General features: G+C 60.5%; 104 protein-coding genes and 1 pseudogene (2 of these 105 only partly in view). 60 read left to right on the top strand and 45 right to left on the bottom strand.

Annotated elements, in window-relative coordinates; all coding sequences use genetic code 11:
* From AD662_RS25425 to AD662_RS25395, 7 genes are all read left to right on the top strand, one after another.
* Positions 1-401, top strand: the 3' portion of a protein-coding gene (locus AD662_RS25425) for a YjfI family protein (protein ID WP_139213031.1). Its footprint begins 181 nt before the window's first position; 401 of the gene's 582 nt are visible here — the last part of the coding sequence; its start codon lies beyond the left edge, outside the window; it ends in the stop codon at positions 399-401.
* 22 nt (positions 402-423) lie between these two features.
* Positions 424-1,122, top strand: coding sequence for a PspA/IM30 family protein (locus AD662_RS25420; protein WP_018612575.1), 699 nt, complete (start codon positions 424-426; stop codon positions 1,120-1,122).
* Between the two features lie 383 nt (positions 1,123-1,505).
* Complete coding sequence (locus AD662_RS25415) at positions 1,506-2,540, top strand: ion channel (protein ID WP_018612574.1); 1,035 nt, start codon at positions 1,506-1,508, stop codon at positions 2,538-2,540.
* Positions 2,527-3,189: a DUF2491 family protein gene (locus AD662_RS25410; RefSeq protein WP_053189943.1), complete on the top strand. Its 663-nt coding sequence runs from the start codon at positions 2,527-2,529 to the stop codon at positions 3,187-3,189. The genes AD662_RS25415 and AD662_RS25410 overlap by 14 nt, the downstream gene beginning before the upstream one ends.
* A 15-nt stretch (positions 3,190-3,204) precedes the next feature.
* Positions 3,205-3,633, top strand: a complete 429-nt coding sequence (locus AD662_RS25405) for a DUF350 domain-containing protein (RefSeq protein WP_018612572.1) — start codon at positions 3,205-3,207, stop codon at positions 3,631-3,633.
* 19 nt (positions 3,634-3,652) lie between these two features.
* Positions 3,653-4,354: a DUF1190 domain-containing protein gene (locus AD662_RS25400; RefSeq protein WP_053189942.1), complete on the top strand. Its 702-nt coding sequence runs from the start codon at positions 3,653-3,655 to the stop codon at positions 4,352-4,354.
* Positions 4,355-4,366: 12 nt separating this feature from the next.
* A complete protein-coding gene (locus AD662_RS25395; RefSeq protein ID WP_024619934.1) occupies positions 4,367-5,524 on the top strand; it encodes a glutathionylspermidine synthase family protein in 1,158 nt (385 codons plus the stop codon).
* Positions 5,525-5,665: 141 nt separating this feature from the next.
* Here the strand turns inward: AD662_RS25395 and AD662_RS25390 are convergent, their stop codons facing one another.
* From AD662_RS25390 to AD662_RS25365, 6 genes are all read right to left on the bottom strand, one after another.
* Complete coding sequence (locus AD662_RS25390; RefSeq protein WP_003205974.1) at positions 5,666-6,598, bottom strand: phosphatidate cytidylyltransferase; 933 nt, start codon at positions 6,596-6,598, stop codon at positions 5,666-5,668.
* A 1-nt stretch (position 6,599) separates the two neighbouring features.
* Positions 6,600-7,220 (bottom strand): lysophospholipid acyltransferase family protein, encoded by a 621-nt coding sequence (locus tag AD662_RS25385; protein WP_018612566.1) that lies wholly within the window; start codon positions 7,218-7,220, stop codon positions 6,600-6,602.
* 195 nt (positions 7,221-7,415) lie between these two features.
* Complete coding sequence (locus AD662_RS25380) at positions 7,416-7,871, bottom strand: hypothetical protein (protein ID WP_018612563.1); 456 nt, start codon at positions 7,869-7,871, stop codon at positions 7,416-7,418.
* Entirely contained in the window at positions 7,861-9,204 is a 1,344-nt protein-coding gene (locus tag AD662_RS25375; RefSeq protein WP_053189941.1) for a phosphatase PAP2/dual specificity phosphatase family protein, read from the bottom strand. The genes AD662_RS25380 and AD662_RS25375 overlap by 11 nt, the downstream gene beginning before the upstream one ends.
* Positions 9,204-10,961, bottom strand: a complete 1,758-nt coding sequence (locus AD662_RS25370) for a bifunctional alpha/beta hydrolase/class I SAM-dependent methyltransferase (RefSeq protein ID WP_053189940.1) — start codon at positions 10,959-10,961, stop codon at positions 9,204-9,206. The genes AD662_RS25375 and AD662_RS25370 overlap by 1 nt, the downstream gene beginning before the upstream one ends.
* Before the next feature lie 11 nt (positions 10,962-10,972).
* A complete protein-coding gene (locus tag AD662_RS25365; protein WP_024619064.1) occupies positions 10,973-11,596 on the bottom strand; it encodes a CDP-alcohol phosphatidyltransferase family protein in 624 nt (207 codons plus the stop codon).
* A 396-nt stretch (positions 11,597-11,992) separates the two neighbouring features.
* Here AD662_RS25365 and AD662_RS25360 point away from each other — a divergent pair, with 396 nt between their 5' ends.
* The 13 genes from AD662_RS25360 to AD662_RS25305 all read left to right on the top strand — a co-directional run bounded on the left by AD662_RS25360 (position 11,993) and on the right by AD662_RS25305 (position 31,143).
* The gene (locus tag AD662_RS25360; protein ID WP_018612551.1) at positions 11,993-12,451 is read left to right on the top strand and encodes a GNAT family N-acetyltransferase; all 459 of its coding nucleotides are present in this window, start codon (positions 11,993-11,995) and stop codon (positions 12,449-12,451) included.
* A gap of 134 nt (positions 12,452-12,585) precedes the next feature.
* Positions 12,586-17,451, top strand: coding sequence for an RHS repeat-associated core domain-containing protein (locus AD662_RS25355; RefSeq protein WP_053189939.1), 4,866 nt, complete (start codon positions 12,586-12,588; stop codon positions 17,449-17,451).
* The gene (locus AD662_RS25350) at positions 17,448-17,843 is read left to right on the top strand and encodes a hypothetical protein (protein WP_053189938.1); all 396 of its coding nucleotides are present in this window, start codon (positions 17,448-17,450) and stop codon (positions 17,841-17,843) included. The genes AD662_RS25355 and AD662_RS25350 overlap by 4 nt, the downstream gene beginning before the upstream one ends.
* 221 nt (positions 17,844-18,064) lie before the next feature.
* Positions 18,065-18,463, top strand: coding sequence for a hypothetical protein (locus AD662_RS28980; protein ID WP_074849756.1), 399 nt, complete (start codon positions 18,065-18,067; stop codon positions 18,461-18,463).
* 619 nt (positions 18,464-19,082) lie between these two features.
* Positions 19,083-20,336, top strand: coding sequence for a cystathionine gamma-synthase family protein (locus tag AD662_RS25345; protein WP_053189937.1), 1,254 nt, complete (start codon positions 19,083-19,085; stop codon positions 20,334-20,336).
* Positions 20,337-20,470: 134 nt separating this feature from the next.
* Positions 20,471-21,901, top strand: coding sequence for an amino acid permease (locus AD662_RS25340; RefSeq protein WP_053189936.1), 1,431 nt, complete (start codon positions 20,471-20,473; stop codon positions 21,899-21,901).
* Between the two features lie 58 nt (positions 21,902-21,959).
* Positions 21,960-22,844: a LysR substrate-binding domain-containing protein gene (locus AD662_RS25335; RefSeq protein ID WP_053189935.1), complete on the top strand. Its 885-nt coding sequence runs from the start codon at positions 21,960-21,962 to the stop codon at positions 22,842-22,844.
* Positions 22,845-22,864: 20 nt separating this feature from the next.
* Positions 22,865-24,229 carry a threonine synthase gene (thrC, locus tag AD662_RS25330; RefSeq protein ID WP_053189934.1) on the top strand — a complete coding sequence of 455 codons (1,365 nt, stop codon included), beginning with the start codon at positions 22,865-22,867 and terminating at the stop codon, positions 24,227-24,229.
* A gap of 11 nt (positions 24,230-24,240) precedes the next feature.
* Complete coding sequence (locus AD662_RS25325) at positions 24,241-24,678, top strand: Lrp/AsnC family transcriptional regulator (protein WP_003205952.1); 438 nt, start codon at positions 24,241-24,243, stop codon at positions 24,676-24,678.
* A gap of 947 nt (positions 24,679-25,625) precedes the next feature.
* Entirely contained in the window at positions 25,626-26,684 is a 1,059-nt protein-coding gene (locus AD662_RS25320) for a homoserine dehydrogenase (protein WP_053189933.1), read from the top strand.
* Positions 26,681-28,093, top strand: a complete 1,413-nt coding sequence (locus tag AD662_RS25315; protein ID WP_053189932.1) for an aldehyde dehydrogenase family protein — start codon at positions 26,681-26,683, stop codon at positions 28,091-28,093. The genes AD662_RS25320 and AD662_RS25315 overlap by 4 nt, the downstream gene beginning before the upstream one ends.
* A gap of 685 nt (positions 28,094-28,778) precedes the next feature.
* The gene (locus tag AD662_RS25310; protein WP_053189931.1) at positions 28,779-30,053 is read left to right on the top strand and encodes a glycoside hydrolase family 68 protein; all 1,275 of its coding nucleotides are present in this window, start codon (positions 28,779-28,781) and stop codon (positions 30,051-30,053) included.
* A 730-nt stretch (positions 30,054-30,783) separates the two neighbouring features.
* Positions 30,784-31,143: a DUF6124 family protein gene (locus AD662_RS25305; protein WP_053189930.1), complete on the top strand. Its 360-nt coding sequence runs from the start codon at positions 30,784-30,786 to the stop codon at positions 31,141-31,143.
* Between the two features lie 132 nt (positions 31,144-31,275).
* Here the strand turns inward: AD662_RS25305 and AD662_RS25300 are convergent, their stop codons facing one another.
* From AD662_RS25300 to AD662_RS28970, 3 genes are all read right to left on the bottom strand, one after another.
* A complete protein-coding gene (locus AD662_RS25300; protein WP_053189929.1) occupies positions 31,276-33,147 on the bottom strand; it encodes a DUF2075 domain-containing protein in 1,872 nt (623 codons plus the stop codon).
* A 24-nt stretch (positions 33,148-33,171) separates the two neighbouring features.
* On the bottom strand, positions 33,172-33,555 hold the full coding sequence (locus AD662_RS25295; protein ID WP_053189928.1) for a nucleotide pyrophosphohydrolase: 384 nt from the start codon (positions 33,553-33,555) through the stop codon (positions 33,172-33,174).
* 128 nt (positions 33,556-33,683) lie between these two features.
* Positions 33,684-34,454, bottom strand: a complete 771-nt coding sequence (locus tag AD662_RS28970) for an HNH endonuclease (protein ID WP_074849493.1) — start codon at positions 34,452-34,454, stop codon at positions 33,684-33,686.
* A 402-nt stretch (positions 34,455-34,856) separates the two neighbouring features.
* On the opposite strand from AD662_RS28970, the pseudogene AD662_RS29855 reads away from it, so the two are divergent.
* The 4 genes and pseudogenes from AD662_RS29855 to AD662_RS30000 all read left to right on the top strand — a co-directional run.
* A pseudogene (locus AD662_RS29855) lies at positions 34,857-34,994 on the top strand (GlxA family transcriptional regulator); the annotation flags it as partial.
* 171 nt (positions 34,995-35,165) lie between these two features.
* A complete protein-coding gene (locus AD662_RS25280; RefSeq protein ID WP_053189926.1) occupies positions 35,166-36,344 on the top strand; it encodes a DUF262 domain-containing protein in 1,179 nt (392 codons plus the stop codon).
* A gap of 35 nt (positions 36,345-36,379) precedes the next feature.
* Complete coding sequence (locus tag AD662_RS25275) at positions 36,380-37,069, top strand: MAE_28990/MAE_18760 family HEPN-like nuclease (protein ID WP_139213030.1); 690 nt, start codon at positions 36,380-36,382, stop codon at positions 37,067-37,069.
* A gap of 12 nt (positions 37,070-37,081) precedes the next feature.
* Positions 37,082-37,282, top strand: a complete 201-nt coding sequence (locus AD662_RS30000; protein ID WP_328587273.1) for a hypothetical protein — start codon at positions 37,082-37,084, stop codon at positions 37,280-37,282.
* Positions 37,283-37,478: 196 nt separating this feature from the next.
* On the opposite strand, the gene AD662_RS25270 is transcribed toward AD662_RS30000, so the two are convergent.
* The 10 genes from AD662_RS25270 to exaC all read right to left on the bottom strand — a co-directional run bounded on the left by AD662_RS25270 (position 37,479) and on the right by exaC (position 49,786).
* Positions 37,479-38,519 carry a DNA cytosine methyltransferase gene (locus AD662_RS25270; RefSeq protein WP_053189924.1) on the bottom strand — a complete coding sequence of 347 codons (1,041 nt, stop codon included), beginning with the start codon at positions 38,517-38,519 and terminating at the stop codon, positions 37,479-37,481.
* A gap of 674 nt (positions 38,520-39,193) precedes the next feature.
* Positions 39,194-39,925, bottom strand: coding sequence for a LexA family transcriptional regulator (locus tag AD662_RS25265; RefSeq protein ID WP_053189923.1), 732 nt, complete (start codon positions 39,923-39,925; stop codon positions 39,194-39,196).
* 195 nt (positions 39,926-40,120) lie between these two features.
* Entirely contained in the window at positions 40,121-40,648 is a 528-nt protein-coding gene (ppa, locus tag AD662_RS25260; protein ID WP_018611265.1) for an inorganic diphosphatase, read from the bottom strand.
* A 111-nt stretch (positions 40,649-40,759) separates the two neighbouring features.
* Positions 40,760-41,572: a M90 family metallopeptidase gene (locus AD662_RS25255; RefSeq protein ID WP_053189922.1), complete on the bottom strand. Its 813-nt coding sequence runs from the start codon at positions 41,570-41,572 to the stop codon at positions 40,760-40,762.
* Between the two features lie 5 nt (positions 41,573-41,577).
* Positions 41,578-42,234, bottom strand: a complete 657-nt coding sequence (locus AD662_RS25250) for a DedA family protein (RefSeq protein WP_014340397.1) — start codon at positions 42,232-42,234, stop codon at positions 41,578-41,580.
* 1,275 nt (positions 42,235-43,509) lie between these two features.
* A complete protein-coding gene (locus AD662_RS25245) occupies positions 43,510-43,971 on the bottom strand; it encodes a GNAT family N-acetyltransferase (protein ID WP_018611257.1) in 462 nt (153 codons plus the stop codon).
* Between the two features lie 107 nt (positions 43,972-44,078).
* Positions 44,079-44,903 carry an ethanolamine ammonia-lyase subunit EutC gene (eutC, locus tag AD662_RS25240; protein ID WP_018611255.1) on the bottom strand — a complete coding sequence of 275 codons (825 nt, stop codon included), beginning with the start codon at positions 44,901-44,903 and terminating at the stop codon, positions 44,079-44,081.
* 11 nt (positions 44,904-44,914) lie between these two features.
* A complete protein-coding gene (locus tag AD662_RS25235) occupies positions 44,915-46,309 on the bottom strand; it encodes an ethanolamine ammonia-lyase subunit EutB (protein ID WP_003205921.1) in 1,395 nt (464 codons plus the stop codon).
* Positions 46,310-46,650: 341 nt separating this feature from the next.
* A complete protein-coding gene (eat, locus tag AD662_RS25230; protein WP_018611251.1) occupies positions 46,651-48,021 on the bottom strand; it encodes an ethanolamine permease in 1,371 nt (456 codons plus the stop codon).
* A 244-nt stretch (positions 48,022-48,265) separates the two neighbouring features.
* A complete protein-coding gene (gene exaC / locus AD662_RS25225; protein WP_018611249.1) occupies positions 48,266-49,786 on the bottom strand; it encodes an acetaldehyde dehydrogenase ExaC in 1,521 nt (506 codons plus the stop codon).
* 367 nt (positions 49,787-50,153) lie between these two features.
* On the opposite strand from exaC, the gene AD662_RS25220 reads away from it, so the two are divergent.
* From AD662_RS25220 to AD662_RS25205, 4 genes are all read left to right on the top strand, one after another.
* Complete coding sequence (locus AD662_RS25220; RefSeq protein ID WP_053189921.1) at positions 50,154-52,061, top strand: sigma-54-dependent Fis family transcriptional regulator; 1,908 nt, start codon at positions 50,154-50,156, stop codon at positions 52,059-52,061.
* A gap of 376 nt (positions 52,062-52,437) precedes the next feature.
* On the top strand, positions 52,438-53,787 hold the full coding sequence (gene mpl, locus AD662_RS25215; protein ID WP_053189920.1) for a UDP-N-acetylmuramate:L-alanyl-gamma-D-glutamyl-meso-diaminopimelate ligase: 1,350 nt from the start codon (positions 52,438-52,440) through the stop codon (positions 53,785-53,787).
* Positions 53,784-54,416: a flavin prenyltransferase UbiX gene (gene ubiX, locus AD662_RS25210; RefSeq protein ID WP_053189919.1), complete on the top strand. Its 633-nt coding sequence runs from the start codon at positions 53,784-53,786 to the stop codon at positions 54,414-54,416. Before mpl ends, ubiX begins: the two co-directional genes overlap by 4 nt.
* Positions 54,409-54,693, top strand: a complete 285-nt coding sequence (locus AD662_RS25205) for a YceK/YidQ family lipoprotein (protein WP_018611242.1) — start codon at positions 54,409-54,411, stop codon at positions 54,691-54,693. Before ubiX ends, AD662_RS25205 begins: the two co-directional genes overlap by 8 nt.
* 191 nt (positions 54,694-54,884) lie before the next feature.
* Here AD662_RS25205 and AD662_RS25200 read toward each other — a convergent pair whose 3' ends face one another.
* The 3 genes from AD662_RS25200 to AD662_RS25190 form a co-directional block, all read right to left on the bottom strand.
* A complete protein-coding gene (locus AD662_RS25200; RefSeq protein ID WP_018611240.1) occupies positions 54,885-55,526 on the bottom strand; it encodes an oxidoreductase in 642 nt (213 codons plus the stop codon).
* 27 nt (positions 55,527-55,553) lie between these two features.
* Positions 55,554-57,272 carry a C13 family peptidase gene (locus AD662_RS25195; protein ID WP_053182107.1) on the bottom strand — a complete coding sequence of 573 codons (1,719 nt, stop codon included), beginning with the start codon at positions 57,270-57,272 and terminating at the stop codon, positions 55,554-55,556.
* 102 nt (positions 57,273-57,374) lie between these two features.
* Positions 57,375-57,830, bottom strand: a complete 456-nt coding sequence (locus AD662_RS25190; protein ID WP_003205908.1) for a MaoC family dehydratase — start codon at positions 57,828-57,830, stop codon at positions 57,375-57,377.
* Positions 57,831-58,167: 337 nt separating this feature from the next.
* Here AD662_RS25190 and AD662_RS25185 point away from each other — a divergent pair, with 337 nt between their 5' ends.
* The 3 genes from AD662_RS25185 to AD662_RS25175 are packed head-to-tail and all read left to right on the top strand — an operon-like array spanning position 58,168 to position 59,847.
* The gene (locus AD662_RS25185) at positions 58,168-58,533 is read left to right on the top strand and encodes a CidA/LrgA family protein (protein ID WP_014340386.1); all 366 of its coding nucleotides are present in this window, start codon (positions 58,168-58,170) and stop codon (positions 58,531-58,533) included.
* Positions 58,530-59,246 carry an LrgB family protein gene (locus AD662_RS25180; protein ID WP_003205906.1) on the top strand — a complete coding sequence of 239 codons (717 nt, stop codon included), beginning with the start codon at positions 58,530-58,532 and terminating at the stop codon, positions 59,244-59,246. The genes AD662_RS25185 and AD662_RS25180 overlap by 4 nt, the downstream gene beginning before the upstream one ends.
* Positions 59,247-59,256: 10 nt before the next feature.
* The gene (locus tag AD662_RS25175) at positions 59,257-59,847 is read left to right on the top strand and encodes an LON peptidase substrate-binding domain-containing protein (protein WP_014340384.1); all 591 of its coding nucleotides are present in this window, start codon (positions 59,257-59,259) and stop codon (positions 59,845-59,847) included.
* 145 nt (positions 59,848-59,992) lie between these two features.
* On the opposite strand, the gene AD662_RS25170 is transcribed toward AD662_RS25175, so the two are convergent.
* Together AD662_RS25170 and AD662_RS25165 are read right to left on the bottom strand one after the other, a co-directional pair.
* Positions 59,993-61,309, bottom strand: coding sequence for a bifunctional DedA family/phosphatase PAP2 family protein (locus tag AD662_RS25170; RefSeq protein WP_053189918.1), 1,317 nt, complete (start codon positions 61,307-61,309; stop codon positions 59,993-59,995).
* 178 nt (positions 61,310-61,487) lie between these two features.
* Positions 61,488-62,165, bottom strand: coding sequence for a DNA-3-methyladenine glycosylase (locus tag AD662_RS25165; protein ID WP_053189917.1), 678 nt, complete (start codon positions 62,163-62,165; stop codon positions 61,488-61,490).
* 196 nt (positions 62,166-62,361) lie between these two features.
* Between AD662_RS25165 and AD662_RS25160 the strand changes: the two genes are divergently transcribed.
* The 14 genes from AD662_RS25160 to AD662_RS25100 all read left to right on the top strand — a co-directional run bounded on the left by AD662_RS25160 (position 62,362) and on the right by AD662_RS25100 (position 76,216).
* Positions 62,362-63,633 (top strand): glutamate-5-semialdehyde dehydrogenase, encoded by a 1,272-nt coding sequence (locus tag AD662_RS25160; protein ID WP_053189916.1) that lies wholly within the window; start codon positions 62,362-62,364, stop codon positions 63,631-63,633.
* Between the two features lies 1 nt (position 63,634).
* Complete coding sequence (gene nadD, locus AD662_RS25155) at positions 63,635-64,321, top strand: nicotinate-nucleotide adenylyltransferase (RefSeq protein WP_014340380.1); 687 nt, start codon at positions 63,635-63,637, stop codon at positions 64,319-64,321.
* A gap of 71 nt (positions 64,322-64,392) precedes the next feature.
* Positions 64,393-64,887: a ribosome silencing factor gene (rsfS, locus tag AD662_RS25150; RefSeq protein WP_014340379.1), complete on the top strand. Its 495-nt coding sequence runs from the start codon at positions 64,393-64,395 to the stop codon at positions 64,885-64,887.
* A gap of 9 nt (positions 64,888-64,896) precedes the next feature.
* A complete protein-coding gene (rlmH, locus tag AD662_RS25145; protein WP_003185785.1) occupies positions 64,897-65,364 on the top strand; it encodes a 23S rRNA (pseudouridine(1915)-N(3))-methyltransferase RlmH in 468 nt (155 codons plus the stop codon).
* Positions 65,365-65,373: 9 nt separating this feature from the next.
* Positions 65,374-67,269: a penicillin-binding protein 2 gene (mrdA, locus tag AD662_RS25140; protein ID WP_053182098.1), complete on the top strand. Its 1,896-nt coding sequence runs from the start codon at positions 65,374-65,376 to the stop codon at positions 67,267-67,269.
* A 31-nt stretch (positions 67,270-67,300) separates the two neighbouring features.
* Positions 67,301-68,404, top strand: coding sequence for a rod shape-determining protein RodA (rodA, locus tag AD662_RS25135; RefSeq protein WP_044059329.1), 1,104 nt, complete (start codon positions 67,301-67,303; stop codon positions 68,402-68,404).
* 17 nt (positions 68,405-68,421) lie between these two features.
* A complete protein-coding gene (gene mltB, locus AD662_RS25130) occupies positions 68,422-69,432 on the top strand; it encodes a lytic murein transglycosylase B (RefSeq protein WP_053182096.1) in 1,011 nt (336 codons plus the stop codon).
* Positions 69,432-70,457: a septal ring lytic transglycosylase RlpA family protein gene (locus AD662_RS25125; RefSeq protein ID WP_024619121.1), complete on the top strand. Its 1,026-nt coding sequence runs from the start codon at positions 69,432-69,434 to the stop codon at positions 70,455-70,457. The genes mltB and AD662_RS25125 overlap by 1 nt, the downstream gene beginning before the upstream one ends.
* Before the next feature lie 167 nt (positions 70,458-70,624).
* The gene (locus AD662_RS25120) at positions 70,625-71,782 is read left to right on the top strand and encodes a D-alanyl-D-alanine carboxypeptidase family protein (protein WP_024619122.1); all 1,158 of its coding nucleotides are present in this window, start codon (positions 70,625-70,627) and stop codon (positions 71,780-71,782) included.
* A gap of 81 nt (positions 71,783-71,863) precedes the next feature.
* Positions 71,864-72,139: a DUF493 domain-containing protein gene (locus AD662_RS25115; protein WP_003185772.1), complete on the top strand. Its 276-nt coding sequence runs from the start codon at positions 71,864-71,866 to the stop codon at positions 72,137-72,139.
* Positions 72,139-72,786 (top strand): lipoyl(octanoyl) transferase LipB, encoded by a 648-nt coding sequence (gene lipB / locus AD662_RS25110; protein ID WP_053182092.1) that lies wholly within the window; start codon positions 72,139-72,141, stop codon positions 72,784-72,786. The genes AD662_RS25115 and lipB overlap by 1 nt, the downstream gene beginning before the upstream one ends.
* 1 nt (position 72,787) lies before the next feature.
* Positions 72,788-73,810: a lipoyl synthase gene (lipA, locus tag AD662_RS25105; RefSeq protein WP_014340371.1), complete on the top strand. Its 1,023-nt coding sequence runs from the start codon at positions 72,788-72,790 to the stop codon at positions 73,808-73,810.
* Positions 73,811-74,876: 1,066 nt separating this feature from the next.
* Entirely contained in the window at positions 74,877-75,143 is a 267-nt protein-coding gene (locus AD662_RS29425; protein WP_156334941.1) for a hypothetical protein, read from the top strand.
* 140 nt (positions 75,144-75,283) lie between these two features.
* Positions 75,284-76,216 (top strand): S66 peptidase family protein, encoded by a 933-nt coding sequence (locus tag AD662_RS25100; protein ID WP_053189915.1) that lies wholly within the window; start codon positions 75,284-75,286, stop codon positions 76,214-76,216.
* A 129-nt stretch (positions 76,217-76,345) separates the two neighbouring features.
* On the opposite strand, the gene AD662_RS25095 is transcribed toward AD662_RS25100, so the two are convergent.
* The 5 genes from AD662_RS25095 to leuS all read right to left on the bottom strand — a co-directional run bounded on the left by AD662_RS25095 (position 76,346) and on the right by leuS (position 82,530).
* Positions 76,346-77,668: a lytic murein transglycosylase gene (locus AD662_RS25095; RefSeq protein WP_018610229.1), complete on the bottom strand. Its 1,323-nt coding sequence runs from the start codon at positions 77,666-77,668 to the stop codon at positions 76,346-76,348.
* Positions 77,669-77,740: 72 nt separating this feature from the next.
* Positions 77,741-77,905, bottom strand: a complete 165-nt coding sequence (gene arfA / locus AD662_RS25090; protein WP_003205882.1) for an alternative ribosome rescue factor ArfA — start codon at positions 77,903-77,905, stop codon at positions 77,741-77,743.
* 245 nt (positions 77,906-78,150) lie between these two features.
* The gene (holA, locus tag AD662_RS25085; RefSeq protein WP_018610225.1) at positions 78,151-79,188 is read right to left on the bottom strand and encodes a DNA polymerase III subunit delta; all 1,038 of its coding nucleotides are present in this window, start codon (positions 79,186-79,188) and stop codon (positions 78,151-78,153) included.
* Between the two features lie 39 nt (positions 79,189-79,227).
* Positions 79,228-79,833, bottom strand: coding sequence for an LPS-assembly lipoprotein LptE (locus AD662_RS25080; RefSeq protein ID WP_018610223.1), 606 nt, complete (start codon positions 79,831-79,833; stop codon positions 79,228-79,230).
* Between the two features lie 90 nt (positions 79,834-79,923).
* Positions 79,924-82,530, bottom strand: coding sequence for a leucine--tRNA ligase (gene leuS / locus AD662_RS25075; protein WP_018610222.1), 2,607 nt, complete (start codon positions 82,528-82,530; stop codon positions 79,924-79,926).
* 303 nt (positions 82,531-82,833) lie between these two features.
* On the opposite strand from leuS, the gene AD662_RS25070 reads away from it, so the two are divergent.
* Together AD662_RS25070 and AD662_RS25065 are read left to right on the top strand one after the other, a co-directional pair.
* Positions 82,834-83,154: a hypothetical protein gene (locus tag AD662_RS25070; RefSeq protein ID WP_018610220.1), complete on the top strand. Its 321-nt coding sequence runs from the start codon at positions 82,834-82,836 to the stop codon at positions 83,152-83,154.
* Between the two features lie 103 nt (positions 83,155-83,257).
* Positions 83,258-84,019 (top strand): YdcF family protein, encoded by a 762-nt coding sequence (locus AD662_RS25065; RefSeq protein ID WP_053189914.1) that lies wholly within the window; start codon positions 83,258-83,260, stop codon positions 84,017-84,019.
* 166 nt (positions 84,020-84,185) lie between these two features.
* Here the strand turns inward: AD662_RS25065 and lnt are convergent, their stop codons facing one another.
* The 5 genes from lnt to miaB all read right to left on the bottom strand — a co-directional run bounded on the left by lnt (position 84,186) and on the right by miaB (position 89,645).
* On the bottom strand, positions 84,186-85,709 hold the full coding sequence (gene lnt / locus AD662_RS25060; RefSeq protein ID WP_053182081.1) for an apolipoprotein N-acyltransferase: 1,524 nt from the start codon (positions 85,707-85,709) through the stop codon (positions 84,186-84,188).
* A 27-nt stretch (positions 85,710-85,736) separates the two neighbouring features.
* On the bottom strand, positions 85,737-86,576 hold the full coding sequence (locus tag AD662_RS25055; protein WP_003205870.1) for a CorC family transporter: 840 nt from the start codon (positions 86,574-86,576) through the stop codon (positions 85,737-85,739).
* Between the two features lie 40 nt (positions 86,577-86,616).
* Positions 86,617-87,075 carry an rRNA maturation RNase YbeY gene (ybeY, locus tag AD662_RS25050; RefSeq protein WP_003205868.1) on the bottom strand — a complete coding sequence of 153 codons (459 nt, stop codon included), beginning with the start codon at positions 87,073-87,075 and terminating at the stop codon, positions 86,617-86,619.
* Complete coding sequence (locus AD662_RS25045) at positions 87,068-88,078, bottom strand: PhoH family protein (protein WP_018609885.1); 1,011 nt, start codon at positions 88,076-88,078, stop codon at positions 87,068-87,070. The genes ybeY and AD662_RS25045 overlap by 8 nt, the downstream gene beginning before the upstream one ends.
* Positions 88,079-88,316: 238 nt before the next feature.
* Entirely contained in the window at positions 88,317-89,645 is a 1,329-nt protein-coding gene (miaB, locus tag AD662_RS25040; protein ID WP_018609886.1) for a tRNA (N6-isopentenyl adenosine(37)-C2)-methylthiotransferase MiaB, read from the bottom strand.
* Between the two features lie 133 nt (positions 89,646-89,778).
* Here miaB and AD662_RS25035 point away from each other — a divergent pair, with 133 nt between their 5' ends.
* The gene (locus AD662_RS25035) at positions 89,779-90,108 is read left to right on the top strand and encodes a DUF1820 family protein (protein WP_003185742.1); all 330 of its coding nucleotides are present in this window, start codon (positions 89,779-89,781) and stop codon (positions 90,106-90,108) included.
* Positions 90,109-90,296: 188 nt separating this feature from the next.
* On the opposite strand, the gene AD662_RS25030 is transcribed toward AD662_RS25035, so the two are convergent.
* From AD662_RS25030 to AD662_RS25015, 4 genes are all read right to left on the bottom strand, one after another.
* The gene (locus AD662_RS25030) at positions 90,297-90,851 is read right to left on the bottom strand and encodes a tetratricopeptide repeat protein (RefSeq protein ID WP_003205863.1); all 555 of its coding nucleotides are present in this window, start codon (positions 90,849-90,851) and stop codon (positions 90,297-90,299) included.
* 218 nt (positions 90,852-91,069) lie between these two features.
* On the bottom strand, positions 91,070-92,353 hold the full coding sequence (gene hemL, locus AD662_RS25025; RefSeq protein ID WP_018609887.1) for a glutamate-1-semialdehyde 2,1-aminomutase: 1,284 nt from the start codon (positions 92,351-92,353) through the stop codon (positions 91,070-91,072).
* Positions 92,354-92,382: 29 nt separating this feature from the next.
* Entirely contained in the window at positions 92,383-93,009 is a 627-nt protein-coding gene (gene thiE / locus AD662_RS25020) for a thiamine phosphate synthase (RefSeq protein ID WP_053189913.1), read from the bottom strand.
* A gap of 17 nt (positions 93,010-93,026) precedes the next feature.
* Complete coding sequence (locus AD662_RS25015) at positions 93,027-93,824, bottom strand: hydroxymethylpyrimidine/phosphomethylpyrimidine kinase (RefSeq protein ID WP_024616125.1); 798 nt, start codon at positions 93,822-93,824, stop codon at positions 93,027-93,029.
* A gap of 419 nt (positions 93,825-94,243) precedes the next feature.
* Here AD662_RS25015 and AD662_RS25010 point away from each other — a divergent pair, with 419 nt between their 5' ends.
* The 4 genes from AD662_RS25010 (at position 94,244) to AD662_RS24995 (ending at position 101,043) form a co-directional block, all read left to right on the top strand.
* Entirely contained in the window at positions 94,244-96,628 is a 2,385-nt protein-coding gene (locus AD662_RS25010) for a hybrid sensor histidine kinase/response regulator (protein ID WP_053189912.1), read from the top strand.
* A 71-nt stretch (positions 96,629-96,699) separates the two neighbouring features.
* Positions 96,700-98,349, top strand: coding sequence for an acyl-CoA dehydrogenase family protein (locus AD662_RS25005; protein ID WP_053189911.1), 1,650 nt, complete (start codon positions 96,700-96,702; stop codon positions 98,347-98,349).
* A 477-nt stretch (positions 98,350-98,826) separates the two neighbouring features.
* Positions 98,827-100,326, top strand: a complete 1,500-nt coding sequence (amn, locus tag AD662_RS25000; protein WP_161796662.1) for an AMP nucleosidase — start codon at positions 98,827-98,829, stop codon at positions 100,324-100,326.
* A 150-nt stretch (positions 100,327-100,476) separates the two neighbouring features.
* Positions 100,477-101,043, top strand: coding sequence for a pseudouridine synthase (locus tag AD662_RS24995; protein WP_161798368.1), 567 nt, complete (start codon positions 100,477-100,479; stop codon positions 101,041-101,043).
* Here AD662_RS24995 and AD662_RS24990 read toward each other — a convergent pair.
* Together AD662_RS24990 and AD662_RS24985 are read right to left on the bottom strand one after the other, a co-directional pair.
* Entirely contained in the window at positions 101,038-101,247 is a 210-nt protein-coding gene (locus AD662_RS24990) for a DUF2788 domain-containing protein (protein ID WP_007937369.1), read from the bottom strand. The two genes, AD662_RS24995 and AD662_RS24990, sit on opposite strands and share 6 nt — an antisense overlap.
* A 247-nt stretch (positions 101,248-101,494) precedes the next feature.
* Positions 101,495-101,974, bottom strand: a complete 480-nt coding sequence (locus tag AD662_RS24985; RefSeq protein ID WP_003185723.1) for an Lrp/AsnC family transcriptional regulator — start codon at positions 101,972-101,974, stop codon at positions 101,495-101,497.
* Between the two features lie 414 nt (positions 101,975-102,388).
* On the opposite strand from AD662_RS24985, the gene AD662_RS24980 reads away from it, so the two are divergent.
* Positions 102,389-103,396, top strand: coding sequence for a DUF6515 family protein (locus tag AD662_RS24980; RefSeq protein WP_018609913.1), 1,008 nt, complete (start codon positions 102,389-102,391; stop codon positions 103,394-103,396).
* A 228-nt stretch (positions 103,397-103,624) separates the two neighbouring features.
* Here the strand turns inward: AD662_RS24980 and AD662_RS24975 are convergent, their stop codons facing one another.
* Positions 103,625-104,518, bottom strand: coding sequence for a cation diffusion facilitator family transporter (locus AD662_RS24975; protein ID WP_053182069.1), 894 nt, complete (start codon positions 104,516-104,518; stop codon positions 103,625-103,627).
* Positions 104,519-104,546: 28 nt separating this feature from the next.
* On the bottom strand, positions 104,547-104,966 hold the full coding sequence (locus AD662_RS24970) for a hypothetical protein (protein WP_053182066.1): 420 nt from the start codon (positions 104,964-104,966) through the stop codon (positions 104,547-104,549).
* Positions 104,967-105,061: 95 nt separating this feature from the next.
* On the opposite strand from AD662_RS24970, the gene hrpB reads away from it, so the two are divergent.
* A complete protein-coding gene (gene hrpB / locus AD662_RS24965) occupies positions 105,062-107,578 on the top strand; it encodes an ATP-dependent helicase HrpB (protein ID WP_053189910.1) in 2,517 nt (838 codons plus the stop codon).
* Positions 107,579-107,675: 97 nt separating this feature from the next.
* Here hrpB and AD662_RS24960 read toward each other — a convergent pair whose 3' ends face one another.
* Complete coding sequence (locus AD662_RS24960) at positions 107,676-108,143, bottom strand: GNAT family N-acetyltransferase (RefSeq protein WP_053182061.1); 468 nt, start codon at positions 108,141-108,143, stop codon at positions 107,676-107,678.
* Between the two features lie 270 nt (positions 108,144-108,413).
* Positions 108,414-109,037 (bottom strand): glutathione S-transferase family protein, encoded by a 624-nt coding sequence (locus AD662_RS24955; protein WP_053189909.1) that lies wholly within the window; start codon positions 109,035-109,037, stop codon positions 108,414-108,416.
* Between the two features lie 415 nt (positions 109,038-109,452).
* Between AD662_RS24955 and AD662_RS24950 the strand changes: the two genes are divergently transcribed.
* Positions 109,453-110,232 carry a PhzF family phenazine biosynthesis protein gene (locus tag AD662_RS24950; protein WP_053189908.1) on the top strand — a complete coding sequence of 260 codons (780 nt, stop codon included), beginning with the start codon at positions 109,453-109,455 and terminating at the stop codon, positions 110,230-110,232.
* A gap of 95 nt (positions 110,233-110,327) precedes the next feature.
* Here the strand turns inward: AD662_RS24950 and AD662_RS24945 are convergent, their stop codons facing one another.
* Complete coding sequence (locus AD662_RS24945; protein ID WP_018604917.1) at positions 110,328-111,041, bottom strand: autoinducer binding domain-containing protein; 714 nt, start codon at positions 111,039-111,041, stop codon at positions 110,328-110,330.
* A 129-nt stretch (positions 111,042-111,170) separates the two neighbouring features.
* On the opposite strand from AD662_RS24945, the gene AD662_RS28945 reads away from it, so the two are divergent.
* The 5 genes from AD662_RS28945 to AD662_RS24925 form a co-directional block, all read left to right on the top strand.
* The gene (locus tag AD662_RS28945) at positions 111,171-111,566 is read left to right on the top strand and encodes a DUF4902 domain-containing protein (RefSeq protein WP_074849485.1); all 396 of its coding nucleotides are present in this window, start codon (positions 111,171-111,173) and stop codon (positions 111,564-111,566) included.
* Positions 111,567-112,017: 451 nt separating this feature from the next.
* Positions 112,018-112,638 (top strand): acyl-homoserine-lactone synthase, encoded by a 621-nt coding sequence (locus AD662_RS24940; protein WP_235862369.1) that lies wholly within the window; start codon positions 112,018-112,020, stop codon positions 112,636-112,638.
* Positions 112,639-112,684: 46 nt separating this feature from the next.
* Complete coding sequence (locus tag AD662_RS24935) at positions 112,685-113,461, top strand: sterol desaturase family protein (RefSeq protein WP_053189907.1); 777 nt, start codon at positions 112,685-112,687, stop codon at positions 113,459-113,461.
* Between the two features lie 5 nt (positions 113,462-113,466).
* A complete protein-coding gene (locus AD662_RS24930) occupies positions 113,467-114,639 on the top strand; it encodes a hypothetical protein (RefSeq protein WP_033062569.1) in 1,173 nt (390 codons plus the stop codon).
* Between the two features lie 22 nt (positions 114,640-114,661).
* Positions 114,662-115,343, top strand: partial view of a hypothetical protein gene (locus AD662_RS24925; RefSeq protein ID WP_174553529.1) — the 5' portion only. The gene runs 575 nt beyond the window's last position; 682 of the gene's 1,257 nt are visible here — the first part of the coding sequence; it begins with the start codon at positions 114,662-114,664; its stop codon lies off the right edge, out of view.

Raw genomic sequence — 115,343 nt, 5'->3', positions numbered from 1 at the left:
TCTACAGCGCCCTTCAGGCCCTGGACGAAGTGGTCGCGAACGACATCACTCTCTCTCTCGTTCAAGGCTCCGAGTCCAGCATCAAGCTGGAAATGAATGACTTCGGTGGCTTGCCGATCTACATCGCAGTGGTGGGCGACCAGGTCATCGTCGATACCGTCCTGGTGGACGTCGAGTCGATCAACGACGTCGCGGCCTTCAATGACGCCGTGCTGCGCAGCCGGGAGATGTTCCCGCTGTCGTCCATCGGCATCGAGACCATGCCCAACGGACAGGTCGTCTACAACATGTTCGGTGCGTTGAGCGCAGGCTCCAGCCTGACCAACGTCGTCACCGAGGTCAAAACCCTCGTCGACAACGTCCAGCGCGCCAGCGAAGCCTTCGAACGCTTCTTCATTTAATTCGCCGAATAGGAACCATCCAATGACTCAGTCCATCTGGAGCAAGTTGTTCACCGCACTGCGTGGCGGTGCCAACGAAGTCGGCGAATCGATCGTCGACCAACAGGCCCTGCGCATCCTCGACCAGGAAATTCGCGATGCCGACAGCGCGCTGGCCAACGCCAAGCGTGAGCTGGTCACCATCATGGCCAAGCACAAACTGGCGACTGATCGCGTCGGCGAATACAACGCCAAGATCAAGGACCTGGAAGCCAAGGCCCTGGCCGCGATCCAGGCCAACCGCGAAGACCTGGCGCTGGAAGTGGCCGAAGCCATTTCGACCCTGACCAACGAACTGGACGCCGAGCAGAAGCACGCGACCGAATTCGGCGGCTACGCGGACAACATGCGCAAAGACATCACCAAGGCCGAAAGCCGGATCAAGAGCCTGCGTCAGCAAGTGGACATGGCCAAGGCCCGCGAAAGCGTACAGAAGGCCCAGGTCAGTGCTTCGATCGCCAGCGGCGGCGCCAATGGCAAGCTGGAAACCGCCGTCGGTACGCTCAACCGCCTGCAGGCCAAGCAACAGCAACGTGCCGCTGAACTGCAAGCCCAGGACGAACTGGCCGACGCTTCGACCGGCTCCGACCTGGAGCGCAAGCTGCGCGACGCCGGCATCACGCCGAACGAAGGCAGCGCCAATGCGATCCTGGAACGTTTGAAGAAAAAATCGGCTGAGTGATCGGATGGGGCTTGCCTTGGTGAAGACCCGCCAAGGCAAGCCAGGCCAGGCACAGACCTTGTGGCGAGGGGATTTATCCCCGCTGGACTGCGAAGCAGCCCCAAAGCTGCGTGCTCCATCCAGCTGACACACCGAGGTGTCAGCTTTTAGGGCCGCTGCGCAGCCCAGCGGGGATAAATCCCCTCGCCACAGGTTTTGTGCTCGGCATCGGGTTTTTTGTGTCTGAGTCCTGCTTTCCAGAAAATCGTCCGATTTATTGTCACCAAAGCACTTTTATCAAAACCGCACAGCAGGTTTAATGCTGTCCGGCCACTACGCTCGAGCACTCAGGTGCCAGAGCGATGATCCCGCCAGGAACGAAGCCCCACGGAGTCAGGGACGAAATGTCGATTTTCCTTTTGTTGCGCACCTACGCGTCGTCCTTCTTTCATCGGTTCGGCTGGGCGGGCCTGGCCATTGCGGTGGGCTTGCACCTGTCCACGGCCTGGATCGGCCTGGTGCTGCTGGGCGAGCAACACCTCATCGCCGCCGCCACGTTTATCTACTTCTATCTCACCACCACGCTCACCGTCGGCTATGGCGATCTGTTGCCACAGACATCCGCCGGGCGAATTTTCGTGGCGACCTGGATCATGCTCGGGGGCATTGCCCTGTTGACGACGGTCATCGGCAAAACCACCAGCAGTGTCATCGATGTATGGAGAAAAGGCATGAAGGGCAAAGGCGATTTCACCGGTAAAGTCGGCCACACGGTTCTCATCGGCTGGGAGGGCGCCTCCAGCGAGCGGGTCATCGAATTGCTGCTGCAGGACGAAACGTCCAATGACAACCTGATCGTCATCTGCGATTGCGATCTCGAAGAAAACCCCATGCCCGGCAAGACCTCGTTCATCAAGGGCGACAGCCTGTCCTCCGTCGCGCTGTTGCAGCGTGCCGGCGTGCCAGGCGCCGAACGCGTGCTGGTGCGAACCCATTCCGACGACCTGACCCTGGCCACCGTGCTGGCGGTCAATCAATTGGGGCCTGCCGGGCACGTGGTCGCACACTTCAATGACAGCGAAATCGCCGCCCTTGCCAGCGCTTATGCGCCGAGCCTGGAATGCACCTCCAGCATGGCCATCGAAATGCTGGTGCGTGCCTCCCAGGACCCGGGCTCGTCCGTGGTCATCAATGAATTGCTCTGCGTCGGCCAAGGCGCCACCCAGTACCTGATGAAGCTCCCCGAGGCGTTTGAAGCGACGTTCGGCGATCTCTATACCCGGATGAAAGAGCAGCACAACGCTACGCTGATCGGCTACCGCGCCCAGGGCGCCCGCCAGCCGTCGATCAACCCGCCCGGCGCCACCCGCGTCGTGGGCGGAGAACTCTTCTACATCGCCTCCACGCGTCTCAAGGAAATTTCCCATGGGGTGGTTTAAACAGTTGATGGGGCTTGAAGCCCCGAACGCGAACACGACAGCCAGCAATAATTCGCCTGTCACCGGGCCGCTGGGCCTGGCCTCCGGCAAGCAGGTCATGTTCGACTCCACGCTCAAGTTGTTGCTCGACGGCAACAGCGCCGTGGTCATCCCCGGCTCCCAACAGATCTGGAGCCTGGGCATCGTCGACCTCGGGCAGTCGAACTGGCTGTCGCGTTGCTACATGAACGACGAAGACTACTGGCTGCAAGTGCACACCAGCGGCGACATCGCCGGGCAGGTCGAGTCGGTGATCCTGTTCAACTACCTCAGCTACGTCACGATCAACAGCGAAGCGGAGTTGCGTCGCCTGGCCGGCCCTGAAAGCTTGATCGGCCTGCCGACCTACACCCACGACGGCGTCGAGTACACCCGCGAATGGGGCACCGAGGCGGGCCAGACAGAGTTGGTGGGGATGAGCGAGCGCGTGAGCAACCCGGATGAGTCCTACAGCGTCGAGCACCGTTCGATGCTGTACGCCCGCGACACCGGCCTGACGGATCGCCGGGAGTTCCTGCTGTTCTCCGTTGAAGAAGATGCCGAAGGCACCGTCAGCCTGAGCACTTCGCTGGGTATTTCGCTGTACACCACTGACCTGAACACTCTTTGAATAAGGAAGAAATCCATGCTTGAAGCGCTCTCCATTTCCCTGAACAAGGCCGCCGTGTTCGGCTTCGTCCTGTACATCCTCGGCGCCGCCGTGCTGTTCGCGCTGTTCCAGTTCATCTACATCCATGTCACGCCGCACAAGGAGTTCGAGCTGATCCGCTCGGGCAACGTGGCTGCGGCGATCGCCCTGAGCGGTGCCCTCATTGGTTTCGCCATCCCGGCCAGCAACGTGATTGCCTATTCGATCAGCCTGCTGGATTTCGTCGTCTGGGCGGTGATCGCCGCTGCCGTCCAGTTGTTGGCGTTCCTGGTGACCAGCCTGGTGCTCAAGGGCGCTTCCGCGCGCATCAAGAACGGTGAAATCGCCGCCGGTATCTATATCGCCGCCGTGGCCATCAGCGTCGGCATGTTGAACGCCGCGTGCATGACGCCTTCCACGAACTGATTGCGCCACGGAGATCCCGATGAAACGAAGCAAGTACGTCCAGCTTTCGCTGGCCGCGTCGGTCGCCCTGGCGATATCCGGCTGCGGGCCAACGGAAAAAACCTACAAGTTGCAGAAAAAGTACCACTTCCAGTCCGTCCAGCAATGTGTCGATGAAAAGCTGCCGGTGGACATTTGCGCCGACGCCTACATGAGCGCCATGAGCGAGCATCGTCGCATCGCGCCGGTGTACGACAGCCAGGCCGATTGCGATGCCGACTTCGTGCCCGATTGGTGCCAGCAGGACTCGGCCGGCAAGTTCCTTCCCAAGCTGGGTGGTTTCGAGCTGAACGCCGATGGCGAAGTCACGCAGTCCGAGGTCGATGCCGCCCGGGCCAAGTTGCCGGCTTCGGAAGCGAACGTCGGTGGTTCAGGCTTCGGCAACCTGCTGACCGGCATGCTGATCGGCAACATGTTGAGCAGCAACCGCAGCAGCTATTACTCCGAGCCGGTCTACCGCTACCGCGATGATCGCGGCAGCTTCGGGTCCTCGACCCTCAGCCAGCGGGTGTCCAGTGGCTCGACCTTTACCAAGTCCAACCAGGCGCGGTACGGCAGCTACACCGACTCCATCAAGAGCAGCAAGGCGATGGCCGTCGCGTCCTCCACGTCTCGTGGCGGTTTCGGCAGCAAGTCCAGTGCCCGCAGCGGTTGGGGCGGTTCGAGCAGCTCCGGCGGTTGAGGAACCAGCGCCATGAAGAAGATCCATTGCGCAGAACGTCATGACTGGAAACAGACCGCCGAGCAGCTCGGCTTTCTGTTCCACACCATCGACGACGAACCCTATTGGGACGAAAGCGCGTACTACCAGTTCACCCTCAAGCAGATCGAGGACGACCTGGAAGACCCGACTACCGAGATCCATGACATGTGCATGGACCTCGTGGCCCGCGTGGTCCAGAGCGAAGAACTGCTGGAGCGCCTGAGCATTCCAGCGCCGTTCTTCGACCTGGTGCGCACTTCATGGCTGGAAGGTCACCCGCACCTGTATGGGCGCATGGATTTCTCCTACAACGGCACGGGCCCCGCCAAGCTGTTGGAGCTCAACTACGACACGCCGACCAGCCTCTACGAGGCGGCGGCGTTCCAGTGGGGCTGGCTGGAGCAATGCATCGAGCGCGGTTTGCTGCCCAAGCATGCCGACCAGTTCAACAGCATCGACACCAAGCTGCACCAGGCCTTCGCCCAGTTGCAGCTCAAAGAGCCGTTTTATTTCGCCTCGATGAAAGGCTCGGTGGAAGACAAGGGCACCACGGACTACTTGCGCCTGGTCGCGGAAAAAGTCGGCATTGAATCGCGGCACATCGATGTCGAAGACATCGGCCTCAACAGTGACGGGCGTTTTGTTGATCTGGAAGAGCGCTGGATTCCGCACCTGTTCAAGCTGCACGCCTGGGAGTTCATCTTCCACGAGCCGTTTGGTGAAGCGATTGCCCAGTGCGATACGCAGTTTTTCGAGCCGGCCTGGAAGTCCATCATCTCCAACAAAGGCATCCTGCCGTTGCTGTGGGAATTCAACAAAGGCCACCCGAACCTGCTCGCGGCCCATCTGGATACCGACACCAGCAAAGCGGTGCCCAAGGGCTGGGTGCGCAAGCCGTTCTTTTCCCGGGAAGGCGCCAACATCGAGCTGCAAACCGCTGATGGCCTGATCGTAAAAGAAGACGGCCCCTACACCGACGCGCCGTTCATCCTCCAGGAATTCGCGCCACTGCCACGCTTTGGCGACAGCTACACCCTGATCGGCTCCTGGGTCATCGGCGACCAGGCGGCAGGCATCGGCGTGCGGGAAGACAACAGCCTGATCACCAAGGATTCCAGCCGGTTCCTGCCGCACCTGATCCTTGACTGATTCTCTGGGTTAAGCACTGAACCCCTGTGGGAGCGGGCTTGCTCGCGAAGATGGCAGCACAGTCAATATTGATGTCGCTTGATGCACCGCCTTCGCGAGCAAGCCCGCTCCCACAGGTTTAGGTTTCACCGAAGACTTTCCTCAGGTCCACCAGTACCGCACCAGGTGGAAGAAGATCGGCGCCGCGAAGCACACCGAATCCAACCGGTCGAGCATGCCGCCGTGGCCTTCGATCATGTGGCCCCAGTCCTTGACGCCGCGGTCGCGTTTGATTGCTGACATGACGATGCCGCCAGCAAACCCCAGCAAGTTGATCAGCAAGGCGATGAGGAACGACTGCCAAGGATTGAACGGCGTGATCCACCACAACGCGCCACCGATCAACGAGGCCAGGAAAATGCCGCCGACAAACCCTTCCACGGTTTTCGAGGGCGACAGGTTCGGCGCGATCTTGTGTTTGCCGAACAGCTTGCCGCAGACGTACTGCAACACATCCGAGAGCTGCACCACGATTACCAGGTACGCGATCAGCAACAGGTTGCGCCCTTCAAAGCCAGCGATGTCCAGCGTCAGCAGGGCGGGCACGAAGGAGATGCAGAACACCGCGATCATCAAGCCCCACTGGACCTTGGAAGCGCGCTCCAGGAAGTGCGTGCTGTCGCCGCCCAGGGACGCCAGGATCGGCAGCAGCAGGAACACATACACCGGAATGAAGATCGAAAACAGCCCGTACCAGTCGTAGTAGATCAACAGGTATTGCAGCGGCAGCGCCAGGTAGAACGCGGCCACCAGGGCCGGATAGTCGCTGCGCCGGGTGGGTGTGAGGGTCAGGAATTCCCGCAGGGCGTAGAACGACACCGCGTAGAACAACAGGATCACCGCCGCATTGCCGAGCCAGAACGCGATGCCGATCACCAGCACCATGATCCACCAGGCATTGATCCGGGCGTTGAGGTTGTCGATGACGGAGTTCGGCGCGCCTTTGGTCCGCAGCCTGAGAATGAAACCGATCAACGAAGCCAGCACCAGAATGGCGCCGATCCCGCCAAACAACATCAGGGTATATCGATCCATGTCAGACGTGCTCCGGGGCCAGTGCCAGCAGCGCGGCGCGGCTGCGTTCAAGAAATTGCTCTTTGCTTTCACCTTCTTCGATGCACAGTGGCGCGCCGAAACTGGTGGTGCACAACAGCGGCAGCGGCAGCACCCGGCCTTTGGGCATGACGCGGTTGAGGTTGGCGATCCACACCGGGATCACCTCGACCTCGGGATGGTTTTTCATCAAGTGATAGATCCCGCTCTTGAAGGGCAACAGGCCTTCTTCCGGATTGCGCGTGCCTTCCGGGAAGATGATCAGCGAGTCGCCGTTTGCCAACGCATCGAGCATCGGCTGCAATGGGCTGCTGGAAGGATCCTTGCGCTCGCGGTCCACCAGCACGCCGTTGAACACCCGGTTGATGATGTAGCGACGCATCGGGCTGGTTTGCCAATAGTCGGCTCCCGCTACCGGACGGGTGAGCTTGCGCAGCGTCGGCGGCAGCGAGGCCCAGAGCAACACGAAGTCACCGTGGCTGCTGTGGTTGGCGAAGTAGATCCGCTGCACCGGCGTCGGCGCGCAGCCGAGCCACAGGCTGCGAGCGCCCGTGACCATGCGGGCGGCGGAGGTGATGAGGTTGGCGACCACGGGTTCGAACATGAGGATTCCTTGTCCTGAGAAACATAAGCATAACTGTGGCGAGGGAGCACACCCTTTGTGGCGAGGGGATTTATCCCCGTTGGGCTGCGCAGCAGCCCTAAAGCAGTTAACTCAATCTTCTTGGCACACCGAGGTGCCTGGTTGGGGGCTGCTGCGCAGCCCAGCGGGGATAAATCCCCTCGCCACAAAAACTTCCTACATACCTGAAGCTAACCAGGGACTGGCCAGGATGAAGCCCAGCACCAAGACAACTTGTATGGCCAGCAACCGCGATTGCCGACGCAGCAGCAACAACGCACCGTGCCGGCGTTCGGTCCAGAGACGGCCGGCGCGTTCGGCCGGTTGCAGGCCCAGCGAGGTGAGGGCTTGGTCCAAGGTATAGGTGCGTTCGGCCAGGGATTGGGTGCTGTCAGCCATGCGCTGAAACAGATCGGCATCGAATGCCACGCGCAGCGCCCAGTATTTCTCCAGCACGCCGAGGACGATCAGTGTGGCACTCAGCAGCAGCAACCACGGATCGATGACGCCCACCAGCCATTGGCCCAGTCCTACCAGTGCTGCCAGCAGCGTCAGCCCGGTGGAAAACTGGTCCAGCGAATGCCCTCGGCGCAACAGGCTTGCCACGGTGTGGAGTTCCATATCAGTGATCATGGTCATTTCCCGGCGTTGTGGATAACTGTTCCAGCGCTCGACGGTGCGCCGCGTGCAAGACGATACGCGGTCGAGCGCGCTGGATTTGCACGATTGCCGCGTCAACGTTCGCTGCCCGCCCACTGTGCAACAACCAGGCAACCACCGCCGTGGCGCTGCGTGAATAACCCAGGGCGCAGCAGACCAGCACCGGCCCGTGCTGGCGCAGGCTTTCGATGGCCTGTGCCGCGTTCAGGCATTGCTCGGCGGTCGGTGCCGTCAGGTCGAGCACCGGCAACGAGCGATAGGCAACGCCCGTGCTGTCCATGGACAGTTCCGCGCAGAGGTCGAGCACCCCGGTAAACGCACTGTCCTTCAGCTCCATCGGCGTGGGGATGCGCCCCAGCCAGACGTTATCCGCCACCTGGTCCGGCTGCGGATGCTTGCGCGTCCAGCAACGGGAGTTGATCCACGCCGCCGCGAGGTAAGGTGCCAGCAACCAGCGCGCTGCCGGACTCAAGCGGCCATCGGCACGCTTCTGGAAACCGTCGGCACCGAACAGCAGGTAATTCAGCGCCACCATGAGCACCGCGACCGCCGGCCAGATCAGCCAAAGCCACGCGCCGCCCAAGGCAAACGCCGGGATGAACAGCGCCGCCGCGCCCACGCCATAACGCAAGGCCAAGCGCCGACGGGCAGGGTCCGCCGCCAGACGCGCACTCAGCAGCGGACTCGGACGGTCCAGCGGCCACAACCAGACACACAGCCAGCCGGCCAACGCGCCCGTGGGCAGGTCAATGAAGTGATGTTGATAAGTGGTCAGCACCGACACGCCGATCAACGCGAACCAACCGTGCATCACCCAGCGCCAGAAGCCCTGCAGATGCCGCTGATAGCAGACCCACAGCACCACCAGCAACGCGATGTGCAGCGACGGCGCCTGATTGAACGGCTTGTCGAAACCCGCCAGCACTTCGAACAACCAACCAAACACCCCGTCCATTTCCGGGCGGGGGAAGGTGAAGCGCAACGGCCAGAGCAAAAAGCAACTGACCGCAATCACCTGCGCCGTAAGCAGGCGCAAGGCGTGGCGCTTGAGTTCGTCACGGCTGGTGGGCAACAGCAAGGACAGGCCGTACAGCAGATCAATCGACCAGTACGGCACGATGGTCCAGGCCATGAACGGCATGTGGCTTTCCCAGGCGAACACCAGCGTGCCGACGTCGTCACGCTGGGACGTGACCCAGGTGGCGAAGCCGTAAGTGGTGAAGAACAGCGGCGCCAGCAACAGCAGCCACAGCACCGCCGGTTTCAGCAGTGCGGGCTCGCGGGCTGGAGCGATGACGGCGCTCATTACTGCACTCGCTGGGCCAGCGAAACGCTGAAAATGCCCCATTCATCGACCCGCAGGGTGATCTTGCGGAAGCCCGCCGCCTCAACCAATTGATCCATCTCCGCCTGTGTACGCCGACGCATCACCCAGGCCTGACCGGCGCGGTGGCTGGTGAGGGCGCGGGCGATCAGTTCCAGTTGCGGGTGCCACGGCTGGCCGGTGTAGACCAGGAAACCGCCAGGCTCCACGGCTTCGGCCAGGCCGGCGAGGGAACCACCGACCAGTTGGTTGTCGGCAAACAGCTCGTACAGACCCGACACCACGGCGAGGGTGGGTTTCGGCTCCAGCGCCGCCAGATCCTGGCGGTCGAAGGCGTCACCTTTGACGAATTGAGCGATGTCGCCCAAGCCTTTTTCAACGATCAGCGCACTGCCGTCGCGCACGTTGATGTCGCTGTAGTCGCGCAGCAGGATCGACTCGGGCAACGGGCTGACGCCTTGCAGCGCTTCGAGAATGTAGCGGCCATGGCCGGCGGCGATGTCGACGATGCGTACCTCGCGGTCTTGCGCACGCAATTCGGCCATCGCCAGGCGCAGCAGCTCCTCGACGTTCAGCTTGCGCTGGCGAATGCCACGCCAGCCGATGGAGTTCAGGTAGTTCTGGTCAATCATCTTGCCCAACGCCGACGTGCCGGTGGGGCGGTTGCGGTAGACGTAATCCAGGGTACTGCCGGAGTCGAACCCGGTGTCGAAGCCCAGCTTCACCCCGGCCGACAACTTGCTGCCAAAGCGCATGCTGGCGCGGGTCATGCGCCAGTAGAGGTCGCGCAGCGAGTTGTGCGGCAGCGGCGTGGCCAGGGTTTCGGCTTCGGCGCAGGTCGCGCCCAGGCGATCAGCGTCGAGCAGGGAAGGGCGGTCCAGCGGTCGGGCAAAGTTCTGCAGGATGAAGCGGCGGGCACTGGCAACGGCCGGCGCGCGGTTCTTCTCGCCGAGGGTGTCGTGGAAGAACCCCGGCAGGATGTGCTTCTCTTTGTGCAGGCTGCCCAGGCGCTCGAAGAACTGCTCCTGGGGTTTGCGGTGCACGACAAAGTCCGATCCGGAGATCAACAACTGCGTCGGCACCTGGATCGCCTGGGCATCGGCCACCACGCGGTCGGCGGCTTCGTACAGGCCCAGCAGCACGTTCACCGAAATGGCCTTGGTGATCAACGGATCGCTGTCGTAGGACGCCACGCGCTCCGGGTCATGGCTGAGGAATTTCGCCTTGACGTAGCTGTTGACGAAGAAATTGCCACGGAATTTGCGCATCAGCGCCAGGCCCGGACGGGCGAATGGCACGTAGAGCTTGACCTTGAACGCCGGCGAGGCCAGCACTAGCGAGCGAATGCGCGGCGCGTAGTCGTGGACCCAGGTGGACGCGATCACCGCGCCGACACTTTGTGCGACCACGGCGATGTTCGCTTCGTCGATCTGATGCGCCGCGCCGATGTGATCGCAGAAGGTCTGCACATCCCGCGCACTGGTGGCAAAACTCGGGCTGTCGCCCCGTTCGCCAGGCGACTGGCCATGGCCGCGCGCGTCCCAGGCAAAGAAGTCGAACCCGGGCAGGTCCAGTTCATCCACCAGGTGCGCAATGCGCCCGGAGTGTTCATGACCACGATGAAACAACAACACAGCTTGACGGGGCTCACCCGCCGCCGCGTCGACAGCCGGCCAGTGCCGGTAGAACAACTCTACGCCGTCAAAGGTAGTGAACGTCAGTTCCTGGGCTTCGCGCATTGCAAGTTCCTTTATGCTGAGGGAGCGTTTTCCTTCACTTGGCCCAGGCCATGACGGACCCGGTTGACCAAGGTATAAACCAGCAGGGCGGCAACCACCGCCATCACACCATCTACCCAGAGCGCCCCGAGCCAACCCAGGGCAATGCCGGTCGCCAGCACGCCCAACACAAAGGCGCGATCACTCTTGCCCATCGGCCCGTCATAGCGCCGCGAAGCCCCCACCATTGCCCCCAGCACGCCGGCGTATTCGCTGAACAACGCCAACAGCGTGACCAACAACACGAGCAACAGACTGGAATCGGCAAACAGGGCAAAAGGCAGGATCAGGGCCGCGTCGGCGATGATATCGCATAGCTCATTGAGGTAGGCGCCCAGATGCGATTGCTGGCCAAACTCCCGCGCCAACATGCCATCAACGGCATTCAACGCCATGCGCAGGAACATCCAGATCGGCACCAGGACGAAGATCCACGGATGGTTGGCAAACCAGGCGATGACCGCGCCGACCAATACCGAAACGATGCCGGCGAGCACCGTGACCTGGTTGGCGGTGACACCGTTGTTGTAGAGGCGTTGAACCATGGGGCGCAGCAGGTTTTGAAAGGCGGGCTTGAGTTGGTAGATGGAGGGCATCGGGGTGAGATCTCGACCGGTTGCGGGGCTGGGCTTATACAGGTGCGAGATTACGATAGGTTGAGGGGTTGCAGGCGGGTATTTCTTGAGAATGAGTGCGGGTAGGCATCTATTCGCGTATTTATCTGCGCAAGACGCCTAGGAAACTGAAAAAAAACTGACCCTGTGGCGAGGGAGCTTGCTCCCGCTGGGCTGCGCAGCAGCCCCAAAGCCATTCAACGCGGTGACCGGGTAGGTTTACGACTGCTGCGCAGCCGAGCGGGAGCAAGCTCCCTCGCCACAATCCCGACCTCACCAAAATTCCCCTGTGGGAGCGAGCTTGCTCGCGATGGCGATACGGTAAACAAACAGATCTTCAGCTTTACCACCCAGAGAAACAGACAAGGAGTGTTTCAAATGCTGCAAATGGATTGGCTCACTAACCACATGGATAAAAGCGACCAGATGGCCGAGTGGCTCCATCGGGAGTTCAGTTATGAATTTGCCCAGCAATCCCTCGCCAGTTGGCAGCAGGAATTCGCTGCGGGGCAGCACGATGGCCGCTGGAAGTGCCTGATCGCCATGGAACACGACCAGTTGCTCGGCGGCGCTTCACTGGCCAGCCACGACCTGCCTGACCAGCCAGAGCTGGGCCCGTGGCTGGCGTGTGTGTTCATCACCCCAGAGGCTCGACGCAGAGGGCTTGCAGCGCAGTTGATCGAAGGCATCTGCAGCCATGCGCGAGAGGCTGGAATCATCACCTTGTTCCTGCACACCCACAGCCAGCGTGATTATTACGCCAAGCTGGGTTGGGACGTGCTGGAGCGTTTTGAGGCTTGGGGGAAAGAGCAGTGGCTGATGGCGCGGTGTTTATAGTCATCGGCGGGTTTTCCACACCAAGCGTCTAAATTTAGCGAATCGCCCTACATCCATTCCCTCTTTTCCTGACTTATTTCTCTCGCCATCGCAGGCAGAGTCTCGCGCCCACTCCTGCGCCGCGAGCTGCCTGCATGCCCGACTACGACAAAATCCTTGCCCAAGGCAACGTCATTGGTTCGCTGGTGATGGCAGTCATGGACCCCGAACAGCCGGATGTCGACGCGGTTTTCCAGGACTTTCGAACCTGCCTGAACGACTACGACGCCTGGGCTGAAAGCTTCTGGACCGGTTGGGCGTTGGATCTTGAGCAAGTGTTCAAGGTCGGCAACGAGGTGTCCCTGGCGGCGCCGAAAAACCTGGATAAACCCATCAGCGCCACGGTGGTGGCCTGCCCGGCGGAGGGGCCGCTGACGCTGGTGCACATGTTCCAGGCGGCGCGTTTCGTGCCGATTGGCGACACGCCGGTGATGCTGGAACCGGTCACCGGTGGCGAGCCGGGGAAGGAAACGTTCGGTGAGCCGATCCATCACGTAATCGGCCCCAGTGGCATCCTGGAAGTTTCTGAGTGCTGGCGAGGCCAGCGTTATCGCATCACCTTTTTTCCCCATGTAACGGCCGCTCACGTCAAGGCGTTGTACGCGTCTTACCAAGGTGTGATCGACGAACTTGAGGGCTGGCTGAAAGCGGAGTGGGAGCAGTTTCAACCGCTGTGGACGGAGTTTTCCGAGGCCGGGTTTCTCGAGCGTTACGGCGCGTTGCAGCAAGCCGATTGGCGCGGCTTCAAAAATGCCCTGCATCAGCTGTGGGATGACGTTAAACAGGTTTTCGGGCTGCTGGCCGACTTGCAGGCCAACAGCGAAAAGTTGCTGGAGTACCTGACTCAAGCCGAGCTTGAACAGCTACTGAGGGCGTCCTCCGAGGCGATCGCCAAAGGGCTGATGGTGTTGAGCGACGAGCCGTTGCTCTTCGTCCACGTGGCCGCGTTCACCAGTTGGGTACGAATGTTGCCGCCTCAGTACGCGGCCGAAGTTGTCGGAGAGCTGCGCGCTTCGGTACTGATCAATTTCCTGCTGATGCGTTTGACCGGGGGGCTGGGCCTGGGGCTGCGCATGAGCGGAAACGTGCTGGGCCGGGTCCGCTCGGAGCGGGCCCGGGAGTGGTTGCTGGCGTCGAGCCTGAGATTGGGCCAACTCACCCCCGATCGGCTCAATCAGCATGCCGATGTGCTCAAACCGTTGGTGGTCAGCCAGCGCGGACCTTTAAAACCGACGCCTGTCGGACCTTTGCACATCACCCCCGAACACTCTGCCCCCCTGTCCGTCAGCAATCCAGCCGCCGTGGCGCGAGAAAAATCCCAACCCTCTACACGCCTGAGCGAACACGAACCCCACGACGACGCCCCCACCCAGTCGAAAAACCCCAATGGCGACCCCGCCGACACCGCGGCCCAGACCCAGACCAGCGGCTGCCCGGTGTCGATGGTCACCGGCGAAGAACTGCTGACCCTCGACGATGGCACCCTCGATGGCCGCTTGCCGTTTGTCTTCACCCGTTTATACCGCACCAGCGCCGCCGACTTGGATGTCGGCCTCGGGCGTGGTTGGAGCCATGCCCTGGCCCATCGCTTGGAACTCGACGGCGAGCAGGTCACCTGGGTCGACCAGGAAAACCGCCGTACGACCTTTCCACTTCCCAACGCCCAACGTCCGGCGATCCACAACAGCCTGGCCCGCGCGGCGATTTACCTGGGCACTGAGCCGGACGAACTGATAGTCGCCCAACCCGGCGAAAACGCAGCATTTCTGCACTTTCGCGACGGCCACCTGAGCGGCCTCAGCGACCGCTACGACAACCGCCTGACCCTCCAGCGCAACATCCATGGCGACATCTGCCGTTTGGACAACGGCGCCGGGCGCGCCCTGCGCCTGCGTTACGAGCAGCGCCACCTGATTGCCGTCGATTACCAGAGCTTCCATCCCGCCATCACCCTCGACGAAGCCTGGCGGACTGAACAGACGCTGGTTTCCTACCGCTACGACGGACGTTTCCGACTGATCGAAGCGACCAATGCCGCCGGTGAAAGCGAGCGCTACGACTACGACGACCAACACGTCATCCTCCAGCGGCAACTGGCCGGCGGGGCGAGTTTTTATTGGGAATGGCAAGGCGTCGGCCCGGCGTCCCGCTGCGTACGGCATTGGGCCTCGTTTGCGCAGATGGACAGTCGCTACACCTGGGGCGAAGACGGCAGCGTCACGGTCCGGCACCTGGATGGCAGCCAGGAGGTGTATGTCCACGACGACCGGGCGCGGTTGGTGCGCAAGGTCGAGCCCGACGGCGGTGAGCACCTCAAGGCCTATGACGAACAAGGTCGCTTGATCGCCGAGCAGGACCCGCTGGGCGCGGTGACCGAATACCGCTACGACGACGTCGGACGGCTGGTGGCGCTGCTTCCCCCGGACGAGGCGCCAACGTCCTACGAATACCGCAACGGTTTCCTGCATACCCGTGCGCGCGGCAAGGCCGTGTGGAGCTACCGGCGCAATGCCCGCGGCGAGGTGATCGTCCTCATCGACCCGGACTGCCGGCGCACGGAATATGCCTACGACGCCCATGGGCAACTGCTGGCGACGTATGACCCGGACGGCGGCGAACATCGCTTCACCTGGAGTCGCCTGGGCCAACTGACCGAAGAGATCCTGCCCGACGGCAGTCGCCGGTGTTTTTCCTACGATGCCCTGGGGCGTTTACTCAGCCGCCAGGACGAACACGGCGCGCTCACGCACTACCAATGGGACGCCGTCGGCCGCCTGCTGCAGGTGACCTTGCCCAACGGTGCCACCCGGACCTGGCGCTACAACGCCTACGGCAAGGTCACCGCCGAGCGCGATGAACAGGGCCGTCTGACCCGCTATGAATACGCCGACGACCTGCACCTGGTCAGCCGTCGCCTGAACCCCGACGGCAGCGAGCTGAAGTACCGCTACGACTCGGCGCGGCTGTTGCTGACCGAAATTGAAAACGAATCCGGCGAAAAATATCAGCTGGATTACACGCCCAACGGCTTGATCCGACAGCAAGTCGGCTTCGACGGCCAACGCACCGCCTACGCCTACGACCTCAACGGCCACCTGCTGGAAAAAACCGAGCACGGCGAGGACGGTTCGCAACGGCTCACCCAGTACCAGCGCGACGCGGCTGGGCGGCTGCGGGTCAAGACCTTGCCCGACGGCCAGGCCATCGAATACCGCTACGACGAACTGGGCCGGCTGGTCCACGTCAACGACGGCAGTAACCATCCGCTGGCCTTCGAGTACGACGCCCAGGATCGGCTGGTCTGCGAGCACCAGGGCTGGGGCACCCTGCGTTATCGCTACGACGCTTGCGGGCGCCTCAACCACCTGCGCCTGCCGGACGACAGCCAACTCGACTACCACCATGCCCCAGGTGGCGCACTGACCGCCATCGACCTCAACGGCTCGCGCCTGACCGAACACCGCTTTGTCGGCGGTCGCGAACGGCAACGCCAGCAAGGCCGGCTGCTCAGCGACTACGACTACGACGAACAGGGCCGCCTCAAGGCCCAGACTGTGTGGCAGGCCCAGCAGCAACAACTGTTCTGGCGCGATTATGCCTACAGCGCCAAGGGCAACCTGCAAACCCTTTCCGACAACCGAAACCGCCGCAGCTACCAGTACGACCCGCTGGATCGCCTGACCCGCATCGACTTTTCCCACAGCGAACCGCCAGAACACTTCTGCCACGACCCGGCCGGCAACCTGCTGATGCAGGACCGCCCCGGCCCGACCACCCTCAAGGGCAACCGCCTGCTGAAGGAGGGCGACCGCCACTACGACTACGACGCCTTCGGCAACCTTGTTCGCGAACGCCGCGGCAAAGCCCAGTGCCTAATTACCGAGTACCGCTACGACAGCCAGCACCGCCTGATCGGCGTCACCACGGCGGATGGGCGGGAAACGTCCTACCGCTACGACGCCTTCGGCCGACGCATCAGCAAGACCGTGGACGGCCTGACCACGGAGTTTTTCTGGCAAGGCGACCAGGTCGTCGCCGAAAACAGCCCGCGCCACCACCGCAGCTACGTCTACGAACCCGACACCTTCCGCCCGCTGGCGATGCTCGATGGTGAAGGCCCGGAAAAAGCCACGCCGTTCTACTACCACCTCGATCACCTGGGCACGCCCCAGGAACTGACCAGCTACAGCGGCCAGATCGTCTGGTCGGCGCGCTACAACGGCTACGGCCAACTCACCGAACTGCAGCACGGCGGCGGCGAACAACTTGAGCAACCGCTGCGCTTCCAGGGCCAATACTTCGACCCCGAAAGCGGCCTGCACTACAACCGCCACCGCTACTACAATCCCGAGACCGGCCGCTATTTGACGCCTGACCCGAGCAAGTTGGTGGGCGGGCTCAATGGGTATCGGTACACCCTGAACCCGACGGGGTGGGTGGATCCGTTGGGGTTGGTGGATTGTCCGGGGAAGGGTGGGTGTAGGCCGGCGGTTGGGGTTGAGGATCCGGCGGTTAAGGTAGCTGCTGATCAAACGGAACCTAAACTACCTACTCCCAAAAAAGAGGAGGATTTCTTATATCGTGGTGATGAGCGAAATCCCGAAGACGTTTTTGAACATGGCTTTAAAAGCAAAGGTAAAAGCAAAAATTTGTTCTTGCATTCTATGGATAGTGACTCGCCTCCTAGTTATTACATTAGTACCTCCTACTCAAGAGATGTGGGGAAGAGGTTTGCTACCGGTGAGTACACTAAAATAGGGTATTTATACACGTTACAAAAAATTCCAGGGCACGATTTGCAAAAAGAGCTAGGGGGCGCATATTTGTTTGGGGCTGAAAAAGAGATTGCAATTCCAGGTCGTATTAAGAGTGAAGATGTGCTTGGCGCAACCTTGATACTTGATAGTGGGAAAGAGTTTGGCTATTCCATACCTAACCCTAACAGGAGAATAAAAAAATGATTTCTACGGTGGAGGTGTATATCTCTAGGGGGGGAGAAAAGGAAAAAACTTGTCTTGTGTGCGATTCTAAGAGAATCGCAATAACTTTTTCTGTGGCGGATGGTGTTGATAGAATATATTCGGGGGGTAACTTCTATAAATGTTTTGCGAGTCTTAGGCGAGATAATCCGGATGTGATTTTCTTTTGTAAGGGTGCTAAGAAAAATGTTCATCCGTCTGGAATGTCGGCACAGATGTCGCTTGGGCTAAAAGCGTATGAGCTGAGCATGGGTGTCGCTCCATCGCTCGATGATATTGTTTATATATTTGACTATGATGAAAATAACTTGGCAAGCGATCCGGGTGAGCAAGAAGCTTTCTTTAAAGAATGGGTTGAGTCTCGTTTGTTATAGCTATGAGTGTGAGATCGCAATTCCTGATCGGATGAGGGTGGAAGATATTATTGGGATCACTCTACTGGTTTGATCGTTCCCACGCTCCTGCGTGGGAATGCATCCCGTGACGCTCTGCGTCACATCCAGAAGCGGAACGCGGAGCGTCCTTGGCGACATTCCCACGCAGGAGTGCATGGGTTCTGTAGGGCACTCAATATCCAATTTTGATAGGTGATGATATGACTTCTAGAGAGGTGGCAATTGAAATTGATGGTGTCATTAATAAGGCGATCTTTAAATGTGGTCGAAAAAATATAGAAATGACCGTAACGATGCCAGATGGAATAGAAAGAAGTTACACAGCGGCGGATTTGTATTTGTGCCTAGGGAAGGTTAGGAAAGATTTTTCGGATGTGAGTTTTTTATGCAAGGGAGCCAAAATCAATGTGCATCCCTCGCGAATGTCTTCGCAAATGGCTGGCGGTGTAGTTGCTTATGAAGTCCGTTGGGGAGAGACGGCGGATGAAAGTGACACAGTCAATATTTTTGATTATGAAGATAAGGATTTAACCAACGATATTACAGAGCAGGTTGAATACCATCGGCGGTGGTTGCAATCGTTTAACGCTGGTCCTTGATCGTTCCCACGCTCCCGCGTGGGAATGCATCCCGTGACGCTCTGCGTCACAACCAGAAGCGGAACGCGGAGCGTCCCTGGCGACATTCCCACGCAGGAGCGTGGGAGCGATCGATAACCTGTGGCGAGGGAGCTTGCTCCCGCTGGGTTGCGGTAGGAGCTGCCGAAGGCTGCGATCTTTTGATCCTGATCTTTCGCTTGATACTCAACTGGCTTTGGAAAGATCGCAGCCTCGCTTCGCTCGGCAGCTCCTACGGCGCAGCCGAGCGGGAGCAAGCTCCCTCGCCACGATGATTCACACAGCCTTTAAGTCAACGGTCGCCTGTAGGACTGGCGCTCACGCATTCCCGACGTCACCACAATTCCAGTGTGGGAGCGGGCTTGCTCGCGAAATCGATTGCACATTCACCCCCTTGGTGACTGACCCACCGCTTTCGCGAGCAAGCCCGCTCCCACAGGTTTTTGTGTCCGCAGGTCATCCCAGACCTTCATACAGCCATTAAAAAAACCACCCCTTTGGCACCGATAACATCGTTTCTCGGGCGCGCGGCTTTTCCCTATATTGGCCCTCAGATTCGGTGGATGGCTCAACGTCCACCCCCTCAGTGTGAGTAGCCTCAATGAACAATAAACCTGACAGCACAGGGCTTGATAACGCGGGAGCAGGGACCCGGGCGGTTTGGGGTGGGGAGCAAGTCAGGCACCCCTACAACGCCACGCAAACCCCCATCGTGGCCAGCGCCGCGTACGGTTACGACGACATCGACGTCTGGTACGACGTCGCCTTGGGCAAGGCCCCCGGTTTTATCTACAGCCGCATGAGCAACCCGACCGTCGAGACCCTCGAAGCCAAGATTCGCGAGTTGGAAATGGCCGAGTCCGCCGTGGCCTTCAGCAGCGGCATGGCGGCGATCAGCAGCGTGCTCTACACCTTCCTGGCCCATGGCGATCGCGTGGTGTCGACCAAGGACAGTTACGGCGGCACCAACAAGATTTTCGAAGAGTTCCTGCCGCGCACCGGCGTGGCCGTGACTTTGTGCGAGACCTTCGATCACGACGACCTCGAGCGTGAAATCGCCAAGGGCTGCCAGGTGCTGTACCTGGAAACCCCCACCAACCCGACCCTGAAAATCCTCGACATCCCGCGCCTGGTGGCGGCGGCCAAGCGTGTCGGCGCCCTGGTGGTGGCCGATAACACCTTCGCCACGCCGCTGAACCAGAGCCCGCTGGCCCTGGGAGTGGACGTGGTGATTCATAGCGCGACCAAGTTCCTCAGCGGCCATGGCGACGTGCTCGGTGGCCTGGTATGCGGCAGCGAAGCCTTGATGGCCCAGGTGCGGCATTACCGGGAAATCAACGGCGCGAGCCTCGACCCGTTCTCGGCCTACCTGATCATCCGTGGCATGAAGACCCTGGCGCTGCGCATGCGTCAGCAACAACACAGCGCCCGGGCCCTGGCCGAATTCCTCTGCACCGAACCGCTGGTGGAGGCGGTCAATTACCCGGGCTTGCCCAGCCACCCGAACCACGCCGTGGCCTGCGCGCAGATGTCCGGCTTCGGCGCCATCGTCAGTTTTGTCCTGGTCGGCGGCATGGACACGGTCAAGCTGCTGCTGCCGCGCCTGCGCTTCGCCCATTGCGCCGGCAACCTGGGCGCGGTGGAAACCATCTACGGCCCGGCCCGCACCACCAGCCATGTCGAGAACACCTTGGAAGAACGCCTGGCCCTGGGCATCTCCGAAGGCTTGGTGCGGGTTTCGGTGGGCATCGAAGACACGGACGATCTATTGGACGATTTGAAACAGGCCTTCGCCTTCGTCAAAAAGACCCTCAATCCGCAACTCAATGAAGTCCACACCGAAACCGCAAGCTGAAGTTTGAAAGTTGGTACCCCATAACAAGGCTGTGAATGGGGCGTTCATGAATAGGAATAATAATAAAAGCTCAGCGGCGCTTGTCTGACTCGCGTAGACGTAGATGCGCGCCCTGACATTTCATGAGAACAACCATGTCCATAACAGAACAACAAACGAGTACGCGGGCCGGCTTCAAGCAGGAAATGCAGACGCGCCATATCGTCATGCTGGCCTTGGGCGGCGTGATCGGCACCGGGCTGTTCCTGACCTCCGGCTACACCGTTAACCAGGCCGGCCCGATGGGGGCGGTGATCGCCTACATCATTGGCGCGCTCATGGTCTACATGGTGATGATGTGCCTCGGTGAGCTGGCGGTGCAGATGCCCGAAACCGGTTCGTTCAGCACCTATGCCACGCGCTTCCTTGGGCCGGGTACCGGCTACACCGTGGCCTGGTTGTATTGGCTGACGTGGACGGTGGCGATCGGTTCCGAGTTCACCGCTGCCGGCATCCTCATGACCCGATGGTTTCCCGACACGCCGGTGTGGATCTGGAGCGCGCTGTTCGCCGGCGTGGTGTTCCTCACCAACGTGATTTCGGTGCGGTTGTTCGCCGAGACCGAGTTCTGGTTGTCGTTGATCAAAGTGCTGACCGTGGTGGTGTTCCTGCTGATTGGCGGTGGCGCGATTCTCGGCCTGCTGAACATCGACCAGGCCCACAGCATCGGCTTGAGCAACTTCACCCGCGAGGGACTGTTTCCTACCGGCTTCATGCCCATCGTGATGACGCTGCTGGCGGTGTCCTTCGCGTTCTCCGGCACCGAACTGATCGGCATCGCCGCCGGTGAAACCAAGGACCCGCAACGCAATGTGCCACGCGCCATCCGCACCACCGTGCTGCGCCTGGCGGTGTTTTTCGTCGGGACCATTTTTGTCCTGGCGACTTTGTTGCCCCGCGAGCAGGCCGGTCTGGTGGAGAGTCCGTTCGTCACGGTGTTCACCTACATCGGCATTCCGTACTCCGCCGACATCATGAACTTCGTGATCATCACCGCCCTGTTGTCGGCGGCCAACTCCGGGTTGTACGCCGCCTCGCGGATGCTCTGGACCCTCAGCGACCAAGGCCACCTGCCCAAGCAATTCTCGGCCCTGACCCGCATGGGCACACCGCTCAACGCGATCATCGTCAGCATGGCCGGCGGCGCGGCGTCGTTGCTCAGCAGCGTGTTTGCCGCCGATACCATCTACCTGGCGCTGGTGTCGATTTCCGGTCTGGCCGTGGTGGTGGTGTGGATGAGCATCGCTGCGAGCCAGATCGCTTTCCGCCGTCACTACGTGGCTAACGGCGGCGACATTCGCCACCTCAAGTTCCGCGTGCGCGGTTATCCGTGGGTGCCGTTGGGGGCGCTGGTGTGCTGCAGCCTGGCGTGCGTCGGGATCGCCTTCGACCCTGAACAGCGAGTGGCGCTGTACTTCGGCTTGCCGTTCATCGCCTGGTGTTACTTCGTGTATTACATTACCCGCAAAAGCCGCGAGCGACGCTTGTCGGTTGCCCTCGTGGCACAACCGTCCGACGCGTTCTAAACCGCGTCGACGGGGCGGGCAAACGTGCCCGGTGCGTGGGGGTTAACGAGGTAAGACCATGAAGCAAAAAACGTTGCCCCCGTTGAACTGGCTGCGGGCGTTCGAAGTGTCGGCCCGCTGCCTGAACTTCACCCACGCCGCCGACGAATTGTTTTTGACTCAGGGCGCGGTCAGCCAGCAGATCCGCCAATTGGAAAGTCACTTGGGGGTGGCGCTGTTCAAGCGCTTGCCCCGGGGCCTGGGCCTGACCGAAGAAGGTCAGGCGTACCTGCCGGTGGTACAGGATGCGATTACGCGACTGGCGGTGGGCACCAACGAAATCTTTGGCCAGCACAAACGCCGGCCAATCAAGGTGCGCGGCAGCCTGGCGTTTTTCGTGCACTGGCTGGCGCCGAAACTGGTGGATTTTCGCCTGGCCCATCCCCACGTCGACATTCGCTACATCAGCAACATCTGGGTCAAGGAACTCGATGGCGAAGACGACATGGAAATTCGCTGGGGCCACGGTCAATGGCCCGGCCTGGTGTCCCAGCGGCTGACCTGGGACACCTTGTTCCCGGTGTGCTCGCCCGCCTTGATGGCGACGCTGAAAGTGCCGGCGGATGTGGCCAAGCATCCGTTGCTGCATGTGCTGGGCTACGAAGAGGGCTGGGGCTACTGGCTGAAAATGGTCGGTGCCGACTCGGTGGATTCCTCGACCGGCATGCAATTCGACACGCTGGTCTGCACCTTGCGCATGGCTGAACTGGGGCAGGGCATCGCCCTGGCGCGCTCGTCGATGGTGAGTGACATGCTCGGCGACGGACGCCTAGTCGAACCCTTCGCCCAGCGCATCGAAGCCAGCGAATCGTTCTACCTGGTGCGCAGTTCCGGGGCCGAGCAGCACCCGGACGCGGCGCGGTTTTCCACCTGGCTGGTGGAGCAGGCGCATCGCTTTAAATGAACTGTTTTACGGAGTTGACCATGCGCTATGTGAGTACCCGAAATTCCGCCGTGCAGGTCGATTTCGAAAAAGTCGTGCTGTCGGCCATCGCCGAGGATGGCGGCCTGTTTGTCCCCGTCACATTGCCGCACTTCGAACCCCAGGACATCGCCAACTGGTCGACCTTGTCCTACGACGAACTGGCCTATCGAGTGATGCGTCCGTTCGTGGGCGAGGCGATCCCCGAGGCTGATTTCAAGCGGGTGCTCAAGGAGGCCGGCAGCCAGTTCAGCCATCGCTCGCTGGCGCCGTTGCATCAGGTGGATCGCAATGAATGGGTCCTGGAATTGTTCCATGGGCCGACCCGCTCCTCGAAGGATTTTGCCGCGCAGTTGCAGGCGCGGCTGGTGCAGTACTTCCTGCGTAAACGCGGGCGTCGCGCCGTGGTGATCGGCGTCACCAACGGCGACACCGGCCTGGCCGCCATCGAGGCCTTCAAGCACTGCGACGAGACCGACGTGGTGGTGATTTATCCCGAGGCCGGCGTACCGCAAGACCAGCTTCAAGACCTGCAAGCGACGGCGCATCCGCGGGTTCATCAAGTGGCCGTGGAGGGCAGTTTCGATGAATGCCAGACCCTCGTCACACAACTGTTCCGCCAGCATGATGCGATCAGTTTCAACTCCAGCAACTGGGTCAGCGTCATGGCGCAGTTGGTGTTTTATTTCCACGCCGTGCTGCAACTGGGCGGCGGTCAGCGGCCCATCGGTTTCAGCGTGCCGGCGGCGAGTTTTGCCGAAGTCTATGCCGGCTACATCGCGCAGAAGATGGGCTTGCCGATCACGCAGATGATCGTCGCCACCAACCAGAATGACGCGCTGCATCAGTTCTTTTTGAAGAACCACTACTCGCGATTGCGCGCCAGCAAGACCCTGTCGCCGGCCATGGATTTGTCGATTTTTTCCAACCTGGAACGGTTTCTCTGGGAGCTCTATGGGCACGACGACCAGGCCGTGAGCGCATTGATGCACACCTTCGAAACCCAGGGTGAAATGACCATCGCCAACGAGTTCTGGTTGCAGGCGCGGATGATCATCGACTCGTACGCGGTCAGCGATGAGCAGACGCTGGAGGAGATCACTTCACTGTATCGCGACACTGGTTACGTCATCGACCCACACACCGCCACCGGCGTGCTCGCGGCGCGTTTGTACCGCCGTAGCCTGGTGGCGCCGATGGTGACCTTGGGCGAGATCTCACCTATTAAATCGGCGGTGTTGCTTGGTGAGTTGGGGATCCCCGTGGCGGCGCAACAACGTCCTATTTCCGAACACGGCCCGGCGCAGATTCATCGCATCCAGTCGGACGACCTTGGTGCTCTTCATCAATTGCTCGGCGCCCTATAACCGGAGGCCCCATGAAGCGAATTCTCGACCCCCTCGACGAACGCATCATCGCCGAACTGCGCCTCAACGCCCGCGCCGCCCACGCCGAGCTGGCGGCCAAGGTCAACCTCTCGCGCAACGCCGTACGCCAACGCATCGAACGCCTCGAACGCGACGGCGCGATCCAGGGCTACACGGTGCGCACCGGGGAGGGCGCGCACGCATCGTCGAACATCAACGCAGTGATCTTCGTCTACCGCTACGACCGCATGCGCGGCGCCGAGGTGTTGCAGGCGTTGCAGGCCATGCCCGAAGTGCTGCAGTGCGATGTGATGAGCGGCGAGTTTGACTTGATGCTGCGAGTCGGCGCGGCGAACCCGGAGCGGGTGCACAAAGTGTGGAAAGAGATCTCGGCGTTGCCGGGGGTGGAGAACACCGTGACGTCGTTTGTGTTGTCGTCGGTGGTCTGAGCCCGGTAGTGCAGATCGTTCCCACGCTCCGCGTGGGAATGCCGCCAGGGACGCTCCGCGCTCCGCTGCTGAGAGGGCGACGCAGAGCGTCACAGGATGCATGCCCACGCAGAGCGTGGGAACGATCAGGTCGCGGGGGCTGTGAGCGATCGTTCCTCACGCTCCGGCGTGGGAATGCCGCCAGGGACGCTCCGCGTTCCGCTGCTGAGAGGGTGACGCAGAGCGTCACGGGATGCATGCCCACGCAGAGCGTGGGAACGATCAGGTCGCGGGGGCTGTGAACGATCGTTCCTCACGCTTCAGCGTGGGCATGCCGCCAGGGACGCTCCGCGCTCCGCTGCTGAGAGGGTGACGCAGAGCGTCACGGGATGCATGCCCACGCAGAGCGTGGGAACGATCAGGTCGCGGAGGCTGTGAACGATCGTTCCTCACGCTCCCGCGTGGGAATGCCGCCAGGGACGCTCCGCGTTCCGCTGCTGGAGGGTGACGCAGAGCGTCACAGGATGCATGCCCACACAGAGCGTGGGAACGATCAGGTCGCGGGGGGCTGTGAACGATCGTTCCTCACGCTCCGGCGTGGGAATGCCGCCAGGGACGCTCCGCGTTCCGCTGCTGCGAAGGTGACGCAGAGCGTCACGGGATGCATGCCCACGCGGAGCGTGGGAACGATCAGGTCGCGGGGGCTGGTATATCGATCGTTCCTCACGCTCCGCGTGGGAATGCCGCCAGGGACGCTCCGCGTTCCGCTGCTGAGAGGGCGACGCAGAGCGTCACGGGATGCATGCCCACGCAGAGCGTGGGAACGATCGAATCCACACCTACCGCTTTGCCCACCCCCTGGTCAAAACGCCCAGAAAATAGAGCAAATTGGCCTATTTAACTGCCAACCCCACCCCCCTAACCTAGATCCCAACAACCTCATCACCCGGATCAAGGACATAACAAAAATGACTGAATACAAACTGGCGCTGGTCGGCTTCGGCGGTGTGAACCGGGCATTGGCTCAACTGATTGCCGAGCGCAACCAGCAGTGGAAAACCGAGCTCGGCTTCACCCTGAAAATCGTCGGTGTGACCGACCTGTTCCTCGGTTCGGTGATGGACCGCCACGGCCTCGACGCCGCGTCACTGGCCAAACTGCCCACCACCAAAGGCGCCATGGCCCAACTCCCCGGCGGCACCGTCGACGCCCTCAACGAAGCCGTGATCAAAGACTGCGGCGCCGACATCATCGCCGAAGCCACCTTCACCAACCCGGTGGACGGCGAGCCCGCCACCTCGTTCTGCCGCTGGGCCCTGGAACGTGGCAAACACGTGGTCACCACCAACAAAGGCCCCATCGCCCTGCACGGCGCCGAACTCAAAGCCCTGGCCCAACGCAACAACGTCGCCTTCGAATACGAAGGTTCGGTGATGAGCGGCACCCCGGTCATTCGCCTCGCCAAACAGTCCCTGGCCGGCAGCTCGATCAGCGGTTTCGAAGGCATCCTCAACGGCACCTCCAACTTCGTCCTCACCTGCATGGAAGGTGGCCTCGGGTTCGCCGAAGCCGTCAGCCAGGCCCAAGCCCTGGGCTACGCCGAAGCCGACCCAACGGCAGACGTCGAAGGCCACGACGTGCGCCTCAAAGTGGTGATCCTCGCCAACGAACTGCTGGACGCCAAACTCACCGTCAACGACGTCACCTGCCGCGGTATCTCCGCCCTCAGCCTCGCCGACATCGAAAAAGCCCGCCACGACGGCGCCCGCTGGAAACTCATCGGCGCCGCCACGCGCCAGGCCGACGGCTCCATCAGCGCCAGCGTCGAGCCGCGCCTGCTGAGCAACGACCACCCCCTGGCGAGCATCAGCGGCGCCACCAACGCCGTGTCGTTCACCAGCGAACTGCTCGGCGCCGTCACCGTCTCCGGTCCGGGCGCAGGCCGCACCGAAACCGCCTTCGCACTGCTGTCGGACATCATCCACATCCACCAATCGGCAACCCGCAAACAGGAGCACACCCTGTGAACGTATCGCGCCTGGCCCTGGCGGTCGTCGAACCGCACATCGAAGTCCTCAACCCGTTTGACGGCAGCATCGTCGGCACCGTCGCCGACGTGTGCGCCTCAGAAGTCCCACACCTGCTCGAGACCGGCCGCAGCGGCGCAAAAGCCTGCGCCGCACTGCCGCGTCATCGCCGCGCAAGCATCCTCGAACAAGCGGCACTGAACATCGAACGCGACGCCAAAGCCTTCGCCCGACTGATCGTCGACGAAGCCGGCAAGACCCTCAAACAAGCCGAAAAAGAAGTCAAACGCTGCGTCAACACCCTCAAGCTCTCCGCCGAAGAGGCCAAGCGCAACGCCGGCGAAATCGTACCGTTCGATGCCTACGAAGGCGCCGAATCGCGCCAGGGCTGGTTCACCCGCGAACCCCTGGGCCTGATCGTCGCCATCACCCCCTACAACGACCCGCTGAACCTGGTCGCCCACAAACTCGGCCCGGCCATCGCCGGCGGCAACGCGGTGATCCTCAAACCGTCCGAGCTGGCGCCGTTGTCGGCGCTCAAACTGGTGTCGTACCTGATCGCCGCCGGTCTGCCTGAAACCGTGGTCACCGTCGCCACCGGCGGCGCCGAACTGGGCAAAGCCCTGGTCGCCGCCCGCGACGTGCGGATGATCTCCTTCACCGGCGGCTTCGTCACCGGCGAACAAATCGCCCGCACCGCCGGCCTGAAAAAACTCGCCATGGACCTCGGCGGCAACGCCCCCGTCATCGTCATGGGCGACTGCAACCTCGACGCCGCCGTCGACAGCTGCGTCTCCGGCGCCTTCTGGGCCGCCGGGCAAAACTGCATCGGCACCCAACGCCTGCTCATCCACGCACCGATCTACGAAGCCTTCCGCGAACGTTTCGTCAACCAGGCCCAAGCCCTCGTCGTCGGCAACCCACTGCTCGCCAACACCGACATCGGCCCGATGATCACCCAACAAGCCGCGCAAAACGCCGAACAGGTGGTCAACGAAGCCCTGCAACAAGGCGCCACCTTACTCTGCGGCCACCGCCGCCAAGGCACCTGCTACGCCGCCACCGTCCTGGAAAACGTCGACCACACCAGCCGACTCTGGCGCAACGAAGCCTTCGCCCCGGTGGTGGTGTTACAGCCGTTCGACACGTTCGATGAAGCCATCGCGTTGGCGAACGAACCTGAATACGCCCTTCACGCCGGGATCTTCACCAACGATCTCAGCACCGCGATGAGCGCTGCCCGGCGAATTGAGGCGGGGGGCGTGATGATCAATGACTCGTCGGATTTCCGGTTTGATGCGATGCCGTTCGGCGGTTCCAAGTACGGCAGTTTGGGCAGGGAAGGGGTGCGCTTCGCGTACGAGGAAATGACCCAGCCGAAGGTGGTTTGTCTGAATACGTTGGGCTGAGGGGCGAGTCAGTCCTAAGGAGTCGCTTTACCTTTCATGTCGCTAAAACGCCATTTTGACGACACGTTGTGTCAGCCCTCTGTGGAGGCGGGCTTGCTCACGAAAAGGTCAGTAAACCCAACCCCGCAACCAAGTCAAACCCCTGTGGGAGCAAGGCTTGCCCGCGATGAACGATAACGCGGTTCAGTTGCTACACCGCGGTGCAGCCATCGCGGGCAAGCCTTGCTCGCGATAGCGGCACACCAGTCAACACCACTACCGCTGACTCACCACCTCACAAGCAGCTCACCAAGACCCGCTTCCCTCCATCTCGCCAACGGCGACAAATCAAAGCTTTTTGTTCGGCTCCCCACCCTGCATTGACCTTTGCGCAAAACCCGCAGGCTCAGTTAACCAATCCCCCTATGCACTGCTTCCACCCATTGCCCCATCACGCACGCTTTCCACCAAGCTGCGTCCAGAGCACCGACCGTGCAGGCAACGTCGCCAATCTCCCCATGAACTAACTTCTGCAAACGTTCATAGCTGAAACGTATCAGCCCCAACAAAAACTCAAATTATGCACAAATGCATTTTATGCTTGACCCACATGCATACCCCCCTATAAGGTGGCTTCACTGTATGCACATACAGTATTTCTAAATCACTATTTATTTGAATCCATTCATGGACGAGGTATTACCCTATGAAAACCACCACTGAAAAATTCGGTGCAACCCCCCATCAACCCAGCCTCTGGACCCGCGCTGACGCGTTGAAAGTCCGGGCCGATGATCCCACCACCACCCAGCCGCTGGTCAGCGCGGATTTCCCGGTACTGAACAACGACGTGTTCATCTGGGACACCATGCCCCTGCGCGACTTGGACGGTAACGTGACGTCCGTCGATGGCTGGTCGGTGATCTTCACCCTGACGGCCGATCGTCATCCAAACGACCCGCAGTACCTCGACGAAGACGGTAACTACGACATCCTCCGCGATTGGAACGATCGCCACGGTCGGGCAAAGATGTACTACTGGTTTTCTCGTACCGGCAAGAACTGGGAATTCGGTGGCCGCGTGATGGCCGAAGGTGTTTCGCCGACCGCTCGCGAATGGGCCGGCACGCCGATCCTGTTGAACGACCGAGGTGAAGTGGACCTGTATTACACCGCCGTCACCCCAGGCGCGACCATCGTCAAGGTGCGCGGTCGGGTGGTGACCACTGAACACGGTGTCAGCATGGTCGGCTTCGAGAAGGTCAAGCCGCTGTTCGAGGCTGACGGCAAGATGTACCAGACCGAAGCCCAAAACGCGTTCTGGGGTTTCCGCGACCCATGGCCTTTCCGAGATCCGAAAGATGGCAAGCTGTACATGCTGTTCGAGGGCAACGTGGCCGGTGAGCGCGGCTCGCACAAAGTAGGCGAGGCAGAAATCGGCGACGTGCCACCGGGTTATGAAGATGTCGGCAACTCGCGCTTCCAGACCGCCTGCGTCGGCATCGCCGTGGCCCGCGACGCCGACGGTGACGACTGGGAAATGTTGCCGCCACTGCTGACCGCCGTGGGGGTAAACGACCAGACCGAGCGCCCGCACTTCGTGTTCCAGGATGGCAAGTACTACCTGTTCACGATTAGCCATACCTTCACCTATGCCGACGGTGTGACCGGGCCTGACGGGGTGTACGGTTTCGTCGCGGACTCGCTGTTCGGCCCTTACGTGCCGCTGAACGGTTCCGGCCTGGTGCTGGGCAACCCGTCCTCGCAGCCATTCCAGACCTACTCGCACTATGTAATGCCAAACGGCCTGGTGACCTCCTTCATCGACAGCGTACCGACCGACGAAACCGGCACGCAGATTCGTGTGGGTGGCACCGAGGCGCCAACGGTGGGCATGAAAATAAAAGGGCTGCAGACGTTCGTGGTGGCCGAGTACGACTACGGTTACATCCCGCCGATGCTCGACGTCACCCTCAAGTAACAGCAACACAGGGGTTTCAGGCAGCGGTTTTGCGGTCGATGACAAAACCGTCGTGGATATGATCGAGATATCCCGCCTGATTCATTGCGACGTTGCTCGCAAGCCCCATTGAACAACGCGTCGTAACCCTCTTCGCGACTGGCTGCAAGGATGCAGCCGGTCGCGAATGCATTTCCGCACTGCGCACTTGGAACGATGAGTTCTCTTAAGCAGTGCAGCAGACCGCCGTACACTTCCCCAACCGCAGCGTCGCTCCTTGCTAAATGACGCTGACGCACCGCATTCACGAGCAAATCCGCTCCGCCATTCCTATGTTTGAAATGCCTGACGCAAGCGCCTCTGTGGGAGCGAGCCTGCTCGCGATGGCGGTGTATAAACAACATTCCGGCCCGCTGTTTATCGTGGCTCCACGAGAGCAGCCACGACCGACATTGCCTTGCGCCATTGCCTACAACTACGCCAGAATCCGCCGGCTTGTGCGTCTTTGGCCGCGTCGGTAGCTTTGATCCTGTCACTGCCCATCAGTGATCGGGTTTAGCAGCCCGTCGAGTTGAGTCGCATCAAGCTTCATCAGTCAGGTATTCCCATCCCTGCACTTGATGGTGGCTGTGCGTGGGGCGCCCCCGGGCGCGCCGATTTCTTAACTCGTCGGTCTGCTAACCCGCGTACAGCTGCCACCCACTCGTTTAGCAGCGAGAGGGTTGTGGCCTCACCAAAGAGAGTTAAGGCTATGGTCAAAATTACACCGAACCCTCCGACTGCAGATGAGCATGTGTCTCGCGCTCAGTCGGCTCGTAATAACAAGCTTGATGATGCTGCCAACCGGGCGTTGGATTACTACCTGAAGCCTACGCCGAAGAAAGAAACGTCTGACAACCCCAACAGCATCTTCCGTATCGCACCTGATGTTGATTCGGAATGCCTGCTTGCCAGTCTCAGTGAAAACCTGGCTTCGGCCAATGCCATGATCAGTGATTTGGCGTTTGATCTTGAGGGTTCGCGACGGCGCGTTGCGATGGGGATTTTGCAGGTGATTGAGGTGAGTGAACTGCTGGCGAATCGGGCTTTGGATATTGTTGAGGTGAGATAGGGCGGGGTGTTGGCTGCCTCTCTGGCGAAAAAAAGGTCTTGCTTGGCAAGACCTTTCATGTAAAAAACCCGAAACGACGAGCGCTCAAATTGTCCAACAACCTGTTGGATAATTGCCCAAGTCAGCAGAACATCAGTAGGGGCGGTAATCGGCAAGCCGACTCTCAAAGTACTGTGCCGTTTCCTGATCAGTGCAGTACAGGTAACACCCTTTCATCCCTCGGGTCATCAGTGTTCGGTACGTGTTTTTGATGATCAGATCTGTCTCCTTCTGCGCGAAATCAGGCCGCTCTTTCATCAGCTTCTTCCAGCCACGAATCGATTTGTCGTACTTGTCACGCTTATGTGGCGATGTCAGGACTTTCCCGTCACGGACGATCAAATCCGGTCCGATGATTACCCCTATATAGTCAACTTCCAGCCCCTGGCAGGTGTGGATGCAACCGACCTGTTCAATGGAGTTTTCTGCAATGATCCACAAACTGCCGTCCTGATCCAGGTTCCACTGACGCGCATAATCCTCGCCGATCACGATATCGGACGCCTGAGGATCTTTTTTGCTCAGCCAAGGCCAGCAGTAACCCGCGACTACGCGAGCTTTGTTTCCGTGGTTTTTCTGCTCAATGGCCGCATGCATTGCCTGCGGGGTGTCGAACATCTTGAACTCGTACTCGCTAGTATCGAGTAGCGGATTGGCAGTCGGTCGAATAGCCAACACGTCATCCAACCACGCTAGATAGCCATCAGAGCCACTGCAACGGAACTGGGAGGACAGCGAATATTCCTCCACCGTTGCGCCCTTGGCTTTGGCAAAGGCACGGATTGCCTGCTTGCTTCCGATGTCGCCCAAGGTCACGCGTTGGTCTTCGTCGATGAAGAAAATCGAGCATTTCGCTGAGCCGATCAGCTCTTTGATTTGGTTCTCGCCCAAGTTTCCATAAAGACCGCTTTTCTCGTTCAGCCTGTGGGCTTCGTCAACGATTAGCGCGTCATACGTGTTGGGCTCAGTATCGATAAACGCGCCCGATCCAGAAAAGAAATTAGAGAAATGGCTACGTTTGATCGTGCCAACCAGCTTGCTTTCGTACACTTTGCGTGGCGCTGCGTTTTTTGAGACGTATTTGCTCATTAACTTCAGCGCGGTGAGGCGTACCAGCAAGTTGATCGCCAGGACGGTTTTTCCTGTTCCTGGGCCTCCTTCGATGATTAGCACCTTTGGGGCTTTTATGGAGGCTTCAGCTCCTGCAACGAGTGCTGACTCGAAAACCTCTTTCTGGTCATCGATCAACACAAACTCAGGTTTGCCATCCATGAGTCCGGTAAGCGCTTCGGCTAGTGCTTTGGATGGACGAATTTTTCCGTTGGAAAGTTCGTAAAGCACCTCTTGGTTGTCACCGTGAGTGATGTGCTTTTTCAGGAAACTTCGTAGTTTCGTCAGTTCCTGCGGGCCTTTGAGGAACAACGGAGCTTTATTGGTATGGGCTTGGTAGTGAGCGGAGTCGATGACGCCATCGCTGACATAGTTATGAAGATAGGCGCAGGGGCGAATTTCAATGCTTTTGTCATAGACCGCTTCGTTGAAACCTTCTAACAGCGCTGCGTACGACCACACTTGGTACGACGGGTGAATGGTTTCAACGAGACCGCCACCTAAGGCTGTTTTGACAATCGCATCCTTGGTGGTTGCACTCGCTTTGCTCCATTGCTTCAGCTCGATCAATACGGCTTTTTTGGCTTGGTTCTCATCACGACCTGTGAGCAAAAAGTCGATGCGCTTCGAGGACTGAGGGATGTGCAGCTCAATAGCCAGGCCAGCATTGCTAGGCAGGTCATCATCTCGAAGCACCTTGGCCATGTAGGTCAAGGATCCTTGCCACGACCTGATCTCTGATGCGCCCACCTTCTTACCGGTAGCCTCTTTGAAGTGCCGCAGGATTACTTCTTCAATATCGTCGTTATCGTTGTCTTTCAGGAATTGCTGTTTGGTCGCTGCGTAAACGATCACAAGAGATCCTTAGAGCACTGAAGGTCAGAGTTGGTCGTACTTTTTGCTGGTGCTTTTGGCTTTGTCGACGGGGTATTTCTGGCCGTTCAGAGCAAGCTTGCTCGTGACCGCTTCGTTGAGATCGACGCCAAGCACGCTACTCAGGCGAACCAAGTACATGAGCACGTCGGCTAACTCGTCCTTCACGGATTGGGCGGTCGTCGGATGCTTAGCGGCAGCCAGTGAATCGGCTTCGTTCATCCATTGGAATACTTCGCACAGCTCGCCCACCTCGCCTGTCAGCGCTAGGAGAAGGTTTTTGGGGGAGTGGAATTGCTGCCAGTCGCGATCATCTGCAAAGCGCTGAAGGGACGCTGCAAGATTTTCCACGTCGATTAATTGTTTGGGTGTGCCATCTGCCTTGCTCACAGGCTTGCCTCTCGTTTGCCGCCAGAAACGTGACCAACAGCCACGTCAGAAATCTAGGGATGGATTGTAGGAGTTTTCTTTTGGCGTAGTGGGCTTTTCACCGATTTACCCTTAGCAGCCGAGCCAGTTCAGGCTGTGTTTTTGGCTGCTTGGTAGCGGTCCTTGACCTCTGCGACACTCAGCCACTTACGGCGTGAATGCACCACTCGATGGCAATTGGCACATAACAATGCGAGGTCCGCGAGCTTGGTTTTATCGCCAGGTTGGAGCGTATGCAGTGGCTTAGTGTGGTGCACATCGATAACACCTTCGATGTCCGGGCCATATGTTTTGCTGAAGTTGAAATCACAGGCTTCGCACTGGAGAACACCGTGCTTCTTGAGGGCTTCGTCCTTTTTTCGTTTTACGAGTTTTTTGTCCCTTTCCCGTACACGGTGCACGCGAGTTAACACTTTTCCTTCCTCTGCTTCGAAGAAGCCCGGTTCGTCCTCCGCACTTAGATCCATTGGCGTAGTAGAAGAAGTGGTTCCGACGTTCGCCTTGATGGCTGCTACGACTTCGGCCAAACGCTCGGGATTATTAGCAAACTCCAGCCATACCAATTCCTCGTCCTTATTTCCTTTTGCAAGACCTGTGCGACCAGTGTTGGTGTAGCTCGGATCCCAACGACGGAAATTGTTGAGCTTCATGCAGACACCATTGGTGTTACGAAAACTCTGGTTCTTGCTCACGCCTGTAGCGGTGCCAATGAGATTGAGGCTCTGTGATAGGGCTCGGACTTCCGGATGATTCACTCCGGGTAAACCATTGCGATGAAGAAGGTACAGGTTCAGGGCTAGGACGAGTTCGTCACGGCTCCAGGGTGGATTGGATTGATTGCTGATAGGTGAAGAGGACATGGCGGGGGCTATCCGTAGGGTTCCCGTTTCGCTGTAGGACGCAGCGCAATATGTCGTCAGAATATTCCCTTCTGATGGCGTTTGGGAATCATACGGCGTTCAAATAATCTTCGATATGGGGAGGAGAGGGAGGCAGCGCGATGTAGCTTGAGCGCTGGGCGGAATTTCGGATGTGATAGGTAAGACCGATTGTTTGCATTGGTTTTGATCAGTGATTCATTCCACCGCAGGCCGCTTTATAGTCATTGAGCTCAAGAAGCCAGGACTCCACTGCGAGTCCACTCCTGGATCAGGGTCAAAAAAGTACGTCATGGCCCACCTGGGTAGGCTACTGCTAGTGGCTTTTTTGATGTCGATTGCGGCAAGGCGCAGCGGCCAGTCCCGCCAAATGTCGCGTTCGTGAGGATGCACGGCCGTGAATTGGCCGCGGCGATCTCCGACATGTTCATGTACGAACGCATACGAGATGATCAGGATCAGCAGCGGATACCGCTCAGGCATACCCTTGGCGACAATCAGCCCAAACTGCAAGCGGCCATCCCTGGGCTCCCAAATTGATAAGTCTCAGCGTGGCGAAGGTAGCTGAGAGGGTTTAAGAGCCATTTCTTACATCTTCTGACTGAAAGTGATGTCGCAGATAATGATGTCGATGCGCTATATTCTTCTCATCCGTCTGCTTTGCGGACTATTTTGGGAGCGAAGGGGGAAGGAATGAGCGACGGCGGTCAGGTAGACATGTTAGGGACAGTCGGGGGCGAAAAAACCGAAGAGGATATGGCGCGGCTGGATCGGGAGATTTCCGAAACTGCAGAGCACCATGACCTACAGTTGCGAGAGTATCCGGTAGAGGTGTTAGTTCAAAAATACTCAGATGGTCTGGAAGTTGATAGTGCTGAAATATTCATTCCAGACTATCAGCGGGAGTTCATTTGGCTTCCAAAGCAACAAAGCAGATTTATTGAATCATTGTTCATGAATCTACCGGTAACTCCTCTTTATATGGGCGAGACAGAAGATGAAATGCACCCCGGAGCATGGGAGGTCATCGATGGTAGTCAACGCTTGAGAACTCTGTACTACTTCATGACGGATCGTTTGATTCTTTGTGATCTGAAAAAAATTAAATCACTCAATGGATTTAAGTATAGCCAGCTTCCAGTCAAGTGGCAGCGTCGAATTAAAGGAAAGGTTGTTAGGATAGCTGTATTGACGGTGCGTTTGGATGAGGGTTCTCGCCGCGAAATGTTCGATCGGTTGAACTCGGGTGGCACCAAGTTGCAGCCAATGGAGCAACGGCGCGGACATAGCGACGGCCCATTCCTTACTCTGATTGAAGAGCTCGCTAAAGATGCGGTATTCAGAAGTACTTGCCCGCTTTCGGAAAAAAGGGCAAAACTTCGAGAGTACGAAGAAATGCTTCTTCGCTTCTTCGCTTACTTGGATAACGCCGAAGGATTCGTTCATGAAGTTACGCCGTTTCTCACTGACTATTTGACAGAAATGAATAGGCGTGCAGAAATAGAGGAGGGGCTGAGCGACGCTTATCGGAGTGAGTTCAATCGCATGATTGCGTTCGTTGAGAAAAATTTCCCTTATGGCTTTCGCAAAGAACCTAACCATAAGACAGTTCCACGAGTCCGTTTTGAAGCTATTGCTGTCGGTGTTGCTAGAGCTCTCCGCGAAGATTCGAGTCTCGCACCGGCTGCTGATGTCGCCACGTGGCTGGAAGGCAAAGAGTTTAAGTTGCACACGAGATCGGATGCCACGAACTCTAGGCCGAAGCTTCTTGATCGGCTTTATTATGTTCGAGATATGTTGCTTGGGCGGGAGCCCGAGACTATGCGAAAAAGGCCGGTTGATGACGACTGGAAGAACTTGGAGCTTTTCTGAGTATGCTAAAGGCCAGGGAAGTCTATGAGACGCGTGTGGAAGAAATCGATATCTATTTCGACTTTCTCTTCAAGGTTGTAGATAGGAGTGCGCAATTGTCACTGGCATTACCATTCGGTGAAGGTGCTCCTGGTGAACGCGAATTGGTGCATATAAATTCAAGTCTGATCGATACACTTAAAGCTAATGGTTTTCTGCTACTTTACAATATAGTGGAGGCATCGGTAAGGCAGGTCTTGCAAGCGATTAGGAATGATATGCAAAAATATGGTCATCATTTTGACGATTTGCATGATGACTTGCAGCACCATTTCGCGACACTAATGAAAGACGATGATATTCGTGGGCGTATAAGGAAGCAGAGAATGGATGGGCGTCCTCCATTAGCCGTCGCTATAATAAATGCCGGCTTTGAAGCTAACAAAATAGGTGGTAATGTTCATTACGGAGAGCTTGAAAAGCTGGCGAAGAAATTCGGTTTCAACCCGGGGAAGGATCCGTATTTGAAGGAGTACAATCTGGCGCCTCTTTTGGAGGTCAAGAATAGGCGAAATGATTTAGCACATGGCAGCTTAGCATTTTTGGCGTGTGGTTCTAATGTCACGATTGATCAGATAATGGCAATAAAGGTCTCCGTAGTCGATTACCTTGGTGTACTCCTCGATAATATTGAAGTCTACCTTTCTAAAAAAGGTTACCTAGCTACGCCTCCAGGCGCGGCGTGACAGGAAGATATTGTGACTGAACTTGAGGGTGAGGTAAGAAGTCGTATCGTGCGCTCTGTAAAAAGGGCGCACACTAAGCCAGAAATTTTGGTTCGAAAGTTGCTGCATTCTTTGGGGCTTCGTTTTCGTGTAAATCGTCGTGATCTTCCTGGGAGTCCCGATATCGTTCTGCCTAAATATAATACGGTTATGTTTGTGCACGGTTGTTTCTGACATAGGTATGGTGGCTGTCGTTTTTCAACAACCCCTAAAACTAGAATGGAGTATTGGCTTCCGAAATTTTCTTCTAATGTGGAGCGAGATGCGAGAAAGGAGGGTGAACTTATCGAGTTGGGTTGGCGGGTTATAATAGTCTGGGAGTGTGAAACTCGCGATGAGGTATCATTGTTAGCCCGCCTAACAAAAGAATTTAGGCCTTCTTGAATTTTTCTGCATGTGCTTTTAGGCTTAGGCCGATAACTTCTCCAAGCCTTACAGGCACTGCATTACCGATCATGCGTCCTACAGCTTTGAACGTGATATCGCTCAACGGCATGAACTTATAATCCAGTGGGAACGATTGTAATAATGCGGCCTCACGAAGCGAGATGCCTCGGTTTTGTTCGGGGTGTCCGAACCGGCCATTTCCGAAACCATAGCAAAGGGTTGTCATGGTTGGGCTCGGCTGATCCCAACGCATCCGGCCATAAACACTTGGGTAGCTCTTTCCGCTTGCTCTTTGATGACACTCCGCTCGAAGTTTAACCGGCCAATCGTTCCAGCTACCCCCTGGACGAGAATGGATAATCCTTTTGAGGTTCAGTGGTGTAAGGCGAGAGGCTCGATGCAAAGGATCATTTGGATCGCACTCTCCTGAGGCAATAGGGGGAAGGTGTGCGATAGCCTGTTCAACGGTCATCGGTTGATCGTTGTGAGTTGGGTTGATCAAGGAGATAGGGCCGAGTTTCGATGCAAGCAGTACGTGGCGACGACGCTGCTGAGGTAGGCCATATTCCGTGCATATCACCCGCTCCGCCCATACGAAATAGTCCATCTCTTTCAGTGCCTTGACGAAGTCGTGATAAACCTCGTGTTTGGTTACGTCAGGCACGTTCTCCATGGTGACAAGCTCGGGTTTTACCTCTTCGATCAGTCGCTTGAAAGCATATAGCAGTGGCCACTTTCGGTCTGACTTAGTATCGCGCCCCTGGTTGTAGCTTGAAAACGGTTGACAAGGAGCGCAGCCAGCCAGGAGCTTGATCGAGCCTGGACGGTACCAGCTAGAGATCTCGCTCCCCGAGACTTCCTCCACGCTCTTCTCTATGAAGGTTGCTCCATTGTTCTCTTCGTAGGCGAATTTGCAGTTGGAGTCAATGTCGTAGCCAGCGCGAACGGACAGGCCCACACGACGCAAACCAGCGGTCAGGCCACCAGCTCCACAGAACAGGTCAACAGTGTCAATCATTGCCATCAAAAAAATGCCCCCAAGGAAAGGCTATTCTACCTTGCTGCGGATAAAAGATCGAGGTCGCTGACTACGGAATGTGCTTCGGCTCTGCTGCGCTGCCGCCTTCATTCGTACCGGGCTTTACGTGATTCTCGACCTGCTTCGGATTTAGCTTTTTCCATTCTGTCCTCCCGAGGGATGTGCTTCTGTTCCCCTAGTCATCTCCCATCCATGTCGGATGCCGCAAAACAGAGTTGGAGGCATGAATAGCTTAGTGGCCCGTAAATTTTAGGGGCTGACAAAGTGGTTTGGATTGGTGAGGATTTTTTCGGACAATTAAAAAGCCGGCTTATGGCCGGCTTCTCGTTGACTGATTCAGCTCGTTTTTGACAAACCTTACCAGCCTTCAAAACGTACATCCGGCTCTTGCGGCCGGCTGTGGGACTTGGTCAGAAAGTGATCTGCCTTGTCGGTGCGAGGCGTGGGCTCGCAAATGTGGGGCGGAGGATACGCGGGTTTGCTTCGGAAGCCCAGGGGTAAGTGGTGTGGAATCATTGGGTTAGGGTGATTCAGGGGGAAAGCAGGGGGCTGCTGCGCAGCCCAGCGGGGATAAATCCCCTCGCCACAAAAAGCTCCTGCCACAGCTCCTGCCACAGCTCGTACTGCAGTTCCTGCCACGGTTTCTGGTCTTGGGTGGGTTAGTCGAACACCGGCGGTCTCTGTTTGTTGAGGGTTGACCACCAGAATACCCAGCCGATCACGTGGATGTGTTGCGCATCGATCTGCTCGGCGCTGAAGACTTCGTCGGGGTAGGCGGTGTTGTTGTGGCTGCGCAGGCGCAGTCGGTTGCCGGGGATTCTGTGCAGGTATTTGATACGCAGCATCCCATCATGTTCGAGGGCATAAATTTGGCCGTCGACGATTTGGGTCAGGCCGCGGTCGATGGCGAGGGTGGAGCCGTCGGCGATGCGTTCGGCCATGCTGTCGCCGACCATAGTGATGCAGATGGCGTCGCTGGGGTTTATTTCCAGGGATTCGAGGTGGCTGCGGGGCAGGCGGATGGATTGGTCGGGGATTTCGACGATGTGGGTTTTGGTTTCGCCGGGGGCGATGGGGACTTCCTTGTAGAAGGGCAGTTCGATGTCCGTGGGTTCCACCACGCTGTAGACGCCATCGTTTTCGGCCGCCTCATAGGTGGTGCCGGGGCCGAGGCCCAATGGGGTTTGCGGGCCTTCGCCGTGGGCGAGCCATTGCGGGCTGACGGTCAGCAGGCTGGCGATGCTGTGGATGCGCCCGGGTGGGATGCCACGGTTGAACCAGTTGTTCACGTGTTGGGATTTCACGCCGTATAACTTCGCGAAGTCGGCGGATCGGATGTTCGCTTCTTTTAGAAGGGCTCGGAAGCGGTCGCCACTGGAAAGTATTTTCATAAACGGAAAGTTTAGGGGCGATGGTGTTTTCGGCAATAAACAAGTCGTTCAAATATATAAGACAATCTTTCCGTTTGCGGGATCTGAAAGGCGCGGGCTAAACGTGCTTAAACGGTATTAATACAATTTCGTATTAGGAAGCATTAAGGCATAAAAAAACCCCGGGGCAAACCGGGGTTCTTTTTAAAGTTTGCTTCAGCCTTTGTAGGCGGCAGCCGACTTGATGATCGCTTCGCGGGCGGCGTCTGCACCGGCCCAGCCTTCGATCTTGACCCATTTGCCTTTTTCGAGATCTTTGTAGTTCGCGAAGAAGTGCTCGATCTGCTGGATCAGCAGCGGTGGCAGGTCGGTGTATTCCTTCACGTCGACGTACAGTTGCGACAGTTTGTCGTGTGGCACTGCGATGACTTTGGCATCGCCGCCGCCGTCGTCGGTCATGTTCAGGATGCCGACTGGACGGGCGCGGATGACCGAGCCTGGGGCGACTGGGTAAGGGGTCACGACCAGCACGTCGAGGGGGTCGCCGTCGTCGGCCAGGGTGTTGGGGATGTAACCGTAGTTGGCCGGGTAGAACATGGGGGTGGCCATGAAACGGTCAACGAACAGGCAATCGCTGTCTTTGTCGATTTCGTATTTGATCGGGGCGTGGTTGGCCGGGATTTCGATCGCGACGTAGATGTCGTTCGGCAGGTCTTTGCCAGCCGGAATCTTGCTGTAGCTCATTGGGCGGTGCCCCCGTTAGTTGACCAAATGACTGGTCGGATTGACCAAAAAGTGGCGGCGATTATAGGCATATTCAGCCGCTGTTGCCACGTTACCAGGGTCGTAGAGACCTTAGTATGACGCCTGATAGACCGGATCTTCGGCCTGAAGTTGCCGCAACCGGGCCAACGGATCCTGGCGGTAGAACGCCTTGAGCTGTTCGTAGACCTTTGGATAGGCCTGGTGCAGCAGGTCTGGGGCGCTGAAGAAGTATTCGCTGGTGACGGCAAAGAACTCCGCCGGGTTCTCGGCGGCGTAGGGGTCGATGACGGTTTCTGCGTCGGGGTTGTGGTCGAGTTGGCGGTCGAGGTCGTCGAAGGCTTGCTGCATGGCGTCGGCCCAGTCGCTGACGCGCATGTCGGCGTGCAGGGGTGGCAGGCCGTTGGCGTCGCCGTTGAGCATATCGAGTTTGTGCGCCAGTTCGTGGATCACCAGGTTGTAGCCGTCCCAGCCGCCGCTGGCCATCACGCCGTCCCAGGCCAGGATGATCGGGCCTTGGGGCCAGGCTTCGCCGCTGTGTTCGCCGTCCCATTCGTGCTCGATGCCGCTGGCGTCGCGGTAGCGCTGGGGGCTGAGGAAGTCGTCGGGGTAGAGGACGATTTCGTGGAAGCCCTGGTACCAGTTCAGCTCGCCCAGGTGCATCAGCGGCAATTGGGCCTGGGCGGCGAGCAGCAGGCGTTGTTCCTGGTGCAGTTCGACGCCGGGCAGGGCGCTGAGGTGTTTATCGTGCAGGAACAGCACGCAGGCTTCCCGCAGCCATTGGTCCTCGGCGGCGCTGATGCCGTCGAGGAAGCTCAATTGTTGGCGCACCCGCTGCCAGGTGTCCTCGGCCACGGGGTGTTTGGCGAGGGTGCGTCGGCGGCGCCAGTTGCTCAGGGACCACATGGCGATCAGCGCGGGTGGGCTTTCGAGGCGCGCTGGCTCAGTTTGCTGCGCACCAGGCTGATGATCATCGGCAGCAGCGACAGCAGGATGATGCCGACGACCAGCAGCGACAGGTTTTGCTTGATGAAGGGCACGTTGCCGAAGAAGTAGCCGAGGGTCACCAGGCCGCCGACCCACAGGATGGTGCCGAGGACGCTGAAGCCGAAGAAGCGTGGGTAAGGCATTTTGCCGACGCCGGCGACGAAGGGCGCGAAGGTGCGGATGATCGGCAGGAAACGCGCCAGGGTCACGGTTTTGCCGCCGTGTTTGTCGTAGAAGTCGTGGGTTTGCTGCAGGTAGTCGCGGCGGAAGATTTTCGAGTCGGGGTTGCTGAACAGTTTTTCGCCAGCGGTGCGGCCGATGAGGTAGTTGGTGCTGTCGCCGAGGATGGCCGCGAGCATCAGCAGGCCGCCCAGTAGGACTGGGTCCATGGCGCCACCGGCGGCTACGGCGCCGGCGATGAACAGCAGGGAGTCGCCCGGCAGGAAGGGTGTGACCACCAGGCCGGTTTCACAGAAGATCACCAGGAACAGGATGGCGTAGATCCAGGTCCCGTAGTTGGTCACCAGCATGTCGAGGTAGACGTCGAGATGCAGAATGAGGTCGAGGGGGTTGAAATCCATGCAAAGCACCTGTGGTGGCGGCCCGACTCGGCAGGCTTGTGGGACTGGCTTTGAGTATGGCTACAGAGTGTGTAGCTTTTTCTTACAAGCCGGGAAGAGCGGCATTATACGGCGAGGATTGTGAAGCGCGTGTTGAGTTTGTAGCGGGGGATTTCGGTGGTTTTGTGGGCGGTGGAGCTCTTTGTGGGAGTGGGCTTGCTCGCGAAGGTGGCGGTCCATTCAACATTGAGGCAACTGAACTACTGCTTTCGCGAGCAAGCTCGCTCCCACAATGAGATCGGGTACGACTGGGAGAGCCAGGCCGGCTGTCAGGCCGCCTCGCGAGCAAGCTTTGCTCCCACAGGTCTGACGGGTGTATGAGTGGGAGAATCAGGCTGGCTGGTAGGCCGCCTCGCGAGCAAGCTTTGCTCCCACAGGTCTGACGGGTGTATGAGTGGGAGAATCAGGCTGGCTGGTAGGTCGCCTCGCGAGCAAGCTTTGCTCCCACAGGTCTGACGGGTGTATGAGTGGGAGAATCAGGCTGGCTGGTAGGCCGCCTTCGCGAGCAAGCTCGCTCCCACAATGGGATCGGGTACGACTGGGAGAGCCAGGCCGGCTGTCAGGCCGCCTCGCGAGCAAGCTTTGCTCCCACAGGTCTGACGGGTGTATGAGCGGGAGAATCAGGCTGGCTGGTAGGCCGCCTTCGCGAGCAAGCTCGCTCCCACAATGGGATCGGGTACGACTGGGAGAGCCAGGCCGGCTGTCAGGCCGCCTCGCGAGCAAGCTTTGCTCCCACAGATCTAGCGGGTGTACGACTGGGAGAGCCAGGCCGGCTGTCAGGCCGCCTCGCGAGCAAGCTTTGCTCCCACAGATCTAGCGGGTGTACGACTGGGAGAGCCAGGCCGGCTGTCAGGCCGCCTCGCGAGCAAGCTTTGCTCCCACAGATCTAGCGGGTGTACGACTGGGAGAGCCAGGTCGGCTGTTAGGCCGCCTCGCGGTGGACGTTGATCTCGGGGCCCCGTTAACCACGCTGGCCGAACGCAGGCATTGTGGAGTGGGCAACCCGGCATGGATGCCGGGTTAGCCGCGCTGGGCCATGGATGGCCCTTCGCGGCGGGCCCACGGAGCAATGCCGGAGTGAGGGCATGCCGAGCCTAAGCGAGGCACCGAGTGGTGGGGCAAAAGCGGTTTTGGTTACTTTTGGCGCTCTTCCAAAAGTGACCCGCCGTCAGGGCGGAACCCTAAGCCGCCGTTACCGCAGCAATGGATATGTCCCCGATCATTGCTCCGAACGGCTCAGATCCCGTCGCTGATCGGCAACACGTAGTTCTTGAACTCGGTGTCTTCCTTGAACCCAATCGACTCGTAGGTCTTCTGCGCCACTTCGTTGTTGCTGCTGGTGGAGACGCGCATGCGTACGGCGTTGGTTTCCTTGGCCATTTTTTTCGCGGTGCGAATCAGGTTGTCGGCCACCAGCTGGCGGCGGGCGTCTTCGGCGACGTAGATGTCGTTGAGGATCCACACGCGCTTGAGTGACAGCGACGAGAAGCTTGGGTAGAGCTGGCAGAAGCCCAGCAATTTGCTGTCGTCATCATCAGGCAAGGCCAGGTAAATCACCGACTCCTTGCGGCGCAGGCGTTTTTCGAGGAAGGCTCGGGACGAATCCGGGTAGGGCAGGGAGCCGTAGAATTCCCGGTATTTGACGAACAATGGGGTCAGCAGGTCCAGGTGTTCCAGGGTCGCTTGGATAATCCGCATGGTAGGTCTCGTCTGCAAAGGTCGACAGATATTCAGACAACAATGTCGCGCTGCCGTGCTTTTGATGCTGCCTGAAAGCGGATCAAAAACGCAATCGGATAAACGGATCAGTTTCGGGGCGGCGCCAGTAGGAAATTACCTTTCATATCGGCAGCGTTTTCCGAATCCAGAGTGTGAACCTGGGCTTCGTCCTTCAGATTGACCCCTGAAAGCTGGCGGCGACAGGCTTCGCGCATCAGGTAGATCAGGCGGTGGGCGGCCATGCCGTAGCTCAGGCCTTCGAGGCGGACATTGGAGATGCAGTTGCGATACGCATCGGTCAGGCCGACCTTGGGCGCGTAGGTGAAATACAGCCCCAGGCTGTCGGGGGAGCTGAGGCCGGGGCGTTCGCCGATCAGGATCACCGACATTTTCGCGCCGAGCCGCTGCGCCACTTCATCGGCTACGGCGACGCGGCCTTGCTCCACTAAAACTATTGGCGACACAGACCAACCGTCAGCAGCGATCTGCTCTTCCAGCCGCGCCAGGAACGGCAAGGTATGGCGATGCACCGCCAGCGCCGACAGGCCATCCGCCACGACGATGGCCAGATCCACGCCGCCAGGGTGGGCCGCCGCGTAATCCTGCAGGACCTGCGCGGAGGCGTCGTCGAGCCGTCGGCCCAGGTCCGGGCGCTGTAGATAACTGTTGCGGTCGCTGGCCGCGCTGTGGAGCAACAGGCTCTCACGGCCGCGCTCGCTCAGTTGAGCGCGAATGCCCTGATGATCGAACGCCAGGTGCACCGCATCGCGGGCCTGGGCGTGGGCGAACTGGAAATCCAGTTGCGCCGAGGTCGGCAGGCTGGTGCCAGTGCGCCCCAGGGCGATGCGCGCCGGGGTGAGGTTGCGCAGATTCAGCCAAGGGTTTTGTGGGTCGACAGGTGATTTATCCATGGGCAGCTCACTTATCCCAAATGCGCGAGGGCGTGACGAAACGCCGGAGGCAGGTTGTCGCCGAACCGCACCCGGCCATCGGCCTGGGTGAAGATGCCCATGTTCGCCAGCCATGTTTCGAATTCCGGCGCCGGCTTCAGGCCCAGGGTCTGGCGGGCGTAGAGGGCGTCGTGGAACGAGGTGGTCTGGTAGTTGAGCATGATGTCGTCGGAGCCGGGGATGCCCATGATGAAGTTGATCCCGGCCACGCCCAGCAGGGTCAGCAGGGTGTCCATGTCGTCCTGGTCGGCTTCGGCGTGGTTGGTGTAGCAGATGTCGCAGCCCATCGGCACGCCCAGAAGCTTGCCGCAGAAGTGGTCTTCGAGGCCGGCGCGGATGATCTGTTTGCCGTTGTACAGGTACTCCGGGCCGATGAATCCTACAACCGTGTTCACCAGGAACGGGTTGAAATGTCGCGCCACGGCGTAGGCCCGGGTCTCGCAGGTCTGTTGATCGACACCGTGGTGGGCGTTGGCTGACAGCGCGCTGCCCTGGCCGGTTTCGAAATACATCAGGTTGTTGCCCAAGGTGCCGCGGTTCAGGCTGAGCCCGGCGTCGTAGCCTTCTTTCAAGACGCTCAGGCTGATGCCGAAACTGGCGTTGGCCGCTTCGGTGCCGGCGATGGACTGGAACACCAGGTCCAGGGGCACGCCGCGGTTCGCTGCTTCGATGGAGGTGGTGACGTGGGTCAGCACGCAGCCTTGGGTGGGGATGTCGTAGCGCTGGATGATGGCGTCGAGCATTTCCAGCATCGCGCAGATCGAGGCGGTGCTGTCGGTGGCCGGGTTGATGCCGATCATGGCGTCGCCGTTGCCGTAGAGCAGGCCGTCGAGGATGCTCGCGGCGATGCCGGCCGGTTCGTCGGTGGGGTGATTGGGTTGCAGGCGGGTGGACAGGCGCCCGCGCAGGCCGAGGGTGCCGCGGAATTTGGTCACCACGCGGATTTTCTGCGCCACCAGCACCAGGTCTTGCACGCGCATGATCTTCGACACGGCGGCGACCATTTCCGGTGTCAGTCCCGGGGCCAGCGCTCGCAGGCTCTGTTCATCGGCGGCGTCGCTGAGCAGCCAATCGCGAAAACCGCCGACGGTGAGGTGGCTGACGGTGGCGAAAGCTTGTTTATCGTGAGTGTCGACGATCAGCCGGGTGACTTCGTCGACCTCGTAAGGAATCAGCATTTCTTGCAGGAAATGGCTGAGGGGCAGGTCGGCCAGCGCCATTTGCGCGGCCACGCGCTCACCATCGTTGAGCGCCGCGACCTCGGCCAAAAAATCCCCGGAACGCGCCGGGCTGGCCTTGGCCATCAGGTCTTTGAGGCTGTCGAAGCGGTAGGTCTGGGCGCCGACGGAATGGGCGAATGCGGCCATGGGGCGGTGTCCTCCTGGTTCTCTAAATACTCAAATACACCGCAGATCCAACTCTGTGGAAGAACCCAGTGAGAGAGCCCAGTGGGAGAACCCAGTGGAAGAACCCAGTGGGAGAACCTTGTGGGAGCAAAGCTTGCTCGCGATAGCGGAGTGTCAGAAAAGTATTCTCCACTGATACACCGCTATCGCGAGCAAGCTTTGCTCCCACAGAGCCTCCCACAGAGCCCCTCCCACAGAGTCCTTCCCAAGAGCCCTTCCCAAGAGTTTTCCCACACAGGAAGGGAACTGCGTGCACTTTTAAATGGCAGGCACCAGGCCCTCGGCCCGGTGCCGGTGCAACTTCAGATACCTGTGAGCATAGCGTCCGCCGGTGCATCGGAGCGTTGCTTGGCGGTCAGTTGGAAATACAGGTAGCCAACAATCATGAAACCGAGGAACACCAGCCCGATCACGGTGTTGAACCACGCCATCGCCACCAGGCACACCACCGCCAGGAACAGCGCAATGCCCGGCACGATCGGGTAGCCCGGGGCGCGGAAGGTGCGTTCCAGGTTCGGTTCGGTCTTACGTAATCTGAACAGGCTGAGCATGCTGATGATGTACATCACGATGGCGCCGAACACCGACATGGTGATCATCGCCGCCGTCAGGCTCATGCCTTGCAGGTTGACCAGGCCATCGCTGTAGATCGCCGCGATGCCGATGACGCCGCCGGCCAGGATCGCCCGGTGCGGGGTCTGGAAGCGCGACAGTTTCGCCAGGCCACGGGGCAGGTAACCGGCACGGGCCAGGGCGAAGAACTGCCGCGAGTAGCCGAGGATGATCCCGTGGAAACTCGCCACCAGGCCGAACAGGCCGATCCACACCAGCATGTGCATCCACGTTGAATCGTTGCCGACCACGGCCTTCATGGCCTGGGGCAGCGGGTCGTTGATGTTCGACAGTTGGCGCCAGTCACCCACGCCGCCGGCCATGATCATCACGCCGATGGCCAGGAACACCAGGGTCAGGATGCCGCTGACGTAAGCGCGGGGAATCGTGCGTTTCGGGTCCTTGGCTTCTTCGGCGGCCATGGCCGCGCCTTCGATGGCGAGGAAGAACCAGATCGCGAAGGGGATCGCCGCGAAAATGCCCGGGATCGAGGCGAGGCTGAACTCATTGGAGCCGGCCCAGCCGTTGAGCACGAAGTTACTGAAGCTGAAGCCCGGCGCGACCACGCCCATGAACACCAGCAACTCGGCGACCGCCAGCACGGTGACCACCAGCTCGAACGCGGCGGCGATGCTGACGCCGAGGATGTTCAGGGTCATAAATATGATGTACGCGCCGACCGCCGCGAGCTTGGGGTCCAGCTCGGGAAATTGCACGTTGAGGTAGGCGCCAATCGCCATCGCGATGGCCGGGGGCGCAAAGACGAATTCGATCAGGGTGGCGATCCCGGCGATCAATCCGCCTTTCTCGCCAAAGGCCCGTCGGCTGTAGGCAAAAGGCCCGCCGGCGTGAGGAATTGCGGTGGTCAGTTCGGTGAAACTGAAGATGAAACAGGTGTACATCAACGCCACCATGAGGGCGGTGACGAGAAACCCGAGGGTCCCTGCGGTGCCCCAGCCGTAGCTCCAGCCGAAGTATTCACCGGAAATCACCAGGCCGACGGCGATGCCCCATAAATGCAGGGTGCCGAGTGTGGGTTTGAGTTGAGTGGTAGAAGTCATAAGTCCTCTCTGTCTTTTTTATTGTTTGATCTGCTGGACTTTCGGGATTGCTGTGGAGCGGGCACGCAAGGCTCATGCCAGAGCGGTGGGGCATTGATTCTGTGTGTGAGTTGATTGTTCCCACGCTCTGCGTGGGAACACAGCCAGGGACGCTCCGCGTCCCAAAGAGCCGAACGCGGAGCGTCCGTAGAGGCATTCCCACGCAGAGCGTGGGAACGATCAGCCGGGCGCAATTTCCCGCAGGTTAGAAGAACCCCAACGGATTGATGTCGTAGCTCACCAGCAAATTCTTGGTCTGCTGGTAATGGTCGAGCATCATCTTGTGCGTCTCACGACCCACGCCGGACTTCTTGTAGCCACCGAACGCGGCGTGCGCCGGGTACAGGTGGTAGCAGTTGGTCCAGACGCGACCGGCCTTGATCGCCCGGCCCATGCGGTAGGCGCGGTTGATGTCGCGGGTCCAGAGGCCGGCGCCGAGGCCGAACTCGGTGTCGTTGGCGATCGCCAGGGCTTCGGCTTCGTCCTTGAAGGTGGTGATGCTCACCACTGGGCCGAAGATTTCTTCCTGGAACACGCGCATTTTGTTGGTGCCCTTGAGCAGGGTCGGCTGGATGTAATACCCGGTCGCCAGGTTGCCCTCGAGTTTTTCCACCTTGCCACCGGTCAGCAGCTCGGCGCCTTCGCCCTTGGCGATTTCCAGGTACGAAAGAATCTTGTCGAATTGCTGCTCGGACGCCTGGGCGCCGACCATGGTCTCGGTGTCCAGCGGGTCGCCACGCTTGATCTGCAGGACTTTCTTCATCACCACTTGCATGAATTCGTCGTAGATCGACTCCTGCACCAGGGCGCGGGATGGGCAGGTACAGACTTCGCCCTGGTTGAAGAACGCCAGCACCAGGCCTTCGGCGGCTTTTTCAATGAAGCTCGGCTCGGCTTGCATAATGTCTTCGAAGAAAATGTTCGGCGACTTGCCGCCCAGTTCTACGGTAGACGGGATGATGTTCTCGGCGGCGCATTTCATGATGTGCGAGCCCACCGGGGTGGAACCGGTGAAGGCGATCTTGGCGATGCGCTTGCTGGTGGCGAGGGCTTCGCCGGCTTCTTTGCCGAAACCTTGCACCACGTTCAGTACGCCAGGCGGCAGCAGGTCGCCGATCAGCTCCATGAGCACGCAGATGCCCAGTGGGGTTTGCTCGGCCGGCTTGAGCACCACGCAGTTACCGGCGGCCAGGGCCGGGGCGAGTTTCCAGGCGGCCATCAGCAGCGGGAAGTTCCACGGGATGATCTGCCCGACCACGCCCAGCGGTTCATGGATGTGGTAGGCCACGGTGTTGCCGTCGATCTCGGCGGCGCTGCCTTCCTGGGCCCGCAGGCAACCGGCGAAGTAGCGGAAGTGGTCGGCGGCCAGGGGGATGTCGGCGTTGAGGGTTTCACGCACGGCCTTGCCGTTGTCCCAGGATTCGGTGATCGCCAGCACTTCGAGGTTGGCTTCGATGCGGTCGGCGATTTTCAACAGGACCAGCGAACGCGCCTGGGCCGACGTGGCACCCCAGGCATCAGCAGCAGCGTGGGCGGCGTCCAGGGCTTTTTCGATGTCTTCGGCCGTGGAGCGCGGGAATTCGGCAATGGGCTGGCCATTGACCGGGGACGTATTGGTGAAGTACTGACCTTTGACAGGCGCGACGAATTCGCCGCCGATGTAGTTACCGTATTTAGCCTTGAACGAAACGATAGCGCCTTCAGTACCGGGGTGAGCGTAACGCATGATGAGTTCTCCTTGGCTTTTGTGCTTATTGGGGAGCCGCGCAAAAACGCGCTGGTACTTAAGCCTAGAGCAAAGGTCGGGCCATTGCCTTGCAGGGCCCGTAAATCAAGACTTTAGGAGGAGTTGGTCGGACAAACGGATGCCCTGCGTGACGATTGCGATACAGCGGGTGTGACAGTTTGTGCCAGATACGAGACAGTCTGTGACCGGCAGGTCGCGCCAGCATTGCAAAGGTGGTTGGGCTGGAGGATGCTGGACATTCAGCACAGCTCCTGCGGGAACAAAGGTCTGTGGGGGTAAGGTCTGTGGGAGCAAGGTTCGACAGTTGCTCCAGCAGGCCGCAACCTTTGGGGAGAATAATAAGAACATGCACAGCAACCACTTGAGTCGCCATGCCCAGCAAGTCCTGACGGTCACCCAGGGCAAGGCCCATTTGCAGGGCCCTGGCAGCGATCCGTCGATTGCCCGTTCCTGGCTGCGCTGCCTCGAGGACTATCACCTCGACCCGGCCCAGAACCTGGCGCCGACGGTGCTCGAACATGGCCGGGTGCTGGAAAGCCGCGAGCGCTTGCAACAGGTGCTGCACATCGCCGGCAATGAAATGACCAGCCTGCACCAGCAACTCTCCGGCGCCGGCCACGCGGTGCTGCTGACCGACGCCCGGGGCGTGATCCTCAACTGCGTCACCGCCCCCAGCGAACGGAAGATTTTCGAACGGGCCGGCCTCTGGCTCGGCGCCGATTGGAGCGAAGCCTGCGAAGGCACCAACGGCATCGGCACCTGCCTGGTGGAGCGCCAGGCCCTGACCATCCACCAGGAAGAACATTTTCGCGGCCGCCACACCGGCCTGACCTGCTCGGCCAGCCCGGTCTTCGACCCCCAGGGCGAACTGCTGGCGGTGCTCGACGTGTCTTCGGCCCGGCCGGACGTGTCGCGCCAGAGCCAGTTCCACACCATGGCCCTGGTCAATCTCTCGGCGAAGATGATCGAGAGCTGCTATTTCCTCCGTTGCTTCGACAATCAATGGCTGCTGCGCTTCCACTTGCAGGCCGAGTCCGTAGGGCTGTTCAGCGAAGGCTTGATGGCGTTCGACGGCGAAGGGCGGATCAGCGCCGTCAACCAGAGTGCGCTGAACCTCTTGGGGCATATTCGCGGCCGCTTGCTGGGCCAGCGGGTGGAGGACTTTTTCGATTGTTCGTTGGACGAATTGCTCGGCCGCGCGAGTGTAAGTGCCAGTGCGAGCTGGCCGCTGCGCACCCGTGACGGCCGGCATTTGTTCGCCGTGTTGCGTGGTCAGCCGCGCAGTGTGCCGGTGCCGGTTGCGCCGCTGCTCAAGGCCATCGAGCCCGCTCGCCTGCCAGGCATCTGCCTGGGGGATGCGGCGTTGCAGGAGCATTTTCGCAAAGCGCTGCGGGTGTTCGAGCGCGATGTGCCGCTGCTGATCCAGGGCGAAACCGGCTCCGGCAAGGAGGCGTTTGCCAAGGCCGTGCACCACGCCAGCCAGCGCGCCGGCAAGCATTTCGTCGCCCTCAACTGCGCGGCCATCCCGGAAAGCCTGATCGAAAGCGAGCTGTTCGGTTATCGCGGCGGCAGCTTCACCGGCGCGCGCAAGGAAGGCATGCGCGGCAAGCTGCAACAGGCCGACGGCGGCACGCTGTTCCTCGATGAAATCGGCGACATGCCCTTGGCCTTGCAGACCCGTTTGCTGCGGGTGCTGGAAGATCGCCAAGTGGTGCCCATCGGCGGCGAGCCCGAGGCGGTGAACGTGCGCATCATCAGCGCCACCCACCGGCAGTTGCTGGATCGGGTGCAGGACGGCAGTTTTCGTGAGGATTTGTACTACCGCCTCAACGGCCTGGAAATCCCACTACCGGCGTTGCGCGAACGCAGCGATAAGTCGCAGTTGCTGGATTTTCTGCTGGCTGAAGAGAGCGGGGCCGAGACGGTGCTCATCGACGAACCGGCGCGCCAGGCGTTGCTGGGGTTCGACTGGCCGGGCAACGTGCGGCAATTGCGCAATGTGCTGCGAACCCTTGCCGCGCTGTGCGATGGCGGGCGGATCGGGTTGGAGGACTTGCCGGCCATGATCCGCCAGCGTCCGTCGATGGCGCTGGTTGAAGCGGTGGCGGAGCGGCCGCTGGCGGATGCCGAGCGGCTGGCGTTGCTCGATGCGCTGGAGCGCCAGCGCTGGCACATGACCCACACGGCGGAACAACTGGGGATCAGCCGCAATACCCTCTACCGCAAGCTGCGTAAACACGCGATTGCCCGATAACCGCGGCGCGGCCATTCGCGAGCAAGCCCGCTCCCACATTCTGACCGCATTCCTCCTGAAGAAACTCGGTCAACTGTGGGAGCGGGCTTGCTCGCGAAGGCGGCACTTTCAACATCAATGCAGCTGATCCACCTCTATCGCGGGCAAGCCTTGCTCCCACAGTTGAGCGCATTCCTTCTGAAGAAACTCGGTCAACTGTGGGAGCGGGCTTGCTCGCGAAGGCGGCGGCACTTTCAACATCAATGCAAGCTGATCCACCGCTATCGCGGGCAAGCCTTGCTCCCACAGAAGGCCGTCTGTGCACCGGGGGCTCAAACACAAGGTGCGATTTCCCCCTCCCTACGCTAACCTGCGGCCATGTTTTACGAGGTCGACTATGCACATCCATATTCTCGGTATTTGCGGCACTTTCATGGGTTCGATGGCGGTCCTGGCCAAGGAGCTGGGTCATCACGTGACCGGCTCCGACGCCAACGTCTACCCGCCGATGAGCACTCAGCTGGAAGCTCAGGGCATCGAACTGACCCAAGGTTATGACCCGGCGCAACTGGACCCGGCGCCGGACCTGGTGGTCATCGGCAACGCCATGTCCCGTGGCAACCCGGCGGTGGAGTACGTGCTCAATAAGGGCCTGCCGTACGTGTCCGGGCCGCAGTGGCTGGCCGATCACGTGCTGCAGGGCCGTTGGGTCCTGGCCGTGGCCGGCACCCACGGCAAGACCACCACCAGCAGCATGCTCGCCTGGGTGCTGGAGCACGCCGGCATGAGCCCGGGTTTCCTGATCGGTGGCGTGCCGCAGAATTTCTCGGTGTCGGCGCGCCTGGGTGGCACGCCGTTCTTCGTGATCGAGGCCGACGAATACGACAGCGCGTTTTTCGACAAGCGCTCGAAATTCGTCCACTATCGTCCCCGCACCGCGATTCTCAACAACCTTGAGTTCGATCATGCGGACATTTTCCCCGATCTGCCGGCCATCGAGCGGCAGTTCCACCATTTGGTGCGCATCATCCCCAGCGAGGGCCTGGTGATTCACCCGACCACCGAGCCGGCCTTGCAACGTGTGATCGAGATGGGTTGCTGGACCCCGGTGCAAACCACCGGTGCGGGTGGGCAGTGGCAGGTGAAGTTGCTCAAGGATGACGGTTCGCAGTTCGAAGTCATGTTCGAAGGCCAGTCCCAAGGCGTGGTCGAGTGGGACATGACCGGCCAGCACAACGTCGCCAACGCCCTGGCAACTTTGGCGGCGGCCCGGCATGTCGGCGTGGTGCCGTCCATGGGTATTGCCGCGTTGAGCGCGTTCAAGAGCGTGAAGCGGCGGATGGAGAAGGTCGCCGAAGTGCGCGGCATCACCATCTATGACGACTTCGCCCACCACCCGACCGCCATCGCCACTACCCTCGACGGTTTGCGCAAGCGCATCGGCGATGCGCCGCTGATCGCGATCATCGAGCCGCGTTCCAATTCCATGAAGCTCGGGGCGCACCGTGATGGCCTGCCGGAAAGCGTGGTCGATGCCGACCAGGTGATCTGGTACGCACCGGCCAACCTCGGCTGGGACCTCGGCGCCACTGCGGCGCTGTGCACGGTGCCATCGATTGTCAGCGATTCCCTGGAAGGCATCATCGAGCGCGTGAAGAGCCAGGCCCAGCCCGGCACCCACGTGGTGATCATGAGCAACGGCGGCTTCGGCGGCCTGCACGGCAAACTCGCCGAGGCCCTGAAATGAGCAATGGCCCCGAACGCATCACGCTGGCGATGACCGGTGCGTCCGGCGCCCAGTACGGCTTGCGCCTGCTCGATTGCCTGGTGCGTGAAGACCGCGAGGTACACTTCCTCATCTCCAAGGCCGCGCAACTGGTGATGGCCACCGAGACCGACGTGACCCTGCCGTCCAAGACCCAGATGATGCAAGCCTTCCTCACCGAATACACCGGTGCGGCGGCGGGGCAGATTCGCGTGTATGGCAAGGAAGACTGGATGTCGCCAGTGGCCTCGGGCTCCGGCGCGCCGGCCGCCATGGTGGTGGTGCCGTGTTCCACCGGGACGCTGTCGGCGATTGCCACCGGGGCCTGCAACAACCTGATCGAGCGGGCGGCGGACGTCACGCTCAAGGAGCGCCGCCAGTTGATCCTGGTGCCGCGGGAAGCGCCGTATTCGAGCATTCACCTGGAGCACATGCTCAAGCTGTCGAACATGGGCGTGACGATCCTGCCGGCCTCGCCGGGTTTCTATCACCAGCCGCAGACCATTGATGACCTGATCGATTTCGTGGTCGCGCGGATCCTCAATCTGCTGAACATCCCTCAAGACATGCTGCCTCGTTGGGGCGAGCACCATTTGAGCAGTGATGAATAAGCTGCTGATCGTGCTGCTGGCGCTGCAACTGACCGGCTGCGCCACCGCCCGCACCCTCGACGCCGCCAAGCCGGGGGCGCCGGTGGTGTATGCGGGCACGCGCCTGGATCTGTACGCCCTCAACGGTGGTTGCTGCGCCAAGGACCGCTTTGGTGCCGAGGCACCGCGTTACCCGGGGCTCGATCTGCCGGGCAGTGCGCTGCTCGATACCTTGTTGTTGCCGTTGTCGTTGTTTACGGCGATAGGTGTGGGGTTTCAGGCTACAGGTGGGTTGTAAAAGATCTAACTGTGTTGAAGGATCTATCTGTGGCGAGGGGATTTATCCCCGCTGGGCTGCGAAGCAGTCCCCAAAGACTGGGCTATTACCCCTGGCAGCTGCATGACACTTTGGGCCATTTGGGGGCCGCTTCGCAGCCCAGCGGGGATAAATCCCCTCGCCACAATGATCGCGCTGTCCCAGATGTCACTTTATTTGCCGAGCTTACGCAACTCATCCGACTCCACCACCCGCACCCCATCCTGTTCTTCCAGCGCCAGACGCCACATGGCGCGGGCCAGTTGGCAGGCTTCGATGCCGTGGTACTTGCCCGGGATCAGCTTCGACAGCGGTCCGGCCAGTTGCTCGGCCAGGCGCGGTTCAACCCGGTCGCCCAGCAGCAGGGAAGGCCGGCAAATGGTCAGTTGCGGCCAGCCCTGGGCCTTGAGTGCCGCCTCCATTTCACCTTTGACCCGGTTGTAGAAGATCGATGACTTGGCGTCGGCCCCCAGCGCGCTGATCACCACCAGGTGCCGTGCGCCCAGTTCCCGGGCGCGCTTGGCAAACGTCACCACCAGGTCCAGGTCCACCGCGCGAAAGGCTGCTTCAGAGCCGGCTTTCTTGATGGTCGTGCCGAGGCAGCAGAAGGCGATATCGACCTGGCCACTGAGTTGAGGCAGCACCTGGGCCGGCTCCCCAACCGGGTTTTCCAAGTGTGGATGTTCAGCCAGTGGCCGGCGTGAAGGCGCCAAGACGCGAGTGATGGTCGGCTCGTTGAGCAGCCGGTCCAGTAGGTGTTCCCCGGTCAGCCCGGTCGCACCGGCGAGCAAAACATGCTGAGGCGTCAAGTACATAGTGTTTCCCCCTTGATACGGTTCAGCTTAGTTGCTCTTTGTCGCCTCGTCGTTCAATGCAGCACTTTGCAATGCTTTACGTGCCTGCTGTTTGCGCAGCAGTTGCCAGTGGGAAAGGACCGTCCTCGGCGCCCACATCTGTGGTTCGGAGGCTTCGAAGTTGTCGGCCTGTTCGCGCTCGGCCACGGTGGCCTTGGCCCGCTTGAAGGCCTGCTCCAGGTCGTCGGTCTGGTTCAATGCCTGGGCGAACAACGCATCGCCGAAATAGGTGAAGTTGGCTTCCTCGGAGCAGCCGAAGGACACCCGGTCGGCCCGGGAGGCGGTCATGATCAGCGTGCGTTCATCCTTGAGTACCGGGATGAAACCGCCGGAATAACAGGCCGAGATCACCACGATCTTGTCGCGGTTCTTCAGCGGTGCGAGGACCACGGCCAGTTCATCGGCGGGCAGGTCGGCCAGTTCCATGCGCGGCTGGTCGAGCACCAGTTCATGCTCGCTGGTGCCGTGGCTGGTCAGGTAGATGAAAATCAGGTCTTCCGGGCCGCTGCGTTCGGCCAGGGTGGCGGCGGCGCGGCGCAGGCTTTCGCGGCTGGCCATGGGCCGGTCGCCGAGGTGATCGCGGTGGTTCACCAGGCGGATCTGGCCGAATGCGCCGAAACGGCTGGTGAGCATGTTGGCGACATAGTCGGATTCGCGCAGGAACACGCTTTGCTTGCCGTCGCCACCCAGGGTCAGGCTGTACAGCTCCACCGCCGGGGTCGAGGCCGGGATGTTGGCCAGGGCGTCCTCCAGCAGGCGGCCTTGGGCCAGCAGGCCGAGTTCGAGGACATCCGGCAGCAGCCGGCCATCAGCGTCGCGCACCCGCTGGCCGTTGGCCCAGGTGCCGCTTTGCACGGTGCCGTCGGTCAGCGCCAGGGTGCCGCGCCCGTGGTAACTGTCGCTTTCGAACTGGCCGACGTAAAAACTGCCGTCGGGCAGGTTCAGGCGGCCTTCGCCGGTAAAGCGCCAATCATTGAATTGACCGAGATAGTGGCTGCCGTCGGCACCGATCAGTTCGCCCTTGCCGGTCAGTGCGCCATCCTTGAACTGCCCGATCCAGACATCGCCGTCGGCATTTTCGTAGCGACCGCGACCGTTGAGCTGGTTGTTTTTGAAACCGCCGATGTAGACATCGCCATCGGCACTGTTGAAGGTGCCCTTGCCTTGCAGTTGCCCGTCGACAAAATGGCCGGTGAACTGGTTGCCGCTGGCATCGAAGCGCTGGCCTTCGCCGTTGGGCTTGCCGTTGACGAACGGGCCCTGGTACTGGCTGCCGTCGTCGAGTTCCAGGCGTCCGAGGCCGGTGTAGCGGTCGGCCTTGAACTCGCCCCGGTAGGTCATGCCGTTTTCCTTGAGCGTCCCTTCACCGTCCCGCCGCCCCAGCTTGAAGCCGCCGGTGTAGCTGCTGGTCGGTGTGGTCAGGCTGCCCTGGCCGTGGAACAGGCCTTGCTGGAGTTGGCCGCGATAGACCTCGCCATTGCTGCCATGCCATTCCCCGGTGCCGTGCCACTGGCCTTTGTCGAACTGCCCGGCGTACCAGCTGCCATTGGGGTAATCGATGCGCCCCTGGCCTTGCAGCAACCCGTCCACCAGGTCGCCGCGATAGCGGCCGCCGTCGGGCAGGCGCGCGTCGGGAGGCAGCGGCGATTCGCTGTTGCCACAGGCGGTGAGCAGCAGGGTCAGGGTCAGTGGGACGAATAAGCGCATAACGGGATCCAGGTCATCAGGCCACGAGTATGCCGCAGCTATGCGCGTTGAACATAGGAAAGCGATGCGAAACTGCCTGGACGGTTTCGCATTTGCGCAGGTTTACACGAAGCAGAGCGACAGCGGCTCGGCGATGTAGGCCGGTTTTTCCGAACCTTCGATCTCCAGCGTGGCGGTGGCCTTGAGCAGCCATTGGCCAGGTTTTTTCTCGGTGACTTCCACCAGGTCGACCTTGAGCCGGACCTTGGAATCGACCTTCACCGGTTGGATGAAGCGCACGCTGTCCAGCCCGTAGTTGACGACCATTTTCACGCCCTCGGGCAGGATCAGGATGTCTTCCATCAGCTTGGGCATCAGCGACAGCGACAGGAAACCGTGGGCGATGGTGCTGCCAAACGGGGTCTGCGCGGCCTTGACCGGATCGACGTGGATGAACTGAAAGTCGCCAGTGGCTTCGGCGAACAGGTTGATGCGCTCCTGGTCGATGGTGAGCCATTCGGAACGTCCAAGTTCCTTGCCGACATAATCTTTGAGCGCTGCAACGGGGACGTAGGGCATTGAGACTCTCCTTGGGTTCATCGGTTTTACTTTTTCTGGAACGGGGATTGGCGTCCCCGGAGAACCACTGTAGATCAACATGGCGCGCAGGGAAGGTCATCGACCATGCTTTTTACGAATGCCGACCCATAGCGCGGGCGTGTTTAAATGTGTCGTCTGGTTACTCCCTGTAGGAGCTGCCGAAGGCTGCGATCTTTTGATTTGTTGATTTTTCGCTTCAGACTCAATTGGCAGGGGAAAGATCGCAGCCTCGTTGCACTCGACAGCTCCTACAGGCAGCTTCTGCAGGTGGTTTCTACGGGATGGGGTTCATGGGTGTTTGTGGGGGAGAGAGCGGATGTTGCTACGGGGCCTGACCTGGCTGGTGCTGTTTCAATTGCTGGGCACTGCGATCAATCATTTGTTCTTGCCGGTGCTGCCGGGGCCAATCATTGGTCTGCTGCTGTTGCTCGGTTATCTGGTGGTGCGCGGCGAAGTCAGCGAGCCGTTGAACCTGGCCGCCAGCAGCCTGTTGCGTTATCTGCCCTTGCTGCTGGTGCCGCCCGCCGTGGGGGTGATGGTCTACGCCGGGGCGATTGCCGCCGATTTCTGGGCCATCGTCGGCGCGTTGACCTTGTCGCTGGTGCTGTCCGTGGCGTTGACGGGGGTGCTGATGCAGCGCCTGGCCCGGCGTCACGTCGCCGCCCCGGAGGACAGCCAATGATGCTCGACTGGCAAGGTGCCTGGACCTCGGTGATTCACCATCCGCTGTTCGGCATCGGCATTACCCTGGGCGCCTATCAACTGGTGCTGGCGGCGTTCGAGAAGACCCGCTGGGTGTTCCTGCAACCGGTGCTGATGTCGATGGTACTGTTGATCGTCGTGCTCGTCGGTTGCGGCATCGACTATGCCGAATACCGCAAGAGCACCGAGATCCTCAGCATCTTGCTGGGCCCGGCCACGGTCGCCCTGGCGGTGCCGCTGTATTTGAACCTGCGACGGATCCGGCAGTTGTTCTGGCCGATTTTTACTACGCTGGTGATAGCTGGGGTGTTTGCCACCGGCTCTGCGGTGGTGTTGGGCTGGGCCTTCGGTGCCGAGCACATGATTCTGATGACCATGGCGCCCAAGTCCGTGACTTCGCCGATCGCCATGCTGGTGGCCGAGCAGATCGGCGGTGTGGCGGCGATGGCGGCGGTGTTCGTGTTGATCACCGGTGTGCTTGGGGCGATTCTCGGCCCGAGCATTTTGACCCGGTTGGGTGTCCATAGCCCTGAGGCCCGGGGCATGGCCCTGGGGCTGGCGGCCCATGCCGTGGGCACGTCGGTGGCGTTGCAGGAAAGCGAGGAAACCGGCGCCTTTGCGGCGCTGGCGATGAGTCTGATGGGCGTGGCCACGGCGGTGTTGCTGCCGTTGGTGGTGTCGATGACGGTTTAAGGAATTGGTTATGAGCTTGCCGCTTTTCCCGTTGAACACCGTGCTGTTCCCCGGTTGCATCCTCGACTTGCAGATTTTCGAGGCGCGCTACCTCGACATGATCGGGCGCTGCATGAAAAAGGGCGAAGGCTTCGGCGTGGTGTGCATCCTCGATGGCGAGGAAGTCGGCATCGCGCCTGAAGGCTATGCGCGGGTCGGTTGTGAGGCGCGCATCACCGATTTCTCCCAGCAGGACAATGGTCTGCTGGGCATTCGCGTGCAGGGCGGGCGGCGCTTTATCGTCCATGGCAGCAGCGTCCAGGCGGATCAACTGACCGTCGCCGAGGTCGAGTGGCTGGAGGAAGAGCCGGAGCAACCGCTGCAAGAGGAAGACGCCGACCTGGTGGCGCTGCTCAAGGCCCTGGCCGAGCACCCGATGGTCGAGGCGCTGAACATGGGCACCGAAGCGACCGGCCAGCAATCGCTGGCCAATCAACTGGCCTACCTGCTGCCGTTCAACGAGCTGGACAAGATCGACCTGCTGCAACTCGACGACCCGCAACAGCGCCTGGATGCGATCCAGGCGTTGCTCGATGAGTTGCAGGGCGAGCTCTTCGCCTGACACCCCTCATATCCACTGAACAACACCGACCCTGTGGGAGCGGGCTTGCTCGCGAAGGCGGAGTGTCATCCAACGCATGTGTTAACTGATCCACCGCCTTCGCGAGCAAGCCCGCTCCCACAGGTGGAGTGCAGTGTCTCTGGCATCAATAGGCATACCGCAACATCGCATGCGGCAAGTGCCGCAGGGCGAAGAAACTGAACACCGCCACCAGTGCCGGCAGAACCAGCCACCAGACTTTTGGCGGCATGGCCGGCAGCGGGCTCTGGCGCTGGCTCAACCACAGGGCGGCCGCACAGATGCTGGCGGCGAGCATCGCCCCGGCGGCGATGTCGCTCGGCCAATGCGCGCCCAGGTAGACCCGCGACAGGGCGATGGCCAGCGCCGGCAAGCAGCCCAGCAACAGCCAGGTCAGGCGCAGGCGTGGCGGTTGGCCGCGGCCGGCCAGGACAGCGAGGGTCAGGAACAGCGCGAATGCCCCGGAGGAGTGGCCGCTGGGCATGCTGTAGCTGGTCAGCGGGTCGCTGAGGATTTCCGGGCGCACACGGGCAAAAAAGTGTTTGAAGCCGGTATTGGCCAGGGCGGTAATCAGCATCGTGCCCCCGGCAAAAAATGCCTGGCGCCATTGCCGTGCCAACAGCAGTAACCCGGTCACCAGGCTGCAGACAATCAACATGTAGCGGAATTCGCCGATCAGCGTGAAGGTCACGGCGATTTCATCCAGCGTCGCGCTGCGGTGCTCCTGGACCAGGGCCATCAAGCCCTGGTCGAACGCCGTCAGGTAACGAAAGCCGATGAACAGGCCGATCAGGATCACCAGGCCAAGGCCGGCGATCAGTGCCGTGGCATGGCGATGGCGGCGCATGCTGCTGTTGACGCTCAGCCCGATCATCACCGCGATGCTGCCGATGACCACGCCGGCCTGAGGCCAGAAGCCTTCAGGCAGTGGCAGGCGAAACGCCGCCCCGGTGGCCCAGCCCGGCAGCAGGTACGCCACCGTCCAGCCCGCCGCGGCCAACACGCTGACGGCGGCGAAGCGCGGGAACGGCATGTCGCACATCCCGGCCACCATCGGCAACATCGGCCGTAGCGGGCCGATGAAACGCCCCACCAGCAGGCTGGCGATGCCGTAGCGCTGGAAATAACTTTCCGCAGCGCTCATCCATTCCGGGTGATGCCGCAGCCCCGGCAGGCGTCGGATGTTCTGGTGGAAATGCCGCCCCAGGAAATATGACACCAGGTCCCCGAGCAGCCCGCCAAGCAGGCCCAGCAGCAACGTCTCGCCCAAGGACAACGCGCCGCTGCCGGCCAGCACGGCAATTGCAAACAACAGCACCGTACCCGGCACGATCAGGCCGGCAATGGCCAGGCACTCCACGCAGGCAACGATGAACACCGCCACCGCCAGCCATTGCGGGTTGACGGTCAACCAACCGGTGATGCTATCGAGCCATGGGCCCATAAATACAACTCCATTGAATAGTGATTGGCATGCAGTTTTTTACTGTGGGGAGAGCTTGTGGGAGCAAAGCTTGCTCGCGACGAACGATGACGCGACCTTACTGTTGATCCGTGTCGCCTGCATCGCGGGCAAGCCTTGCTCCCACAAGCCCGCTCCCACAGGGAGATGCGGTATTTCATCAGGGCAACAAAAAATAATCACGCCCTTCGACCTGTCCGCGCCGCAAAGGGTTGCGGGTACACCACGGGGCGTAGGCGGCGTCGACGAAGCGGTAGGGCAGGTGTTCGTCCCGTCCCTGGGGAATGCCCAGGCGGGTGGTCTGGATCGCATTGACCGTCGGCACGCCGACATCTTCCACCAGCAAGCGCTCGGGGTCGAAGCGTTTGGCGTCCCAGTCCGGCACTTTCAGCCCCAGGGCTTTGCACAGCAAGGTCTGGCCGGCACAGAGTTTTTGCGGTGTGCGCGGCCGGCCTTGGGCGTCGGGGTTGTTGAGCAGCATCTGCGCCAGGCTCGCCGGCCCGCAAAGGGCGTCGACCCACGGGTACGCCGATTTGATCAGCACCGCATTGCCGGGGCCTTGGGCGCTGAAGTTCAACGAATCGCCGCCCCGGGCGTAGTACATATAGATGTGCCCGCCATCCAGAAACAAAGCCTTACGTTTTTCTGTGTAGCCCAGCGAGGCGTGGCTGCCCTTTTCGGCGAAGTAATACGCCTCGGTCTCGATGATCCGCGCGCTGAGCCACAGCTCACCGACCTTGTGGCGGATGACTTTGCCCAGCAGGTCCTTGGCAAGCACCTGGGCGTCGCGATCGAAAAAGGCGTGGGGCAGGGCGTTGGGCGATGGCAAATCGGTCATGGCGTTAAACGAAATGAGGCCAAAGGAAGCGCGATGATAGCAATGGAAAGCTTAATCACCGCTGAACAGTCGCTTCAACCGGCTGTTTACGCCTGTTTTGCTCCTCCGCCGGTCACCACTGTGAGTCCATGCTGTTAGTCGAGGGTTACGACAGCTATAATCTGCCGCTTTCCTCATCGCCAAGACCACACAGACCATGACTGAGTCCGTTCTTGACTACATGACCCGCCTGGGTCGCGCCGCTCGTGCAGCGTCGCGCATCATCGGCCGGGCCAGCACCGCGCAGAAAAACCGCGCCCTGCAGGCCGCCGCCAATGCGCTGGACGCCGCGCGCGCCGAGTTGTCCGCTGCCAACGAACTGGACCTGGCCGCCGGCCGGGCCAATGGCTTGGAGCCGGCCATGCTCGAGCGCCTGGCGCTGACCCCGGCACGCATCGACGGCATGATCGTCGGTTTGCGCCAGGTCGCGGCCCTGCCGGACCCGGTCGGGGCGATCCGCGACATGAGCTACCGCCCGTCGGGCATCCAGGTCGGCAAGATGCGCGTGCCCCTGGGCGTGGTCGGGATCATCTACGAGTCGCGGCCGAACGTGACCATCGACGCTGCGAGTTTGTGCCTGAAGTCGGGTAACGCGACCATCCTGCGTGGAGGCTCCGAGGCCATCCATTCCAACCGCGCCATTGCCGCCTGCATCCAGCGCGGCCTGGCCGAGGCCGATCTGCCGGCGGCCGTGGTGCAAGTGGTGGAAACCACTGACCGCGCCGCAGTCGGCGCGCTGATCACCATGCCTGAGTTCGTCGATGTCATCGTGCCGCGTGGCGGCAAGGGCCTGATCGAACGGGTCAGCCGTGACGCCCGCGTGCCGGTGATCAAGCACCTGGACGGCATCTGCCACGTCTACGTCAGCGCCCACGCCGAATTGCCGAAGGCCCAGCGCATCGCCTTCAACGCCAAGACCTACCGCTACGGTATCTGCGGCGCGATGGAAACCCTGCTGGTGGACCAGGCCGTGGCCAAGGACTTCTTGCCGTCGATGGCTGCCCAGTTCCGCGAAAAAGGCGTCGAGCTGCGTGGTTGCGAGCGCACCCGAGCGATCATCGAGGCCGTCGCGGCCACGCAAGAAGACTGGGACACCGAATACCTGGCGCCGATCCTGTCGATCCGTGTGGTCGACGGGCTGGAGGAGGCCATCGAGCACATCAATCGCCACGGCTCGCACCACACCGACTCCATTGTCAGTGAAAACCTGGGTGAAACCCGGCGCTTCGTGGCCGAAGTGGATTCGGCGTCGGTGATGATCAACACCCCGACCTGCTTCGCCGATGGCTTTGAATACGGATTGGGTGCCGAGATCGGCATTTCTACTGATAAGCTGCACGCCCGCGGCCCGGTGGGCCTCGAAGGCCTGACCTGCGAGAAGTACATCGTGGTCGGTGACGGCCAGTTGCGCGGACAGGAGTCGGTCTGACTTGGGCGATCTCGACCCGCCAGCTGCTGTGACGACGACAACCCCGCCCCGGCGCATCGGCATCCTGGGCGGCACGTTCGACCCGGTGCACATCGGCCATTTGCGCGGTGCGCTGGAAGTCGCCGACGCCTTGGCCCTCGATGAGCTACGCCTGACGCCCAGCGCCCGGCCGCCTCACCGGGATACGCCGCAGGTGTCGGCGCAGGACCGCCTGGCGATGGTCGAGTGCGCGGTGGCCGGTGTGGCACCGTTGGTGGTGGACGCCCGCGAATTGCAGCGGGACAAGCCGTCCTACACCATTGATACCCTGGAGCTGATGCGCGCCGAACTGGCCGCTGATGCCCAGGTTTTTCTGCTTCTGGGCTGGGACGCATTTTGCGGCCTGCCCACTTGGCATCGCTGGGAAGAGTTGCTCCAGCATTGCCACATCCTGGTGTTGCAACGCCCGGATGCCGACAGCGAGCCGCCGGATGCCTTGCGCAACCTGCTGGCGGCCCGCTCGGTGAGCGACCCGCTGGCCCTGAAAGGGCCGAGCGGACAGATTGCATTCGTCTGGCAGACGCCGCTCGCGGTATCCGCCACCCAGATCCGTCAACTGCTGGCCAGCGGTAAGTCGGTACGTTTCCTGGTGCCCGACGCGGTCCTGGCCTACATCGATGCGCACGGGCTTTACCGTGCGTCGAACTGAAAAAGGTGTGCTTCAAGGCACGTGAATGCGTGTAGCGAAGCGCCCGAACATACGAGCAAAACGAGTTTTATATGACTGACAAAGACGTAAACAAAGTAAAGCGCAAAGGCACGTTCAAAAGCGCCCCGTTGCCGGTAGAGGCCCACACCGGCGTCGTACTGGCCGGTGAAGAACTGGTCAAGGTGGCCGTGGCGGCCCTGGAAGACGTCAAGGCCCAGGACATCCAGGTGATCGACGTTCGTGAAAAGCAGAGCATCACGGACTACATGATCATCGCCACCGGTACCTCCAACCGCCAGATCGGCGCGATGCTGGACAAGGTCCGCGAAGCGGTCAAGGCCCAGGGCGTCAAGCCGCTGGGTGAAGAAGGCAAGGGTGACAGCGACTGGGTGCTGTTGGACATGGACGACGTCATCGTGCACATGATGACTGCCTCGGCGCGCCAGTTCTACGACCTGGAGCGCCTGTGGGCCGGTGCCGAGCAGAGCCGTTCGGCCAGCGCTGCGCACCACAGCCCGGAAAACACCCATGAGCACTTCACCAAGCTCAACAAAGACCAGCAATAAGGGACCGCTGTGCGACTGCGCCTGATCGCCGTCGGTTCTCGCATGCCCAAGTGGGTGGAAGAAGGCTGGCATGAATATGCCAAGCGTCTTCCGTCCGAGCTGGCCCTGGAACTGGTGGAAATTCCGCTCAATACCCGTGGCAAGAACGCCGACGTGGCGCGCTTTATCCGCCAGGAAGGCGAAGCCATGTTGGCCAAGGTCGGGCCGAACGAGCGCATTGTCACCCTCGAAGTCCACGGCAAGCCCTGGAGCACCGAGCAACTGGCGGTGGAGCTCGATCGCTGGCGGCTGGACTCGCGCACGGTCAATTTCATGGTCGGTGGTCCGGAAGGGCTGGCGCCGGAAGTCTGTGCCCGGGCCGATCAGCGTTGGTCATTGTCGCCGTTGACGTTGCCGCACCCGCTGGTGCGGATCCTGATCGGCGAACAGCTGTATCGTGCCTGGACAGTCCTGTCCGGGCACCCTTACCACAAGTAATCCTGCCCCATGCCCCAGCCGATCCGCATCAAGGACCACGAAAAAGACGCCCGCCTGGTGCGGGGCCGCGTCGTGTTCGGCGCTATTACGGTGGTGGCGCTGATCGGCGTGCTGATTGCGCGCTTGTATTTCCTCCAGGTGATCCAGTACGAGTACCACTCGACCCTGTCGGAAAACAACCGGGTGCACGTGCAGCCGATTCCGCCAACCCGCGGCTTGATCTTCGACCGCAATGGCGTGGTGGTAGCGGATAACCGGCCCAGCTTCAGCCTGAGCATGACCCGCGAGCGCTCCGGTGACTGGCAGCAAGTGCTCGACGTGATCGTCGAAGTGCTGCAGCTGACGCCCGAGGACCGGGCGATCTTCGAGAAGCGCATGCGCCAGGGCCGACGGCCGTTCGAGCCGGTGCCGATCCTGTTCGAACTGACCGAAGAGCAGATCGCCCTGATCGCCGTGAACCAGTTCCGCCTGCCCGGCGTCGAGGTGGTGGCGCAGTTGGTGCGGCATTACCCCCAGGGGCCGCACTTTGCCCACTCGGTCGGCTACATGGGGCGGATCAACGAGAAAGAGCTCAAGACCCTCGATCCGGTCAATTACAGCGGCACCCACCATATCGGCAAGACCGGCATCGAGCGCTTCTACGAGCCCGAGCTGCATGGCCAGGTGGGTTACGAGGAAGTCGAGACCAACGCTCGCGGCCGCGTGTTGCGGGTGCTCAAGCGCACCGACCCGATTCCCGGCAAGGACATCGTCCTGAGCCTTGACATCAAGCTGCAAGAGGCCGCCGAAGCGGCGCTGGGCGGGCGGCGCGGCGCGGTGGTGGCGCTGGACCCGAACACCGGCGAGGTGCTGGCGATGGTCAGCCAGCCGAGTTTCGACCCGAACCTGTTTGTCACCGGCATCAGCTTCAAGGCCTACGCCGAGTTGCGCGACTCCATCGACCGGCCGCTGTTCAACCGCGTGCTGCGCGGCCTCTATCCGCCAGGCTCGACCATCAAGCCAGCCGTGGCGATCGCCGGGCTGGACGCCGGCGTGGTGACCGCAGGGAGCCGGGTCTATGACCCGGGTTATTACCAACTGCCGAACTACGACCACAAGTACCGCAACTGGAACCGTACCGGCGACGGTTATGTGGACCTGGACACGGCCATCATGCGTTCCAACGACACCTACTTCTACGACCTGGCCCACAAGCTGGGGATCGATCGGTTGTCGTCCTACATGAACAAGTTTGGTCTGGGCCAGAAAGTCTCCCTGGACATGTTCGAAGAATCGCCCGGCCTGATGCCATCCCGGGAGTGGAAGCGCGCGACCCGGCGCCAGGCGTGGTTCCCCGGCGAAACCCTGATCCTGGGGATCGGTCAGGGCTACATGCAGGCCACGCCCTTGCAACTGGCCCAGGCCACGGCGTTGGTGGCCAGCAAGGGCAAGTGGTATCGCCCGCACCTGGCCAAGACCATCGAAGGCCAGAAGCCGGTGGACCCGGACCCGATGCCGGACATCATCCTGCGCAATCCGTCGGACTGGCAGAAGGTCAACAACGGCATGCAGCAAGTGATGCACGGTGCCCGGGGCACCGCGCGCAAGGCGGCCATCGGCGCGCAGTACCGCATTGCCGGCAAGAGCGGTACGGCCCAGGTCGTCGCCATCAAGCAGGGCGAGAAGTATGACCGCTCCAAGGTCCAGGAACGCCACCGCGACCACGCCTTGTTCGTTGGCTTCGCGCCGGCCGAGAACCCGAAGATTGTCGTGGCGGTGATGGTCGAGAACGGTGAGTCCGGTTCCGGCGTCGCCGCGCCAGTGGTGCGCCAGATCATGGACGCCTGGCTGCTGGATGAGCACGGCCAGCTCAAGCCTGAATACGCAAGCCCCATCACTGCGGAGGCTACGGCCCGTGAAGAATAATTTCGACCGGATCCTCTCCAGCGAAGACGTGATGCGCCGCCGTGCCACCTTGCTGCAGCGCATGCACATCGATGGCCCGTTGCTGATCCTGCTGCTGACCCTGGCCGCGGGCAGCCTGTTCGTGCTGTATTCGGCCAGCGGCAAGAACTGGGACCTGCTGGCCAAGCAGGCCACCTCGTTCGGCATCGGCCTGGTGTCGATGATCGTCATCGCCCAGCTCGAGCCGCGATTCATGGCGCGCTGGGTGCCACTGGCCTATGTGGTGGGGGTCTGCTTGCTGGTGGTGGTGGACGTGATGGGCCACAACGCCATGGGTGCCACCCGCTGGATCAACATTCCCGGGGTGATCCGCTTCCAGCCGTCGGAGTTCCTCAAGATCATCATGCCGGCGACCATCGCCTGGTACCTGGCCAAGCGTTCCCTGCCGCCGCAGCTCAAGCATGTCTGCATCAGCCTGTTGCTGATCGGCATCCCCTTCATCCTGATCGTCCGCCAGCCCGACCTCGGCACCTCGCTGCTGATCCTGGCCGGCGGTGCCTTCGTGCTGTTCATGGGCGGGTTGCGCTGGCGCTGGATCCTCAGCGTGATCGCCGCCGCCGTGCCGGTGTCGGTGGCCATGTGGTACTTCGTGATGCACGACTACCAGAAGCAGCGGGTGCTGACCTTCCTCGACCCGGAGAGCGATCCGCTGGGCACCGGCTGGAACATCATCCAGTCCAAGGCCGCCATCGGTTCTGGCGGGGTGTTCGGCAAGGGCTGGCTGATGGGCACCCAGTCGCACCTGGACTTTTTGCCGGAAAGCCACACCGACTTCATCATCGCCGTGATGGGCGAGGAATTCGGGCTGGTGGGCATTTGCGTACTGCTGCTGATCTATTTGCTGCTGATCGGCCGGGGGCTGGTGATTACCGCCCAGGCCCAGACGTTGTTCGGTAAATTGCTGGCGGGCAGCCTGACCATGACGTTTTTTGTTTATGTTTTCGTCAACATCGGTATGGTCAGTGGCCTGTTGCCGGTCGTGGGGGTGCCGTTGCCATTCATTAGCTACGGAGGAACTTCGCTGGTGACACTACTGTCAGCGTTTGGGGTTTTGATGTCGATTCATACGCATCGCAAGTGGATCGCTCAGGTTTGAATAAGGTGAAGAGTTCAATGCAAGCAATGCGTGGCTGGTCGACGCGATATGCGCCGTGGATCGGCCTGGTCGGCTTCCTGGGCGGTGCGCCGCATGCCCTGGCTGGCGAATACGAAGGCTCGCCGCAGGTGGCCGAGTTCGTCGGTGAAATGACCCGCGACTACGGTTTTGCCGGTGAGCAGCTGATGGGGGTGTTTCGCGAGGCCGAGCGCAAGCAGTCGATCCTTGACGCCATCTCCCGGCCCGCCGAGCGGGTCAAGCAGTGGCGCGAGTACCGGCCGATGTTCATCACCGAGGCGCGTATCGCCCGGGGCGTGGACTTCTGGCGCCAGCACGAGGCGGCCCTGGCCCGTGCCGAGCAGGAATACGGCGTGCCGGCCCAGTTCATTGTGTCGATCATTGGCGTCGAGACCTTCTTTGGCCGCAACACCGGGAATTTTCGGGTGATCGACGCCCTGTCGACCCTGGGCTTCGATTACCCGCCGCGTGCCGAGTTCTTCCGCAAGGAGCTGCGCGAGTTCTTGCTGCTGGCCCGCGAAGAGCAGGTCGATCCGCTGACCCTCAAGGGTTCCTACGCCGGGGCCATGGGCCTGCCGCAATTCATGCCCAGCAGTTTCCGCGCCTATGCGGTGGACTTTGACGGCGACGGCCACATCAATATCTGGACCAACCCGACCGATGCCATCGGCAGTGTCGCCAGCTATTTCAAGCGCCATGGCTGGGAAGCCGGCCAGCCGGTGGTCAGCCGTGCCGAGGTGCGTGGCGAGCAAGTGGACGAGGGCCTGACCGAGGGTATCGAGCCGACGAAAACCGTCGGGGAGTTGCGGGCGTTGGGCTGGTCGAGTCATGATGCGCTGCGTGACGATATGCCGGTCACCGCGATGCGCCTGGAAGGCGAACAAGGCCCCGAATATTGGATGGGCCTGAAGAATTTCTACGCGATTACGCGTTATAACCGCAGCGTGATGTACGCCATGGCCGTATATCAACTGTCTGAAGAGCTGGTCAAAGCACGGGGCGTCAAATAATGCGGGCATTGCCTACCTATCTACCCCTGAAAGCCAAGCCCCTCAAGCTCGTGGCGTTGGCCGCGCTGTCGCTGTTGGTCGTCAGTTGTTCGACCAGCCGCGCGCCGGCCCAGAAAAGCTCCACCGCTGTGCGCGCGACGCCGGGCCTGGACATCAACCGGGCCCACAAGGACGGCGCGCCGTGGTGGGACGTGGACGTCTCGCGCATTCCCGACGCCACGCCGACCCTGCACACCGGTCCGTACAAGGCCAACCCGTACACGGTGCTGGGCAAGACCTATTTCCCGATGGCCGAGTCCAAGCGCTACGTGGCCTCGGGCACGGCGTCCTGGTACGGCACCAAGTTCCATGGCCAGAACACCGCCAATGGCGAGGTGTATGACCTGTATGGCATGAGCGCGGCGCACAAGACCTTGCCGCTGCCCAGCTATGTGCGGGTGACCAACCTGGACAACAACAAGACCGTGATCCTGCGGGTCAATGACCGTGGGCCGTTCTATTCCGATCGCATCATCGACTTGTCGTACGCGGCGGCGAAAAAACTCGGTTACGCTGAAACCGGCACCGCCCGGGTCAAGGTCGAAGGCATCGACCCGCAGGAATGGTGGGCCCAACGCGGCCGTCCGGCGCCTTTGATGCTCAACGAGCCGAAAGTGGCGCAAAATGCCGCGCCAACCGTGACGGCGTCCACCGGCACGGTCGAGCAGTGGACACCACCGCCGCAGCAACACGCCGCGGCCGTGCTGCCGGTACAGATCGATGCAAAAAAAAACGCTTCTGCAACAGCGTCTGGCCAGTTTCTGCAAGTGGGCGCGTTCGCCAACCCGGACGCTGCCGAGCTGCTGAGGTCGAAGCTCAGCTCGATGGTGAGCGCTCCGGTGTTCATCAGCTCGATCGTGCGCAACCAGCAGACACTGCATCGGGTGCGCCTGGGGCCGATCGGTTCTCCGGGTGAAGTCCAGCAAGTGCAGAACAGTGTGCGCCTGGCCAATCTCGGTTCGCCGAGCCTGGTCACCGCCGAGTAATTGATTGAGGCCCGCTTGCGGTTGGAGCGGGTCAGGTTGTTGGCTCCATGAATAACAAAAGCCCGGCAAGGGTAGTGAGTGAGCAACTTAAATACGCGGTGGCCCGTTAAGAGGCTGCCTGTTTAGTTTTGCCTTCGGGCAGTTCCATTAGCGATTTCGAGAGACGGATGAACATCACCACCTTTGCCAAACGCCTTTGCCTGCTAGTCCCGCTGCTTCTCTCACCTGCCGCGTTCGCGGTCGAGATGATGCCGGCGCCTCCTCAATTGGCCGCCAAATCCTTTGTGCTCATGGATGCCAGCAGCGGCGAGGTCCTGGTAGAGAACAACGGTGACCAGCGCCTGCCACCGGCCAGCCTGACCAAGCTGATGACCGCTTACATCGCCACCCTGGAAATCCGTCGCGGCCAGATCGGTGAAAACGATCCGGTGACCGTCAGCGAAAACGCCTGGCGTACCGGCGGTTCGCGGATGTTCATCAAGGTCGGTTCGCAAGTGACCGTCAGCGACCTGCTGCACGGCATCATCATCCAGTCCGGCAACGACGCCAGCGTCGCCCTGGCCGAGCACATCGCCGGCAGCGAAGATGCGTTCGCCGACATGATGAACAAAACCGTGGCCGACCTGGGCATGACCAACAGCCACTTCATGAACCCTACCGGCCTGCCGAACCCCGAGCACTATTCGTCGGCTCACGACATGGCGCTGTTGGCACGGGCGATCATTCACGAAGACCCGGCGCACTACGCCATCTACTCCCAGAAGGAATTCTTCTGGAACGGCATCAAGCAGCCTAACCGCAACCTGCTGCTGTGGCGCGACAAGACCGTCGATGGCCTGAAGACCGGCCACACCGACGAAGCCGGCTACTGCATGGTGTCCTCGGCTGTGCGTGACGGCATGCGCCTGATCGCCGTCGTCTTCGGCACCAACAGCGAAGTGGCCCGTGCCGCCGAGACCCAGAAGCTGTTGACCTACGGTTTCCGTTTCTTCGAAACCCAGACCTTCTACCAGAAGGGCACCGAACTGGCCCAGGCCCAGGTCTGGAAAGGCTCGACCAATCAGGTCAAGGCCGGCCTGGCCCAAGACCTGACCATGACCTTGCCTAAAGGCCAGCTCAAGAAGCTCGCTGCCAGCATGACCATGAACCCGCAATTGACCGCTCCCATCGCCAAGGGCGACGTGATCGGTAAAGTCGAAGTCAAACTGGACGAAAAAGTGGTGCACAGCGCTGACCTGATCGCTCTGGACGCGGTCGAGGAAGGTGGTATCTTCCGCCGCATCTGGGATAGCATCCGTCTATTCTTCTACGGCTTGTTCAACTGATTGAAGTGTTGACCTGCATGGCCCCGTTCTTATCCGGAGCGGGGCCATGTGCGTTACCACGGCTTACGAGGCCGTTACCCCATGACAGACTCTGAAGTAAAAGCGCCAAAGATCGAATTCCCCTGTGCGGATTATCCGATCAAGGTCATCGGCGACACCGGTGTCGGTTTCAAGGACAGGATCATCGCGATCCTCGAAAAACATGCCACCGTTGACCACAAGACCCTGGCCGAGCGCCAGAGTACCAACGGCAAGTACACGACGATCCAGTTGCACATCATTGCCACCGGCCAGGAACAGCTCTACGACATCAACAGCGAGCTGCGCGCGACCGGTTTCGTGCACATGGTGTTGTGATGCCGGGCACGCTGGGCTTTCGCGAGTTGGGCACGATGGCTTACGAGCCGGTCTGGCATGCCATGCAACGCTTCACGAACGAACGCGGCAACACCGCCGACGATGAAATCTGGCTGGTGGAACACCCACCGGTGTTCACCCAGGGCCAGGCCGGCAAGGCCGAGCACCTGTTGCTGCCGGGGGATATCCCGGTGGTGAAGGTCGACCGGGGCGGGCAGGTGACCTACCATGGCCCAGGCCAATTGGTCGCCTACCTGTTGCTGGATGTGCGCAAGCTGGGGTTTGGCGTGCGCGAGCTGGTCACCCGCATGGAGACATGCCTGATCGAGCTGCTGGCCAGCTACGGTGTGACGGCGGCGGCCAAGCCGGATGCGCCGGGTGTCTACGTCGACGGGGCGAAAATCGCTTCCCTGGGTTTGCGGATCCGCCACGGCTGTTCGTTCCATGGCCTGGCGCTGAACGTGGACATGGACCTTGCGCCATTTCGACGGATTAATCCCTGTGGCTACGCGGGACTGGCGATGACCCAGTTGAGCGAGCATGCAGGATCGATTGAATTTGCCGAGGTAAGTGCCCGGCTGCGCGCGCAGCTCGTCAAACACCTCGACTATGCTGAGCAGACGACCCTCACGGGCGGAATCGACTGATATGACTACTGATGCAGTGCAAACCATGATCCCGACGCTGGACGTCACCGAGCGTCCGGCCCCGCGTGCCAAGGTAGAGGCCGGCGTCAAGCTGCGCGGCGCCGAGAAGGTTGCACGCATCCCGGTCAAGATCATCCCGACCACCGAATTGCCGAAGAAACCCGACTGGATCCGTGTACGCATCCCGGTGTCCCCGGAAGTCGACCGGATCAAGGCCCTGCTGCGCAAGCACAAGCTGCACAGCGTCTGCGAAGAAGCCTCCTGCCCGAACCTGGGCGAGTGCTTCTCCGGCGGTACCGCCACGTTCATGATCATGGGCGACATCTGCACCCGTCGTTGCCCGTTCTGTGACGTCGGCCACGGCCGGCCGAAGCCGCTGGACACCAACGAGCCGGAAAGCCTGGCCATCGCCATCGCCGACCTGAAACTCAAGTACGTGGTCATCACCTCGGTGGACCGCGACGACCTGCGTGACGGCGGTGCCCAGCACTTTGCCGACTGCATCCGCGAGATCCGCAAGCTGTCGCCGAACGTCCAGCTGGAAACCCTGGTGCCCGATTACCGTGGCCGCATGGACATCGCCCTGGAAATCACCGCCGCCGAGCCACCGGATGTGTTCAACCACAACCTGGAAACCGTGCCGCGCCTGTACAAGGCCGCGCGCCCGGGTTCGGATTACCAGTGGTCGTTGACCTTGCTGCAACGCTTCAAGCAGATGATGCCGCACATTCCGACCAAGTCTGGCTTGATGCTGGGCCTGGGTGAGACTGACGAGGAAGTCATCGAGGTCATGAAGCGCATGCGTGAGCATGACATCGATATGCTGACCTTGGGGCAGTACCTGCAGCCTTCGCGCAGTCACCTGCCGGTGCAGCGTTTTGTGCATCCGGATACCTTTGCCTGGTTTGCTGAGGAAGGGTACAAGATGGGGTTCAAGAACGTGGCTTCGGGGCCGTTGGTGCGGTCTTCGTATCATGCGGATGAGCAGGCTAAGTTGGTCAAGGCTGAGCTGCTCGGGTCCTGATTTGGTTTTGGGGTGGTGTGTATATCCGTTTCTTCGGTAACGGCTACTTATGGTTCCGCCCTTACGGCGGGTCACTTTTGAAGAGCGCAAAAGTAACCAAAACGCTCCTGCCCCACCACTCGGTGCCTCGCCTAGGCTCGGCATGCCTTCACTCCGGCATTGGTTCGTGGGCCGCCGCGAAGGGCCATCCATGGCCCAGCGCGGCTAACCCGGCATCCATGCCGGGTTGCCCACGAACCAATGCCTGCGTTCAGCCATCGTGGTTAACGGGGCGCCCCAGATCAACGTCCACCGCGAGGCGGCCTTAGAGCCGACCTGGTTCTTGGTGGGACCGCGTTTCTCCTGTGGGAGCGGGCTTGCTCGCGATAGCGGTGTGTCAGTTTGCGGTGATGTTGGATGTGCCGGCCCCATCGCGAGCAGGCTCGCTCCCACAGGGGGCTGCGGCGTATATGCATTTTGTGGCTACCGAACATCTACGTGGGAGCGGGCTTGCTCGCGAAAGCGATGTGTCAGTTTGCGGTGATGTTGGATGTGCCGACCTCATCGCGAGCAAGCTTGCTCCCACAGGGTTCTGCGGCGTATATGCATTTTGTGGCTGCCGAACATCTACGTGGGAGCGGGCTTGCTCGCGAAAGCGGTGTGTCAGTTTGCGGTGATGTTGGATGTGCCTGCCTCATCGCGAGCAGGCTCGCTCCCACAGGGTTCTGCGGCGTATATGCATTTTGTGGCTACCGAACATCTACGTGGGAGCGGGCTTGCTCGCGAAAGCGATGTGTCAGTTTGCGGTGATGTTGGATGTGCCGACCTCATCGCGAGCAAGCTTGCTCCCACAGGGTTCTGCGGCGTATATGCATTTTGTGGCTGCCGAGCATCTATGTGGGAGCGAGCCTGCTCGCGAAGACGATGTTACAGTCGATGAAGATGTTGGATCTGCCGACCTCATCGCGAGCAAGCTCGCTCCCACAAAGGGGATCTGCGGTGTACATGAATTGTGTGGCTGCTGAAGATCCAATGTGGGAGCGAGCTTGCTCGCGATAGCGGTGGCGCAGCCACATAGATACTGAACATGCCCCGCTCTTGCTTTGCTTTGGATCTTGATCTTGATCTTGATCTTGATCTTGATCTTGATCTTGATCTTGATCTTGATCTTGATCTTGATCTTGATCTTGATCTTGATCTTGATCTGGGCGCCCCGTTAAACCACGCTGGCCGAACGCAGGCATTGCGCAGTGGGCATCCCGGCATGGATGCCGGGATAGCCGCGCTGGGCCATGGATGGCCCTTCGCGGCGGGCCCACGGAGCAATGCCGGAGTGAGGGCACACCGAGCCTAAGCGAGGTGCCGAGTGGTGGGGCAGAGCGTTTTTGGTTACTTTTGGCGCTCTTCCAAAAGTGACCCGCTGTAAGAGCGGAACCATAAGCCGCCGTTACACAAAAAACGGATATACACACTAAGCAACAACCCGGGAATCCCATGGCCCTAACCCCACACCACCCCGTCCCAGCCCTCCCTCAAGAAGGCCTGATCGCCGTGATCGCCCCCGCCGGCCCCGCCCCCCTGGACACGGAAAAAGCCATCCAATGGATGCGCGCAAGGGGCCATGAGCTGCGAATATTCCCAGGCGTCTATGAAAAGAACGACTACCTGGCCGGCAGCGACGAAGTACGCCTCAACGACCTGCACACCGCCTTCGCCGACCCAGAAGTCAAAGCCATCATCTGCCTACGCGGCGGCTACGGCACGCCCCGTCTACTCGATCGTATCGATTTCGAGCTCTTAAAACGCAACCCCAAACCATTCGTAGGCTACAGCGACATCACCGCCCTGCACCTGGCCATCAGCCGTTACGCCGGCTTCGTGACCTTCCACGGCCCGTTGCTCAACGCCGATCTGCTGGGCGACAAGGAACCCCCAACCGTTACCTCGTTCTTCAGCCTGCTGCGTGGACAGTTGAAGGCCGGCAGCGCGCTGAACCACCCCGGCGCCTACCCGTTGACCGCCGTTGAGCCGGGCATCGCCCACGGACGTCTGCTGGGCGGCAACCTGTCGATGATTGCCGCGACCATGGGCACGCCTTATCAGATCGACGCCGAAGGGGTGATCCTGTTCATCGAAGACGTCAACGAGCCGCTGTATCGCATCGATCGTCTGCTGACCCAATTGCGCCTGGCGGGCACGCTGGCGAAGTTGCGCGCAGTCCTGGTCGGCGATATAGCGGGGGTGGATCTTGAGGCGTTGAACCGATTGCTCAAGCAGACCTTCGCGCCGTTGCGCATCCCGGTGCTGTCCGGCTGGCGCAGCGGGCACTGCGATCCGAACCTGACCTTGCCCATGGGCGCATTGGTGACGCTGGATGCGGGGGAGAAGCGGTTGGTGTTGGAGCAGGATGTGGTGGTCAGCCGCTAGTCATGTAGCGTCTGCAAGTCAGTCTTCGCGAGCAAGCCCGCTCCCACAGGTGATCGCGTTTCTTCATGAGAACACGGTCGAATGTGGGAGCGGGCTTGCTCGCGAAAGCGGTAGTCGCTATACGGCCATTCAGCGACTACGCAACGCCTCCAGCAACTGCTGCGTCGGATACCCATCCGCCGGCCAGCCGAACGACTGCTGGGCACTGCGGATGGCTTTGCGGGTGTTGGCGCCGATGATGCCATCGGGGTTGCCCGCGTCGTAGTTGTGTTTGCCCAGCAGGGTCTGCAGTTCGATGCGTTCGCTGCGGCTCAGGGGCAGGTCCTCTTTTGGCCACTGGCCGTAGACCAGCCCGGCGCCGGTAAAGCGCTTGGACAGCAGCCCGACCGCCAAGGCATAGGACGATGAGTTGTTGTACTTGAGGATGGCGCGGAAGTTATCGAAGATCAGGAACGCCGGGCCGCGATGGCCGGCCGGCAGGAGCAGGGACGCCGATAGCTGCTTGTCATCGGCGGCGATCGGCAAGCCGCCATATTCTGAAACACCCAGCCGCATCCATTCTGAGACGGGCTTGCGGATCGTGCCATCGGCCAGCGTGTAGTCGAAGCCCTGGTTGAGCGAGACCTCGACCCCCCACGGCTGGCCGCGTTGCCAGCCGGAGCTTTGCAGGTAGTGCGCGGTCGAGGCCAGGGCGTCGGTGGCGCTGCCCCAGATGTCGCGGCGACCGTCGCCGTCGAAATCCACCGCATGGGTGTTGTACGTGGTGGGAATGAACTGGGTCTGGCCCATGGCGCCGGCCCAGGAGCCGAGCATTTTTTCCGGTGTGATATCGCCCTGTTGCAGGATTTGCAGCGCGGCGATCAGTTGCGCATGGGCAAACCCCGGGCGCCGTCCTTCGTAGGCCAGGGTCGCCAGGGAGTTGATCACCGACTTGCTGCCCTGGAATTGGCCGAAGTTGCTCTCCATGCCCCACACCGCCACCAGCGCCTCGCGATCGACGCCATAACGCTGCTCGATGCTTTGCAGGACCTGGGCGTTCTGCTGGATCAGGTTCTTGCCTTTGTTGACCCGCAGTGGCGACAGCGCGCCATCGAGGTATTCCCACACGGGACGGGTGAATTCCGGCTGGCTGCGATCGGCCTTGATCACGCTCATGTCCGGGCTGACGCCGACGAACGCACGGTCGAACAGGTCGCCACGGATCCCGGCGGCCAGTGCCTCCTTGCGAAACCCGGCCTGCCATTGCGCGAAGGTCTGGGTGGGTGCAATGGCCAGGTCGTCACCGGTCGGCACCAGGGGCGGCACGATGGCCGGCGCGGTCACGACGGGGGCTGTCTGGAGCGGTTGGGCGTCGGCGGCAGTAGGTTTTTCGGCGCAGGCGACAAGCAGGACAACGCTTGCGGCAACAATCATTTGGCGCAGTGGCCAACGATGGGAAAGACAGAAGGGCATGCACGGGTCCAGAAATACAAATCAGGTGCTGACCTTAACATGCGAAAGGGGCGTAGGGCTTGTCCGGGTGTTTCAAGCGGCCAGAAAGCAAGAAGCCTCCCAGTTGTCAGACTGGAAGGCTTCGCGGCGGTAGCTGCCTTTGCCCTTGGCGGGTCGTTCCTGGCGGCTGCGGAACAGGGGCTGGGCGACGATGGACTTGGCCTTGTTGGGGCCATGCTTGGATGGCTTTTTGCTCATGGTGGGTACTCTCGTGGGGTGGTTTTTGCGGGGCAAATCATGGGACAGAGTAGGGGCGTTGTCCAGTCCCTGCATTGCGTAGGAAATGTCATTCAGACGAACACACGACTTGTGGCGCCGATAGGTGGGAGCAAAGCTTGCTCGCGATACAGACACCTCGGTTTCAGAGACACCGCGCTGCTTTCATCGCGGGCAAGCCTTGCTCCCACAGATATCTTCGCCGCAGAACAGCCTTCAGTGCGTGCTTATTCAGCAGGCAACGTCAACCGCTGGCCAGCCATCAACAGCGACAACCGACTGAGGCTCATCCACGGTGAGCCGGCGGCCTGGCCCTTGATCTGCGCATCGATGCGCTGGGCTTCGAGCAGCAATTGCGCCCAACGCGACGCGGAATAGCGCTGCAAGGCCTTGCTCATCAGCGGTTTGCGTTTGTCCCAGACGGGCGGGCGGGCCTGGCTGAAGGCTTTGTCCAGCGGTACGCCCTGGCTGTATTGCAGGGACAGGTTGGCCAGCAGGCGCAATTCCCGGGCCAGGGCCCAGAGGATCACCGGCGGCTCGACGCCTTCGCCGCGTAGGCCTTCGAGCATGCGCAAGGCGTGGGCGGCCTCACCGTTGAGGATCGCATCGGTCAGCCCGAAGACATCGAAGCGCGCACTGTCGGCCACGGCAGCCTGCACCGTTTCCACGGTGATCTGCCCGCTCTCGGCCATCAGCTTGAGCTTTTCGATTTCCTGGGCGGCGGCCAGCAGGTTGCCTTCGACCCGGGCGGCAATCAGCTCCACCGCGTCCTGGCTGGCCGAGAGACCGGCCTGGGACAGGCGTTGGCGGATCCAGCTGGGCAACTGGCTGACATCCACCGGCCATATCTGCACGAACTGGGTCTGCTGGCCTTCGACCAGGGCCTTGCCCCATTTGGTCTTTTGCGCGCTGCCGTCGAGTTTCGGCAAGCTGATGAGCAGTACCGTGTCCTCGGCGGGTCGCGAGCAATATTCGATCAGCGCGGCGGCGCCCTTGTCACCGGGTTTGCCCGACGGCAAACGCAGCTCCAGCAGGCGTTTTTCGGCGAACAACGACATGCTCGCCCCGGCCTGCAGCAGCGTGCCCCAGTCGAAACTGGCGTCGGCGGCGAAGACCTGGCGTTCGTCGAAGCCCTGCTGGCGTGCAGCAGCGCGGATGGCGTCGGCGGCTTCCTGGCACAACAGCGGGTCATCGCCACTGATGATGTAGACCGGCGCGAGGGCGCCTTGCAGGTGTTTGCCGAGTTGGGCGGGGGCGAGCTTCATAAGAGAAGGCGAGCGGGGCGCCGGAGCGCCCCGCAAGGCTTATTCAGCCGGGATCTGCATCGGCGACTGCTGCGGAGTTTCCGCTTCAGCCTTGCGTGCCGCTTCCAGCGCTTCGGCTTCGGCTTTGGCCTTGGCGTCGGCGGTCTGTTGCAGCTGGTCCAGCTGGGACGGGCTCAGCTGTTGCAGGCGCAGCATCATGCGTTGCACGAGGTCACGACGCATTTCGTCGCGCACTTCGCTCGACTCCTGGTCGGAGCCGGTGATGTTGTTGCCATCGTGCAGGTAGACCTTTTGCACCTGCAGCTTGTCATCCAGCAGTACCAGGTTGTTCTGGCCGCGGATCTCATAGCTCAGTACGTTGTTGAGTTCGTACTCGGCGGAACGACCGGCACCGGCATAGCTCAAGCTGCGCTGGCTTTGCTGTTCACGGGTCAATACCAGCTTGTACGGGGCGCCGGTATAGACTTTCACACCGCTGTTTTCCAGGGTGTCGCGCAGCATCTTGACGGTGTCGCCAAAGGCGTCCCGTGCGCTGAGGTCCAGTTCCGTGATGGCCAGCTCGGTGGTGCCGGTGCCGCGCAGTTGGAAGCCGCAGGCGCTCAACAGGACCGCCAGGCCCACTACCAGCAGATTACGTTTGATCATCTTGTTGCTCCCCTTGAACCCTATGGGGGTCGACCATGCGACCCCGCAGGTTGTATTCGGCGCCAGGCTCAAGCCTTGCGCCCGATCCAATTAGCTTGCGACGATGTTGACCAGCTTGCCGGGCACGACGATCACTTTGCGAATCGTCAGGCCATCGACAAAGCGCAGCACGTTTTCATTGGCCCGGGCAGCGGCTTCGACTTCTTCGCGTGTGGCGGCGGCCGGCATTTCGATCTGGCCGCGCAGCTTGCCGTTGACCTGGATGACCAGGGTCAGGCTGTCCTGCACCAGCGCGGTTTCGTCCACCACCGGCCAGCGAGCGTCAATCACCGGGTCGGCGTGACCCAGTTGCTTCCACAGCTCGTGGCTGATGTGCGGCGTGATTGGCGCCAGCAACAGCGTCACGGCTTCCAGGCCTTCGTGAACCAGTGCGCGATCCTGTTCGGTGCCTTGCGCGGCTTTTTCCAGCACGTTCATCAGCGTCATCACCTGGGCGATGGCGGTGTTGAATTTGTGGTTCTGGCCGACGTCATGGCTGGCCTGCTTGATGGCCAGGTGGATCGAGCGACGAATGGCTTTCTGCTCGTCGTTCAGGCTGGCGACGCTCAGTTTGCCCGGCAGGCCCTGGCTGACGTGGGCTTGCGCCAGGCGCCAGACGCGCTTGAGGAAACGGTGCGAGCCTTCGACGCCCGAATCGGACCACTCTGCGCTCATGTCAGGTGGCGAGGCGAACATCATGAACAAGCGGCAGGTGTCTGCGCCGAACTGGTCGATCATCGACTGTGGGTCGACGCCGTTGTTCTTCGACTTGGCCATTTTCTCGGTGCCGCCGATTTCCACCGGCAGGCCGTCGGCAATCAGCTTGGCGCTGATGACCTTGGCTTTGCTGTCGCGTTCGAGTTCGACGTCGCTCGGGTTGAACCAGGTGTAGGCACCGTTGGCTTCGCGACGGTAGTACGTCTCGGCGATCACCATGCCTTGGGTCAGCAGGTTCTTGAACGGCTCGTTGGAGCTCACCAGGCCTTCGTCACGCATCAGCTTGTGGAAGAAGCGTGCGTAGAGCAGGTGGAGAATGGCGTGTTCGATGCCGCCAATGTACTGGTCCACTGGCAACCAGTGATCGGCCGCGGATTTTTCCACCAGGCCGCCTTGGTAGTGCGGCGAGGCGTAGCGTGCGTAGTACCAGGACGACTCGACGAAGGTGTCCATGGTGTCGGTTTCACGCTTGGCCGGCGCGCCGCATTTCGGGCAGCTGCACTCGTAGAACTCGGGCATGCGCGCCAGGGGCGAACCGGCGCCATCGGGTACGACGTCTTCCGGCAGGACCACGGGCAGTTGATCTTCCGGCACCGGTACGTCACCGCAGGTGTCGCAATGCACGATCGGGATCGGGCAGCCCCAGTAGCGTTGGCGGCTGATGCCCCAGTCCCGCAGGCGGAACTGGGTGCGCGAGGCGCCGAGGTTCTTCTTGATCAGGGCGACTTCGATGGCATCGAACGCGCCGGGGAAATCCAGGCCGTTGAACTCACCGGAGTTGATCAGCTCGCCATGTTCACCATAGGCGTCCTGCCAAGGTTCCGGGGTCTGGTCGCCGGCGCTGGTACGCACCACGGCTTTGACCGGCAGGTTGTACTTGTGGGCGAATTCGAAATCGCGCTCGTCGTGGGCCGGCACCGCCATGACAGCGCCGTCGCCGTAGTGCATCAGCACGTAGTTGGCGACCCATACCGGCAGTTTCTCGCCGGTGAGCGGGTGCTCGACGAACAACGAAGTCGCCAGGCCTTTCTTCTCTTGAGTGGCGACGTCGGCTTCGGCGACGCTGCCGCCCTTGCATTCGGCGATGAACGCCTGCAGCTCAGGGTTGTTCTGTGCCGCCAGGGTGGCCAGCGGGTGCTCGGCGGCCACGGCCACATACGTGGCGCCCATCAGCGTGTCCGGGCGGGTGGTGAAGACTTTCAGGGTGCCGGCTTCGCCAATGGAGGCGACGTCGTACGGGAACTGCACTTCCATGCCCCGGGACTTGCCGATCCAGTTGCGCTGCATGGTCTTGACCTGCTCGGGCCAGCCGGTCAGCTCGTCGAGACTCTCCAGGAGTTCATCCGCGTAGGCGGTGATCTTGAAGTAGTACATCGGGATTTCGCGCTTTTCGATCAGCGCGCCGGAGCGCCAGCCGCGACCGTCGATCACTTGTTCGTTGGCCAGTACGGTCTGGTCCACCGGGTCCCAGTTCACCGTGCCGTTCTTGCGGTAGATCACGCCTTTTTCGAACAGGCGGGTGAACAGCCATTGTTCCCAGCGGTAGTAGTCGGGCTTGCAGGTGGTGACCTCGCGGGACCAGTCCACCGCCAGGCCCAGGCTGCGCAGCTGGTTCTTCATGTAGGCGATGTTTTCGTAGGTCCACTTGGCGGGGGCCACGTTGTTCTTCATCGCGGCGTTTTCCGCCGGCATGCCGAAGGCGTCCCAACCCATGGGTTGCAGGACGTTCTTGCCTTGCATGCGCTGGTAGCGGGAGATCACGTCGCCGATGGTGTAGTTGCGCACGTGCCCCATGTGTAGCTTGCCGCTGGGGTAAGGGAACATCGACAGGCAGTAGAAAGTCTCCTTGCCTGGCTGTTCGCTGACTTCAAAGGACTTTTGCTCGTCCCAGAACGACTGGGCGGCGGCTTCGATTTCACGGGGCTGGTAGTGTTCGTGCATGGCTACTTTTGTACTGAATGGGGTGGCCCAATCCTCTTCGTTGCCATGCTGGACGCAGACGACGCCGAATGCGGCGTTTTCGATGCCCAGCCAAGCTGGAAGTGGAGTTACAGGAAGCGCCGTAGCATACATGACCGCGCTCTGCCGAGGGAAACCCTGATTGCTGCCGAACTGTTGCCGAACTGTTGCCGAGCACCGGCGATGACCGGTGTTCAGGGCCGTTGGTCGCGGCGCCCTGCCGGTTTGCCCAGCGAAGCTAAGCTTCTCAATGGGGAGTGAGTCTTATCTTCAATGAGGTGAGGGATGGTTGAATCACAACGAAAAGTCGCTACACCTGAGTTGTACGAAAAACTGATCGATCGTCTCGGGGTGGCCCTGGACGCTGCAAGAACCGCCGGTCGCTTGCGTGATGAACGCCCGGTAGAGCTGGAACTGCGAGGCTTGAGCCCCGCGGAGTTCGAACTGGTCAAGGCTTACCTTGAACAGGCCGGATATCAACCCCCCACCAGTGGGGCCCAGGTACTCAAGCGTCTCGATGCGCCCCGTTCGGCCAAGGTTGTTTGGCTCAAGGACCGGACGCCTGAGAAGGATGCTGTAAAGGTCCGGTCGCTGCAGTTCAAGTAAAGCCGGATTCACGCGTGTCGCTTTTTTTGGTTCAAGGCTTTTTCGAATCTGTTGTCGCTTTGCGTCAACCCACTTAGGCTTCGGGCATCTATGGAGATGCCCGATGCCGTTTCGCTATTTCATCAAACAACTTTTATTGCCGCCCGGCATTCTTTTGCTGCTGTTGGCGCTTGCCTGGTGGTGGCGCCATTCACGGCCGCGCCTGGCCCGGCTGTGTTTCGCCGTGGGCCTGGGCGGTTTCTGGTTGATGAGCCTGCCGGTGGTGGTGCAGTGGAGCGCCAAGGCATTGGAGCGTGAGCCGCCGCTGCTTCGTGGCGAATGGGCGACCCTGGCCCAGCGTGCCGACGCCATCGTGGTACTGGGTTCCGGTCGCGAGCGCGGTGACCTGGCCTGGGGCGCTGACCAGCCCACCGGTGTCGGCCTGGAGCGCCAGCGCTATGCGGCGCGACTGGCCAAGGCTTCAGGCTTGCCTGTGTTGACAACCGGTGGCTTGCACTACGGCACCCCGCCCAGCGAGGCCAAGCTGATGGCCGACTCGATGCTGGAGGATTTCGGCGTCAACGTGCGCTGGCAGGAAGGGCGGAGCCGCACCACCTGGGAAAACGCCCAGATGAGCGCCGAGATCCTGTTGCCGGAAGGCATCAAGCGGGTCGTAGTGGTGACCCAGGCCTGGCACATGCAACGGTCGGTCTGGAGTTTCGAGCGCGCGGGGTTTGAAGTGGTGCCGGCGCCGGTGGGTTTCCTGGGGCAGGACAACGCCCGGCCACTGGGCGGCTGGATGCCGGAGTTCAAGTCGATCTGGCAATCCGGGCAGTTGATGAATGAGGCGGTGGGGCTGGTGGGGTATTGGTTGTTCTACCGCTGAGTATTTGGGTGTGGGACATCTGTGGGAGCAAGGCTTGTGTGGGAGCAAGGCTTGCCCGCGATGCAGGCGCCTTTGTTCCCAAGGCAGACCGCGTTGATTTCATCGCGGGCAAGCCTTGCTCCCACAAGAAGCTCTTTGGTCCCAAGGTAGTTCATCCGCCGTGGGATCAAACGGTCCTGGCCATCCGTCCCGCCATCAACGCCCAGCCCAGCAGCAACACGCACAAGATGATCAGCGGCCACGAGCGCCATTGCAGGTACGGCGTCAGGTCGTGCATCGGCACCACTTCGCCGTACAGAATGCCGCGCTCGAATTGCGGGATCTGTGCAGTGATCTGGCCGAAGGGGTTGATCAGGCCGGTCACGCCGTTGTTGGTGGCGCGGATCATCCAGCGGCCGGCTTCCAGGGCGCGCATCTGGGCCATTTGCAGGTGTTGCAGCGGGCCGATCGAGGTGCCGAACCAGGTGTCGTTGCTGATGGTCAGCAGCAAGTCGCTGCGCGCCGAGAGGCTGGCGGCAAATTCCGGGTAGACCACTTCATAGCAGATGAACGGCGCGATCTGGTAACCCTTGGCCTGCAGCAATGGCTGGTCGGCCGGGCCCCGGGCGAAGTCCGACATGGGCAGGTCGAAGAAGGCGATCAGGCCACGCAGGATGTCTTGCAGCGGTACGTACTCGCCGAACGGCACGAGTTTTTGCTTCAAGTAAGTGCCGTCACCTTCCCCGGTCACGGTGATGCCGTTGTAGTAACGCTTCTCTTGGCGCACCAGTTGGCGAATCGGCACGCCAGTGATCAGCGCCGACTGCCGCTCGGCGGCGAAGTTGCCCATCATGTCCAGGTAGCCCTGGGCAGACTCTTTGAGTACCGGCACCGCGGTTTCCGGCCAGATCAGCAGGTCGACGCGCTTGGAGGCGAAGCTCATGTCGCGGTACAGCGCCAACTGCGCGTTGAGCTGCTCGGGGTCCCACTTCATGCTTTGTTCGATGTTGCCCTGGATCGCCGCGACGCTCAGCGGGTCGCCCGAAGGACTGGTCCAGGCGTGGCCCTTGAGTGCCATGCCAGCCACCCATGGGCCGATCAGCAGCAGCACGCCCGCGGCGATAAAGCCTTTGCGTCCGGTGCGGATCAACCGGGGCGCGTTGTACAGCAGCGCGGCGGTCAGGGCCAGGGTGAAGGAGATCAGCCACATCCCGCCCAGCGGCGCGAGGCCGGACAGCGGGCCGTCGAGTTGGCTGTAGCCGGAATACAGCCACGGGAAACCGGTGAGGAACCAGCCGCGGAAGGCTTCCTGGCCCAACCACAGCGCGGCGAACGCCAGGGCATCGGCCAGCGGCGCCTCGTTGCGGCGCAACCAGCGCGCCCACAGCCAGGCGGGCAGGGCGAAGAACCAGGCGATGGCGGCGATGAACAGCAGCATCAACAACCCGGCGAGCAGCACCGAGGCGCCGCCGAAGTTGTGGATGCTGACGTAGATCCAGCTGGTGCCGGCGCCAAACAGGCCAAAACCGAAGCACCAGCCACGGCCCAGGGCCTGGCGCGGCGAGAGTTCGCGCAGCCCGGCATAGAACAGGCCGACCGCCAGCAATGCCAGCGGCCAGAGGTCGAACGGCGCCAGGGCCAGGGTGGTGATCGCGCCGGCCGCCATGGCCAGCAGGTTACCGGGCCAGCCGGGGCGGGTTATCCAGCGCATTTTTGTCCTTAGCGGGTCTCGCAGGGGTTATCGGCCAATGGGGGATAGGCGCAGCAAGTGAATCCGACGGCTGTCGGCATTCAGGATGCGGAAGCGCCAGGAGCCGATTTCCGTGGTTTCGTTGCGCTTGGGCAGGTGCCCGAAAGCGCTCATCACCAGGCCGCCGACGGTGTCGAATTCATCGTCGGAGAATTGGCTGTCGAAGAATTCGTTGAAGTTCTCGATCGGCGTCAGGGCCTTGATCAGGAAGTCGCCGCTGGGCAGGGGCTTGATGTAGCTGTCTTCCTCTACGTCGTGCTCGTCCTCGATGTCGCCGACGATCTGCTCGAGCACGTCTTCGATGGTGACCAGGCCGGCCACGCCGCCGTATTCGTCGATGACGATGGCCATGTGGTTGTGGTTGGCGCGGAATTCACGCAGCAGCACGTTCAGGCGCTTGGACTCGGGCACGAAGGTGGCCGGGCGCAACAGGTCCTTGATGTTGAAGCTGTCGCCGTTTTCCTGAAGGATCAGCGGCAGCAGGTCCTTGGCCAGCAGCACGCCCATGACGTCGTCATGGCTCTCGCCGACGACCGGATAGCGCGAGTGAGCGGAGTCGACCACGGCGGGCAAAAATTCACGAGGGGTCTGGGTCGCCTTGATGCTGACCATCTGCGAGCGCGGGACCATGATGTCCCGCACTTGCAGGTCAGCGACCTGGATGGCGCCTTCGACGATGGCCAGCGCTTCGCTGTCCAGCAGTTTGTTCTGGTGTGCGTCGCGCAGCAGCTCCAGCAGCTCCTGGCGGTTTTTCGGCTCATGGGCAAAAGCCTGGGTGAGCTTGCCCAGCCATGACTTCTGCCCGTTGCTCGATCGATCTTCGCTCATAGCGATTACTCTGAATCCTTTGTCGTTACAGGTTGATGTATCAGTGTTCGTCGCCGGCGTAGGGGTCGGGATGACCCAGCTCTGCAAGCAACGTTCGTTCCAGTGCTTCCATCTCTTCGGCTTCGTCATCTTCTATATGGTCGTAACCCAGTAGATGCAAGCAGCCGTGAATCACCAGATGGGCCCAGTGGGCCTCAGGGGTCTTGTCTTGTTCCGCCGCTTCACGCTCCACCACCGGGACGCAGATCACCAGGTCGCCCAGCAACGGGATGTCGAGCAGTTCGTCGGGTACGTCGGCGGGGAACGACAGCACGTTGGTGGCGTAGTCTTTCTGCCGCCAGGTGTGGTTCAGTTCACGGCCTTCGGGTTCGTCCACCAGGCGGATCGTCAGCTCAGAGTCGGCGCTGCGCTGGCGCAGGGCCAGTTCGCACCATTGGCGGAACTGGGCTTCGCTGGGGGCGGCGTGTTCGCAGGCCACTTGCAGGTCGAGTTCAAGCATTGTGGCGATGGCCTTTGCTTTCGGCCGAGTCTTCATCGGCGCGATTCTCGAAACGCTCGTAGGCTTCGACAATGCGTTGCACCAACGGATGTCGCACGACGTCCTTGGGCATGAAGTGCGTGAAGCTGATGCCCGGCACGTCCTTGAGGACCTGGATCACATGGTTCAGCCCGGACTTGGTGCCCTTGGGCAAGTCGACTTGGGTGATGTCCCCGGTGATGACGGCGGTGGAGCCGAAGCCGATCCGGGTCAGGAACATTTTCATCTGCTCGACCGTGGTGTTCTGGCTTTCGTCGAGGATGATGAAGCTGTTGTTCAGGGTCCGACCACGCATGTAGGCCAGCGGCGCGACCTCGATGACCTGGCGCTCGATCAGCTTGGCGACGTATTCGAAGCCGAGCATTTCATACAGCGCGTCATAGAGCGGGCGCAGGTACGGGTCGATCTTCTGGGCCAGGTCGCCGGGCAGGAAGCCGAGTTTTTCACCCGCTTCGACCGCCGGTCGCACCAGCAGGATGCGCCGTACCTGTTCACGTTCCAGCGCATCGACGGCGCAGGCCACGGCCAGGTAGGTCTTGCCGGTACCGGCCGGGCCGATGCCGAAGTTGATGTCGTTGCCCAGGATTTCCTTCACGTAGCGCTGCTGATTCAAGCCACGAGGGCGAATCATGCCTTTTTTCGTGCGCAGGGCCACGGCAGGTTCCGACGGGGCAGGGTTGTCGAGTTCTTCGACAGCCGATTCCTGCAGGAACAGGTGGACCGTATCCGGCGACAGCTCGCTCCCCTTGGTTTCCCGGTAGAGACGGCGCAGCAGGTTTTCCGCGGAGGTGGTGTGCTTGGGTTCGCCGATCAGCTCGAACTGGTTTCCGCGGTTGCGGATCTCGATGGCCAGGCGCTGTTCGATCAAGCGCAGGTGCTCGTCGAATTGCCCGCACAGATTGGCGAAGCGGCGAGCCTCAAAGGGCTCGAGAATAAAGCGATGTGGTTCGATGGGTGCGTTCAAGGTCGTTTTTAGCCGCCCGGGGGCAATTAAGGTGAAATCAAGGATAACGCCAGTAGGCTGGGTGCGAAAGCTCTTAAACAGGCGAATCTGATCACAGGGCTTGGCACACCCACTGTGGGAGCAAGGCTTGCCCGCGATCAAGGCGCCGCGGTCTTCAGTGAGATTGCGGTGCTTCTATCGCGGGCAAGCCTTGCTCCCACAGGTCTTGCTTGCACAGGCAACAGGGTTTTTGAGCAGGTTACTGGATCAACGAACCGCGCAGGGAGTGCGGTTGCGCGGCGTCGATGTGCACGTCGGCGAACTGGCCGATCAGGGCCGGGGTGTCACAGCGGAAGTTGACGATGCGGTTGTTTTCGGTCCGCCCTTGCAACTCGCCCGGGTCCTTTTTCGAGTAATCGGTCACCAGAATCCGCTGGACGGAACCGACCATTTGTCGGCTGATCTCGAAACCTTGCTGGTTGAGGCGATGTTGCAAGGCGTTGAGCCGTTCCTTTTTCAGTTCTTCGGGGGTGTCGTCCGCGAGATCAGCCGCTGGGGTGCCAGGACGCTGGCTATAGACGAAGGAATAGGAGAAGTCGAAGCCCACGTCTTCGATCAGCTTCATGGTCTGCTGGAAGTCTTTCTCGGTTTCGCCTGGGAAACCGACGATAAAGTCCGAGCTGATGCAGATCCCCGGCACTGCCGCACGCAACTTGCGCAGCTTGGATTTGTACTCCAGCGCCGTGTGGTTGCGTTTCATGGCCGCAAGGATCCGGTCGGAGCCCGATTGCACCGGCAGGTGCAGGTGCTTGACCAGTTCGGGGACGTCGGCGTGGGCCTGGATCAGGCTGTCGGAGAACTCCAGCGGGTGAGACGTGGTGTAGCGGATGCGGTCGATGCCATCGACTGCCGCCACGACGCGGATCAGTTCGGCGAGGTCCGCCAGGCGGCCGTCATGGGTCAGGCCGCGATAGCCGTTGACGTTCTGCCCCAGCAGGGTCACTTCGCGCACGCCGTGTTCCGCCAGGTGGATGATCTCGGCGATCACGTCGTCGAACGGCCGGCTGACTTCTTCGCCGCGGGTGTAGGGCACCACGCAGAACGTGCAGTACTTGCTGCAACCTTCCATCACCGACACGTAGGCACTAGGGCCGTCGATGCGCGGTTCGGGCAGGTGGTCGAATTTTTCGATTTCCGGGAACGAGACGTCCACTTGCGGCAGCTTGGTGCTGCGCGCGGCGTCGATCATCTCCGGCAGGCGGTGCAAGGTCTGCGGGCCAAAGACCACGTCCACGTACGGCGCACGATCACGAATGGCGGCGCCTTCCTGGCTGGCCACGCAACCGCCCACGGCGATGACCATCTCCGGGTTGGCCAGCTTCAGTTCGCGCCAGCGGCCGAGCTGGGAATACACCCGGTCCTGGGCGCGTTCGCGAATCGAGCAGGTGTTGAGCAGGATCACGTCCGCGTCTTCAGCGCGGGCGGTGACTTCCAGGGCCTGGTGTTCACCCAGCAGATCGACCATGCGCGAGCTGTCGTACTCGTTCATCTGGCAACCGTGGGTTTCGATGTAAAGCTTCTTGGCCATGGACGGGATCATCACGTGATTCAAAGAACCGCGCATTATAGGGAACAAGTCCCTGGGTTCCTACCGCTGCGCGAGCAGTGGCTATGCTATAGTTCGCGCCCTCATTTTTACCCGCCGATGTGTTTCGCCAGCCATGACCAAACGTGAAGCTCCAATCTACAAGGTGATTTTCCTCAACCAGGGCCAGGTGTTCGAAATGTACGCCAAGCAGATCTATCAAAGTGATCTGTGGGGTTTCCTGGAAGTGGAAGAATTCGTCTTTGGCGAGCGCACGCAGGTGGTCGTCGACCCGAGCGAGGAAAAGCTCAAGGCGCAGTTCGAAGGTGTGGTGCGCAGCTTCGTGCCGATGCATTCGATCGTGCGCATCGACGAAGTCGAACGCCTGGGCACCCCGAAAATCAGCGAAGCCCGCGGCGCGGTCGGCAATGTGATGCCGTTTCCGATGCCGATGCCTGAGAAGTAGTTGTCAGTCAGTTAAGAGAAAAGGAGCCGAGCGCGGCCTTTGTGGCGAGGGGATTTATCCCCGCTGGGGCGCGAAGCGGCCCTAAAACCTGACACCTCGGTATTAGAGATTGATTGAGTTGACTGCTTTGGGGCCGCTTCGCAGCCCAGCGGGGATAAATCCCCTCGCCACAAGGGTCTGCGGTGGATTCAAGGCAATGGTGAGAAGGGCGTACGCCCATCGGCGTTCTGCAATTCCATCAGGTATTTGCGAAAGATCTGCCCCAGCACCTGGGTCGCCACTTCCAGCTCGTCGCGGGGCATTTGCTCGGCGACTTCGTCGGCGGTGTCCAGGGCTTCTTCGGCGCCATTGACCGCGGCCATCTTCAGGACGATGTAGGCCTGGACGTTGTTGGCTGGTACGCCTTCGCCATGGAAGAACATGCCACCGAGCTTGAATTGCGCCTGGGCATGGCCTTGCAGCGAGGCTTTTTCGAAGTAGTCGAGGGCTTTTTTGAGGTCGCGCGGCGCAGCCTTGCCTTCGTAGTAGAACTCGCCCAACTCGTATTGCGCTTGTGCATCACCTGCGTCCGCCGCTTTTTGACAGGCGTCGAGTGCCGGTGCGAGATCTTGCGGCTGGGTATTGAGCGTGCAACGGCCCAGCGCCGGGATCAACAACGAGTTGCCGCCTGCCTGTGCATTCGCCAGCAGGGGCTGAAGGAGCAACAGGCAGCCCAAGGCAAGGGTGCGGCCGGTGCGGTTCATGGGAATCGACTTACCTCTGAGGGGCGCGCGGACCCTCCGGGGGATCCAATAAGCGCGCATTATGAAATAAGCAGGGCCATCCTTACAAAGTCTTTACTCGTTTTTCTGCTGCGAGGGAATGCTAACAGCTGCTTGGGGCATAAATACGTAGGAAAAGGGCGGGAAGGTTGTCGGCAATCACTGACGCCAGCTTCAGCCGACGTCAGTTATCCACAGGCTTACTTCAGCGCAGCAAAGGCCCGTTCGGCCGCATCGAGGGTGATCTTCAGCTCGGTCTCGCCATGGGCGATGGACGTGAAGCCGGCTTCGAATGCGCTCGGCGCCAGGTACACGCCGCCGTCGAGCATCAGGTGGAAGAAACGCTTGAAGCGGTCGACGTCGCTGGCCATCACGTCTTCGAAGGTGACGATGTCATCGGCGCCACTGAAGTACAGGCCGAACATGCCGCCGGCCTGGGTGGTCACGAACGGAATGCCTGCCGCGTCGGCACGAACCTGCAGGCCGTCGAGCAGGCGGGTGGTGTAGTCGGTCAGTTCGGCGTGAAAGCCCGGGCGGCTGATCAGGCGCAGGGTGGTCAGGCCGGCGGCCATGGCCAGTGGGTTGCCCGACAGCGTGCCGGCCTGGTAGACCGGGCCCAGCGGTGCGATGCATTCCATTATCTTGCGCTTGCCGCCGAAGCAGCCCACCGGCATGCCGCCGCCGATGATCTTGCCGAAGGTGCTCAGGTCCGGCGTGACGCCGTAATGGGCCTGGGCGCCGCCGAGGGCCACGCGGAAACCGGTCATCACTTCGTCGAAAATCAACACCACGCCGTGCTGGTCGCACAGGCTGCGCAGGCCTTCGAGGAAGCCCGGTGCCGGCGGTACGCAGTTCATGTTGCCGGCCACTGGCTCGACGATGATGCACGCCACTTCCTGGCTGACTTCGCCGAGCATCTTCTCGACGGCTTCGAGGTCGTTGAACGGCAGGGTCAGGGTGTGTTTGGCGAACGCTGCCGGTACGCCGGCCGAGCTCGGCACGCCCTGGGTCAGTGCGCCGGAACCGGCCTTGACCAGCAGGCTGTCGGAATGGCCGTGGTAGCAGCCTTCGAACTTGATGATGCTGTCGCGGCCGGTAAAACCCCGCGCCAGGCGGATCGCGCTCATGGTCGCTTCGGTGCCGGAGCTGACCATGCGTACCATCTCCATCGACGGCACGATCGAGCAGACCAGGTCGGCCATCTCGGTTTCCATCGCGGTCGGAGCGCCATAGGACAGGCCGTGTACCAGTTGCTTGCGCACCGCATCCAGCACGTCCGGATGGCTGTGGCCCAGGATCATCGGGCCCCAGGAGCCGACGTAATCCACATAACGCTTGTCGTCTTCGTCGGTGACGTACGCGCCTTCGGCGTGCTTGAAGAACAGCGGGGTGCCGCCGACGCTCTTGAACGCACGAACGGGCGAGTTCACGCCGCCGGGGATGTGTTTCTGGGCATTGGCAAACAGGGTTTCGGAACGGGACATGGTTGGGCTCTCGAAAACGGAAAAATAGACTATTTGATCAGCAGCAGCTCGTTGAAGGCGCGGGCGCGGCGCGTCACTTCAGTGGTGCTGTCGGCGCCGAACAGGCCGTGGACCACCGCCAGCAGGTCGACCCCGTGGGCCACCAGCGGGGCGGCGTTGTCCAGGGTGATGCCGCCAATGGCGCACATCGGGATATGCAGTTTGAGGTGCGCCTGTTCGAGCAGTTCAAGGTTTGCGCTGGGGGCGCCGGGCTTGGTGTTGGAATTGAAGAAACGCCCGAACGCGACATAAGTGGCACCTTCGCTGGCGGCCTGTTCGGCCAGTGCCAGGCTGGCGTGGCAGGTGGCGCCGACGATCGCCTTGTGCCCGAGCAGTGCCCGTACTGGCGCCAACGGGCCATCGGTCTGGCCCAGGTGCACACCGACGCCCAGGCGTGCGGCCAGCTCGGCGTCGTCGTTGATGATCAACTGGGTCTTGTAGCGCTCGCACAGGTTGCGCAGTGCTTCGGCTTCCCGCAGCCGGCGGGCCTCGTCGCTGCTTTTGTCGCGGTATTGCAGCAGGGTGACGCCACCTTCCAGCGCCGCTTCGACATAAGCGAGGAACTTGCCGGCCAGCAATTGGCTATCGGTGATGGCGTAAAGGCCACGTAATTTCATTCCACAGGCCTCCAGTGCTACGAGCAGAAATCCAGCGGCAGGCGACGCGGCACGAACTGGCCTTTGCCCAGTTGTTCGGCATCGCGCAAGGTGCGCCAGGTGTAATCCAGCGCCGTCTTGACGGCGCTGGCGAGCTGTTCGCCCTGGGCCAGCCGACCGGCCAGGGCGCTGGCCAGGGTGCAGCCGGAACCGTGGTAACTGCCGGGCAGGCGCTGGCAGGTAAAGGTTTCACGGCGGCCATCGCGGCTGTACAGGCGATTATGGACCTCATGTTCGTCGCCGTGACCACCGGTGATCAACAGGTGTTTGACGAAGGGCAGCAGTTTTTCCGCGCACTCGTCGGCGCTGCCCTCGGGCAGTTCGGCGAGGATGCGCGCTTCCGGCAGGTTGGGGGTGGCGATGATTGCCAGGGGCAGCAGGCGTTCGCGCATGGCGTAGCCGACCTCATCCTTGCCCAGGCGCCCACCACCGCCGGCGCGCAGCACCGGGTCGCAGACCATGGGCAGGTGCGGGTGCGCCTGGAGCAGTTCGACCACCGTGTCGACCATTTCCAGTGAGCCAAGCATCCCCAGCTTGACCGCTGCCACCTGGGCGTCGTTGAGCACGGCATTGGCTTGCGCCAGCACCCACTCGCGGTCGAGCACGCGGAAATCGCTGACGTTGACGGTGTCTTGCACGGTCAACGCGGTAACGGCAGGGGCGGCATGACAACCCTGGGCAAGCAGGGCTTCGATATCTGCCTGCAAACCGGCGCCACCACTGGGGTCGTGGCCGGAGAGACAGAGGACAACGGGGCGAGAGCTGTAGATATTCATGGTGCGCGAGCTTACCACCAAACCCTTCTGGTCGGCGTGTACCTGTGATGATGGAAGTCATCTGTGGCGAGGGGATTTATCCCCGCTGGGGTGCGAAGCGCCCCCATTCAAACTATCTGATATACCGAGGTGACACTTATTGGGGCTGCTTCACGCCCAGCGGGGATAAATCCCCTCGCCACAATAGAACTCGGCGCCTACGAAATTACGACCTGACCAAGGCAACAGCTCTATCTCAAGCCTTTGCTCTGAAACGCCCGTTCTAGAGCCTTCTGTAGGAAAAATTTCAATGGTGCAAATTGGCCATCAGCGGCTATGCTAGAGATGGATCCAACTCATAACAGGTAATGCCGGTTTTACGTCTACTCAGGGAATGGGGGGCTTCCTGACTCAACCGGACAGTCCACGCTGGGGCTTAAATGCGCTATTTGCTGATGTTGCTGCTGTGCTTGTCCCCTCTGGCAAGTGCCCTGGAATTCGATGAATTCACTCAAAGCCTGCCCTTGGGCCATGCCCTGCAAGTGTTCGAAGATGCGGGCGGCACGGCCACCATTGATGAGGTCCAGGCCCAGGCTGCTGCCGGTGCTTTCAAACCCCACGACAAAGCCACGCTGAATGCCGGTTACTCGCGATCAGCGTTCTGGTTGAAAATCGATCTGCACTATCGCCCCGGCAATCCGGACGCCCAGCGCACCTGGCTGCTGGAACTGGCGTACCCGCCGCTGGATCACCTCGACTTGTACCTGCCCGATGCGGCGGGGGCCTATCGCCTGGTTCGCCAGACCGGTGATGCGTTGCCGTTCACCAGCCGCGAGATCCACCAGAACAACTACCTGTTCAGCCTGGCTTTCAAACCCGAACAACGGCAGACCCTCTACCTGCGCCTGCAAAGCCAGGGTTCGATCCAGGCGCCGCTGACGCTGTGGTCGAGCACCGCGTACCTCGAGCAACAGCCAGTGCGTTTGTATGTGCTGGGGATCATCTACGGCGTGCTGCTGGGGATGCTGGTCTACAACCTGTTCATCTATCTGAGCGTGCGCGATACCAGCTACCTCTATTACATCTTCTACATTGCTTCGTTCGGCCTGTATCAGTTGTCGGTCAACGGCGCCGCCGTGGAGTACTTCTGGCCGGATAACCCCTGGTGGGCCAACGCCGCGACGCCGTTCTTCATTGGCTGCGCGGGCCTGTTTGGCAGCCAGTTCGCTCGCAGCTTCCTACAAACCGCCCGGCAGGGCCGTTGGCTGGACCGCATGCTGCTGGCGCTGATCGGCTACAGCGCGGTGGTGGTCGGCCTGTCACTGATGACCAGCTATGCCTTGGCGCTGCGCCTGGCGACGGCGTTGGCACTGGTGTTCACGGTGGCGATCTTTGCCGCCGGGCTGTTTGCCTGGTGGCGTGGCCTGCGGGTGGCGCGTTACTTCATCATTGCCTGGTCGGCGTTTCTGCTGGGGGGCATCATCAATACCTTGATGGTGCTGGGTTACCTGCCGAACGTCTTCCTGACCATGTACGCCAGCCAGATCGGCTCGGCCATCGAAGTGGCGCTGTTGTCCCTGGCCCTGGCCGATCGCATCAATGCCATGCGCGAACAGCAGGCCCAGACCCTGTTGGATGCCGGGCAGAAACTCGAAGTGCTCAACCAGCAATTGGCCCACAGCAACAAGCTCAAGGATGAGTTCCTCGCTACCCTGACCCATGAGCTGCGCACGCCGATGAATGGCGTGATCGGTTCTCTGGAGTTGATGGGAACCGTCGAGATGGACGAGGAGATGACCCAGTATCAACAGACCGCCGCCGGTTCGGCGCGGGACATGATGCGAATGGTCAACGGCATCCTCACCCTGACTGAGTTGCAGGCCGGCAAGCTCAAGGTCTATCCGGCGCCGTTCAGCCTGCGCGGGGTGGTCAATGCGCTGCAGGTGCAGTTCGGTGCCAATGCCGCGACCAAGGGCTTGGACTTCAAGGTCGACGTGGCCCCGGGCCTGGCGGACCGGTTGGTCGGTGACAGCGGCAAACTGGCCCAGTGCCTGGAATGCCTGCTGGACAACGCCATCAAGTTCACTCGGGTTGGCGGCCTGGCGCTGCGCGTCAGTGGCAGGCCGACGCAGCACGACCGGCTGGTGCTGTCCTTTGCCGTGATTGACACCGGCATCGGCTTTACCGATCTGGCAGAGGCGACCTTGTACCAGCGCTTCTTCCAGCTCGACGGCTCGATGACCCGCGAATACGGCGGCCTCGGCGTGGGTCTGGCCATCTGTCGGCAATTGGTGGAACTGCTGGGCGGGCGCCTGACCCACAGCTCCGAGTCCGGTCGCGGCAGCCGTTTTCAGTTGGACGTGGAGTTCGACGTGGCCTTGCCAGCGGCGGTCCCGACACCGTTTTCCTTCGGTGGCCGCCAGGGTTCGCGCGTGCCGCAGGATTGCACGGTGCTACTGGCCGATGACAGCAGCATCGATCAGTTGGTCATGCGCGGCATGTTGCTCAAGCTCGGTTATCGGGTGCGCACCGCCGACAGTGGCCGCGCCGCGCTGGATCTGCTGCACGGCGAGCGCTTTGATGCGGTGCTGCTCGATTGCCAGTCGTCGCCGCTGGACGGTGTGTCGCTCTGCTGCCAGATCCACACCTTGTCCGGCTGCGAGGAACTGCCAGTGCTGGTGGTCAGCCCGAACGTGGGGCGCGAGTGCTGTCCCTCGGGCGCGCAGATCGATTACCTGAACAAACCCGTGAAATTCGAGGCACTGCAGGCGATGCTCCAGCGCCGTGTGCTTTGCCCGAGGCAGGGTGAAAGCGCCGATATTTAGGCGTATATGACACTTTGTTCGGCCTGGAGGCGGTGCTTAACTGAATCCCTGGCCGATCGAGGAGCCCTGTGATGAACCTGCACCAGTTCGCTGAAACCCACGACGTCACCAACCAACCGCCGTCCCTGGATGGCGCCAACCTGTACCGCATCGACCTGCCGCTGCAGCAGTGGTCGCAGCGCTTTGGGGCGGGCTGGGCACAGGCGCGGATCGATGCGTATGGGGCGCTGGCCGGCGGGCCGTTGATGGACGCGGGCTTCCTGGCCAACCAGAACAAACCGGTGTTCTCCAGCCATGACCGTTACGGCCATCGCATCGACCTGGTGGAGTTCCATCCGGCTTATCACCAGTTGATGCGCACCGCCGTCGAGCACGGCCTGCCCAGTTTGCCCTGGGCGCATCCGCAACCCGGCGCGCATGTCGCCCGTGCCTCGATGACCTATTTGCACAGCCAGGCCGAAGCCGGCACCGGCTGCCCGCTGACCATGACCTTCGCCAGCGTACCGGCGCTGCGCTTGCAGCCGGACCTGGCCGAGCATTGGCTGCCCAAGGTGCTGGCCACCGAATACGACCCGCGCAACGTCGGCATGGCCCACAAGGCCGGGGTGACCCTGGGCATGGCAATGACCGAAAAACAGGGCGGCACCGATGTGCGGGGCAACACCACCAAGGCCTATCCGGTGGGCGCCAGCGGCCCGGGCCAGGCCTATGAACTGGTGGGCCACAAATGGTTCTGTTCGGCGCCGATGTGCGATGCCTTCCTCACTTTGGCCCAGACCGACAAAGGCCTGACCTGTTTCCTGCTGCCGCGCCATCGCCCCGACGACACCCGCAATCAGTTCTACATCCAGCGGCTGAAGAACAAGCTGGGCAACTGTTCCAACGCCTCCAGTGAAGTCGAGTTCCGTGGCGCACTGGCCTGGATGGTCGGTGAAGAAGGGCGGGGGGTACCGACGATCATCGAGATGGTCGCCATGACCCGTTTCGATTGCATGGTCGGCTCCAGCGCCCTGATGCGCCAGGCGCTGACCCAGGCCAGTCATCACTGCGCGCACCGCAAGGTCGGTGGCAAGCTGTTGAGTGAACAGCCGCTGATGCAAAACGTCCTGGCTGACCTGGCGCTGGAAAGTGAGTCCGCATTGGCCTTGAGCCTGCGCATGGGCCGGGCGCTGGATCACTTGAATGACGAGCATGAGGCCAAGTTCGCCCGGCTGGTGACGGCGGTGGGCAAGTACTGGATCTGCAAGCGCGCCCCCGCGATGATCAACGAAGCCGCCGAATGCATGGGCGGTGCCGGCTACGTCGAAGACAGCATCCTGCCGCGGCTGTACCGCGAAGCGCCGGTCAACTCGACGTGGGAAGGCTCCGGCAACGTGCAATGCCTGGATGTGCTGCGCGCCTTGTCCAAGGAGCCCGGCGTGCTGGAGGTCTTGTTCAGCGAATTGGGCGACGGCCACGGCGACAAGCGCCTGGCCGGCCACATCCACCAATTGCACGCCGCGTTCAAGGACACCGACGACATCCAGTACCGCGCCCGGCAATTGACCGAAGACATCGCCGTCGGCCTGCAAGCCAAGCTGTTGCTCGAGGCGGGCAACAGCGATGTCAGCGATGCCTTCATTGCCAGTCGCCTGGGTTCGGCCGGCCGGGTGTACGGTGCCTTGCCTCGGGGCTTGAATGTCGAGGCGATCGTGACGCGCTCCACCCCGCACGGCTTTTAAGAGGGTTCAGGTCGGCGCATAACCCTGTGGGAGCGGGCTTGCTCGCGAAAGCTTCACCACATTCAGCATCTTTGTTGTCTGACACACCGCTTTCGCGAGCAAGCCCGCTCCCACAGTGGGCCTGAGTCGTACGCAACATCTAAGTACGCCATCGAACCCTGTGGGAGCGAGCTTGCTCGCGATGGCGTCGGTCCATCCAGCATCTGTGTTGTTTGATACACCGCTATCGCGAGCAGGCTCGCTCCCACAGTGGACCTGAGTCGTACGCAACATCTAAGTACGCCATCGAACCCTGTGGGAGCGAGCCTGCTCGCGAAGACGTCGGCACATCCAGCATCTGTGTTGTTTGATACACCGCTATCGCGAGCAGGCTCGCTCCCACAGGGGAACTGTGGTGGCAATTCTGGGGCTACTGAGATCAAGGGTGGGATCGAGTCCACTACGCCACTGTTCCCGTCGGGCGGCGATGCAGGCAAGATGAAGGCCTGCAAGTCAGAACACAGGAAGCTGATCGTGACCGAAGCGTTTATTGTCGTTCAAACCGCCGAACAAGCCGTGGATCGTCTGGCGGCCCTGCACGAGCGTGCGACCACCGCGCTGAACCAGGCGCTGATGCGTTATCTCAAGGACCGCGTCGAGCCGGATGCCGAGCAACGTGCGTTGTTTCGCTATCCGGCCTTGCGCCTGACCTATCACTGCCACGGCGAAGTCCCGCAAACCACGCGAGCCTATGCCAAGGTCCAGTTGCCCGGCACCTATAGCGTCACCGTCACCCATCCCGCCGCCTTCCGTAAATACCTGCTGGAACAGCTGGTCCCGCTGATGCACGACTTTACCGTCACCGTGGAAGTGGGCGTCAGCGAGCAGAACATTCCGTACCCGTACGTGGTGGAGCAGGGCGACGAACTGGCCGGCTCCGGCGTGACCGCCGCCGTGCTGGCACGGGTTTTCCCCAGCACCGACCTGTCGGCCGCCACCGATGGCATCGCCGACGGCCTCTATGATTGGGAAAACACCGACCCGCTGCCCTTGGCGCTGTTCGACGCCGCGCGGGTGGATTTTTCCTTGCGCCGGCTGGTGCATTACACCGGCAGCGACTGGCGCCATGTGCAGCCGTGGATCCTGCTGACCAACTACCACCGCTATGTCGACCAGTTCATCGTCCACGGTCTGGAGCAACTGCGCAGCGACCCGCGTTTTGTGCGCATGGTCCTGCCGGGCAACGTGATCATCGACAAGAACATGGAGCACAGCGAAGCGTCGGCCATCGCCGCCGGCGTGGTCTGGCACCGCTACCAGATGCCGGCCTATCACCTGCAGACCAATGATGGCCATGGCGTGACCCTGGTGAACATCGGTGTCGGCCCGTCCAACGCCAAGAACATCACTGACCACCTGGCCGTGCTGCGCCCGCATTGCTGGCTGATGATCGGCCACTGCGGCGGGCTGCGGCAGTCCCAGACCATTGGCGACTACGTGCTGGCCCACGCCTACATGCGCCGCGATGGCATTCTCGACCGGGTGGTGCCGCCGAACATTCCGATTCCGGCCCTGGCCGAAGTGCAGATGGCGCTTCAACAGGCCGCGGCGAACATCACTGGTGAAAAGGGCGATGAGCTGAAAAAACGCCTGCGCACCGGCACCGTGTTGACTTACGACGATCGCAACTGGGAGCTGCGCTGGGCCCAGGAGCGCCCGCTGATCAATCTGTCCCGCGCGGTGGCGGTGGACATGGAAAGCGGCACCATCGCCGCCCAGGGTTATCGCCTGCGGGTGCCTTACGGCACCTTGCTCTGCGTCTCGGACAAACCGCTGCACAGCGAGATCAAGCTGCCGGGCTCGGCCAACGCGTTCTATGAGCGCGCGGTCAACCAGCACCTGAAGATCGGCATCGAGGCGTTGGACCTGTTGCGCACCGAACTCAACTCGTTGCATTCGCGCAAGCTGCGCAGCTTCGACGAGCCGCCGTTCCGCTGATGCCCTGTTGAAGGGGATGGTGGTTATTTAACGGTCGGGCCACTAGCATGGTCGGCCCGACCGTTAAATGTTGTATTCGCCATGCCCCGTCCTCCACGCCCTGCTTCCCGTCGCCCTGGCGCGAAGCTTCCAGCCTCCGCCCCGCGCCGTGTGGCCAAGGCCCCGCCGGCCGAGTCGAAGCTGATTCTGTTCAACAAACCGTTCGATGTGCTGACGCAATTCAGTGACGGTGAGGGGCGGGCGACGCTCAAGGATTTTATCGACGTACCGGGCATCTACCCGGCCGGACGGCTGGATCGCGACAGCGAAGGCTTGCTGTTGCTGACCAACGATGGGCAGTTGCAGGCGCGTATTGCCGACCCCAAGCACAAGCTGGCCAAGACCTATTGGGTGCAGGTGGAGGGCGAGCCGAGCGCTGAACAGTTGCAGCGTTTGCGCGACGGCGTGGAGTTGAACGATGGCATGACGTTGCCCGCCGAAGCGCGCCAATTGGAAGAACCGCAGTTGTGGCCGCGCAACCCGCCGGTGCGTTTTCGTAAAAGCGTGCCCACGAGCTGGCTGGAATTGGTGATACGCGAAGGGCGCAACCGCCAGGTGCGACGCATGACCGCCGCCGTGGGTTTGCCGACCTTGCGCCTGGTGCGGGTCAGGATCGGCGACTGGACGATCGAGGGGCTCGATCAGGGCCAGTGGAAAGAAGTGCCGGCGCGTTTATAACGTCCCGGATTCGATCAGGCCGATCACCACGCTCTTGATAACGAACGCCGCCACGCCGAGGCCCAGCACGAAAAACAGGATGAACGAGCCGAAACGCCCGGCCTTGGACTTCTTCGCCAGGTCCCAGACGATGAAACCCATGAAAATGATCAGGATGCTGACCAGGCCGGTCATCATCCACTCTTCGAAAACAGCAGGATCCATCAGGACACTCCGGCGTGGGCGGGGTTGAAAAGGCGCGGCGAGTATAAGGCATGGGGGGCGGGCACGGGATTGGCCTGCGGCGGTGTGTCGCAGCTATTCATCGCCTCAAGTTCACTGTTGATCGTTCCCACGCTCTGCGTGGGAATGCAGCCCGGGACGCTCTGCGTCCCCTCCAAGAGCCGAACGCAGAGCGTCCGGAGAGGCGTTCCCACGCAGAGCGTGGGAACGATCAATGCCACAAAAGCGGTCAGCTGCGCAGATGAGTCAACGGCAGTTCGGTGCTGTTAAGCACCTGGTTCAGCACAAAACTCGAACGCACGCTGGTAACGCCATCAATACGAGTCAGGTGCCCCAGCAGCAGTTTCTGGTAATGGTCCATGTCCGGCACCACGACCTTGAGCTGGTAGTCCGCGTCCATGCCGGTGACCAGGCTGCACTCCAGCACTTGCGGCAGGTTGCGGATGGCAGCTTCGAAGTTCTCGAAACGCTCGGGGGTGTGGCGGTCCATGCCGATCAGCACGTAGGCCGTCAGGCTCAGGCCCAGCAGCTTGCGGTCGAGCAGGGCGACCTGGCGGGTGATGTAGCCATCATCTTCCAACTGCTTGACCCGTCGCGAGCAGGGGGAGGGCGACAGGCCGATGCGTTCGGCCAGTTCCTGGTTGGAGATGCGCGCGTCGCGCTGCAATTCCGCCAGAATACTCAGGTCGTAACGGTCAAGTTTGCTCATCGGTCGGGCCTTTATCTTGATAATTGCGGCAGATTATCTATCTAGGGTTAAAAATTGCGCAAGTGATGTTTATTTCCGCAATCTTCGCAATCATCTGTCGGCACCCAAGGCCTATGCTTACCACCAAGATCACTGCTCGGACAAACAGTCCAGTGCAGCCCGCCCAATCAGGCCGGCTGCGGCCGCAGTACCCACCGGTACTGGCAGGCCCCCGAGCTGCACACTGTCCAGAAGACGGCGTGAGGTGAGCCGACGTCATAAGCGTCGAGCACGGACGAAATTTTCAAGGGGAGGCCGACGGGTCTCCCCTTTTTAATGCCTGCGAAATAAACCCCGTGGCTGATAACCTATCGCAGAACCGGCCTGGGCTTTTCCAGTCTTATCATCAGGCCCTGAACCGTTGTGAGGAATTTCATGAAGTCGCGCATCTGGCGTTTGGCAGGTGTTGGTCTGCTGTGGGCAAGTGTCAGTGCGCAGGGAATGGCCGACGATCAGCAAAACCGTGGCGGTCCGGACGGCGGTCGCGGGCAGGACGGGCGCGGCGGCAACGGCCAGGGTTATTCGGGCCAGCCGCGGCCGCAGAGCAACGAAATCATTCGCGGCGACAACAGTCGTCAGTTCGAGGTCAAGCCGCAGAATCCAGGCGCACAGCATTACGATCGTCCTGCGCAGGACCCTAACGCCCACGGTCGCCCGCCGCAGCCACAACCCGGTAACAACCTGCCGATCCAGGGCCGGCCCGACAGCGTGACCCAGACTCGGGAACCGCAACCGGGGTATTACCGCGACATTCCTCGTCGCAGCGATGGTTATCCGAGCGGCGGGCCACGCCCAAGTCATGACAACCGTCCCGAACAGCATTGGCCTGGTCGGCCGGACGGCCATGGCAACGGCTGGGGCCCGGGGCCGCAATACCGCCCGGGTTACGTGATCGACCGTTTCCCGGATCGCAACTACCGCGTGCCCTATCGCGGCCAGGATTACTTCTATTCGGGTGGCTACTGGTATCGCCCGCAAGGGCCGCGTTATGTCGTGGTCGCGCCGCCGCGGGGCATCCGTACCCGTTACCTGCCCGATTACGCCAGGGAAGTGTGGATCGGCAGTTCACTGTTCTTTCTCGCCGCCGGCGCCTATTACATCTACGAAGCCAATACTCAGAATTACGTTGTGGTCGAGCCGCCCGTGGCCAACCCGCAACCTCAACCCCAGGGCAACAGCTTTGACGTAGTGGCCTATCCGGCCAACGGCCAGTCGCCTGAGCAGGTCAATCAGGATGGCTACGACTGCTATCGCTGGGCCGTGCAGCAGAGCGGTTTCGACCCGCGCAACTACACCTACCCTCCGGCACCGGAAGTGGTACAGACCTATCGCCAGGCCCAGGGCAGTTGCTTGAGCAGTCGTGGGTATCAAGTGACGTACTGAGGCTGGGTAAAGATCGTGCGGACGCTGCTTTTTGTGGCGAGGGGATTTAGCGAAACGTCGCACCGCCCCGCTGGACTCTGTAGGAGCTGGCGAAGCCTGCGATCTTTTGATCTTGCTCTTTCGCTTTCGCTTTCGCTTTCGATTCAATAGCCAGGGACAAGATCGCAGCCTCGTTGCACTCGACAGCTCCTACAGGGCCCAGCGGGGAGCAAGCTCCCTCGCCACAGGTTATGTGCTGGCGCGCTGCACCACTTCCGACGGATCGGCATGCACCAGCACTTCGGCCTTCGGATAGGCATGATGGATCGCATCGGCAGCCTGGTCGCTGATGCCGTGGGCCACTGACAGGGTCAATTCCCCCGGCAACTCCAGGTGCAGTTGCACGAACCAGTGGTTGCCGGAGATCCGCGTACGCAGGTCATGGGCGCCGAGCACGCCGGGCACGGCGCAGGCCAGTTCCAGCATGTGCTGGCTGACGTCGGGCGGCAGTTCCTGGTCCATCAGCACCGCAAAGCTTTCCCGGGCGATCTGGACGGCGCTCCACAGAATGTAAATGGCGATCCCCAGGCCGAACCAGGCGTCGAGCTGATACCAGCCGAATCCGGCCAGCACCAGCGCCACCAGGATGCTGCCGTTGAGCAACAAGTCGGAGCGATAGTGCAGCGAGTCGGCGCGCACGGCGTTGGAGCCGGTGGCGCGGATGACCCGATGCTGCAACGCCAGCAGCGCCAGGGTCAGCCCGAGGGAAAACACGATCACGCCGACGCTGAGCCAAGGCGCGTCCACCGGCACCGGGTTTTTCAGCCGCTCGAAAGCCTGCAAGGCAATCAATACCGCACTGCCGCCGATAAACAGCGCCTGGGCCATGCCGGCCAGGGATTCGGCCTTGCCATGACCGTAGCGATGGTCATCGTCGGCGGGGCGCAGGGCGTAATGCACCGCCAGCAGATTGAGCAGCGAGGTGACGCCGTCCAGTGCCGAGTCGGTCAGGCCGGCAAGCATGCTCACCGAGCCGCTCAGCCACCAGGCCAGGGCCTTGGCGACGACCAGGACAAGCGCCACGGCCACCGACGCTCGGGTGGCCAGGCGCAGCAGACGGGCGTGTTCGGTGCTGGTGGTCATGGCGCGGTCGTTCCTTCAATAGCGCTTGTCATGCGGCGGGTTTGAGACCCAGGGCAGCCAGTTGTTGCGCGCTGCCCTTGTGCTGGATCAGCCGAGGATCGTCCAGCGGGAAGCTGCGGCCCAGTTCGCGTTCCAGGATCGCCTGCAGCTTTTGGTTATTGACCGTGCCGTCGGGGTTGATGGCCGGCTTGAGTTTCTCTGGCTCGATCTGGACACTCTTGCCCGGCTCGAAGTAAATGGCACCAGTGGCAAAGTCCACGGCGAACGCGATCAGGCCGGGGATGATGTAGAACAGCAGGCCGACGGCATCGAGCGCGGCAATCGCCGGGTCGATCTTGCCATCGATCTGGCCGCGACGGTCCGGGTAGAAGATCGAACCACAGGCGCTGATTTGAGTCAGCAGGGCGGCGACCAGGACGCCACCGATCACGCGAAAGGGAATACGCATAGCAATCTCCTGAACAGGTAGAGGCGTTGCTGGTTGGAGTCCAGACCACGCTAAACAGTTCGCCGTTATACTCGGCCCTCTGTTTTGGAGCCAGCATGATTTCTTTGCCGATTGATGAAGTTTTACCCGCCCTGCGTCAAGCCTTGGCATCGCGCCACGAAGCCGTGCTCGAAGCGCCGCCCGGTGCTGGTAAAACCACCCGTGTTCCCCTGGCCTTGCTGAACGAGCCCTGGCTGGCCGGGCAGACCATCCTGATGCTCGAACCCCGGCGCCTGGCGGCACGGGCGGCGGCCGAGCGACTGGCCAGCGAGCTGGGGGAAAAGGTCGGTGAAACCGTCGGCTACCGGATTCGCCTCGACAGCAAAGTCGGGCCCAAGACCCGCATTGAAGTGGTCACCGAAGGCATCCTCACCCGTCGCTTGCAGGACGATCCGGCGCTGGAAGGCGTGGGGCTGCTGATTTTCGATGAATTCCATGAACGCAGTCTCGACGCCGACCTGGCGTTGGCCTTGAGCCTCAACGGTCGGGAGCTGTTTCGCGAAGACCAGTCGCTGAAGATCCTGCTGATGTCCGCCACCCTGGAAGGCGAGCGCCTGGCCGGGTTGCTGGACAACGCGCCGATCCTGCGCAGCGAAGGCCGCATGTTCCCGGTGACGGTGCGCTGGGGCCGGCCGTTCCAGCCCGGCGAGTTCATCGAGCCGCGGCTGGTGCAGACCGTGCTCGAAGCACTGCACGATGAAACCGGCAGCGTCTTGGTGTTCTTGCCCGGGCAGGCGGAGATCCGCCGGGTTCATCAGCAATTGGCCGAGGCCTTGGGCGAGGGCGGCAATGTGCTGCTCTGTCCGCTGCATGGTGAACTGGACCTCGCCGCCCAGCGCGCCGCCATCGACCCCGCGTCGCCCGGCCAGCGCAAAGTGGTGCTGGCCACCAACATCGCCGAAACCAGCCTGACCATCAACGGCGTACGAGTGGTGATCGACGCCGGGCTGGCCCGGGTGCCGCGTTTCGACCCGGGCAGCGGCATGACCCGTCTCGACACCCAGCGCATTTCCCGGGCCAGCGCCACCCAGAGGGCCGGTCGAGCCGGGCGCCTGGAGCCGGGGGTCTGCTATCGATTGTGGTCCGAAGACCAGCATGAACAATTGGCCGCGTACGGCAGCGCGGAGATTCTGTCGGCGGACCTGGCCGGGTTGGCCCTGCAATTGGGGCGCTGGGGCGTGACGCCGCAGCAATTGGTCTGGCTCGACATTCCGCCCACAGCCGCATATGCCCAGGCCCAGGACCTGCTGCAACGCCTGGGCGCGTTGGAGGGCGAGCAACTGACCCGCCACGGGCAGGCCATGGCTGAACTGCCGGCCCACCCGCGTATCGCTCATCTGCTGTTGCGCGGCCAGGCGTTGGGGTTGGCGGACATGGCCTGCAACGTCGCCGCACTGTTGGGCGAGCGCGATATTCTGCGTGGCGCCGGCGCGGATCTGCACAGTCGCCTGGCCTTGCTGTCCGGCGAAGAACGAGCCGCGCGCGGCGCCCAGGGCGGGGTGCAGCGGGCGCGGCAACTGGCCCGGCAATATCGCGGCTACCTGCGGGGCAAGGCCGAAGAAGCCGTGGCCGACCCCGATCATCCGCGCTGGCTCGGCGCGTTGCTGGCCTTGGCTTACCCGGACCGCGTTGCCCAGCAGCGCCGGCCTGGCGGTGCGGAATATCGCCTGGCGAATGGGCGTGCGGCGCTGTTTGCCGAGGCTGACAGCCTGATGAAACAAGCGTGGCTGGTGATCGCCGACCTGGGCAGCCGCCAGGGCCAGCGGGAAGAGCGGATCTACCTGGCGACGGATTTCGACCCGGCGCTGTTCGATTCGGTATTGGCCGAACAAGTACGCGTTGTGGATCAACTGGATTGGGACGAGCGTGAAGGCGTGCTGCGCGCCGAGCGCCAGCGCAAGGTTGGCGAACTGGTGCTCAGCCGCGAACCGCTGACCGGCCTGGATGAGTCGGCCCGTAGCCAGGCCCTGGTGAACCTGGTGCGGCGCAAGGGCTTGGAGTTATTGCCCTGGACCCCGGAACTGCGGCAATGGCAGGCGCGGGTGGCGCTGCTGCGGCGCCTGGACCTGGACGCCAAGGGCGAGAGCGAATGGCCGGACGTCAGCGATAGTGCATTGCTGGGCAGCCTCGAGCATTGGTTGATGCCGTATCTGGGCCGCGTCTCGCGCCTCAGCCACTTTGCCCACCTGGATTTGTCGAGCATCGTCCACAACCTGTTGCCCTGGCCCCTGCCGCAACGCTTGGATGAACTGGCGCCGCACCATTTGAGCGTGCCTTCGGGGTCGTCGATCCGCCTGGACTACAGTGAGCATCCGCCGATCCTGGCTGTGCGCCTGCAGGAACTCTTCGGCCTGGCTGACACCCCGCGCATCGCTGGCGGGCGGCAGGTGGTCAAGTTGCACCTGCTGTCACCGGCGCGCCGACCGGTGCAGGTCACCCAGGACCTGGCGAACTTCTGGCGCAGCACCTATGCCGAGGTGAAGAAGGACCTCAAGGGGCGCTATCCCAAACATTACTGGCCGGACGACCCGCTGGTGGCGGAGGCGACGGCGCGGGTGAAGCCGCGTAAATGAGCTGAGGAAATTCAGGATATGAAATACAAACTCTGTGGGAGCCGAGCTTGCTCGCGATAGCGGTGTGTAGATGAACGCTTTCCCAGGAGGCGTTCATCTACACACCGTCTTTCTCAAGAAACTTGCTGTAGCTTAAAAACATCTCGTCGCGTATCCAACCTGCAGACTCATAGAGTGCCTGGGCGGATTGATTGGTCTTGGCAGTGCGCAAGTCCATACGGACTGCCCCCTGTTGCCTGGCATATTCTTCGGCGGCCATAAGCAGCTTTTTGCCTATACCCTGTTGGCGTACGTTCGAATCAACGAAAAGATCATACAAAGTGAAGATGCGCGCCGTGAAAACCGAGCAAAAGGTTGGGTAGAGCTGGCAGAACCCCACAATCTCTTTGGCGGCGTTCTTTGCAACGAACACCAGGGACTCACTTTTTTCAGTCCGTGCCCTGATATAGGCGGTCGCCCGCTGTAGGTCGGCATCCATCCTGTAGAACTGCCGATACGCATCAAACAGTACACCCACTGCTTCAACATCTTTCTGTTCAGCCAGGCGAATCTGGATGTCGCTCATGGATCACTCCTTGAAAGGGGTGTTCAGTGTGAGGCGGACTCAGAGCAATACCACCAAGACAGTCAGAGCGTACTGCTCGTGTAGGCCAGGCGTTATCCCAAACTGGCACGTTCTAGATTGCGACACAGGTCCACTGTGGGAGCAAGCTCCCACAGTTATTCTGCGGCGAGTCGTACTAAGGCGTTGCCGGCAACAAGAACCGCGCCAACGCCGGCAACTGGCCGCAACGCCTGGCGGGCAAACGTTCGACGCGGGGCTGAACCGTGGGCTTCACGGCGTACCGTTTCGGCCATGCAGGCGGTAGCCGGAACGTTGGCTCAAGCGTTCGTAATAGGCACTGACCGCGGGGAAGTCCGGATGAGTCAGTGGGGTTTCAAACCAGCGGTTCACTGAAAGGCCTATCGGGATGTCTGCCAGCGAAAACTCGCTGCCGCTGACGTACGCGCCCGTTGTGTCGAGTTGTCGATCCAGGATCGCCATGTGCCTGGACCATTGACGGCATCCTGCGGCCAGCGCGTCATGGTCTTGATGGGCGGCGCATTGCCTGACCAGCGACATAAAGGCATAACCCCAGGACTTGTTGAGGTCGGTGGCTTGCCAGTCGATCCATTGATCCGCCCGGGCTCTGGCTTTTGCGTCTGCTGGATAAAGGTGCAGGGCGTTGTTCCGGTTCGCCAGGTACCTGATGATCGTGTTGGACTCCCACAGCACGAAGCCGTCGTCCTCAACCACCGGAACCATCGCATTGGGATTCAGTGCCGTGAATTCAGGTGTGTTCGTTTCCCTGAAACCAGAGCCCCAGTCCTTCCGTTCGAAAGGGATTTGCAACTCTGCGCAGGTCCAGAGCACTTTGCGGACATTGATCGATGAGGCTTTGCCCAGTATTTGTAGCATTCCATCTCCTTATAGTTGGTGGGGCACGAACTCCACACCTGTCGACGTTGACCCCACCGGGGTGAGACGTTAAACGAGAGCGGTCATTCAACTCAAGGTCTGTTTAAAACGATTGCCTGCGACTCGCTGGGAGGCTATTTTGTTTGATAATTGTAGGGCGTTTCTGTAGTTAAGCTAAGTCAAGCGCAAAAGTAATTCTGGGGAAGTGCCGGTCTATTTTTTTTATTCATGTTTGAATTGAGTGACAGGATGAAAATTCCTGCCCGAAAGGGCAGGTGTACAGCGATAGGTAATTGGTTTTAAATTTAGTGTCATATAGTTGTTAGTGTTTATTGATTGTGAGTGCAGTGGTCTCGCTGTTGTTAATGCTTGTTATTTATATTGTCAGCGTCAGGTCATAATAGGAGTCTGATTAATGCAGGTCGCTATCTTTCAAGTTGATGCTTTTGCCTCTCAGCCATTCGCGGGTAATCCTGCGGCTGTTTGTCCGTTGGATTATTGGTTGCCAGACGAGCAGTTGCATGCGATTGCCGCTGAAAACAATCTGTCAGAAACAGCCTACTTTGTTAAGCAAGGCGATATCTATGAGCTGAGGTGGTTTACGCCGCTGGTCGAAGTTGAGCTGTGCGGGCATGCGACGTTGGCGGCCGCTTGGGTAATCTTGAATAAGTTAGGCGTAAACGCAGATATTTTAAGGTTTTCGACGCGCAGCGGGGAGCTGCGGGTCCGTCGCTCCGGTACCGGGCTGACGTTGGATTTTCCAGCGAAAATCCCTGAGCGCTGCACACCGCCGTCCGAGTTGTTACCCGCACTGGGTTTGACCTCGGCAGAAGTCTTTGCAACAGACGACTTCATCGTCGTAGTGCCTGATGAGACGATTATCGAAAAGTTGACACCGGACTTCGCTCGCCTGAAGGGGTTGCCACTGCGGGGTGTGGTGGTGACCGCGCAAGGCAAGGATTTCGATTTTGTCTCTCGATGGTTTGGCCCAAATGTCGGGGTGAACGAAGACCCGGTGACAGGCTCGGCGCATACCTCATTGACGCCTTTCTGGTCGGGTGTATTGGACAAGCAAGTGCTGACGGCGCAACAAGGTGGGCTCCGAAAGGGGCAGCTGCGCTGTGAGATGGCCGGTGACCGAGTGCTGATAACCGGGGAGTCGGTGTTGTATATGGTTGGGGAAATCACCCTTTAGTGCTTGCGCAACACCCTTCGCTTGAGAAATACCTGAGCGTATTTCTCAAGCGATCAGCTTCGATTCTCCGCCGTTGATTCAGCTATAGCGCTCAATCAATGGAGCATGCCCAGGGCATAGGCTTTCATGGAAGCTTCTACTTTGTTAGTGGAGTGCAGTTTGCGCATGGCGTTGACGAGATGAAATTTCACGGTTCTTTCGTCAATGGACAAGATCAATCCCGTTTCGGAGTAGGTCTTGCCCGTTGCCGACCATTTCAAGGTTTCTACTTCCCGGGCGGTGAGGGACGCGCCAATTTCAGGGATGTAGCTGGGGGCAATAAAGTTGAGCATGGTGGAATGTGCGATATGGGCTATCCAGATCAGCTTTGCTTCTTTCTCGTTGAGTTCCGATGATGTAACCGGGCTGGCGGATCTGATCAGGGAAAACAGTCCAATCGTGTCGTGTTTTCCTCGGGACGGCGTACACCAGCCATGGACAAGTTTATAATGTTTGGCGTCTTCCCAGAAATGAAGATGCTCCTTGAATGTATCGGCAGACCAACACAGTGGCTGGTTTTCTGTTAACCCATGCTTTACAGTTTGGTCGATGCTGAAGTAGTTATTGTCTTTATAGGTGTTCTCCCAAGAGGGGGAGTAATTGGATGATAGATGAAATTGCGGACTGGAGATGGGCAATGGAAAGCGAATGCCGAGGGAGTATTGATCGAATTCAAAAGAGCGAGTGACAAATTCAAGCAGCGTAAGCAATTCTTCCTTGGATGTTACATTCATGAACAGAGATAGGTAATGCTCGCGCCAATCAGACATGTGTACTTACCAATGTTGAAGGGTGTAAGGGATGTGCCTGGGTCCAAAGTGTTGGGTTGTTGATGTTGTGATGTGCAAGGAAATCCATTTCAAATAATAAAAAACTAATAACTAATCAGGGTGATGTAAATGCAATCCTTAGCCCCCGATCAGCTGGTACGTCTGTCTTATGCGGAGTTAAGCGGCTTGTCGTTTCAGCCTTCTCTCGCCTGGGTTGACACTAGCCTGACTGTCGAACTAAAAGAACTCGGACTGCCTGTTGCATATGCTGGATACAGTGAATGGGAGTGCCAGGGTTTCGTACCAAAATTGAGCATCGGTTGGTCTTGGTTTAAAGAAACTTTTTCTGGAAAGGCTCTTATAGCACCGGGCGGCATCAGTTGCAACATTATGTTACGTTCGCCCCGTGGGTATGATCTCGGGGCCGACATTACACAACAACTGCTTCTTATCTGGCTATCCAGGCAGCGTTTGAAATCGAAGCTGCCTGAGAGCTTGAAGTATGGGTGCAACCCTGAGTTTTAGTGGTGCAACCATTGTCGTTAATGGTGCAACCTGATGTATTGATGGTGTTACAAATGTCGTAAAGAGGAAGCGCCGTTAATCACTGAGGTGGCAGTGGGGGTGCCGGTCTCCTTATTTTCGATTAAGACACAATTCTTTCTATATATAAGCTACCCCTGTCACTGTCACATCCCAAATTGACTCTCCAGTCAAACTCGCAAATGCCGGTTTTTCATGACAGCATCAATGTTATTCAGTGTCACCCCGGCTAAAGCTGGGGGCGCTTCGAATGGAATGCTGTCCCCCGGTGCGAGCCGACCATCCATCTCCGTTGGCTTTTCGTCAGTGACTCCACCAGTCGTCCGCAGGCTCGGGCCGGCGCATGGGATTTTGCTTCAGTGCGTGCACGCCTGGGCGTCGAAGGTGGCGTTATAGAGGCTGCCCTTTTGGGCAGCTGTTTTGTTCCGCAATCATGACTTCTAATCCAGGGAACTGGATTGGAAGCTGGTGTGGAATGTTAAATATAATAAATGGAACAGCGCAGCAACTTTCCTCTGAGCTTATTGCGGGGCTCGGACTCTTTCGCTACAAAATCTTTGTGGAAAAAATGGGCTGGCCTCTAAAGTGTGAGGTGGGCCTGGAGTCTGACGAGTTTGACCGCGACGACACCTACTATGTTATTGCTCGGGATAAAGCAGGGCATGTTTGCGGTTGTGCAAGGATGCTGACGACGAGCAATAACTATCTTCTTGAACAGATATTTCCAGGTCTGATGGGCGATATACCGCTGCCAAAGTCAAACGACATCTGGGAGTTGTCTCGTTTTGCCGTGAACTCGGAAGGTGCTGATGCTTCTACCTCAGGTCATTGGCTGGATACGTGTCGGTTAATGAAACAAGTGGTGTTAGTGGCCAAAAGACATAACGTTAAAAGGCTCATCGCTTTTTCTGCTGTCGGTAACGAACGACTGCTCAGAAGAATGGGGGCAGACGTGCATCGTGTGTCCTGCGCTCAGCTGATTGATGGTAAGCCGGTACTTGCATTCTGGATCGAGATTAACGAGCAAACAATAAGTGCCTTGTCTGCTTATTAAACTGGACGCTGGGTGACGATAAAAAACTGAGATTAAAGGATTAGCTATGATTATCTATCTGATAGGCGTCGCGCTGGCGGTGCTGGTTCTGGAACATATTATTCCAGGGTGGAAGCTACCCAAAGTCAGTACCTGGTTTTTTAGATCCATGACCCTCAACATTATTCAGATCGCGGTGGCGTTGCTGGCCGGGGTGTCATGGAACAAGTGGATGCAAGGTCACAGCCTGTTTCATCTCTCTGCAAGCTATAGTCCTCTCGTTGCGGGTTTCATCGCGTATTTTGTCAATACCTTCGTCACTTACTGGTGGCATCGCTTTCGCCACGCCAATAACACCTTGTGGCGCCTGTTTCACCAGATTCATCATGCCCCGCAACGGATTGAAGTCTTCACCTCGTTCTATAAGCATCCCACGGAAATGGTCTTCAACTCGATGTTGGGCAGTGCGGTGGCCTACGTGTTGCTGGGCATCAGTGTGGAGGCGGGTGCCTTCTACGTGATGTTCGCGGCACTGGGCGAGATGTTCTATCACGCCAATATCAGAACCCCGCACTTCCTGGGCTACTTGTTCCAGCGTCCAGAGATGCACAGGGTTCATCACCAACGTGATCGTCATGAGTGCAATTACAGTGACTTCCCGATCTGGGACATGCTGTTCGGGACTTTTGAAAATCCCAAGGAAAATTTCGCACCTCAAGGCTTTTCCGAGAACAAAGAAAATCGCTTTGTCGACATGCTGTTGTTTAAAGACGTTCATGAAACACCAGCGGGAATGAAAATGCCTGAGATCATGAAGGAAGAGTCACTAGTCAAACGCGGGTGAGTAATATGTTTTTGAATATTGATTCACGCTTGAGTCGTGACCTGTTGAAATGCATAAATTCCGGTATTCCTCACGATGCGTTAAATGTGCCTAAGGATCCGGAGTTCCTCTCGGGGAGAATTGAAAATCTGCGCAGTCAGTACGTTGCTTTACGCAGGTCTTTCGGAAACAAGACGCTCCCGGTGAGTAACTATCTGTTTTACATGATGCTCAAGGACAAGTATTCAGAGTTTGAGTTTGAACTGCTGAATGCCAAGGGACGGGTGCTTACCAATATCCATGTGTTCAAGTCTAAAGGACGCATACCTTCGATAGCGTCGTTGCTCTTGTCGGATAACCACGTTGCGAAGTCCGCTGTCGAGCTGAAGTATACAGATGTGGAGCACATTGAATTGTACGGATCAGCCCTATCGCAACTGTTGACCGCTGGTGGTCTGATGCCCCCGACGCAGGTAGCGATGGGGGGCGTTGTAGCGCAGATCAACCGCAGTAAGTCACTTGATCGGCCGTTGACCATTGTCAGTGCGATATGCCCGGATTATTCCTATGACATGGACGCTGAAGGCGCGCCCCGGTACACCTTTACCCACGTTGGCGAGCAACCAGGGCTGGCGGGAGCAAAGTTAATCAAAGCGGACGACGCCTTGAGCGACTTTTCGCGCGCTGTGGGTGTTCCCCTGGAGCATAAGCTGTTCGGTGGCGAGTTCGAATACATATCGTTTAACAAGAACGCCAGTTCGCTAAGCGCGCGTGATGAGTTTCTCGGCAAAGTCAATCAGCAATTGCTGACTATTGGCGATAAATTAACAGCGCCTGCGGCCGTTGGCTCTTTCTTTGAACTGTGTGGCGATGAACAGACTTGGCACGAGCGCCATCAAGCTATTCTGGAACGACTCCGTGCAGGGGATTATGGCCAGACGGGTTTAAACTACGAACAGATGAAGGAAATATTCGAGTCCAGACGGCCGCTGTATTCCAAGTGGTTTGTGGCCCAGAGTGATGAAACGATCTGGAACAACTTTCTCTCGCAGGCCGCTGAGTATGCCCTTATGGGAGGCATATTTCTTGACGTGTATAAAGAGTTTGTGGTCTTGGCCGTTGACCATTACAAGATGGAACCTTTCTATTCTTTCTTTGGTTCGGTCGCTGTTTTGTATGTGAAAACGGATTATCTATAGGCGAAGTAGGGAGGCTGCCAATATGAAAGAGGAACTCTTTGCCACACGCTACACGAAATATGGGCATGGCATTGATGTCAGGGCGACCTATGAGCGCTTGCCGCTTCAGGGGTTCTGGACATGGGTGACGGGCAAGTCCGGTAATAAGAACGCACCGAAAAGCGCTAAAGATACGCTCTTGAAACCGTGGCAGTTGTTTCTTCAGATCAGCTGGGGTTATGCAGTTTTCGTGGCCGCGGTTCTGCTCGGCAATAAGCTGCTGGAGTCGGATCTTCACTGGGGTATCAAGCTGGCGCTGTCGATTCCGATGATTTGCATGGTGGTCAACCGGCAGCGGGGTTTGCTGCACACGTTCCACTACACCATTCACGGTGCCGGCATCGCTAATAAGCGGTTGGCAAAGTTTGTTTGCAAGTGGGTGTTATCGATGCCCATTCTGCACACGCCGTGGAATAACTACATGAAGTTGCACGTGGGTGAGCACCACAGCGTCAATACATTTTGCACCGATAAAGATGTCGATCTTCAGTTCATGACCAGCCATGGCTTCTACAAAGGCATGAGTGAGACTGAATTTTGGACAAAACTGGTGGTGGCGCCGTTTCACCCAATGCGTATTTATGAGCATATAAAGTTCCGGCTCGAAGTTAACTTTGTCAAAACGGACAAGCACGAAAAAAACAGTCGGGCGATCTATTGGTTAC

The organism is Pseudomonas kilonensis (assembly GCF_001269885.1).
Classification (GTDB): domain Bacteria; phylum Pseudomonadota; class Gammaproteobacteria; order Pseudomonadales; family Pseudomonadaceae; genus Aquipseudomonas; species Aquipseudomonas kilonensis.
Note: the sequence above shows the minus strand (reverse complement) of the source record. Positions and strands in the feature narration are given on the sequence as shown.

Bases quoted from the DNA above. Each gene is read 5' to 3' on its own strand.
- AD662_RS25380 (WP_018612563.1), bottom strand. From the start codon at position 7,871: ATGATCACTGATATGGAACTCCACACCGTGGCAAGCCTGTTGCGCCGA.
- rsfS (WP_014340379.1), top strand. From the start codon at position 64,393: ATGACTGACAAAGACGTAAACAAAGTAAAGCGCAAAGGCACGTTCAAA.
- AD662_RS25320 (WP_053189933.1), top strand. From the start codon at position 25,626: ATGACTGAATACAAACTGGCGCTGGTCGGCTTCGGCGGTGTGAACCGG.
- lipA (WP_014340371.1), top strand. From the start codon at position 72,788: ATGACTACTGATGCAGTGCAAACCATGATCCCGACGCTGGACGTCACC.
- AD662_RS25220 (WP_053189921.1), top strand. From the start codon at position 50,154: ATGCACAGCAACCACTTGAGTCGCCATGCCCAGCAAGTCCTGACGGTC.
- AD662_RS25340 (WP_053189936.1), top strand. From the start codon at position 20,471: ATGTCCATAACAGAACAACAAACGAGTACGCGGGCCGGCTTCAAGCAG.
- AD662_RS25255 (WP_053189922.1), bottom strand. From the start codon at position 41,572: ATGTGGTCCCTGAGCAACTGGCGCCGCCGACGCACCCTCGCCAAACAC.
- AD662_RS25350 (WP_053189938.1), top strand. From the start codon at position 17,448: ATGATTTCTACGGTGGAGGTGTATATCTCTAGGGGGGGAGAAAAGGAA.
- AD662_RS25370 (WP_053189940.1), bottom strand. From the start codon at position 10,961: ATGCGCGAAGCCCAGGAACTGACGTTCACTACCTTTGACGGCGTAGAG.
- AD662_RS25375 (WP_053189941.1), bottom strand. From the start codon at position 9,204: ATGAGCGCCGTCATCGCTCCAGCCCGCGAGCCCGCACTGCTGAAACCG.
- AD662_RS25125 (WP_024619121.1), top strand. From the start codon at position 69,432: ATGCGGGCATTGCCTACCTATCTACCCCTGAAAGCCAAGCCCCTCAAG.
- AD662_RS25250 (WP_014340397.1), bottom strand. From the start codon at position 42,234: ATGGATTTCAACCCCCTCGACCTCATTCTGCATCTCGACGTCTACCTC.
- holA (WP_018610225.1), bottom strand. From the start codon at position 79,188: ATGAAGCTCGCCCCCGCCCAACTCGGCAAACACCTGCAAGGCGCCCTC.
- AD662_RS29425 (WP_156334941.1), top strand. From the start codon at position 74,877: ATGCCCCGCTCTTGCTTTGCTTTGGATCTTGATCTTGATCTTGATCTT.
- AD662_RS24985 (WP_003185723.1), bottom strand. From the start codon at position 101,974: ATGAGCAAACTTGACCGTTACGACCTGAGTATTCTGGCGGAATTGCAG.
- ybeY (WP_003205868.1), bottom strand. From the start codon at position 87,075: ATGCTTGAACTCGACCTGCAAGTGGCCTGCGAACACGCCGCCCCCAGC.
- AD662_RS24940 (WP_235862369.1), top strand. From the start codon at position 112,018: ATGACTTCTAATCCAGGGAACTGGATTGGAAGCTGGTGTGGAATGTTA.
- AD662_RS25030 (WP_003205863.1), bottom strand. From the start codon at position 90,851: ATGAACCGCACCGGCCGCACCCTTGCCTTGGGCTGCCTGTTGCTCCTT.
- AD662_RS24990 (WP_007937369.1), bottom strand. From the start codon at position 101,247: ATGGATCCTGCTGTTTTCGAAGAGTGGATGATGACCGGCCTGGTCAGC.
- AD662_RS24975 (WP_053182069.1), bottom strand. From the start codon at position 104,518: ATGACCACCAGCACCGAACACGCCCGTCTGCTGCGCCTGGCCACCCGA.
- hemL (WP_018609887.1), bottom strand. From the start codon at position 92,353: ATGTCCCGTTCCGAAACCCTGTTTGCCAATGCCCAGAAACACATCCCC.
- AD662_RS25410 (WP_053189943.1), top strand. From the start codon at position 2,527: ATGGGGTGGTTTAAACAGTTGATGGGGCTTGAAGCCCCGAACGCGAAC.
- eutC (WP_018611255.1), bottom strand. From the start codon at position 44,903: ATGGATAAATCACCTGTCGACCCACAAAACCCTTGGCTGAATCTGCGC.
- AD662_RS25385 (WP_018612566.1), bottom strand. From the start codon at position 7,220: ATGTTCGAACCCGTGGTCGCCAACCTCATCACCTCCGCCGCCCGCATG.
- AD662_RS24955 (WP_053189909.1), bottom strand. From the start codon at position 109,037: ATGCTACAAATACTGGGCAAAGCCTCATCGATCAATGTCCGCAAAGTG.
- AD662_RS25415 (WP_018612574.1), top strand. From the start codon at position 1,506: ATGTCGATTTTCCTTTTGTTGCGCACCTACGCGTCGTCCTTCTTTCAT.
- AD662_RS25305 (WP_053189930.1), top strand. From the start codon at position 30,784: ATGGTCAAAATTACACCGAACCCTCCGACTGCAGATGAGCATGTGTCT.
- AD662_RS25365 (WP_024619064.1), bottom strand. From the start codon at position 11,596: ATGCCCTCCATCTACCAACTCAAGCCCGCCTTTCAAAACCTGCTGCGC.
- AD662_RS25325 (WP_003205952.1), top strand. From the start codon at position 24,241: ATGAAGCGAATTCTCGACCCCCTCGACGAACGCATCATCGCCGAACTG.
- AD662_RS25160 (WP_053189916.1), top strand. From the start codon at position 62,362: ATGACTGAGTCCGTTCTTGACTACATGACCCGCCTGGGTCGCGCCGCT.
- leuS (WP_018610222.1), bottom strand. From the start codon at position 82,530: ATGCACGAACACTACCAGCCCCGTGAAATCGAAGCCGCCGCCCAGTCG.
- AD662_RS25190 (WP_003205908.1), bottom strand. From the start codon at position 57,830: ATGCCCTACGTCCCCGTTGCAGCGCTCAAAGATTATGTCGGCAAGGAA.
- mltB (WP_053182096.1), top strand. From the start codon at position 68,422: ATGCAAGCAATGCGTGGCTGGTCGACGCGATATGCGCCGTGGATCGGC.
- AD662_RS25100 (WP_053189915.1), top strand. From the start codon at position 75,284: ATGGCCCTAACCCCACACCACCCCGTCCCAGCCCTCCCTCAAGAAGGC.
- hrpB (WP_053189910.1), top strand. From the start codon at position 105,062: ATGATTTCTTTGCCGATTGATGAAGTTTTACCCGCCCTGCGTCAAGCC.
- AD662_RS25335 (WP_053189935.1), top strand. From the start codon at position 21,960: ATGAAGCAAAAAACGTTGCCCCCGTTGAACTGGCTGCGGGCGTTCGAA.
- mpl (WP_053189920.1), top strand. From the start codon at position 52,438: ATGCACATCCATATTCTCGGTATTTGCGGCACTTTCATGGGTTCGATG.
- AD662_RS25270 (WP_053189924.1), bottom strand. From the start codon at position 38,519: ATGGCAATGATTGACACTGTTGACCTGTTCTGTGGAGCTGGTGGCCTG.
- AD662_RS25005 (WP_053189911.1), top strand. From the start codon at position 96,700: ATGAACCTGCACCAGTTCGCTGAAACCCACGACGTCACCAACCAACCG.
- AD662_RS25405 (WP_018612572.1), top strand. From the start codon at position 3,205: ATGCTTGAAGCGCTCTCCATTTCCCTGAACAAGGCCGCCGTGTTCGGC.
- AD662_RS25175 (WP_014340384.1), top strand. From the start codon at position 59,257: ATGAGCTTGCCGCTTTTCCCGTTGAACACCGTGCTGTTCCCCGGTTGC.
- eat (WP_018611251.1), bottom strand. From the start codon at position 48,021: ATGACTTCTACCACTCAACTCAAACCCACACTCGGCACCCTGCATTTA.
- AD662_RS25070 (WP_018610220.1), top strand. From the start codon at position 82,834: ATGGTTGAATCACAACGAAAAGTCGCTACACCTGAGTTGTACGAAAAA.
- lipB (WP_053182092.1), top strand. From the start codon at position 72,139: ATGCCGGGCACGCTGGGCTTTCGCGAGTTGGGCACGATGGCTTACGAG.
- lnt (WP_053182081.1), bottom strand. From the start codon at position 85,709: ATGCGCTGGATAACCCGCCCCGGCTGGCCCGGTAACCTGCTGGCCATG.
- AD662_RS25120 (WP_024619122.1), top strand. From the start codon at position 70,625: ATGAACATCACCACCTTTGCCAAACGCCTTTGCCTGCTAGTCCCGCTG.
- AD662_RS25080 (WP_018610223.1), bottom strand. From the start codon at position 79,833: ATGATCAAACGTAATCTGCTGGTAGTGGGCCTGGCGGTCCTGTTGAGC.
- AD662_RS24935 (WP_053189907.1), top strand. From the start codon at position 112,685: ATGATTATCTATCTGATAGGCGTCGCGCTGGCGGTGCTGGTTCTGGAA.
- AD662_RS25420 (WP_018612575.1), top strand. From the start codon at position 424: ATGACTCAGTCCATCTGGAGCAAGTTGTTCACCGCACTGCGTGGCGGT.
- AD662_RS25345 (WP_053189937.1), top strand. From the start codon at position 19,083: ATGAACAATAAACCTGACAGCACAGGGCTTGATAACGCGGGAGCAGGG.
- AD662_RS25200 (WP_018611240.1), bottom strand. From the start codon at position 55,526: ATGTACTTGACGCCTCAGCATGTTTTGCTCGCCGGTGCGACCGGGCTG.
- AD662_RS25400 (WP_053189942.1), top strand. From the start codon at position 3,653: ATGAAACGAAGCAAGTACGTCCAGCTTTCGCTGGCCGCGTCGGTCGCC.
- AD662_RS24945 (WP_018604917.1), bottom strand. From the start codon at position 111,041: ATGTCTGATTGGCGCGAGCATTACCTATCTCTGTTCATGAATGTAACA.
- AD662_RS25265 (WP_053189923.1), bottom strand. From the start codon at position 39,925: ATGAAAATACTTTCCAGTGGCGACCGCTTCCGAGCCCTTCTAAAAGAA.
- arfA (WP_003205882.1), bottom strand. From the start codon at position 77,905: ATGAGCAAAAAGCCATCCAAGCATGGCCCCAACAAGGCCAAGTCCATC.
- thiE (WP_053189913.1), bottom strand. From the start codon at position 93,009: ATGAAATTACGTGGCCTTTACGCCATCACCGATAGCCAATTGCTGGCC.
- amn (WP_161796662.1), top strand. From the start codon at position 98,827: ATGAAGGCCTGCAAGTCAGAACACAGGAAGCTGATCGTGACCGAAGCG.
- AD662_RS24960 (WP_053182061.1), bottom strand. From the start codon at position 108,143: ATGAGCGACATCCAGATTCGCCTGGCTGAACAGAAAGATGTTGAAGCA.
- AD662_RS25205 (WP_018611242.1), top strand. From the start codon at position 54,409: ATGAATAAGCTGCTGATCGTGCTGCTGGCGCTGCAACTGACCGGCTGC.
- AD662_RS25185 (WP_014340386.1), top strand. From the start codon at position 58,168: ATGTTGCTACGGGGCCTGACCTGGCTGGTGCTGTTTCAATTGCTGGGC.
- ubiX (WP_053189919.1), top strand. From the start codon at position 53,784: ATGAGCAATGGCCCCGAACGCATCACGCTGGCGATGACCGGTGCGTCC.
- ppa (WP_018611265.1), bottom strand. From the start codon at position 40,648: ATGAGCTACAGCAAGATTCCGGCTGGCAAAGACCTGCCGAACGACATC.
- AD662_RS24950 (WP_053189908.1), top strand. From the start codon at position 109,453: ATGCAGGTCGCTATCTTTCAAGTTGATGCTTTTGCCTCTCAGCCATTC.
- AD662_RS25165 (WP_053189917.1), bottom strand. From the start codon at position 62,165: ATGACCGATTTGCCATCGCCCAACGCCCTGCCCCACGCCTTTTTCGAT.
- rodA (WP_044059329.1), top strand. From the start codon at position 67,301: ATGCGCCGCCGTGCCACCTTGCTGCAGCGCATGCACATCGATGGCCCG.
- AD662_RS25035 (WP_003185742.1), top strand. From the start codon at position 89,779: ATGACCAAACGTGAAGCTCCAATCTACAAGGTGATTTTCCTCAACCAG.
- AD662_RS25390 (WP_003205974.1), bottom strand. From the start codon at position 6,598: ATGGATCGATATACCCTGATGTTGTTTGGCGGGATCGGCGCCATTCTG.
- AD662_RS25355 (WP_053189939.1), top strand. From the start codon at position 12,586: ATGCCCGACTACGACAAAATCCTTGCCCAAGGCAACGTCATTGGTTCG.
- AD662_RS25170 (WP_053189918.1), bottom strand. From the start codon at position 61,309: ATGGGCCCATGGCTCGATAGCATCACCGGTTGGTTGACCGTCAACCCG.
- miaB (WP_018609886.1), bottom strand. From the start codon at position 89,645: ATGGCCAAGAAGCTTTACATCGAAACCCACGGTTGCCAGATGAACGAG.
- thrC (WP_053189934.1), top strand. From the start codon at position 22,865: ATGCGCTATGTGAGTACCCGAAATTCCGCCGTGCAGGTCGATTTCGAA.
- AD662_RS25245 (WP_018611257.1), bottom strand. From the start codon at position 43,971: ATGCGGATTATCCAAGCGACCCTGGAACACCTGGACCTGCTGACCCCA.
- AD662_RS25010 (WP_053189912.1), top strand. From the start codon at position 94,244: ATGCGCTATTTGCTGATGTTGCTGCTGTGCTTGTCCCCTCTGGCAAGT.
- AD662_RS25065 (WP_053189914.1), top strand. From the start codon at position 83,258: ATGCCGTTTCGCTATTTCATCAAACAACTTTTATTGCCGCCCGGCATT.
- exaC (WP_018611249.1), bottom strand. From the start codon at position 49,786: ATGCGTTACGCTCACCCCGGTACTGAAGGCGCTATCGTTTCGTTCAAG.
- AD662_RS25310 (WP_053189931.1), top strand. From the start codon at position 28,779: ATGAAAACCACCACTGAAAAATTCGGTGCAACCCCCCATCAACCCAGC.
- AD662_RS25055 (WP_003205870.1), bottom strand. From the start codon at position 86,576: ATGAGCGAAGATCGATCGAGCAACGGGCAGAAGTCATGGCTGGGCAAG.
- AD662_RS24970 (WP_053182066.1), bottom strand. From the start codon at position 104,966: ATGCGTATTCCCTTTCGCGTGATCGGTGGCGTCCTGGTCGCCGCCCTG.
- AD662_RS25115 (WP_003185772.1), top strand. From the start codon at position 71,864: ATGACAGACTCTGAAGTAAAAGCGCCAAAGATCGAATTCCCCTGTGCG.
- AD662_RS28945 (WP_074849485.1), top strand. From the start codon at position 111,171: ATGCAATCCTTAGCCCCCGATCAGCTGGTACGTCTGTCTTATGCGGAG.
- AD662_RS28980 (WP_074849756.1), top strand. From the start codon at position 18,065: ATGACTTCTAGAGAGGTGGCAATTGAAATTGATGGTGTCATTAATAAG.
- AD662_RS24980 (WP_018609913.1), top strand. From the start codon at position 102,389: ATGAAGTCGCGCATCTGGCGTTTGGCAGGTGTTGGTCTGCTGTGGGCA.
- AD662_RS24930 (WP_033062569.1), top strand. From the start codon at position 113,467: ATGTTTTTGAATATTGATTCACGCTTGAGTCGTGACCTGTTGAAATGC.
- mrdA (WP_053182098.1), top strand. From the start codon at position 65,374: ATGCCCCAGCCGATCCGCATCAAGGACCACGAAAAAGACGCCCGCCTG.
- AD662_RS25235 (WP_003205921.1), bottom strand. From the start codon at position 46,309: ATGGCCGCATTCGCCCATTCCGTCGGCGCCCAGACCTACCGCTTCGAC.
- AD662_RS25095 (WP_018610229.1), bottom strand. From the start codon at position 77,668: ATGCCCTTCTGTCTTTCCCATCGTTGGCCACTGCGCCAAATGATTGTT.
- AD662_RS25195 (WP_053182107.1), bottom strand. From the start codon at position 57,272: ATGCGCTTATTCGTCCCACTGACCCTGACCCTGCTGCTCACCGCCTGT.
- AD662_RS25395 (WP_024619934.1), top strand. From the start codon at position 4,367: ATGAAGAAGATCCATTGCGCAGAACGTCATGACTGGAAACAGACCGCC.
- AD662_RS25180 (WP_003205906.1), top strand. From the start codon at position 58,530: ATGATGCTCGACTGGCAAGGTGCCTGGACCTCGGTGATTCACCATCCG.
- AD662_RS25280 (WP_053189926.1), top strand. From the start codon at position 35,166: ATGAGCGACGGCGGTCAGGTAGACATGTTAGGGACAGTCGGGGGCGAA.
- AD662_RS25015 (WP_024616125.1), bottom strand. From the start codon at position 93,824: ATGAATATCTACAGCTCTCGCCCCGTTGTCCTCTGTCTCTCCGGCCAC.
- AD662_RS25360 (WP_018612551.1), top strand. From the start codon at position 11,993: ATGCTGCAAATGGATTGGCTCACTAACCACATGGATAAAAGCGACCAG.
- AD662_RS28970 (WP_074849493.1), bottom strand. From the start codon at position 34,454: ATGTCCTCTTCACCTATCAGCAATCAATCCAATCCACCCTGGAGCCGT.